108 protein-coding genes, 1 tRNA gene and 1 pseudogene are annotated in these 111,293 nt (G+C 71.7%); 50 read left to right on the top strand and 60 right to left on the bottom strand.

Going from position 1 to position 111,293, the window contains the following annotated elements; genetic code table 11:
* Positions 1-38: 38 nt before the first annotated feature.
* Positions 39-944, bottom strand: coding sequence for a transcriptional regulator CynR (cynR, locus tag ACZ52R_RS21780; RefSeq protein ID WP_465753917.1), 906 nt, complete (start codon positions 942-944; stop codon positions 39-41).
* Positions 945-1,069: 125 nt separating this feature from the next.
* Here cynR and ACZ52R_RS21775 point away from each other — a divergent pair, with 125 nt between their 5' ends.
* The 6 genes from ACZ52R_RS21775 to ACZ52R_RS21750 all read left to right on the top strand — a co-directional run bounded on the left by ACZ52R_RS21775 (position 1,070) and on the right by ACZ52R_RS21750 (position 5,855).
* Positions 1,070-1,657, top strand: coding sequence for a carbonic anhydrase (locus ACZ52R_RS21775; RefSeq protein WP_465753916.1), 588 nt, complete (start codon positions 1,070-1,072; stop codon positions 1,655-1,657).
* Between the two features lie 56 nt (positions 1,658-1,713).
* Positions 1,714-2,184 carry a cyanase gene (gene cynS, locus ACZ52R_RS21770; RefSeq protein ID WP_465753915.1) on the top strand — a complete coding sequence of 157 codons (471 nt, stop codon included), beginning with the start codon at positions 1,714-1,716 and terminating at the stop codon, positions 2,182-2,184.
* Positions 2,185-2,311: 127 nt separating this feature from the next.
* A complete protein-coding gene (locus tag ACZ52R_RS21765) occupies positions 2,312-2,833 on the top strand; it encodes a nucleoside deaminase (RefSeq protein ID WP_465753914.1) in 522 nt (173 codons plus the stop codon).
* Positions 2,826-3,233, top strand: a complete 408-nt coding sequence (locus ACZ52R_RS21760) for an NUDIX hydrolase (protein WP_465753913.1) — start codon at positions 2,826-2,828, stop codon at positions 3,231-3,233. Before ACZ52R_RS21765 ends, ACZ52R_RS21760 begins: the two co-directional genes overlap by 8 nt.
* A 609-nt stretch (positions 3,234-3,842) precedes the next feature.
* Positions 3,843-4,559, top strand: coding sequence for a class I SAM-dependent methyltransferase (locus ACZ52R_RS21755; protein ID WP_465753912.1), 717 nt, complete (start codon positions 3,843-3,845; stop codon positions 4,557-4,559).
* A gap of 36 nt (positions 4,560-4,595) precedes the next feature.
* On the top strand, positions 4,596-5,855 hold the full coding sequence (locus ACZ52R_RS21750; RefSeq protein ID WP_465753911.1) for an alpha/beta hydrolase: 1,260 nt from the start codon (positions 4,596-4,598) through the stop codon (positions 5,853-5,855).
* Positions 5,856-5,969: 114 nt separating this feature from the next.
* On the opposite strand, the gene ACZ52R_RS21745 is transcribed toward ACZ52R_RS21750, so the two are convergent.
* Positions 5,970-6,446: a MarR family transcriptional regulator gene (locus tag ACZ52R_RS21745; protein ID WP_465753910.1), complete on the bottom strand. Its 477-nt coding sequence runs from the start codon at positions 6,444-6,446 to the stop codon at positions 5,970-5,972.
* Positions 6,447-6,555: 109 nt separating this feature from the next.
* Here ACZ52R_RS21745 and ACZ52R_RS21740 point away from each other — a divergent pair, with 109 nt between their 5' ends.
* Positions 6,556-6,939, top strand: coding sequence for a hypothetical protein (locus ACZ52R_RS21740; protein ID WP_465618418.1), 384 nt, complete (start codon positions 6,556-6,558; stop codon positions 6,937-6,939).
* A gap of 580 nt (positions 6,940-7,519) precedes the next feature.
* On the top strand, positions 7,520-8,344 hold the full coding sequence (locus ACZ52R_RS21735) for a hypothetical protein (RefSeq protein ID WP_465665559.1): 825 nt from the start codon (positions 7,520-7,522) through the stop codon (positions 8,342-8,344).
* Positions 8,345-8,575: 231 nt separating this feature from the next.
* Here ACZ52R_RS21735 and ACZ52R_RS21730 read toward each other — a convergent pair whose 3' ends face one another.
* From ACZ52R_RS21730 to ACZ52R_RS21720, 3 genes are all read right to left on the bottom strand, one after another.
* Complete coding sequence (locus tag ACZ52R_RS21730) at positions 8,576-9,133, bottom strand: hypothetical protein (RefSeq protein WP_465618414.1); 558 nt, start codon at positions 9,131-9,133, stop codon at positions 8,576-8,578.
* Positions 9,134-9,276: 143 nt separating this feature from the next.
* Positions 9,277-9,834: a GNAT family N-acetyltransferase gene (locus ACZ52R_RS21725; RefSeq protein ID WP_360499138.1), complete on the bottom strand. Its 558-nt coding sequence runs from the start codon at positions 9,832-9,834 to the stop codon at positions 9,277-9,279.
* An 85-nt stretch (positions 9,835-9,919) separates the two neighbouring features.
* Complete coding sequence (locus tag ACZ52R_RS21720) at positions 9,920-10,828, bottom strand: LysR family transcriptional regulator (protein ID WP_465618410.1); 909 nt, start codon at positions 10,826-10,828, stop codon at positions 9,920-9,922.
* 70 nt (positions 10,829-10,898) lie between these two features.
* Here ACZ52R_RS21720 and ACZ52R_RS21715 point away from each other — a divergent pair, with 70 nt between their 5' ends.
* Positions 10,899-11,657 (top strand): CTP synthase C-terminal region-related (seleno)protein, encoded by a 759-nt coding sequence (locus ACZ52R_RS21715; protein WP_465618408.1) that lies wholly within the window; start codon positions 10,899-10,901, stop codon positions 11,655-11,657.
* Positions 11,658-11,689: 32 nt separating this feature from the next.
* Here the strand turns inward: ACZ52R_RS21715 and ACZ52R_RS21710 are convergent, their stop codons facing one another.
* From ACZ52R_RS21710 to ACZ52R_RS21700, 3 genes are all read right to left on the bottom strand, one after another.
* Positions 11,690-12,304, bottom strand: coding sequence for a GNAT family N-acetyltransferase (locus ACZ52R_RS21710; protein WP_465618406.1), 615 nt, complete (start codon positions 12,302-12,304; stop codon positions 11,690-11,692).
* 170 nt (positions 12,305-12,474) lie between these two features.
* Positions 12,475-13,074, bottom strand: a complete 600-nt coding sequence (gene coaE / locus ACZ52R_RS21705) for a dephospho-CoA kinase (protein WP_465753909.1) — start codon at positions 13,072-13,074, stop codon at positions 12,475-12,477.
* A 134-nt stretch (positions 13,075-13,208) separates the two neighbouring features.
* The gene (locus tag ACZ52R_RS21700) at positions 13,209-13,850 is read right to left on the bottom strand and encodes an MBL fold metallo-hydrolase (RefSeq protein ID WP_360499130.1); all 642 of its coding nucleotides are present in this window, start codon (positions 13,848-13,850) and stop codon (positions 13,209-13,211) included.
* Between the two features lie 62 nt (positions 13,851-13,912).
* On the opposite strand from ACZ52R_RS21700, the gene ACZ52R_RS21695 reads away from it, so the two are divergent.
* Positions 13,913-14,344, top strand: coding sequence for a MarR family winged helix-turn-helix transcriptional regulator (locus tag ACZ52R_RS21695; protein ID WP_360499128.1), 432 nt, complete (start codon positions 13,913-13,915; stop codon positions 14,342-14,344).
* On the opposite strand, the gene ACZ52R_RS21690 is transcribed toward ACZ52R_RS21695, so the two are convergent.
* Together ACZ52R_RS21690 and rpsA are read right to left on the bottom strand one after the other, a co-directional pair.
* The gene (locus ACZ52R_RS21690) at positions 14,327-16,627 is read right to left on the bottom strand and encodes an MMPL family transporter (protein ID WP_465618401.1); all 2,301 of its coding nucleotides are present in this window, start codon (positions 16,625-16,627) and stop codon (positions 14,327-14,329) included. The genes ACZ52R_RS21695 and ACZ52R_RS21690 overlap by 18 nt on opposite strands.
* Before the next feature lie 210 nt (positions 16,628-16,837).
* Entirely contained in the window at positions 16,838-18,328 is a 1,491-nt protein-coding gene (rpsA, locus tag ACZ52R_RS21685) for a 30S ribosomal protein S1 (RefSeq protein ID WP_360499124.1), read from the bottom strand.
* A gap of 414 nt (positions 18,329-18,742) precedes the next feature.
* Here rpsA and ACZ52R_RS21680 point away from each other — a divergent pair, with 414 nt between their 5' ends.
* On the top strand, positions 18,743-19,654 hold the full coding sequence (locus ACZ52R_RS21680) for a class I SAM-dependent methyltransferase (RefSeq protein WP_465665553.1): 912 nt from the start codon (positions 18,743-18,745) through the stop codon (positions 19,652-19,654).
* A gap of 8 nt (positions 19,655-19,662) precedes the next feature.
* Positions 19,663-22,176 carry an ATP-dependent helicase HrpB gene (gene hrpB / locus ACZ52R_RS21675; RefSeq protein ID WP_465753908.1) on the top strand — a complete coding sequence of 838 codons (2,514 nt, stop codon included), beginning with the start codon at positions 19,663-19,665 and terminating at the stop codon, positions 22,174-22,176.
* A gap of 26 nt (positions 22,177-22,202) precedes the next feature.
* Here hrpB and ACZ52R_RS21670 read toward each other — a convergent pair whose 3' ends face one another.
* The 3 genes from ACZ52R_RS21670 to ACZ52R_RS21660 form a co-directional block, all read right to left on the bottom strand.
* Positions 22,203-22,670: an NUDIX hydrolase gene (locus tag ACZ52R_RS21670; protein WP_465665549.1), complete on the bottom strand. Its 468-nt coding sequence runs from the start codon at positions 22,668-22,670 to the stop codon at positions 22,203-22,205.
* Between the two features lie 94 nt (positions 22,671-22,764).
* The gene (gene cyaB, locus ACZ52R_RS21665; protein WP_465665547.1) at positions 22,765-23,328 is read right to left on the bottom strand and encodes a class IV adenylate cyclase; all 564 of its coding nucleotides are present in this window, start codon (positions 23,326-23,328) and stop codon (positions 22,765-22,767) included.
* A gap of 13 nt (positions 23,329-23,341) precedes the next feature.
* Complete coding sequence (locus ACZ52R_RS21660) at positions 23,342-24,181, bottom strand: helix-turn-helix domain-containing protein (protein ID WP_465753907.1); 840 nt, start codon at positions 24,179-24,181, stop codon at positions 23,342-23,344.
* 306 nt (positions 24,182-24,487) lie between these two features.
* Here ACZ52R_RS21660 and ACZ52R_RS21655 point away from each other — a divergent pair, with 306 nt between their 5' ends.
* From ACZ52R_RS21655 to tgmC, 5 genes are all read left to right on the top strand, one after another.
* Entirely contained in the window at positions 24,488-24,916 is a 429-nt protein-coding gene (locus ACZ52R_RS21655; protein ID WP_465665543.1) for an ATP-binding protein, read from the top strand.
* A gap of 14 nt (positions 24,917-24,930) precedes the next feature.
* A complete protein-coding gene (locus ACZ52R_RS21650; protein ID WP_465753906.1) occupies positions 24,931-25,485 on the top strand; it encodes a hypothetical protein in 555 nt (184 codons plus the stop codon).
* Positions 25,486-25,614: 129 nt separating this feature from the next.
* The gene (gene tgmA, locus ACZ52R_RS21645) at positions 25,615-25,887 is read left to right on the top strand and encodes a putative ATP-grasp-modified RiPP (RefSeq protein ID WP_465665540.1); all 273 of its coding nucleotides are present in this window, start codon (positions 25,615-25,617) and stop codon (positions 25,885-25,887) included.
* Entirely contained in the window at positions 25,887-26,852 is a 966-nt protein-coding gene (tgmB, locus tag ACZ52R_RS21640) for an ATP-grasp ribosomal peptide maturase (protein ID WP_465753905.1), read from the top strand. Before tgmA ends, tgmB begins: the two co-directional genes overlap by 1 nt.
* A complete protein-coding gene (gene tgmC, locus ACZ52R_RS21635) occupies positions 26,849-27,994 on the top strand; it encodes an ATP-grasp peptide maturase system methyltransferase (protein ID WP_465618381.1) in 1,146 nt (381 codons plus the stop codon). Before tgmB ends, tgmC begins: the two co-directional genes overlap by 4 nt.
* 144 nt (positions 27,995-28,138) lie before the next feature.
* On the opposite strand, the gene ACZ52R_RS21630 is transcribed toward tgmC, so the two are convergent.
* From ACZ52R_RS21630 to polA, 3 genes are all read right to left on the bottom strand, one after another.
* Entirely contained in the window at positions 28,139-28,900 is a 762-nt protein-coding gene (locus tag ACZ52R_RS21630) for a GNAT family N-acetyltransferase (protein ID WP_465618379.1), read from the bottom strand.
* 260 nt (positions 28,901-29,160) lie between these two features.
* Positions 29,161-29,838 (bottom strand): hypothetical protein, encoded by a 678-nt coding sequence (locus ACZ52R_RS21625; RefSeq protein WP_465753904.1) that lies wholly within the window; start codon positions 29,836-29,838, stop codon positions 29,161-29,163.
* Between the two features lie 88 nt (positions 29,839-29,926).
* Positions 29,927-32,611 (bottom strand): DNA polymerase I, encoded by a 2,685-nt coding sequence (gene polA, locus ACZ52R_RS21620; protein ID WP_465618779.1) that lies wholly within the window; start codon positions 32,609-32,611, stop codon positions 29,927-29,929.
* Positions 32,612-32,900: 289 nt separating this feature from the next.
* Between polA and ACZ52R_RS21615 the strand changes: the two genes are divergently transcribed.
* From ACZ52R_RS21615 to ACZ52R_RS21590, 6 genes are all read left to right on the top strand, one after another.
* Positions 32,901-33,377: a PaaI family thioesterase gene (locus tag ACZ52R_RS21615; protein WP_465753903.1), complete on the top strand. Its 477-nt coding sequence runs from the start codon at positions 32,901-32,903 to the stop codon at positions 33,375-33,377.
* A 592-nt stretch (positions 33,378-33,969) separates the two neighbouring features.
* Positions 33,970-35,202 carry a branched-chain amino acid ABC transporter substrate-binding protein gene (locus ACZ52R_RS21610; protein ID WP_360499100.1) on the top strand — a complete coding sequence of 411 codons (1,233 nt, stop codon included), beginning with the start codon at positions 33,970-33,972 and terminating at the stop codon, positions 35,200-35,202.
* Positions 35,203-35,400: 198 nt separating this feature from the next.
* Entirely contained in the window at positions 35,401-36,330 is a 930-nt protein-coding gene (locus ACZ52R_RS21605; RefSeq protein WP_360499098.1) for a branched-chain amino acid ABC transporter permease, read from the top strand.
* 5 nt (positions 36,331-36,335) lie between these two features.
* On the top strand, positions 36,336-38,261 hold the full coding sequence (locus tag ACZ52R_RS21600) for a branched-chain amino acid ABC transporter permease (protein ID WP_465663796.1): 1,926 nt from the start codon (positions 36,336-36,338) through the stop codon (positions 38,259-38,261).
* 8 nt (positions 38,262-38,269) lie between these two features.
* Positions 38,270-39,091 (top strand): ABC transporter ATP-binding protein, encoded by an 822-nt coding sequence (locus ACZ52R_RS21595; protein WP_465618777.1) that lies wholly within the window; start codon positions 38,270-38,272, stop codon positions 39,089-39,091.
* Positions 39,088-39,804 carry an ABC transporter ATP-binding protein gene (locus ACZ52R_RS21590; RefSeq protein ID WP_360499094.1) on the top strand — a complete coding sequence of 239 codons (717 nt, stop codon included), beginning with the start codon at positions 39,088-39,090 and terminating at the stop codon, positions 39,802-39,804. The genes ACZ52R_RS21595 and ACZ52R_RS21590 overlap by 4 nt, the downstream gene beginning before the upstream one ends.
* A 57-nt stretch (positions 39,805-39,861) precedes the next feature.
* Here the strand turns inward: ACZ52R_RS21590 and ACZ52R_RS21585 are convergent, their stop codons facing one another.
* Positions 39,862-40,548, bottom strand: a complete 687-nt coding sequence (locus ACZ52R_RS21585) for an ANTAR domain-containing response regulator (protein WP_465618370.1) — start codon at positions 40,546-40,548, stop codon at positions 39,862-39,864.
* A gap of 66 nt (positions 40,549-40,614) precedes the next feature.
* On the opposite strand from ACZ52R_RS21585, the gene ACZ52R_RS21580 reads away from it, so the two are divergent.
* Positions 40,615-40,689: transfer RNA gene (locus ACZ52R_RS21580), tRNA-Leu, on the top strand.
* A gap of 267 nt (positions 40,690-40,956) precedes the next feature.
* Positions 40,957-41,592: a hypothetical protein gene (locus ACZ52R_RS21575; protein WP_465753902.1), complete on the top strand. Its 636-nt coding sequence runs from the start codon at positions 40,957-40,959 to the stop codon at positions 41,590-41,592.
* Positions 41,593-41,633: 41 nt separating this feature from the next.
* On the opposite strand, the gene pyk is transcribed toward ACZ52R_RS21575, so the two are convergent.
* Entirely contained in the window at positions 41,634-43,064 is a 1,431-nt protein-coding gene (pyk, locus tag ACZ52R_RS21570; protein ID WP_465618366.1) for a pyruvate kinase, read from the bottom strand.
* Positions 43,065-43,391: 327 nt separating this feature from the next.
* Between pyk and ACZ52R_RS21565 the strand changes: the two genes are divergently transcribed.
* From ACZ52R_RS21565 to ACZ52R_RS21535, 7 genes are all read left to right on the top strand, one after another.
* The gene (locus tag ACZ52R_RS21565; protein ID WP_465753901.1) at positions 43,392-44,486 is read left to right on the top strand and encodes a substrate-binding domain-containing protein; all 1,095 of its coding nucleotides are present in this window, start codon (positions 43,392-43,394) and stop codon (positions 44,484-44,486) included.
* Positions 44,483-46,135: an extracellular solute-binding protein gene (locus tag ACZ52R_RS21560; protein ID WP_465753900.1), complete on the top strand. Its 1,653-nt coding sequence runs from the start codon at positions 44,483-44,485 to the stop codon at positions 46,133-46,135. Before ACZ52R_RS21565 ends, ACZ52R_RS21560 begins: the two co-directional genes overlap by 4 nt.
* The gene (locus ACZ52R_RS21555; RefSeq protein ID WP_465753899.1) at positions 46,122-46,739 is read left to right on the top strand and encodes a hypothetical protein; all 618 of its coding nucleotides are present in this window, start codon (positions 46,122-46,124) and stop codon (positions 46,737-46,739) included. Before ACZ52R_RS21560 ends, ACZ52R_RS21555 begins: the two co-directional genes overlap by 14 nt.
* Positions 46,740-47,079: 340 nt before the next feature.
* A complete protein-coding gene (locus ACZ52R_RS21550) occupies positions 47,080-48,912 on the top strand; it encodes a bifunctional metallophosphatase/5'-nucleotidase (RefSeq protein WP_465753898.1) in 1,833 nt (610 codons plus the stop codon).
* An 82-nt stretch (positions 48,913-48,994) separates the two neighbouring features.
* Positions 48,995-49,564, top strand: a complete 570-nt coding sequence (locus ACZ52R_RS21545) for a Uma2 family endonuclease (protein ID WP_465753897.1) — start codon at positions 48,995-48,997, stop codon at positions 49,562-49,564.
* Positions 49,565-49,701: 137 nt separating this feature from the next.
* Entirely contained in the window at positions 49,702-50,628 is a 927-nt protein-coding gene (locus ACZ52R_RS21540; protein WP_465618355.1) for an NADP-dependent oxidoreductase, read from the top strand.
* 84 nt (positions 50,629-50,712) lie between these two features.
* Entirely contained in the window at positions 50,713-51,657 is a 945-nt protein-coding gene (locus tag ACZ52R_RS21535; RefSeq protein WP_465663791.1) for an AraC family transcriptional regulator, read from the top strand.
* 96 nt (positions 51,658-51,753) lie between these two features.
* Here the strand turns inward: ACZ52R_RS21535 and ACZ52R_RS21530 are convergent, their stop codons facing one another.
* The 19 genes from ACZ52R_RS21530 to hisI all read right to left on the bottom strand — a co-directional run bounded on the left by ACZ52R_RS21530 (position 51,754) and on the right by hisI (position 72,682).
* On the bottom strand, positions 51,754-53,211 hold the full coding sequence (locus ACZ52R_RS21530) for an aldehyde dehydrogenase family protein (RefSeq protein WP_465753896.1): 1,458 nt from the start codon (positions 53,209-53,211) through the stop codon (positions 51,754-51,756).
* Between the two features lie 60 nt (positions 53,212-53,271).
* The gene (locus ACZ52R_RS21525; protein ID WP_465618350.1) at positions 53,272-54,138 is read right to left on the bottom strand and encodes a helix-turn-helix domain-containing protein; all 867 of its coding nucleotides are present in this window, start codon (positions 54,136-54,138) and stop codon (positions 53,272-53,274) included.
* A 349-nt stretch (positions 54,139-54,487) separates the two neighbouring features.
* Positions 54,488-55,948: a glutamate synthase subunit beta gene (locus tag ACZ52R_RS21520; protein WP_465753895.1), complete on the bottom strand. Its 1,461-nt coding sequence runs from the start codon at positions 55,946-55,948 to the stop codon at positions 54,488-54,490.
* Positions 55,941-60,542 carry a glutamate synthase large subunit gene (gene gltB, locus ACZ52R_RS21515; RefSeq protein ID WP_465663799.1) on the bottom strand — a complete coding sequence of 1,534 codons (4,602 nt, stop codon included), beginning with the start codon at positions 60,540-60,542 and terminating at the stop codon, positions 55,941-55,943. Before gltB ends, ACZ52R_RS21520 begins: the two co-directional genes overlap by 8 nt.
* Positions 60,543-60,962: 420 nt before the next feature.
* Positions 60,963-61,700: a VIT1/CCC1 transporter family protein gene (locus tag ACZ52R_RS21510; RefSeq protein ID WP_465618346.1), complete on the bottom strand. Its 738-nt coding sequence runs from the start codon at positions 61,698-61,700 to the stop codon at positions 60,963-60,965.
* A 149-nt stretch (positions 61,701-61,849) separates the two neighbouring features.
* On the bottom strand, positions 61,850-62,923 hold the full coding sequence (gene lgt / locus ACZ52R_RS21505) for a prolipoprotein diacylglyceryl transferase (RefSeq protein WP_465753894.1): 1,074 nt from the start codon (positions 62,921-62,923) through the stop codon (positions 61,850-61,852).
* Positions 62,924-63,043: 120 nt separating this feature from the next.
* A complete protein-coding gene (locus tag ACZ52R_RS21500; RefSeq protein WP_465753893.1) occupies positions 63,044-63,907 on the bottom strand; it encodes a DsbA family protein in 864 nt (287 codons plus the stop codon).
* A gap of 96 nt (positions 63,908-64,003) precedes the next feature.
* Complete coding sequence (locus ACZ52R_RS21495) at positions 64,004-64,552, bottom strand: MauE/DoxX family redox-associated membrane protein (RefSeq protein WP_465753892.1); 549 nt, start codon at positions 64,550-64,552, stop codon at positions 64,004-64,006.
* 108 nt (positions 64,553-64,660) lie between these two features.
* The gene (locus tag ACZ52R_RS21490; protein ID WP_360509887.1) at positions 64,661-64,906 is read right to left on the bottom strand and encodes a hypothetical protein; all 246 of its coding nucleotides are present in this window, start codon (positions 64,904-64,906) and stop codon (positions 64,661-64,663) included.
* Positions 64,907-65,194: 288 nt separating this feature from the next.
* On the bottom strand, positions 65,195-66,004 hold the full coding sequence (trpA, locus tag ACZ52R_RS21485) for a tryptophan synthase subunit alpha (RefSeq protein ID WP_465753891.1): 810 nt from the start codon (positions 66,002-66,004) through the stop codon (positions 65,195-65,197).
* Positions 66,005-66,006: 2 nt separating this feature from the next.
* Complete coding sequence (gene trpB / locus ACZ52R_RS21480) at positions 66,007-67,275, bottom strand: tryptophan synthase subunit beta (RefSeq protein WP_360510003.1); 1,269 nt, start codon at positions 67,273-67,275, stop codon at positions 66,007-66,009.
* A gap of 49 nt (positions 67,276-67,324) precedes the next feature.
* Positions 67,325-67,474 (bottom strand): tryptophan biosynthesis modulator TrpM, encoded by a 150-nt coding sequence (trpM, locus tag ACZ52R_RS21475; RefSeq protein WP_373560517.1) that lies wholly within the window; start codon positions 67,472-67,474, stop codon positions 67,325-67,327.
* A 9-nt stretch (positions 67,475-67,483) separates the two neighbouring features.
* On the bottom strand, positions 67,484-68,290 hold the full coding sequence (trpC, locus tag ACZ52R_RS21470; protein ID WP_360510004.1) for an indole-3-glycerol phosphate synthase TrpC: 807 nt from the start codon (positions 68,288-68,290) through the stop codon (positions 67,484-67,486).
* Positions 68,291-68,502: 212 nt separating this feature from the next.
* Positions 68,503-68,943, bottom strand: a complete 441-nt coding sequence (locus ACZ52R_RS21465; RefSeq protein ID WP_360510005.1) for a DUF2752 domain-containing protein — start codon at positions 68,941-68,943, stop codon at positions 68,503-68,505.
* A 156-nt stretch (positions 68,944-69,099) separates the two neighbouring features.
* Positions 69,100-69,381 (bottom strand): HGxxPAAW family protein, encoded by a 282-nt coding sequence (locus ACZ52R_RS21460; RefSeq protein WP_465618334.1) that lies wholly within the window; start codon positions 69,379-69,381, stop codon positions 69,100-69,102.
* A gap of 192 nt (positions 69,382-69,573) precedes the next feature.
* Positions 69,574-70,164: a TIGR02234 family membrane protein gene (locus ACZ52R_RS21455; RefSeq protein WP_360510007.1), complete on the bottom strand. Its 591-nt coding sequence runs from the start codon at positions 70,162-70,164 to the stop codon at positions 69,574-69,576.
* 26 nt (positions 70,165-70,190) lie between these two features.
* A complete protein-coding gene (locus ACZ52R_RS21450; protein WP_465618332.1) occupies positions 70,191-70,685 on the bottom strand; it encodes a Uma2 family endonuclease in 495 nt (164 codons plus the stop codon).
* A gap of 66 nt (positions 70,686-70,751) precedes the next feature.
* Entirely contained in the window at positions 70,752-72,275 is a 1,524-nt protein-coding gene (locus ACZ52R_RS21445; RefSeq protein ID WP_465618330.1) for an anthranilate synthase component I, read from the bottom strand.
* Between the two features lie 35 nt (positions 72,276-72,310).
* On the bottom strand, positions 72,311-72,682 hold the full coding sequence (hisI, locus tag ACZ52R_RS21440; protein WP_465618328.1) for a phosphoribosyl-AMP cyclohydrolase: 372 nt from the start codon (positions 72,680-72,682) through the stop codon (positions 72,311-72,313).
* Positions 72,683-72,816: 134 nt separating this feature from the next.
* On the opposite strand from hisI, the gene ACZ52R_RS21435 reads away from it, so the two are divergent.
* From ACZ52R_RS21435 to ACZ52R_RS21420, 4 genes and pseudogenes are all read left to right on the top strand, one after another.
* The gene (locus ACZ52R_RS21435; RefSeq protein WP_465753890.1) at positions 72,817-73,389 is read left to right on the top strand and encodes a hypothetical protein; all 573 of its coding nucleotides are present in this window, start codon (positions 72,817-72,819) and stop codon (positions 73,387-73,389) included.
* A 164-nt stretch (positions 73,390-73,553) separates the two neighbouring features.
* Positions 73,554-74,198 (top strand): TIGR03085 family metal-binding protein, encoded by a 645-nt coding sequence (locus ACZ52R_RS21430; RefSeq protein ID WP_465618324.1) that lies wholly within the window; start codon positions 73,554-73,556, stop codon positions 74,196-74,198.
* 245 nt (positions 74,199-74,443) lie between these two features.
* Positions 74,444-74,674, top strand: a pseudogene (locus ACZ52R_RS21425) (LuxR C-terminal-related transcriptional regulator); the annotation flags it as partial.
* 205 nt (positions 74,675-74,879) lie between these two features.
* Positions 74,880-75,659 carry a VOC family protein gene (locus tag ACZ52R_RS21420; protein ID WP_465618322.1) on the top strand — a complete coding sequence of 260 codons (780 nt, stop codon included), beginning with the start codon at positions 74,880-74,882 and terminating at the stop codon, positions 75,657-75,659.
* 143 nt (positions 75,660-75,802) lie between these two features.
* Here ACZ52R_RS21420 and hisF read toward each other — a convergent pair whose 3' ends face one another.
* The 8 genes from hisF to hisD all read right to left on the bottom strand — a co-directional run bounded on the left by hisF (position 75,803) and on the right by hisD (position 81,779).
* Positions 75,803-76,573 (bottom strand): imidazole glycerol phosphate synthase subunit HisF, encoded by a 771-nt coding sequence (gene hisF, locus ACZ52R_RS21415; RefSeq protein ID WP_360505455.1) that lies wholly within the window; start codon positions 76,571-76,573, stop codon positions 75,803-75,805.
* Positions 76,570-77,046: a RidA family protein gene (locus ACZ52R_RS21410; RefSeq protein WP_465753889.1), complete on the bottom strand. Its 477-nt coding sequence runs from the start codon at positions 77,044-77,046 to the stop codon at positions 76,570-76,572. Before ACZ52R_RS21410 ends, hisF begins: the two co-directional genes overlap by 4 nt.
* Positions 77,043-77,768 carry a bifunctional 1-(5-phosphoribosyl)-5-((5-phosphoribosylamino)methylideneamino)imidazole-4-carboxamide isomerase/phosphoribosylanthranilate isomerase PriA gene (priA, locus tag ACZ52R_RS21405; RefSeq protein ID WP_360505475.1) on the bottom strand — a complete coding sequence of 242 codons (726 nt, stop codon included), beginning with the start codon at positions 77,766-77,768 and terminating at the stop codon, positions 77,043-77,045. Before priA ends, ACZ52R_RS21410 begins: the two co-directional genes overlap by 4 nt.
* Before the next feature lie 95 nt (positions 77,769-77,863).
* Positions 77,864-78,499, bottom strand: coding sequence for an imidazole glycerol phosphate synthase subunit HisH (hisH, locus tag ACZ52R_RS21400; protein WP_465618318.1), 636 nt, complete (start codon positions 78,497-78,499; stop codon positions 77,864-77,866).
* Between the two features lie 76 nt (positions 78,500-78,575).
* Entirely contained in the window at positions 78,576-78,728 is a 153-nt protein-coding gene (locus tag ACZ52R_RS21395) for a hypothetical protein (RefSeq protein WP_360505449.1), read from the bottom strand.
* The gene (gene hisB, locus ACZ52R_RS21390; RefSeq protein ID WP_360505447.1) at positions 78,725-79,318 is read right to left on the bottom strand and encodes an imidazoleglycerol-phosphate dehydratase HisB; all 594 of its coding nucleotides are present in this window, start codon (positions 79,316-79,318) and stop codon (positions 78,725-78,727) included. Before hisB ends, ACZ52R_RS21395 begins: the two co-directional genes overlap by 4 nt.
* Positions 79,319-79,323: 5 nt before the next feature.
* The gene (locus tag ACZ52R_RS21385) at positions 79,324-80,475 is read right to left on the bottom strand and encodes a histidinol-phosphate transaminase (RefSeq protein ID WP_465618315.1); all 1,152 of its coding nucleotides are present in this window, start codon (positions 80,473-80,475) and stop codon (positions 79,324-79,326) included.
* A complete protein-coding gene (gene hisD / locus ACZ52R_RS21380; protein WP_360505444.1) occupies positions 80,472-81,779 on the bottom strand; it encodes a histidinol dehydrogenase in 1,308 nt (435 codons plus the stop codon). The genes ACZ52R_RS21385 and hisD overlap by 4 nt, the downstream gene beginning before the upstream one ends.
* A 90-nt stretch (positions 81,780-81,869) precedes the next feature.
* Here hisD and ACZ52R_RS21375 point away from each other — a divergent pair, with 90 nt between their 5' ends.
* The 3 genes from ACZ52R_RS21375 to ybaK are packed head-to-tail and all read left to right on the top strand — an operon-like array spanning position 81,870 to position 84,762.
* Positions 81,870-83,450, top strand: a complete 1,581-nt coding sequence (locus ACZ52R_RS21375) for an oxidoreductase (RefSeq protein ID WP_465753888.1) — start codon at positions 81,870-81,872, stop codon at positions 83,448-83,450.
* A 50-nt stretch (positions 83,451-83,500) separates the two neighbouring features.
* Positions 83,501-84,229: an LON peptidase substrate-binding domain-containing protein gene (locus ACZ52R_RS21370; protein WP_360505440.1), complete on the top strand. Its 729-nt coding sequence runs from the start codon at positions 83,501-83,503 to the stop codon at positions 84,227-84,229.
* A gap of 38 nt (positions 84,230-84,267) precedes the next feature.
* The gene (ybaK, locus tag ACZ52R_RS21365) at positions 84,268-84,762 is read left to right on the top strand and encodes a Cys-tRNA(Pro) deacylase (RefSeq protein WP_465618312.1); all 495 of its coding nucleotides are present in this window, start codon (positions 84,268-84,270) and stop codon (positions 84,760-84,762) included.
* A gap of 147 nt (positions 84,763-84,909) precedes the next feature.
* Here ybaK and ACZ52R_RS21360 read toward each other — a convergent pair whose 3' ends face one another.
* The 6 genes from ACZ52R_RS21360 to ACZ52R_RS21335 all read right to left on the bottom strand — a co-directional run bounded on the left by ACZ52R_RS21360 (position 84,910) and on the right by ACZ52R_RS21335 (position 91,354).
* Positions 84,910-85,638: a hypothetical protein gene (locus ACZ52R_RS21360; protein WP_465618310.1), complete on the bottom strand. Its 729-nt coding sequence runs from the start codon at positions 85,636-85,638 to the stop codon at positions 84,910-84,912.
* Between the two features lie 54 nt (positions 85,639-85,692).
* Entirely contained in the window at positions 85,693-86,502 is an 810-nt protein-coding gene (locus ACZ52R_RS21355) for an ABC transporter permease (protein WP_396287777.1), read from the bottom strand.
* Positions 86,499-87,497, bottom strand: a complete 999-nt coding sequence (locus tag ACZ52R_RS21350) for an ABC transporter ATP-binding protein (protein ID WP_465618308.1) — start codon at positions 87,495-87,497, stop codon at positions 86,499-86,501. Before ACZ52R_RS21350 ends, ACZ52R_RS21355 begins: the two co-directional genes overlap by 4 nt.
* Before the next feature lie 139 nt (positions 87,498-87,636).
* A complete protein-coding gene (locus ACZ52R_RS21345) occupies positions 87,637-88,983 on the bottom strand; it encodes an NYN domain-containing protein (protein ID WP_465753887.1) in 1,347 nt (448 codons plus the stop codon).
* 296 nt (positions 88,984-89,279) lie between these two features.
* Positions 89,280-90,326: an aspartate-semialdehyde dehydrogenase gene (locus ACZ52R_RS21340; RefSeq protein ID WP_465618304.1), complete on the bottom strand. Its 1,047-nt coding sequence runs from the start codon at positions 90,324-90,326 to the stop codon at positions 89,280-89,282.
* A 137-nt stretch (positions 90,327-90,463) separates the two neighbouring features.
* On the bottom strand, positions 90,464-91,354 hold the full coding sequence (locus ACZ52R_RS21335; protein WP_465753886.1) for a dihydrodipicolinate synthase family protein: 891 nt from the start codon (positions 91,352-91,354) through the stop codon (positions 90,464-90,466).
* Positions 91,355-91,426: 72 nt separating this feature from the next.
* Here ACZ52R_RS21335 and ACZ52R_RS21330 point away from each other — a divergent pair, with 72 nt between their 5' ends.
* Positions 91,427-92,314 carry a LysR family transcriptional regulator gene (locus ACZ52R_RS21330; RefSeq protein WP_465663780.1) on the top strand — a complete coding sequence of 296 codons (888 nt, stop codon included), beginning with the start codon at positions 91,427-91,429 and terminating at the stop codon, positions 92,312-92,314.
* A gap of 132 nt (positions 92,315-92,446) precedes the next feature.
* Here the strand turns inward: ACZ52R_RS21330 and dnaE are convergent, their stop codons facing one another.
* The 5 genes from dnaE to ACZ52R_RS21305 form a co-directional block, all read right to left on the bottom strand.
* Positions 92,447-95,980 carry a DNA polymerase III subunit alpha gene (gene dnaE / locus ACZ52R_RS21325; protein WP_465753885.1) on the bottom strand — a complete coding sequence of 1,178 codons (3,534 nt, stop codon included), beginning with the start codon at positions 95,978-95,980 and terminating at the stop codon, positions 92,447-92,449.
* A 129-nt stretch (positions 95,981-96,109) separates the two neighbouring features.
* Positions 96,110-97,384 carry a hypothetical protein gene (locus ACZ52R_RS21320; RefSeq protein ID WP_465753884.1) on the bottom strand — a complete coding sequence of 425 codons (1,275 nt, stop codon included), beginning with the start codon at positions 97,382-97,384 and terminating at the stop codon, positions 96,110-96,112.
* Positions 97,381-98,460 (bottom strand): hypothetical protein, encoded by a 1,080-nt coding sequence (locus ACZ52R_RS21315; RefSeq protein ID WP_465753883.1) that lies wholly within the window; start codon positions 98,458-98,460, stop codon positions 97,381-97,383. Before ACZ52R_RS21315 ends, ACZ52R_RS21320 begins: the two co-directional genes overlap by 4 nt.
* Positions 98,461-98,632: 172 nt before the next feature.
* Positions 98,633-98,866: a hypothetical protein gene (locus tag ACZ52R_RS21310; RefSeq protein ID WP_360505420.1), complete on the bottom strand. Its 234-nt coding sequence runs from the start codon at positions 98,864-98,866 to the stop codon at positions 98,633-98,635.
* Between the two features lie 11 nt (positions 98,867-98,877).
* Positions 98,878-99,240 carry an ATP-binding protein gene (locus tag ACZ52R_RS21305; RefSeq protein WP_465663778.1) on the bottom strand — a complete coding sequence of 121 codons (363 nt, stop codon included), beginning with the start codon at positions 99,238-99,240 and terminating at the stop codon, positions 98,878-98,880.
* Between the two features lie 242 nt (positions 99,241-99,482).
* On the opposite strand from ACZ52R_RS21305, the gene ACZ52R_RS21300 reads away from it, so the two are divergent.
* The 4 genes from ACZ52R_RS21300 (at position 99,483) to ACZ52R_RS21285 (ending at position 101,682) form a co-directional block, all read left to right on the top strand.
* Positions 99,483-100,331, top strand: coding sequence for a helix-turn-helix domain-containing protein (locus tag ACZ52R_RS21300; RefSeq protein ID WP_465618292.1), 849 nt, complete (start codon positions 99,483-99,485; stop codon positions 100,329-100,331).
* Between the two features lie 11 nt (positions 100,332-100,342).
* Positions 100,343-100,534 (top strand): DUF397 domain-containing protein, encoded by a 192-nt coding sequence (locus tag ACZ52R_RS21295; RefSeq protein ID WP_465618290.1) that lies wholly within the window; start codon positions 100,343-100,345, stop codon positions 100,532-100,534.
* A gap of 44 nt (positions 100,535-100,578) precedes the next feature.
* Entirely contained in the window at positions 100,579-100,770 is a 192-nt protein-coding gene (locus ACZ52R_RS21290; RefSeq protein WP_465663775.1) for a DUF397 domain-containing protein, read from the top strand.
* Between the two features lie 219 nt (positions 100,771-100,989).
* On the top strand, positions 100,990-101,682 hold the full coding sequence (locus tag ACZ52R_RS21285; RefSeq protein WP_465753882.1) for a hypothetical protein: 693 nt from the start codon (positions 100,990-100,992) through the stop codon (positions 101,680-101,682).
* Positions 101,683-102,184: 502 nt separating this feature from the next.
* Here ACZ52R_RS21285 and ACZ52R_RS21280 read toward each other — a convergent pair.
* Positions 102,185-103,408 (bottom strand): IS4 family transposase, encoded by a 1,224-nt coding sequence (locus ACZ52R_RS21280; RefSeq protein ID WP_465753881.1) that lies wholly within the window; start codon positions 103,406-103,408, stop codon positions 102,185-102,187.
* Between the two features lie 45 nt (positions 103,409-103,453).
* Positions 103,454-104,119 (bottom strand): MOSC domain-containing protein, encoded by a 666-nt coding sequence (locus ACZ52R_RS21275; protein ID WP_465621423.1) that lies wholly within the window; start codon positions 104,117-104,119, stop codon positions 103,454-103,456.
* 500 nt (positions 104,120-104,619) lie between these two features.
* Here ACZ52R_RS21275 and ACZ52R_RS21270 point away from each other — a divergent pair, with 500 nt between their 5' ends.
* The 6 genes from ACZ52R_RS21270 (at position 104,620) to ACZ52R_RS21245 (ending at position 108,931) form a co-directional block, all read left to right on the top strand.
* Positions 104,620-104,823 carry an EF-hand domain-containing protein gene (locus tag ACZ52R_RS21270; RefSeq protein WP_360505410.1) on the top strand — a complete coding sequence of 68 codons (204 nt, stop codon included), beginning with the start codon at positions 104,620-104,622 and terminating at the stop codon, positions 104,821-104,823.
* A 372-nt stretch (positions 104,824-105,195) separates the two neighbouring features.
* Complete coding sequence (locus ACZ52R_RS21265; protein WP_465753880.1) at positions 105,196-105,885, top strand: hypothetical protein; 690 nt, start codon at positions 105,196-105,198, stop codon at positions 105,883-105,885.
* A gap of 31 nt (positions 105,886-105,916) precedes the next feature.
* Positions 105,917-106,450 carry a SigE family RNA polymerase sigma factor gene (locus tag ACZ52R_RS21260; protein WP_465621427.1) on the top strand — a complete coding sequence of 178 codons (534 nt, stop codon included), beginning with the start codon at positions 105,917-105,919 and terminating at the stop codon, positions 106,448-106,450.
* Positions 106,447-107,148: a hypothetical protein gene (locus tag ACZ52R_RS21255; protein WP_465753879.1), complete on the top strand. Its 702-nt coding sequence runs from the start codon at positions 106,447-106,449 to the stop codon at positions 107,146-107,148. Before ACZ52R_RS21260 ends, ACZ52R_RS21255 begins: the two co-directional genes overlap by 4 nt.
* 162 nt (positions 107,149-107,310) lie before the next feature.
* Positions 107,311-108,090 (top strand): VOC family protein, encoded by a 780-nt coding sequence (locus ACZ52R_RS21250; RefSeq protein WP_465621431.1) that lies wholly within the window; start codon positions 107,311-107,313, stop codon positions 108,088-108,090.
* A gap of 346 nt (positions 108,091-108,436) precedes the next feature.
* Entirely contained in the window at positions 108,437-108,931 is a 495-nt protein-coding gene (locus ACZ52R_RS21245) for a hypothetical protein (RefSeq protein WP_465621433.1), read from the top strand.
* Positions 108,932-109,018: 87 nt separating this feature from the next.
* On the opposite strand, the gene ACZ52R_RS21240 is transcribed toward ACZ52R_RS21245, so the two are convergent.
* Together ACZ52R_RS21240 and ACZ52R_RS21235 are read right to left on the bottom strand one after the other, a co-directional pair.
* The gene (locus tag ACZ52R_RS21240; RefSeq protein WP_465753878.1) at positions 109,019-110,161 is read right to left on the bottom strand and encodes an MFS transporter; all 1,143 of its coding nucleotides are present in this window, start codon (positions 110,159-110,161) and stop codon (positions 109,019-109,021) included.
* 175 nt (positions 110,162-110,336) lie between these two features.
* Entirely contained in the window at positions 110,337-111,062 is a 726-nt protein-coding gene (locus ACZ52R_RS21235; protein WP_465663769.1) for an HAD family hydrolase, read from the bottom strand.
* Positions 111,063-111,293 lie beyond the last annotated feature (231 nt).

Genomic DNA, 111,293 nt, shown 5'->3' with positions numbered 1-111,293 from the left:
GGTCGGCAAGGTGGTGTGATGGGGCTGCTGCCTGCCCATCAGGCGGGGGTGTAGCCGCGGTTGTGGATGTGGTCGTGGGTGAGGTGGGTGAAGGCGCGGGCGGCGGCGCTCTGGTAGGCGTTTTCGCGCTGGAGGAGGGCGACGGTGCGGGCGGGGAGGGCGGGTTCGAGGGGGATGGGGGTGAGGTGGGGGTGGTCGTGGGTGATGGCGTCGGGCAGGACGGTGGCCAGGGTGGTGCGCTGGACGATTTCGGTCAGGGCCTGGATGGAGTTGGCTTCCACCGCGATGCGCGGCTGCACCTTGTGGGTGGTGAAGTAGGCGTCGATGTGGACTCGGGTGGCGAAGTCGCCGCTCAATAGGGCGAGTCGGCGTTCGGTGAGGGTCCGTACGGGCAGTGGTTCCCGTTCGCCCGTGTCGGGCCGGTCGGCGCCGGTGACGAGGCTGAGGGTCTCGGTGAACAGGGCGGTGGCGGTGATGCCGGGCAGGTGGGGGCCGTGGAAGGCGATGCCGAGGTCGAGGTCGTCGGCCAGCAGGCCGGCTTCGATGCGGTCCTGGGTCATTTCCCTGACGTCCAGGGTGATGCCGGGGTGGCGGGTGTGGAGTTCGGCGGCGAGGGGGCCGATGAGGTAGGCGGTGAAGGTGGGGGTGAGGGCCAGGCGGAGGTGGCCGCGGGAGAGGTCGGCGACGTCCAGGACGGCGCGTTCGGCCGCCGCCAGGTCACGCAGGGCCCGGCGGGCGTAGTGCACGTAGGTCTCACCGGCGTCGGTGAGACGTACGGTGCGGCCGGTGCGGTCCAGCAGCTGGGCGCCGACGGTGCGCTCGAGCTGCTTGATCTGCTGGGAGAGGGTGGGCTGGGAGATGCGCAGGTCCTCGGCGGCGCGGGTGAAGTTCGCGTGCTCGGCGACCGCGAGCAGGTACCGCAGGTGACGGAGTTCCAAAGCCATACCCACAACTATAGATGGCATCGATTACTGGCATCGATATTGAGTCTTGGACGCTATAGGCACTGGTCGTGCATGGTGGATCTCGTCAGCCCCACGGGGGCCGGCAGCCACCGAAGGGAGTGACCATGCACAACCTCACCGAGCGCGTCGCGCGTTTCAGGCGGGATGTCTTCCCGGCCAAGGCGGAGCTCTTCGCGCGCCTGGCGACCACTCACCGGCCGACGACGCTGTTCATCAGCTGTTCCGACGCCCGTGTGGTGCCCGAGCTGATCACCGGCTCCGAGCCGGGCGAGCTGTTCGTCATCCGCACCGCCGGAAACCTGGTGCCCGCCTACTCGCCCGGCATCGACGGCATCGCGGCCAGCATCGAGTACGCGGTCGCCGCCCTGGGCGTCAGCGACATCGTCATCTGCGGCCACTCCGCCTGCGGCGCGATGACCGCCCTGGCCGACAGCCACGACATGGGCGCCCTGCCGACGACCGCCGACTGGCTGCGCCACGCGGATGCCGCACGGGCCCGCACCACCACGGCCGGGGTCGACGCACTCGTACGCAGCAACGTCCGCGCCCAGCTGGCGAACCTGGTCACCCACCCGTCGGTGGCCCGCGCCCTGGCACAGGGCACGGTCACGCTGCACGGCTGGTGCTACGACATCGGCAGCGGCACCGTCGAGGAACTCGACGTCGTGAACCCCTTCGCCACCGCAGCCTGACCCCCTTCCCGCCGATTTCCCCCCAGCTTCACCCTTCTCGAAAGGAAACCCTTCTCATGGTGCACGCCCAGTTCGACAACACCGCCCGTCAGGCCCTGGCCGCCAAGGCCGTCGACGCCAAGGTGCGCAAGGACCTCACCTGGCAGCAGATCGCCGACGCCGCGGGCCTGTCGGTCGCCTTCGTCACCGCCGCCGTCCTCGGCCAGCACCCGCTGCCGGAGCAGTCCGCCAAGGCGGTCACCGAACTGCTGGGTCTGGACGCCGACGAAGCGACGGTGCTGCAGACCATCCCGATGCGCGGCTCCATCCCCGGTGGCATCCCCACCGACCCGACGATCTACCGCTTCTACGAGATGCTCCAGGTCTACGGCACCACGCTCAAGGCCCTGGTCCACGAGCAGCTCGGGGACGGCATCATCTCCGCGATCAACTTCAAGCTCGACTTCAAGACGGTCGAAGACCCCGAGGGCGGCAAGCGCGCCGTCATCACCCTGGACGGCAAGTACCTGCCGACCAAGCCCTTCTGATCCGGCCGGTCCGGAAACCAGCCCCGGGGGCGGGCCCACGGCGACGGCGCCGCCGGCCCGCCCCGGCCCCCTTCATCTCCGCCTCGCCAGCGGGCGGCCGCGTCCGCCCTCCCCGGGAGGAATCCTCATGGACTTCGAACAGCGCACCATCGACATCGCCCGCAAGAACGTCGAAGAGGGCGGCCGCCCGTTCGCGACCGTCATCGTCAAGGACGGCGAGATCCTCGCCGAGTCCCCGAACCTGGTCGCGCAGACCAGCGACCCGACCGCGCACGCCGAGATCCTCGCCATCCGCGACGCCTGCACAAAGCTGGGCACCGAACACCTCACCGGCACCACCATCTACGTGCTGGCCCACCCCTGCCCGATGTGCCTGGGCTCGCTGTACTACTGCTCACCGGACGAGGTCGTCTTCCTCACCACCCGCGATGCTTACGAACCGCACTACGTCGACGACCGCAAGTACTTCGAACTCGACACCTTCTACGGCGAGTTCGCCAAGGACTGCACCGAGCGCCGCCTGCCCATGCGCTACGAGGAGCGCGACGCCGCGGTGGACGTGTACAGGCTGTGGCAGGAACGCAACGGCGGCGTGCGGCACGTGGCCGGCGCCCCCACCGCCTCCTCTGCAAGCAGCCACGATGCCTGATGTGATCGAGAAGGTGGCATGGATCCGGCTGGACGAGGGCCGGCTGCTGGCCACCCGCACCCGCGGCCGCGAGGTGTTCTACCTGCCCGGCGGCAAGCCGGAACCCGGCGAAACCCATGAACAGGCCCTCGTCCGAGAGATCGCCGAGGAACTCGGCGTCACCCTGGACGCGGCCACCCTCACACCCCTGCTGCTCGTGGAAGCCCCCGCCGACGGCAAACCGGCGGGCACGGTGGTGCGCACCTTCTGCTACGCCGCCGACGGCGCGGGTGAGCCCGCGCCCTGCAGCGAGATCGCCGAGATCACCTACCTCACCCACGGCGACCACCCGCGCGCCAGCCCCGCCGCCCGGGAGGTCCTGGACCGACTGGCCGCCACCGGCGAACTCCTGCGTTGGTAGCCAGCCTCCGGAGCACGCCTGAAAGATCTACTGGTGAGGTCGCGTATTCAACTGTCGCCAGTTCCCTTGCTGTCCAGCCGGATGGTGACCGTAGGTGGTCACCGACGCTTCCTGGCTCCTGGTTCATCCGGTTCGGACAAGTCTCGGCGATCCGATCACGGCCATGTGTTCGTCCTGCAATGCTTTTCCCTGGAGCCGTTGCCCCAGGGAAAAGCAACGCCGCCGGCATCAGTCCGGAGGCGGGCCCCTCTGCCCGTCGGGCCGCCATCGCCACCGGCCCGTTCCCACTCCGCTCCAGCGCGCCCTGGCCGGCCCTTCAAGCCCCGTTGCGGGCGGTCCTGCGCGCTCCTACGCAAGACCGCCCCACGGCCGCCGAACTCGCCGTCGTCCCGGAGCGGCCTTGATCAAAGCGTTACGCCACCGCCACTTCGAGGCCTCCCGCCGCCGCGCAGAAACGGCTCTTCCCGGCCTGCGGTGGGCGCGCCGCCGCACGCCGGTCCGGCGCCGAACCACCCGTTCCCACGGCTGCAGCCAGCGCCCCAACTGGCCATTCACCAAGGCATTTTGCGTCGCTCGCAGCCGCCCACCGAACCGCCTACGCTCGGCTGCATGAACCGCACGATCCGCACCACCGAGGACGTTCTCGCCCTCCTTGACGGGCTCTTCCCGCCGGCCGAGCCCTTCTGGGACCGCTTCTACGCGGACCGGTCCGCCGGGCGTCCGTTCTTCGCGCCCGAGCCGGACGAGAACCTGGTCTCCTACCTGGATCGCGGCCTGGTCGCGGCCCCTGCCCGCGCGCTCGATCTCGGCTGCGGGCCCGGCCGGAACGCGATCCACCTGGCAGCGGCCGGCTTCGATGTCGATGCCGTCGACCTGTCCTCCGCCGCCGTCGCCTGGGCCGGGGAGCGCGCCCGCGAGGCCGGGGTCGGTGCCAATCCGCGCTTCCACCGGGCGAGCATCTTCGACGCCGAACTCCCGTACGCCCACTACGATCTGGTCTACGACTCCGGCTGCCTGCACCACCTCCCGCCGCACCGCCGGGTCAGCTACCTCGCCCTCCTGGACCGTGTCCTCGCGCCTGGCGGGTACTTCGCCGTCACGGCGTTCGCCGCCGGGGCGATGGGCTCGGAGCGGCCGGACGAGGAGCTGTACCGGCTCGGCGCCCTGGAGGGCGGCCTGGCCTACTCACCGGACGAACTGCGCTCCCTCTTCCAGGACTTCGCCCCGGTGGAGGTCCGCCCGATGGCCGCCCAGCCGGCCGACTCCCCACTCTTCGGCGTCCCCTTCCTCCTCACAGCTCTCTTCCAGCGAGCTGTCAGTCTTTAACCGGTCTCTCATCCTCCGCGCCTAGCCTCCGACCGCATGAACGTCTCCCTGCTCGACGGCTGGTTCCCGTGGACGGTCCAGGCCGTGGCCCTCGCGCTGTTCCTGGGCACGCTGGTCCGGCGGGACCGGGCGTGGCGGGTGAGGTGGGGGCCGATCGCGCTCGGGACGGCGCTGGTGGTCACCGCGGTCGCCGCCGTGGCCGTGCTCACCCTGGCCGGGATCACCGATCCGATCCCGTACGGGGTGTGGCTGTGGTGCGGGGTGGCGGTCGCCGCGGTGTGCGTGCTCGGGTTCGGCTGGCGCGGCGCGCGGTGGTGGCGGCGGGCTCTGGCGGCGCCGACGGCCGTGCTGGCGCTGTTCTGCGCCGCGAACAGCGTGAACATCGCCACCGGCTACTACCCGACGCTGGGCGACGCGGTCGGCGAGCTGAGCGGGCAGCCGCTGCCGGACCAGATCACGCTGGCCGAACTCGCCTCGATCCACGGGAAGACGAAGACCGGCCGCATCGTCCAGGTCGACATACCGGACACCGCCAGTGGCTTCGCCCACCGCCAGGAGCTGGTCTACCTGCCGCCCGCCTGGTTCCGCAGCCAGGCCCGGCCCAAGCTGCCGGTGCTGGAGATGATCGGCGGCGAGTTCGCGGCGCCGGACAACTGGATCCGTTCCGGCAACGCGGTGAGGACGGCCGACGCGTTCGCCGCCCGGCACAACGGCTTCGCGCCGATCCTGGTCTTCGTGGACGCCACCGGCGGTTTCCGGGTGGACACCGAGTGCGTGGACGGCCCGCACGGCCACGCCGAAGCCCATCTGCTCAAGGACGTCCCGCCGTTCGTCCAGAAGACCTTCAACGCGGCCACCGACCCGCACAAGTGGGGGGTGGCCGGCTGGTCGATGGGCGGCACCTGTGCCGTCGACCTCACTGTCGAACACCCCGACGTCTTCACGCACTTCGGTGACTTCTCCGGCGACAGGGGCCCGTACATCGGCGACAAGGACCACACCGTGCAGGAGCTGTACGGGGGTGACGCCGCGGCCTGGGCGGCCCACGACCCGCTGACCGTGCTCGCCCATCACCCCAAGTACCAGGGGGTCTCCGGCTACTTCGGCCAGGGCGACGAGGAGCACGGCCAGATCGAGTCCGCCAAGGCCTTGGAGGCGGCGGCCAGGAAGGACGGCATCCGCACGGTCAGCTCCGTCGGCTCGGGCAAGCACAGCTGGCAGACCGGCGCCGCGACCTTCGCCCAGGCCCTTCCCTGGCTCGCCCAGCAGCTCGGCGTCCCGGGCACCCACGCGTAGCGGCGGCCGAAGCCAGGACCGAAGCCACAAAACCGAGGCCGAACCCAAAGCCAAGACCGAAGCCGAAGCCAGAGCCCAAGCCGAATCCGGAGCCGAGACCGGCCCCCGGGGCGGTCAGTCCCGTTCCCGCCCCACGGCCGCCTCGTACGCCAGGAGCGTGTCGACGACCAGGCACCGCTGCGCGGGGTCGAGCGGAGCGAGGGCGGTGCGCCAGGCGGCGGCGCCGGGGGCGAGCCAGCTCTCGATGGCGGGCAGGTGGGCGGGGGCGATGGCGACGATGCGGCGTCGGCGGTCGGCCTCGTCCTCCCGCCGTTCGAGGATGCCTTGGCGGCTGAGGTCGCCGACCATCAGGCTGACCGTGGTGGGGGCGATCTCCAGGCGCGCGGCGAGGTCGTTGACGCCCATCGGCCCGTCGAGCAGCAGGCAGGCCAGCAGGGACAGGTGCCGGGGGGCGAGCGCGAAGGTGCGCAGCGGTTCGGGGACAGGGATCCGCTTGGCCCGTCCGACCAGCCGGGGCATCAGCAGCAGCATGGACCGTACGGCGTCGTCGAGGCCGTCCCCAGGCCGTGACTCCCCCTTGGGCGTTGACATCGCGCACCTCTCCTCGGTTATCTTTGACATCAAAGATGTTTTACGTGCAAAGCGAACCTGCCCGTCCATGGTACGAACCGAGCCGACCCGACCCGAACGGAGCTCCACCATGCCGCACTTGAGCCTGCACATCCGCGAGGAGTCCCTCGACGCCACCGTCGAACCGCGCCTCATCGCCGCCCTCACCGAGGCCGTCGCCACGGTCTTCGGCGAGCAAGCCCGCCCGATGGTCGCGGTCGAGCTGATCGGCGTCCCGCAGCGTCGCCGGGGCATCGGCGGGGTGCCGACCGGCGAGGACGCGCCGGTGGTCGCGCTCAGCATGCGGGAGGCGGCCTACCACCTGCCGCACGTCCCGGACGCGCCCGCCCGCCTGGTCGCGGCCGTCACCGAGGCGATCACCGGCACCCTCGGCGAGGCCGCCGGGCGGCAGACCGTCGTCACCGTGGAGGGCGTGGCGGCGGGCCGCTCCGGCATCGGCGGCCAGGTGGCCTGATCGCCGACGATTCCCCGGTCGCCGCCGCCCGGGCCCCACAGGGGAAAGCCTTGGTGTCGGCGGCCGCCGGAGCCCCACCCGCCCGTCCGGCCGGGTCCGGACCGCCCGTCCGGCCCGGCGCCCCGAGGGCACCGTACGGGCCCGCAGCACCAGGCCCCAGCAGCGGAAACCCGCCGCCGCGAGCGGCGCACCGCCGGGGTCGCGCGCCCCAGGAGTCCCCCGCACACCGCCATAGCTCCCGCCGCCCCCGCACACACGTTCCCCATCATCGTCCTGCAACCGCCCCGGCCGCCGGAGCATCCGCCGGAATCCCGCTTTGCTCCCGGCGGCGCGTTGGCATAGGTTTTCGACCGCCGTCGACGCAGCACCGGCGCTGACCGCCCCTCAGACCAGAGGAGGGCGGCAGCGACCAGGAGCCGGACGGCCGTACGTCAACGGGGGAGGAACAGCCATGCCGAGTGCCCGCGATCACGGGTCACCCGGGCGGCGCGAACGGACGGGCGGTGCCGCGCACCCGCGGCCCACGGCCGACGCGCGCCCGACCCCGCCCCACGCCACCGGACACTTGAGGAATCGTCAGTTGCGCAGCATCCGACTGGTCACCGCCACCGCCGCAGCCCTCGTCTGCCTGGGCGCCCTCAGCGCCTGCGGACCGGACAACAGCGGCCAGGACGCCGGCAAGACCGCCGCCCCCGCCCCGTCCACCGCCGCCCCCGCGGGCTCCGCCGCCCCTGCGGGCACCGCCACCGGCGCCCCCACCGCAGGCGCCACCAAGCCGGCCGGCAACGGCGGCACCGACGGCGCCAAGGGCATCCCGGCCAAGGCCTGGATGGACACCAAGAGCATCCCGATGGACGAGACCTACCACTACGCGCCGCTGGCGGCCAACGCCAAGCCGCAGACCGGCCCGGTCCAGTTCAAGGGCATGGAGCTGTGCCACGCGGCGGTCGCCAAGGACGACGAGTGGATGTTCACCGGCACCGCCTCCGCGAAGGCCTCGGTCGGCTTCGGCGGCGACCGCTGGACGGCCCAGCAGACCCTGCTCTTCGAGGGCGACCCGACCCACAGCAGCGGCACCAAGCAGGCGACCAACCTGACGGACGGGCACCTGACGGACGCCCTCAAGGGCTGTGCCAAGACCGTGCCCGGCGCCACCGTCAAGGTCAACAGCGCCGACGACGCGCCGTACTTCGCCGCCGTCCTGACCGTCCCGCAGGCCGACGGCACCACCGTCACCCTGCACGAGTACGTGGTCACCGACGGCGGGGCGGTCAGCGAGCTGTCCGTCTGGGCGACCACCAAGGCCGACGCCCAGCCCAAGGACGCCTGGAAGGCCCCGGAGGACAAGTACGTCGGCACCGGGATGACCGCGCCGATGTGCGAGGCCCTTCCCGGCTGCAACTGATCCTCGGCGCTCCACGCGAGCGCCCGCACCCCCATAGACGGCCGTCCGGCCCGTCCGGCACAGGGGACCGGACGGGCCGGACGGCTCCTTCGCGCCCGCACGCGGTGAACCGGCTTCACCGCGTGCAGGCGTCAGCGCTTCAGGGCTTCAGGGCTTCAGGGCTTCAGGACGTCACCGTGTCAGGACGTCAGGGCGCCTGGAAGCCACCGAGCGCTTCAAGGAAGCAGGGCGTCACAGCCCCAGGACGCTGAGCGCCGTGGTCCAGTCACTGGCGATCGCGCTGCGGGCGTCCTCCAGGCCGACCCGCCCGCCGCACACCGCGTTCTTGAGCTTGGTCTCGACGGAGTCCTTGCTCGTGGCCGGCTGGCTGCCGTAGCGCGGCTCGGGCCACAGGTTGGCCGGGTCGCGCGGCGCGCCGCCGAGCTCCAGCGGGACGAGGTGGTCCTCCTCGTAGTCGGCCGTGCTGGTGTCCGCGTAGCCGTACTGGGCGATCTGCTGCACCTTCAGGGCGTTGGTGTAGCTGGTCGACGGGCGGACGGTGGCGGTCCAGCCGGAGACGCAGATGGTCTGCCCGATGGTGTCCTGGGTGACGGCCGGGTTGTACGCGCCGGGGGTGCAGTACGGGTCGGGCAGCGGCAGGTACGCCTGCGAACAACTCGCGGAGAGCGTACGGGACTTCGGGGCGGCGGCGGTCGCCGGGGCGGCGGCGTGCGCGGTGCCGGTGGCGAGGCCGGCGGCGGCCAGGGCGGCCGCCGCGGCGACGACGGTCATGCGCTGACGGAGCATCATGGGGAAGTCTCCTGGGTCGGCCCGGCCTGTTGCCGGGCGACTGTGCTCATGACAGCACCGCGCACGCGACGACCGTCAGACCCAGGACGTGAACGCCTGGTGACCCCGCCTTCACAACCGCGACCGGCCGCAGCGCCGCGCGATCAGCCCCGGGACACCGCCAGTTCGACCTCCCGGCCCGGCACGTCACCCGGCAGGGGCAGCACCACGCCGGAGCGCTCGAACCCGGCCCTGACGTACATCGCCTCGGCGCGGGCGTTGTCCTCGTGGACGAACAGCCGCACGCGCTGGATCCGGGGTTCGGCGAGCGACCACGACCAGTCCCGGGCGGCCCGGACGAGGTCGTGCGCCAGCCCGGTGCCGCGCGCCTCGGGCCGGACGTAGAACCCGGCGATCTGCGCCTGCTCGACCTCGACGACGTCGCCTTCCAGGGCCCCCGACCCGCCGGGCCGCTCGACCAGCACGCTGACCGTGCCGAGCCAGCGCCCGTCCGCGTCCTCGCCGACGAACTGCGCCACGGCGGAGCCCGCCGCCGCTCCCGTGGTGCGGTCCTGCCAGAACCGGTCGGGCTTGGCGGACGCCTGCTCGTAGGTGTCGAGGAAGGCGATGGCCGCGACCGGGTCACGGAGCGCGTCCAGCCGGATCTCCTTGACCCGCGCCCAGTCCTCTTGCCGTACCCGCCTGATGGTGATGGTGCTCATCGCGTGATCATTTCATCGACGCCGGTAGCCCCCGCAACCCGAATTCTCCCAACCCGAATTCTCACAACTCGAAGACGGCCCCCGATCAGACCGCGTCGGCCCGCGTCTCCTCCAGCAACCGCGCCAGCAGCGCCGCCGGCCCCTCCGGCAGGCTCCCGTGCACCAGCTCGGTGCGGTGCACCAGCCGGGGTACGGCGATCGGCGCGCTCACGACCCCGGGCACCCCGGCCGGCACCGGCTCGGGCAGCAGCGTGAGCCCGTGCCCGGCCGCGACCAGCGCGAGCAGCCCGTGCACATCGGTGCCCTGGTAGCGGGTGGCGGGCCGGAAGCCGTCGACGCCCGCGGCCGCGCGCAGCCGGGCGACCGGCGGGGCGAGGTCGGGGGCGTCCAGCCAGCGGGCGGCGGAGAGGTCGGCGAGTGCGAGACCGCCGCGGCCCGCCAGCGGGTGGCCGGCGGGCAGGGCGACGACAACCGGCCGCTCGTCCACCGCGACGGTGCGCAGCGGGCCGACGTCGGGCAGCGGCAGCGGGTCGCTGGGCGCGGCCAGGCCGTCGACCAGGGCGAGGTCGACCTCGCCGGTGGCGACCTGCGCGGGCAGCACGTCCTGGGCGAGCACCCGGACCACCGGCTGCACCCCCGGGTACGCCCGGCGCACCTCGCCGAGCGCGCGCCCCAGGGTCGCCCCGACCGCCAGCGGTGTGGCGCCGAGCACCAGCCGGGCGCTCGCGGCACCCGCCAGGCGCGCGACGTCGGCGCGCGCCGCCTCCAGCCGGACCAGCAGCGGCGCGGCGTGCTCCAGCAGCCGCCGCCCCGCCTCGGTCGGGCCGACCGGGCGGCGGACCAGCAGGGCGGTGCCGAGGTCCGCCTCCAGCGCGGCGATCTGCTGCGAGACCGCGGACTGGGTGTAGCCGAGTTCCCGCGCCGCGTCGGAGAAGGAGGCGAGGCGGGTGACAGTGACGAAGGTGCGCAGCTGCTGGGGATCCACGGCGGTCATCAACCGATCTGATCGAGAGGTAAGAAATCATCGTTGGCACTGATCTCGGATGCGGGGTCAGGATAGCCGCATGACCTACCTGACCCCTCGGATCGCCCTGGTCGGCGACCGCTCCCCCGCCGTCCGCTCGCACGCCCGCATCCCGGGCCTGCTCGACGCCCTCGCCGAACACGACCGGCTCGCCCTGGACGCCTACTGGATCCCGACCGAGGACGCCGGGGCACCCGGCGCCCTCGACGGCTTCGACGCCGTCTGGCTGCTGCCCGGCAGCCCGTACCGCAGCGAGGCGGGAGCCCTGGCCGCCGTCCGGACCGCCCGCGAGCGCGGCATCCCCTTCCTCGGCACCTGCGCCGGGTTCCAGCACGCGGTGCTGGAGTACGCCCACAACGTCTGCGGCCTGACCGACGCCGTCCACGGCGAGGCGCACCCCGACGGGGAGCAGCAGGTGATCGCCCCGCTGAGCTGCTCGCTGGTCGGCCACGAGGGCCCCGTCACGCTCACCCCGGGCACCCTCGCCGAGCGGGTCCTCGGCACCACCCGCACCCTGGAGCGCTACCACTGCGCGTACGGCCTCAACGCCGCCTACCTGGACCGACTGCGCGCGCACGGCCTGCGGTTCAGCGGCGCGGACGAGTCGGGCGAGGTGCGGATCCTGGAGCTGCCGGACCACCCGTTCTTCCTCGCCTCGCTGTTCCAGCCCGAGCTGTCCGGCGACGGCACCCGGGCGCACGCCATGATCCGCGCACTCGCCGCCGCTGCCGTGGCCCACGCCGACGCCGGCTCCGGCTCCGGCGCCCACGCGGACACCGCCTGGGCCGTCACGGCCTGAGCCGGCCTCACACCGACGACGGGCGGCCGGCCTCACATCGGCAGCGACCGCAGCCGCACCGGTCCCTCCGGCCACCCGGCCCCCGCCGACAGCGGCGCCCACATGGTGCGCAGCGGCATCACCGCCAGCCGCCCCTCCGGCTGCTCCACCGTCACCTCCTCCGCCACCTCCCGGAAGCCGAGTCCCCGGTAGAACGCGGTCAGCGGCGGGCGGCAGAACAGCAGCGCGCGCCGGTGGCCGAGCGTGCGCGCGTGGTCCAGGGCGGCCCCGACCACGGCGTGCGCGAGGCCGCCGCCGCGCCGGTCGGGCGCGACGCACACCCCGCCGACGCCCATCGCCGTCAGGTCGGTGCCGCCCGCGGTGAGCGACAGCGGCAGCAGCCCGGTGTGGGCGACCAGCCGGCCGCCGGCGGCCCGGACCCCGAAGTGGATCTCCTTGGGCAGGAAGGTCAGCCCGGTGTACGCGACCCCGTACGGGTCGTCCCCGGGGCCGAGGACCTCCTCCTGCTCGGCGCGGGTGTACCGCTCCAGCCGTTCGACGGCCGGCGCCCCGGCGAGGTGCGCCCCGGTGGGGTTCGACTCGGTGAGGTGCGCCCCGGCGGGAATCGACTCGGCGAGGTGCGGATCGAGCGAAAAACGATCATTCATTCCGCCATGCTCTCCCCACCGGCGGCCCTGCGACAGTCCCTTCCCGGCCACTCGGTCCGAGCGGCTGCCGAACGCCCCCGGCCGGCGCGGGAGATGCACGAGGTGCGCCCCGTGCCGCCCAGGCCGAGGAGCCGGCCGCAGCACGGCAGACACTCAGCCTGATCCGCAGGTCAGACCGCCGCGCGCTCCGCCAGCTCCGTCCAGACCTCGAACACCCGGGCCGACAGTTCCGCCAGCCCGGCGCCGTTGTCGATCACCAGGTCCGCGATCGCCAGCCGGTCGGCCCGCGAGGCCTGGGCGTCCATCCGGGCCCTGGCCTCGTGCTCGGCCATCCCGCGCAGTCGCACCAGCCGGTCCAGCCGCACCTCGTCGGCCGCGTCGACCACCACGATCAGGTCGAACAGCGGCGCCAGCCCGTTCTCGGCCAGCAGCGGCACGTCGTGCACCACGACCGCGTCCGGCGCGGCCGCCGCCTCCAGTTCGGCGGAGCGGGTCCGCACCAGCGGGTGGACGATCGCGTTCAGTGCCTTCAGCCGCTCCGGGTCGGCGAACACGATCGCCCCGAGGGCCGGGCGGTCCAGCGCGCCGTCCTCCCGCAGCACCTGCGGGCCGAACTCGGCGACGACGGCCGCCAGACCGTCCGTCCCGGGGGCGACCACCTCGCGGGCGATCACGTCGGAGTCCACGATCACCGCGCCGTGCGCGGCGAACAGCCGGGACACCTCGCTCTTGCCCGCGCCGATGCCACCCGTCAGTCCGATCTTCAGCATGGCGTCAGGCTACCGGCGCCACACCGGGCCCGTCAGCCCGGCTCCGGGCTCAACCCGACCGCAGGCTCAGTCCGACTCCGGGCTCAACCCGACCGCAGGCCCAACCCGACTCCAGACGCAACCCGGCTCCGGGCTCAGCCCAGCTCCAGGCTCTCCCCGTCTCCGAGGACGGCCAGCTCCGCGCCCGTGCCCGGCCCGTCCGGTCCGACCAGCCGGCTGTGCACGGCGAACCCGGCCGGGCTGAGCACCGCCTCGTGGACCGGCACCGCCCGGCGCGGCCCCGCCTCCCGGACGTAGTCGACGACCTCGGAGGCCTTGCTCCACGGCGCCGCCAGCGGCAGCAGCAGGGTGTCCACGGTGTGCGGCGGCACGGTGAACGCGTCGCCGGGGTGGAAGAGCCGGCCGTCGAAGAGGAAGCCGATGTTCTGCACCCGCGGGATGTCCGGGTGGATCACCGCGTGCCACTCGCCGTGCACCGAGACGCCGAGCCCGCCGAGCTCGAAGGCGTCGCCCTCGCCGACCGCGGTGACCCGCTGCGCGACGCCGTCCAGCTGGGCGGCGACGGCGCTGTTGGTCCACACCCGCAGCGCCGGGTCGGCCTCCAGCGCGGCGCGCAGCCGGGACTCCTCGAAGTGGTCCATGTGCTCGTGGGTGATCAGGACGGCGTCCGCCCCGGCCAGTGCGGCGGGGTCGGTGAACACCCCGGGGTCGACGACGACGGTGGTGTCGCCGTGTTCGATGCGTACGCAGGCGTGTCCGAACTTAGTGATTCGCATGCCTGAAACTCTACAGCAAAGCTGTACAGTAATGCTGTAGATATTTTGGGTAGACTTCTCCCATGCCCAGCGAAGCCCCGCACCCGGACACCCTGGAACTCGCCGCCGACCTGCGCGCCGCCCTCGGCAGCGTGGTCCGCTCCCTGCGCGACAGCGACGAGCTGCCGCAGAACCAGGCAGCGGTGCTCGGCCTGCTGGTGCGCGACGAGCGCTCCTGCACCGTCGCCGAACTCGCCGACCTCCAGCGCGTCCGCCACCAGTCGATGGCCCGCACCGTCGCCCTGATGATCGAGGCCGGACTGGTCACCCAGCAGCCCCACCCCACCGACGGCCGCAAGCAGCTCATCGCCGCCACCGGGGCCGGCCGCACCGCCCTCCTCGACCAGCGAGCCCGCCGCGAACACCGCATCGCGACCGCCATCGAGGCCCGCCTCACCCCCGCCGAGCAGGACCGGCTCCGCGCCGCGGTCGGCCTGCTAGCCCGGCTGGGCTGAGCCCACCAGGTCCTCGGCCGCCGGCTTCCCGTCCACCGAGTCCCCGGCCGCCGACTTCCCGGCCGCCGACTCCCCGGCTACCGGCTCCCCGGCCACCGACTCGCCCACCGGCCGCGGGGCCGGGATCACCGCCGGCTCGATCTCCGGCAGCTCGACGTGCTCGCTGAGCCCGAAGCGCCGGTGCAGTCGCCGCAGCGGGGCGGGCGCCCACCAGTTGAACTCGCCGAACAGGCTCATCGCGGCGGGCACCAGCAGGCAGCGCACCAGGGTGGCATCGACCGCGACGGCGACGGCCAGCGCGATGCCCATCTGCTTGACCATCAGCATGTCGCCGAGTGCGAACCCGGCGAAGACGATCACCATCAGCAGCGCCGCCGAGGTGATGATCCGACCGCTGCGCTGGACGCCCAGCTCCACCGACCGGGTACAGCTGTGGCCCTTGTCCCGTAGTTCCTTGATCCGCGCGAGCAGGAACACCTCGTAGTCCATCGACAGCCCGAAGGCGAAGGCGAAGACCAGCACCGGGATGAAGGTCTCCAGCCCGCCGGTCGGGCTGAAGCCGAGCAGCCCGCTGAAGTAGCCGTCCTGGAACACCAGGGTGAGCGCGCCGAGCGAGGCGCCCAGCGAGAGCAGGTTCATCAGCAGCGCCTTGACCGGCATCACCACCGAGCCGGTCATCAGGAACAGCAGCACCAGCGTCCCCACCGCGACCAGCCCGAGCGCCCATGGCCCGCGCGACATCAGCTCGTCCTTGAAGTCGACCACCGAGGCCGCGCCGCCGGTGACGTAGGTCTTCAGCCCGCCCCGGTCCGCCCGCAGCTCCTCGACCACGTGTTCGGCCTGCCCGCCCTGCGGGTCCCCGTGCACCAGCACGTCGATCGTGGAGACCGCGTCGCTGACCGGGCTGACCGCCCGTACCCCGCTCACCCCGGGCAGCTTGGCCACCACTTCGTCCGCGTACGCCTGTGCCACCGCCGCGCCGCCCTCGACCACCACGGTGATCGGCGCGGCCGAGGCCTGCGGGAAGCGCTGGTCGACGGTCTCGGCGACCTGCCGCCCGGCCGAGGAGGCGGGCAGCACGGCGGCGCCCGAGTTGCGCATGTCGGCGTGGAGGAAGGGCGCCCCGGCCGCCATCAGCAGCGCGACGCAGGCGAGCGCGACCGGTACGGCCCGCTTGCGGACCCGGCGGACGGTCCGGCTGAAGAATCCTTCGTCCGGTACGGGCGTGGTGGGCGTCTTGATCCGCGCGCCGGCGAAGCCGAGCAGGGCGGGGATCAGGGTCAGCGCGGCGGCGACGGCGATCACCACCACGCTCACCCCGGCGGCGGCCACCGCCCCGAGCACCGGGCTGGTGAAGACGAACAGGCCCGACAGCGCGACGGCCACGGTCAGCCCGGAGAAGGCCACGGTGCGTCCGGCGGTCGCCGCGGTGCGTTCGACGGCGGCGGCGATGCCCGCGCCGTGGCCGCGCTCTTCGCGGAAACGATTCACCATGAGCAGCGCGTAGTCGATCGAGAGTCCGAGCCCCAGTACGGTCGCGATCGGCAGCACGCTGGTGTCGATGTCCATGATCTGGCTGAACCCGAACATGGCCAGCAGTGCGCCGCCCACCGAGGCGACCGCCCCGATCACCGGCAGCGAGGCCGCCGCGAGCCCGCCGAAGACCAGCACCATGACGACCAGCGTGAGCGGCAGCGTCACCATCTCGCCGAAGCGGGTGTCCTTTTCGGTCTGCTGCTTGACCTCCTGCTGCAGCACCAGGTCCCCGCCGACGGTCACGTGCGCGCCGCCGGCGCCGTTCAGCGCGGCGAGCCGCTGGGTGACGGCGTCGCTCTGAGCGGGGGTGGAGGTGTCGGCCATCCGGACGGTGACCAGGCTCGCCGTCCCGTCGGCGGAGCGCAGCGCGGCGGGCGCCGACCCGGTGCCGTACGCGTCGAGCGTGGCGGAGACCCCGGGCAGTGCGGCGATCTCGGCGGTGGCCTTCTCGACGGCGGCCTTGACCGCCGGATCGTCCACCGGCTTGCCGTCCACCACCGCGGTGACGGTGCCCTTGACCGGGTCGGCCGCGGCGACCACCGCGCTGCCCCGGTCGGCCTCGGCACTGGAGGAGGAGGCCCCGGCCACCGAGCCCTCGAAGACCCGGCCGCCGATCAGGACGCCGACGACCAGGACGGCGGCCCAGAAGCCGAGCACCCAGCGGCGGTGACGGAAGCAGAACCGGCCGAGGGCGGCGAGCCGGCCGCCGACGACGGCGGCGGGGACGGCGGAGGAGGGTTTGCGCATGAAGGAGCCTTTCGGGCAGCTCCACTCAATGTAGGCGCAACCCGAACTTCGGCCTATAGACGGGCAATGAGCCTCATCTCACACTTCTCTTCACATAAAAGACACATAAGTCGGAGGCGTATAAGTCACCGCGGAAAACCACATGGGCCCCACCCGGAGATTCCGGGTGGGGCCCATGTGCTAGCTATCGGCTAGCAGGAAGCGAGAGCCTCAGCTCTGGCCACCGGCCAGCTTCTCGCGCAGGGCGGCCAGGGCCTCGTCGGAGGCCAGGGCGCCCGAGCCCTCGTCGCTGCTGGACGAGTAGGAACCACCGGCGGCAGCGGCGACGGCGTCGCCACCCTCCTCGGCGGCCTGGGCGTCGGCCTCGCGGCTCTTGATGACCTGGGCCTGGTGCTGCTCGAAGCGGGACTGCGCCTCGGCGTACTGGCGCTCCCACTCCTCACGCTGCTTCTCGAAGCCGGGCAGCCAGTCGTTCGCCTCGGGGTCGAAGCCCTCCGGGTAGATGTAGTTGCCCTGGTCGTCGTACGAAGCGGCCATGCCGTACAGGGTCGGGTCGAAGTCGACCTCGGCCGGGTTGGCACCCAGCGCCTCGTTGGCCTGCTTCAGCGACAGGCTGATGCGGCGACGCTCGAGGTCGATGTCGATGACCTTGACGAAGATCTCGTCGCCGACCTGGACGACCTGCTCCGGGATCTCCACGTGGCGCTCGGCCAGCTCGGAGATGTGGACCAGACCCTCGATGCCCTCGTCCACGCGGACGAACGCACCGAACGGAACCAGCTTGGTGACCTTACCCGGGACGACCTGACCGATCTGGTGCGTACGGGCGAACTGCTGCCACGGGTCCTCCTGGGTCGCCTTCAGCGACAGGGAGACGCGCTCGCGGTCCATGTCAACGTCGAGAACCTCGACGGTGACCTCCTGGCCGACCTCGACAACCTCGGACGGGTGGTCGATGTGCTTCCAGGACAGCTCGGAGACGTGCACCAGGCCGTCGACGCCACCCAGGTCCACGAAGGCACCGAAGTTGACGATCGAGGAGACGACGCCGGAGCGCACCTGGCCCTTCTGCAGGGTGGTGAGGAAGGTCTGGCGGACCTCGCTCTGGGTCTGCTCCAGCCAGGCACGGCGGGACAGGACCACGTTGTTGCGGTTCTTGTCCAGCTCGATGATCTTGGCCTCGAGCTCCTTGCCCACGTAGGGCTGGAGGTCGCGGACGCGGCGCATCTCGACCAGCGAGGCCGGCAGGAAGCCACGGAGGCCGATGTCGAGGATGAGACCACCCTTGACGACCTCGATGACGGTACCGGTGACGATGCCGTCCTCTTCCTTGATCTTCTCGATCGTGCCCCAGGCACGCTCGTACTGAGCGCGCTTCTTGGACAGGATGAGACGACCCTCCTTGTCCTCCTTCTGGAGAACCAGGGCCTCGATGTTGTCACCGACGGCGACGACCTCGTGCGGGTCAACGTCGTGCTTGATCGAGAGCTCGCGGGACGGGATGACGCCCTCGGTCTTGTAACCGATGTCGAGGAGGACCTCGTCACGGTCGACCTTCACGATGACGCCCTCGACGATGTCGCCATCGTTGAAGTACTTGATGGTCTCGTCGATGGCGGCGAGGAACGCCTCGGCGTCGCCGATGTCGTTGACCGCGACCTGCGGGGTGGTGCTGAGGGAGGAGTCGGTGGGGCTCGTCATTAGGAAAAGGGCTCCGGTACGGACATGAAAGTCGTAGGTAATGCCACGCGGAGGGCCCGTATCGCTCCCACCGAAAGCCGGACAGCCCAGAACACGGCACACCAAACTCCCGTACAACGAGAATCGGCGTCCGTCTTGCGACCGTGGGGTCTTCGACAGATGCGAGCGCGACCTGCTCCGTCCGAGGCGCGCAGGCCCGCAGCGCAACTTGTAGCATACGGGGACGGCCAGGCACGGTCAATGCCGAAGGACGGCAAGACGGTGGAGCCTGGTACGGATCAGGCCATATCCTCCGATTGCGCACCTCTCGGTGGCGCCCGCAGGAGCCTTTTCCCCGGATGCCACCGCCAGGACCCGGTCCCTTTCGGGGGCCGGTTCGCGACAGCGACGCTTCCGCGCTCCATACCCTACGCGATGGGCATTGTCACCGTGGCCACCACCCCCCAGTCCGATCTTCACGATCTTGACTCGTCCGCCGAAACCGCCCCCGGAACCGAGGCCGGAACCGGGGCCGGGACCGGGGCCGAGGGCGACGACGACGCGGTGCGGCGCGAGGCCGGCACCGGGGAGAGCAGCCGGGCCAGCCGGCACTGGTGGGACCGCAACGCCGACGAGTACCAGGACGAGCACGGCGAGTTCCTCGGCGACGACCGCTTCACCTGGTGCCCCGAGGGCCTGGACGAGGCCGACGCCCACCTGCTCGGCGAGGTCGCCGGCCAGGACGTGCTGGAGATCGGCGCCGGCGCCGCCCAGTGCTCGCGCTGGCTGGCCGGCCACGGCGCCCGCCCCGTCGCCCTCGACATCTCCTACCGCCAGCTCCAGCACTCCCGCCGGATCGACCTCGGCCGCGGCGCCGTGCCCGTCCCCGTCGTCCAGGCCGACGCCGCCGTGCTGCCCTTCGCCGACGGCTCGTTCGACCTCGCCTGCTCCGCCTACGGCGCCGTCCCGTTCAGCGCCGACACCACCGCCCTGATGCGGGAGGTGCACCGGGTGCTGCGGCCCGGCGGGCGCTGGGTGTTCTCGGTGACCCACCCGATCCGCTGGGCCTTCCCGGACGAGCCCGGCGTCGAGGGCCTCACCGCGATGTCCTCCTACTTCGACCGCACCCCGTACGTCGAACAGGACGAGCAGGGCAACGCCACCTACGTCGAGCACCACCGCACCCTCGGCGACCGGGTCCGCGAACTCGTCGCCGCCGGCTTCCGGCTGGTGGACCTGGTCGAGCCCGAGTGGCCGGCCGGCCTGGAGCAGGAGTGGGGCGGCTGGTCCCCGCTGCGCGGGCGGCTCATCCCCGGCACGGCGATCTTCGTCACCGAGCGGGGCTGAGCCCTGCCATGAACCCGGCCTGGCACGACCTGCCCGTCCGCACCGCCCTGCCCGCGCTCCACGACGCCCTCGCCGGGCACGGCACCGCCGTCCTCGCCGCGCCGCCCGGCACCGGCAAGACCACCCTGGTGCCGCTCGCCCTGGCCGGGCTGCTCGCCGACGGCCGGCCGGTGCGCCGGGTGCTGGTCGCCGAACCGCGCCGGCTCGCCGTCCGGGCCGCCGCCCGGCGGATGGCCTGGCTGCTCGGCGAGTCCGTCGGCGGCCGGGTCGGCTACACCGTGCGCGGCGAGCGCCGGGCCGGGCCGGACACCGTGGTCGAGGTGGTCACCACCGGCGTGCTGCTGCAGCGGCTCCAGCGCGACCAGGAACTGCCCGGCGTGGACGTCGTCGTCCTCGACGAGTGCCACGAGCGGCACCTGGACGCCGACACCGCGCTCGCCTTCCTGCTGGACGTCCGGGCGGCGCTGCGGCCCGAACTCGGCCTGGTCTGCGCCTCCGCCACTTCCGACACCGCCGCCTGGGCCGAACTGCTCGGCGGCGCCCCGGTGGTGGAGGCGCACGGGGTCTCCCACCCGGTGGACGTGGTCTGGGCGCCCCCGCCGCGCGCCATCCGGCCCGCGCACGGCACCCGGGTGGACCCGGCGCTCCTCGACCACGTCGCGGCCACGGTCCGGCGGGCCCTCGCCGAACGTGACGGGGACGTGCTCTGCTTCCTGCCCGGCGTCGGCGAAATCGCCCGGGTCGCCGGGCAGTTGGCCGGTCTCCCGGCGGATGTCCTGCAGCTGCACGGACGCGCCCCGCAAGCCGTCCAGGACGCCGCGCTCACCCCGTCCCCCACACGCCGGGTGGTGCTGGCCACCGCCGTCGCCGAATCCTCCCTCACCGTGCCGGGCGTCCGCGTCGTCGTCGACGCCGGTCTCGCCCGCGAACCCCGCACCGACCACGCCCGCGGCCTCGCCGCACTGGTCACCGTCCGCGTCTCGCTCGCCGCCGCCCGCCAACGCGCCGGACGAGCAGGGCGTGAGGCCCCCGGCACCGTCTACCGCTGCTGGCACGAGGCCGAGGACGCCCGCGCCGCCCGCTACCCCACAGCGGAAATCGCGCTCGCCGACCTCACGTCGTTCGCCCTCCAGGCCGCCTGCTGGGGCGACCCGGACGCCACCGGCCTCGCCCTCCCCGACCGGCCCCCGGCAGGGGCGATGGCCGCCGCCCGGCAGACCCTGCTCGCCCTCGGGGCCGTTTCCGCCGACGGCCGGGCGACGAAGCGCGGCGTGCGCCTCGCCCGCACCGGGCTGCACCCCCGGCTGGGCCGCGCCCTCGTCGACGGCGCTCCCGCCGTAGGCGCCCGCCGGGCAGCCGAGGTCGTCGCCCTGCTCTCCGAGGAACCCCCGCGCGCGCTGGGGGACGACCTCGGCGCGGTGTGGCGCACCGTCCGATCGGGCAACGACCCCTACGCCGGGCGCTGGCGCGACGAAGTCCGCCGCTTGCAGCGTGCCACCTCCGACGAACCCGCCACCCCGTTGCCCGACGCCACCGCCGCCGGACTCGTCGTCGCCCTCGCCTTCCCCGAACGGATCGCCCGCGCCCGGGTCGACAAGCCCGCCCCCGGCGAGCGCAGCCCGTACCTGATGGCCTCGGGCACGGCCGCCGAACTCGCCCCCGGCACCGCGCTCGGCGCCCTGCCCTGGCTCGCCGTCGCCGTCGCCGACCGCCCGGCCGGCGCGCACTCCGCCCGGGTCCTGCACGCTGCGGCACTGGACGAGGACACCGCAGTTCTCGCCGGAGCGGCCCTCATCAGCGCCCGCGAGGAAGTCCACTGGGACACCCGGCGAGGTGAAGTCGTCTCCCGCCAGGTGGAATCCCTCGGCGCCATCGAACTCGCCGAGAAGCCGCTGGCCCGACCCGACCGGGCCCTCGTCCGCGCCGCCATCCTCGAAGGCCTGAGCCGCGAGGGCGTCAGCGAGCTGCTGACCTGGCCCTCCCCCGGCCTACGCGAACGCCTCGCCTTCCTGCATTCCGCCATCGGAGACCCCTGGCCGGACGTCTCCGACGAGGCGCTGCTGGAACGCGCCGACGAATGGCTGGAGCCCGAACTCTCCCGCGCCCGCCGCCGCACCGACCTCGCCCGCATTGATACGACGTCGGCCCTCCAGCGCCTGCTCCCCTGGGCGAGCGGACAGGCCGGCCGCCTGGAGGAGTTGGCCCCCGAGCGCATCACCGTGCCCAGCGGGTCGAAGATACGCGTCGACTACAGCACCGAACGCCCGGTACTGGCAGTCAAGTTGCAGGAACTCTTCGGCTGGAAGGCCGCGCCGGCACTGGCCGGCGGCCGCGTGCCGCTGACCGTGCAGCTGCTCTCCCCCGCCGGCCGCCCCGCCGCCATCACCGGCGACCTGGAGGGCTTCTGGCAGAACGGCTACCGCGCCGTCCGCGCAGATTTGAGAGGCCGCTACCCCCGCCACCCCTGGCCCGAGGACCCGACCACAGCAGAACCCACCCGCCGCCTCAACGCCCGGAAGTGACCGAGGAGTTGGACAGCGTACGGCGGCTAGCGAACCACGGGGATCTCACCGGAGCGCCAGTCGGCCAGCCGCTTGCGGATGTTCGACACCATCGGCAGCCCGTCCGTTTCGGCCGGGGTGAACCACGCCACCTCGTGGGACTCGTCGGACACCCGCAGCTGTCCGCCGAGCGGGCGCCCGAGGAGGCAGATGGAGAACTCCTGGCGGACCTCGCCGTCGTCGTAGGCGAAGACGTGCCGGGGGTCGGTATAGGTGCCGACGATCCCGGTGATCTCGATATCGATGCCGGTCTCCTCGCGCGTCTCGCGGATACCGCACCCGGCGAGCGACTCACCGATGTCCATCCTGCCGCCAGGCAGGGCCCACATCCCGTTGTCGGTACGGCGCTGGAGGAGAACGCGGCCCGCCTCGTCGACCACGACCACGGACGCCGCCGGGACGAGGGAGTTCGCCTCGAGGGCGTCCGGATCGTCCTCGTAGTCACGCCTCGGCATGGTCCACCACCTTCGCTGCCTGGATCGTCCACGCCTGGGGCTCGCGACCCGAGCAGGTGGGCGTGACACACCACCCCAACCGCTCTCCCTCGAATCAGGTACGAGCTGCGGCCACCGCGTCCGTGTACAGCTCCGTTGTCAGGTCATCCTCGCTGATCCCGAGGCCAGCCAGGACGGCCCGCACGGTGTCGAGCGCCGCTGCGAGGCCGTCCGGGGCATCCGTGGCAGTCTCGACCTCGATGAACGTCGCGTCGAGTTCCGGGACGCGGACGAGCGTGGCGAGGAAGCACCGCCCATCGCGTTCGAAGTCGTAGTTGCGGCAGCGCTTCTCGAACCGGATTCGCGGGGTGAATCCGAGGCCGCGGATGATCTCGTGAGCCGCCTCGGCGTCCTCCACCCGCGTCTCGGCCTCCCACTTCGACCCGGACGCCTCGTCCACCCGGGCGCCCTTGTACGTGAGCACGGTGCGGGTGTCGTCGGGCCCGTGTACGGTGCGGATCCGCAGCTCGCGGTCGGCGCCCATCAGACTGCCGTCCGGGGCGTCGTAGTAGGTGTCGCGGTAGACCTCGGCGCGCCCGGCACCGTACGACTCCTCCAGTCGCGCGAGGACGTGTTCGGGGTCGCGTACGACGGCCTTGAGCTCCGCCTCGATCGCCATGCCAGTTCCTCCTTCAGATCACGCGTTGAGCGCCGTCCAGCACCACCTCGAACTGCCTCTGCCAGCCCCGGTAAAGCGGGCCGGACGGAGTGGGCAGCACTTTATACGTTGCCGACTCGTGCCCCTCCCAGCCCGCATCGAATGCCCCCACGTAAAGAGTGCTGTCCAGTCTGATGATCCGCCAGACGGGCACCGTGGTGTAGCGGTAGGCCTCGACGTGGCCCACATCGGCGAGTTCTCGGAGCCGGGCCTCGGCGAGGAGAATGCCGCTGGCGAGGGACTCGGCCGACTCGCCGATCTCAGCCGCGCGGTGCCTGGCCGCAGGCGAATCCGGGTCGAGGAGAAGCACCCGCAGTCGCGGCGCCGAATCACCGTTGAGATCGAGATGCTGACGCAGCAAGGAGTCGCGGAGGGCGAGGAGGCCCAGGCCACGTACGGCCAGCACGTCCAGCTCAACTGCGGACCGTGCCGCGCGTTGGATTTCGGCGGTCGCGGCAGCCTGGTCGTTGTAGACCCTGACCACTTCGGGGAACGCAGAGAGATCAAACGCCGATCCAGCTGTGCGTTGCCCCGAGGTTCGTGACGCCAGCCCGAGTAGTCGGCGTGCGGGGTCGGGCATCTGGAAGCCGTCGGCGATTCGCTCGAACACGTCGAGTCGAGCAACCTCCCGCCGACCGTTGATGATCTCGTTCACGCGGCTCTGGGTCATCCCTACCTGGACCGCGAGCCGAGCCTGGCTGGCGCCGCTGTGATGCTGGACGTAGCGGAACAAGGCGGCCACGTCCCTGCGCCGGAGCGCGTCGCGGACTTCGGCGTTCTGCCATGCGAAATCCGGCAGCTTGATCGGTTCCAAGGCAGTTCCCACAGGTCACTCCCAGGCGTTCAACAATGCATCTCACAGTGAGATTACCGGCTGGGTATCGAGATTGACGTCGCGCCAGGCGAAGCTGAATACGTGGCGCCTGTCAGCTGCACCCACGCTCGGCTCCGGACCAGTACTGCGTCGATTTCGATGGCGCAGAGGGCGAGCAGGGACCTACCAGTCAACGTCCGCAAAGGTGGCGGATACGTATCCGCGGAATGCCGGCCCGGTACAGCGACGTCTCACCGGAAATCGCGCTCCCTTCGTACATCCTCCTCTGCTCCCGACGAGGCCTTCATGCTCGAAACCCGCCGTCCCTGCACGTTCGTCGCGCGCCTCCACTCGCGGCCCGAATCCACTTCGCCGGCCCGCTACTTGCTCCGCGCCTACCTCGCCGCCTTGCCCTCCGGCGACCGCTACTCCGACGTCGCCGAACTCCTCCTCGGCGAGCTGTTCGCCAACGCCGTCCAGCACTGCGACGCCCCCGACGACCGCCTCATCGAGGTCCGGTTCGCCCTCGTCGGCGACCGCCTCCGTATCGAGGTCCACGACGCCGGCACCGGATGCCCCTCCGTCCGGACCGCCGCCCCCGAGGACGAGCACGGGCGCGGCCTGTTCCTCGTCAACGAGCTGGCCGAGCGCTGGGGTTGCTGCCCCCGAGCCGGCGGCGTCGGCAAGTTCGTCTGGGCGCTCGTCGCTCCCTCCCCCGCCCTCCTCGCCGCCTGAAAGCAGCACCGCCCATGCACCCGCCCCTCGTCACCTTCGCCCGACACGCCCTCGCCCAGGGCACCAGCCCCGCCGAGGTCTACGCCCGCCTCGCCCGCCGCAGCAACGAACCCCTGCCCTCCGCCCGGGCCGTCTGCCTCGCCCTCGACATCCCCCTCGCCGAGACCACCCGCCGCCTCAACGACTGCTACCACTCCCTCCTCGCCAACCCCCGCCCCAACTCCGAGGCCGACACCGGCGAACTCCTCGAAGCCCTCGGCGTCTTCGACATCCCCGTCACCCTCGACGCCACCAGCCGCGCCGTCATCGACCTCTTCCTGGTCGCCATCGACGCCATGGGCGGCATCCGCCCCGGCCACCGGCACGGCCTGGACCGCTGGTTCACCACCGGCAACCTCACCACCGCCTACCTCTCCCTCGCCGCCGCCCACCCCATGCCCCGCACCGGCGACCCCACCACCTACTGGACCACCCTCATCACCGCCGGCGAACTGCTCCTCACCACCACCCCCGACACCCGCATCAAACTCGCCCTCACCCACTGTCACAGCCAAACCACCACCCCCTGAACACAGGAAGTCGACCCCACCGACTTCCCACTCCCCCACCACCCCCGCCCACCCACGGCGGGCCGATGAACGACTCTGCGCAGCAGCAGAGTTGCCGGAAATGACCGAATACCGATACAAGGAGGACACATGACGCAGACCCCCGTGCCGTGGGGCATCCGCAGGATGGGGCCGTACGCGGCCACCGCCACGCTCCCGGCGTTCACGCCCGTGATCGACCCCGAGACGCAGATCGCCGTCATCGTGGACGAGCACGGCCGAACGGTCGAGCTGGGAAGCCACGGCACCAGCACCAGCGGTGTCACGCCCACCCACACGAGCCCCGCTGACGGGACGAAGCCGGGCGGGGCCACGGACAGCGATGTGACCGAGTCCTACGACCAGGACCAGAGTTCCGGCTGATGGACAGCCGAACCGGGTCGGTGCTGGTACTGACCAACTCCTCTGACGTGACGGCGGATGCGGTACTGCGGGTGCTCGCCGAGCGCCGCGTTCCGGTGGTCCGTCTCGATCCCGGCACCGACCTGCACGCGGGTGCTTCGCTGACCGCCACGTACCGCACGGGCGACCAGCGGGGCACCCTCCGCACGTCGAGCCGTGAACTGGACCTCACGGACGTTCGCTCGGTCTGGGTGCGCAGACCCTCGCCCTACGAAGGCCCACCCGACCTCGACGGCCAGGACCGCCGGTTCGCCGCCTCGCAGGCGTTCTGGGGCGCGGGCGGCATCCTCGCCTCCCTCCCCGGGGCGCACTACGTGAACCACCCCTGGGACAGCCGGGCGGCCGAGTACAAGCCCGCCCAGCTCGCCACCGCCCAGCGCTGCGGATTCCGGGTGCCCGACACGCTGATCACCGACGACGAGCACGAGGCACGGGAGTTCACCGCCCGCCACGCCGACGGCACGGTGTACAAACCCGTATGGCACGCCCGGTACTCGGTCGGCGGGCAGGCCCGGGCCGTCTGGGTCCGCGAGGTTCGCAGCGATGAGATCACCGAGGCTGTGACGGTGTGCCCTCACCTGTTCCAGGCCAAGGTTCCCAAGGTGTTCGACACCCGGGTGACCGCCGTCGGGGACCGGCTCTTCGGCACCCGCATCGACAGCCCGGATCTCGACTGGCGGCACCGTCAGGACCGGATGCGGTGCAGCCCGATCGAGGTCCCCGTGCCGGTCGCCGAGGCCGTGGCCCGCCACCTCGCAACCTTCGAACTGACCTTCGGTGCCTTCGACTTCGCCGTGACCGCCGACGGCGCCTGGTACTTCCTGGAGTGCAACCCGAACGGGCAATGGGCGTGGCAGCCGTCCGAGATCACCGACCGGATCGCGCACGCGATCGCCGACCGACTGGAAAGGGGCCACGACCAGTGACCACCTCCGACACCCTGCGCGCCGCCCTGGTCGAGCAGCTCACCGCGAACGGCACGCTCACCGACCCCGAGTGGGCCGAAGCCGCCGCCGCCGTACCGCGCGAACTGTTCGCCGGCAGCTACTTCGTCCCGATCGAGGGCAGCACCCCGACCGGCTACCGGGCCCTGCACCACGGCGCCCCCGGATGGCTGGAGGGGATCTACACCGACCGGACCCTCATCACCCAACTCGACGGCCGCACCCACCCGGAGGACGCCGGGGACCAGCCGGTGACCGGGGCGGCGCCCTCGTCCTCCTCCACACTGCCCTCGCTCGTACTGGACATGTGGCAGCAACTCGGCGCGGACGCCGGACACCGGGTGCTCGAAGTCGGCACCGGAACCGGCTACTCGACCGCCCTCGGCGCCCACCGCCTCGGCGACCGGAACCTCACCAGCATCGAGTACGACCCCCGGGTGGCCGCACGCGCCGCCGCCGCACTTCAGGCCGCCGGCTACGCCCCGCGCCTCATCGTCGGCGACGGTCTCGGCGGGGACCCCGACGGCGGCGCCTTCGACCGGCTGATCGCGACGTGCTCGGTCCGGTACCTGCCGATGGCCTGGCTCCGCCAGGTGAAGTCGGGCGGCCGGATCCTGGTCACCCTGTCCGGGTGGAGCTACGCAAGCGCCCTGGCGCTGCTCGAGGTGACCGGCCCCGGTGAGGCCACGGGCCGGTTCCTGCCCGGCTACACCAGCTTCATGATCGCCCGGCCCCACGACCGGCCACCCCGCCCGACCCTGGCCATGCTCCCCGGGGAGGAGCGCGCGAGCCGGATCGACCCCGCGAAGCTCGATACCTGGACCGGAAGCTGGGTTGCGCAGCTCGCGGCGCCCTCGGCCGAACGGATGGGAGCCGGCGGGCAACAGATCCTCGCGGACGTGGCCACCGGATCGCAGGCCCGGACCATGCCCGACTCCGAAGGCGGCTGGACCGTGGTCCAGCGCGGACCGCTCCGGCTGTGGGACCACGTGGAAGCCGCCATCGAGGCGTGGCAGAGCGCGGGCGAGCCGCACCAGGACGGCTTCGGCATCACGGTCTCGGCGGCAAGGCAACGAATCTGGCTCGGCAGCGAGAACGGTCCGGGCTGGGACCTACCGGTCTGACCTGCGGGGAGAGCTTTCCGCCCGCCGCCCGGGCCGCCAGGCGCGCGTGGGAAGTCGGCCCCGCCGACTTCGCCCACGCGGCGCGGGCGCCGGCCGGCGCATCACGATGGTGCGGGCCGGCGGGCGTCACTGCGACGCTGTCGCTCAGGAGGAGGCCCACCAGGTCGAGGGCGTCGCGACCGTGTAGCCCAGCGACTCGTACAGCGGCCTGCCGAGCTTCGAGGCGGTGAGCGTGGCCGGCAGGTCCGCCAGGTGGGCCAGGGCGCCGAGCATGACGGCCCGGCCCACGCCGCGCGACCGGAACGCCGACGACGTAGCGACCCAGTAGTGGCTGCCGATGCCGTCGGCCACGACGCTGACGCAGGCTCCCGCGGCCACGCCGTCGATGGAGGCGACGAACACGTCCACGCCCGGCTGTTCGATCAGCGCCATCGGGAAGAGTTCGCCGGCGCGGTGGGGCTGGAACCCGTCCAGGTCGAAGCCCTCGATCACGACCTGCTCGGCCGTCCGGAGGTCCTCCGCCTGCTGCACCCGGATCACGTCCAGCGCCGGTTCGCCGACGGGCCCGGGCAGGCGCAGCATGATCGGCATCTGCCAGTTGCGCAGGCCCAGGTGGTTCAGGTCGGCCGCGCTGAACGGGTCCTCGACGTAGGCCGTCCCCTTGGCCCCGCGGACCAGCTCGCTCACCTCGGCCAGTTCGCCGGGGTCGAGGTCGGGCTCCTGGATGAGGATCCGCAGGCCCGCCCGCTCGTCGCCGTCGACCGCGACGAATCCGCGGCGCCGGATCACCTCGTGCCCCCGGCTACGGCCGGTCGCGGCCCAGAAGGCGGCGGAGTTGCGGGCCTGGCTCGTCGGCGCCTCGGCCAAGGATATGGACTGGTCGGTCGAAGGGGATCCCGTTGTCATTGTGCCTACGGTAGTACGAAATTGACCCACCGTACGGGCCGATTCCCTGCGAGCCGGCCGGGCCACGTCCCCATCGGACCACCCGGCGGGCACGAACATCCTGATACCCGCCCACACCGGACCGCCCGCCCATACCGGACCGCCCGCCCCCACGCCCGGCGGTCGGATCGGCAGCGGCGGGCCCGTGCGCGGCGGCCTCCCGGTCGGCGCCGGCAGAGAACTCCCACCCCCGGGGCGGTCGCCGCCCCGGAGGCGCACCTTCAGCCTCCGCCCGAGAAGCCGCCCGAGTTCGCCGAACCCGATCCTCCGGAGATCCACGGTGAGGAGGACGTCGGCGAGGGCTTCAACCGGACGCTGCGCTTGGTGACCAGTTCCACCTGCACCCCGGCGGGGCCGAGCAGCGCGGCCAGGGCCTCGTGCAGTTGCTCCGGGTCGGTGCCGGCCGGCGGTCGCCACGTCAGTTTCTCGTCGACGCATTCCAGGCGGACGGTGAGGACCTCGCCGGCGGGCGCGCGATCACCCGGGTAGGGCTCCACGATGGACCGCACCAGCCGGATCGCGCGCAGTTCGGCCGGTGGCCGCCAGCCGCCGGGGCGCCCGCCCCGGACCAGCCGGAACCGGTCCGCGGCGTCGGTCGGGGCGAACTCGACCCGGTGGACGGCGACCACTTCCATCCGGGCCATCACCGGAATGGCCAGCAGGTACTCGGTACCGGCGATCACCCCGACCACGGCGGCGACGGTGCTCCCGGCCGCGCCGAAGAGCCACAGACCGAACGCCACCAGCAGGGTCGGCGCGAAGAGCACCAGGGGCGCCCTCAGCGCCTCCCCGACGGAGGTGAGGCAGTACACCAGCGCGCTGCGCCGCGTCCCACCGCCCTCGCGCAGGACGAGATCGGTCGATGCGGGGCCGGTACGCAGGACGCTGTCCGGGGGCATTCCGTCAGCGTACGGGCGCGCACCGGCGCCGGGAAGCCCTCGGGCGCAGCCCGCAACCGGCCCGCGCCCGAGGGATTCTGATCGTGCGTCAGTGCGCGGCGGCCTCCCAGTTCGCGCCGACGCCGACCGAGACGTCCAGCGGGGCGCGCAGCGGGTAGGCGCCCGCCATCTGCTCGCGGACGACGGCCTCCACCCGCTCACGCTCGCCCGGGACCAGCTCCAGGACGATTTCGTCGTGCACCTGGAGCAGCATCCGCGAGGTGAGCCCGGCCGCGCGCAGCGCCTCGTCCACCCGGAGCATGGCGATCTTGACGATGTCGGCGGCCGAGCCCTGGATGGGGGCGTTGAGGGCCATCCGCTCGGCCATCTCGCGGCGCTGGCGGTTGTCGCTGTTGAGGTCCGGCAGGTAGCGGCGACGGCCGAGCAGGGTCTCGGTGTAGCCGGTGGCGCGGGCCTCGTCGACGACCCGGCGCAGGTAGTCGCGCACGCCGCCGAAGCGCTCGAAGTAGGTGTCCATCAGGCCCTGCGCCTCGGCGGGCTTGATGCCGAGCTGCTGGGAGAGCCCGTACGCGGACAGCCCGTACGCCAGGCCGTAGGACATCGCCTTGATCTTGCGGCGCATCTCGGCGTCGACCGCGTCGCCCGGGACCTCGAAGACCTGGGAGGCGACGGTGGTGTGCAGGTCCTCGCCGGTGGCGAAGGCCTCGATCAGCGCCTCGTCCTCGGACAGGTGCGCCATGATCCGCAGTTCGATCTGCGAGTAGTCGGCGGTGAGCAGCGACTCGTAGCCCTCGCCGACGACGAAGGCGCGGCGGATGGCGCGGCCCTCCTCGGTGCGGACCGGGATGTTCTGCAGGTTCGGGTCCTGCGAGGAGAGCCGGCCGGTGGCGGCGACCATCTGGTTGAAGGTGGTGTGGATCCGGCCCTTGGGCGAGACGGTCTTGAGCAGGCCCTCGACGGTGGTGCGCAGCTTGGCCTGGTCGCGGTGGCGCAGCAGGATGACCGGCAGCTCGTTGTCGGTCTGGGTGGCCAGCCAGGTGAGCGCGTCGGCGTCGGTGGTGTAGCCGGTCTTGATCTTCTTGGTCTTGGGGAGCGCGAGCTCGCCGAAGAGGATCTCCTGGAGCTGCTTGGGCGAGCCGAGGTTGAACTCGCGCCCGGCGGCGGCGTGCGCCTCCTCGACGCAGCGCTGGATCTCGGCGGCGAACCGCGTCTCCAGGGTGGTGAGCCACGCGCCGTCGGCGGCGATGCCGTAGCGCTCCATGCGGGCGAGCAGGGCGGCGATGGGCAGCTCCATGTCGCGCATCAGCCCGGTGGCGCCGACCTCGGCGAGGCGGGTGTCGAAGAGCGCGGCGAGGTCGAGCACGGCGCGGGCCTGGAGCATCAGCGACTGGGCGGCGGCGGTCTCGTCCTCCTCCGGTGCGTCGAAGGCGAGTTGGCCGCTCTCGGTGGCGGGGGCCGGGGTGAGCGAGCGGGCCAGGTACTCCTCGGCGAGCACCTCCAGGGTGAAGGTGCGGCGGCCGGGCTTCTCCAGGTAGGCGGCGAGCGCGGTGTCGGCGACGACGCCCTCGATGGCCCAGCCGCGCTCGGCGAAGGCGCGCATGACCTGCTTGGCGATGTGCAGGGCCTTGGGGGCGGCGGGGTCGGCGAGCCACCCGGCGAGGGCCTGCTCGTCCTCCTCGGCGAGCAGCGCCGGGTCGAACCAGGCGGCGGACTCCCCGGCGGCGAGGGCGACTTCGGTGACCTCGCCGGTGCCGAGCGCCCACTGGTAGACGGCGGCGAGCGCGACCGTGGTCTTGCCGTCACAGGCGTGCTCGCGCAGCCAGGCGGCCAGGGTGCCCGGGTCGGTGAGCAGTTCGCCGTCGACCTCGACGCCGGGGGCGAGTTCGACGGCCTCCTCCTCGCCGGTGGCCGGGTCGATGCCGTGGACGCGGTCGCGGAAGTTGGCGTTGCGGAACTCCAGCGACTCCATCAGGGTGGCGACGGCGGCCTTGTCGAACGGCGCGCGGGCCAGGTCGGCGACGCCGAGCGGGAGTTCGACGTCGCGGACCAGCTCGGTGAGGACGCGGTTGCGCTTGACCGAGTCGAGGTGGTCGCGCAGCTTCTCGCCGATCTTGCCCTTCACCTCGTCGGCGCGGGCGACCAGTTCGTCGAAGGAGCCGAACTGGTTGACCCACTTGGCGGCGGTCTTCTCGCCGACGCCGGGGATGCCGGGCAGGTTGTCGGACGGGTCTCCGCGCAGCGCGGCGAGGTCCGGGTACTGGCGCGGGGTGACGCCGTACTTCTCGGTGACCTTCTCCGGGGTGAAGCGGGTGAGCTCGGAGACGCCCTTGGTCGGGTAGAGGACGGTGACGTGGTCGGTGACCAGCTGGAGCGAGTCGCGGTCGCCGGTGACGATGTCGACGTCGTAGCCGGCCGCCTCGGCGGCGGTGGCGAGGGTGGCGATGATGTCGTCGGCCTCGAAGCCCTCGGCGGTCAGCCGGGGGACGTTCATGGCGTCGAGCAGTTCGCCGATCAGGCCGACCTGGCTGCGGAACTCGTCCGGGGTCTTGGCGCGGTTGGCCTTGTAGTCGGGGAACTCGACGGAGCGGAACGTCTGCCGGGAGAGGTCGAAGGCGACGGCGAGGTGGGTGGGCTGCTCGTCACGGACGGTGTTGGCGAGCATCGACGCGAAGCCGTAGACCGCGTTGGTGGGCTGCCCGGTGGAGGTGTTGAAGTTCTCCACGGGCAGGGCGTAGAAGGCCCGGTAGGCCATCGAGTGCCCGTCGAGGAGCATCAGCCGGGGCCGCGGGCCGGCCCCGCCGCCACCCGTAGCGCCCTTGTCCGTACTCTGCGTAGCCACGTCAACGTCCGTTCCTGCCGATTCCACTACCGGCCACCGATCCTATGGCCCGGCACCGACAAAAGGGGCACGGCACCGGTGGGGTCGGGCCCCGCCCGGCGGGCCGGGCGAACGCCCCCGGGGCGCCACGCCAGCCTCCGCCCGCGCGCTCTACCACCGAGTAGGACGGTCGTACGATCACAGGCAGCAGCACCCGTGATCCCCCAGCGGCAGGAGTTCCCCGATGACCGATGCGGCCCCCGACACCGCCCTCTCCACCACCCCCGTCCTGAACGTCCCGCAGGACGTGCTGGACCACTTCGCCAAGCTCGGCGTCAGCCCGGAGACCTTCTCCGGCGGCCACCTCGGCGAGAAGCTCGGCATCCGCATCGTCGAGGCCTCCGGCGACCGCGTGGTCGGCACGATGCCGGTGGAGGGCAACCAGCAGCCGTACGGGCTGCTGCACGGCGGCGCGTCGGCGGCGCTGGCCGAGACGCTGGGCTCGATCGGGGCGATGCTGCACGCCGGCCCCGGCCGGTACGCGGTCGGCGTGGACCTCAACGCCACCCACCACCGCTCGGCGACCTCCGGCCTGGTCACCGGGGTGGCGACGGCCGTGTTCAAGGGCCGTACCGCCGCCACCTACGAGATCGCGATCACCGACGACACCGGCAAGCGGGTCACCAGCTGCCGGCTGACCTGCATGCTGCGCGACCTCTGACGACCCGACTAACGGGCCGACAGCTGCCGCGAGTTCAGCGGATAGGACATCAAATCCCTTTCCCGCCCCCTTGTTTGACCTTCCGCCCCACTGGGCAGGCGTTGGTCTGGACAAGGGGGCATTCGCATGCCCGGGCGCGGCCGACGAACTCCCGCACTTGTAACACTGCGTAACAGGCAGGAAATCCGAGCACATGCCGGCCCCGAGGGCCTCCAGTCGCCCCGGAGCCGCTTCACCGCGCCTTCCTGGTCCGAAATCCGGACGCGCACGGTCGAAACCCGGGAATCGGACGCAGCTGTCCGATTATCGACGACGCCAGCTGCAACCTGCATTTCTGGCCCTTACATCGCCCTACCAGCGGGTAAACGCCTGACAACACAAGGATCGATCGAGCCGAAACGACCACATGTTGAGACAACTCCTCCGTGTGCTCATAACAAGAGAATCACAGCCTGCTCGCACCACTGCCCGAGCCGCCCAACGACATCTAGAGTCACGGCCAGTCACCGCGCCACTCGATGGGCCCAGCCCGCCGCGCACTCCGGCTCCCGCCACTCAGGCGCGGGCGCCTCCTGAACCGAAGGGGACCCTCGTGCGTCATCGTTCAGCAGTTGTCGTGAGCATTGCCGTGATTGCCGCTCTCAGCCTCAGCGCCTGCGGCTCTCGCGGTGACAAGAAGTCCGGCGACGGGGGCGGCAGCGGCGGCGGCACCACCGTCACCATCGGCATCGACGCCCCGCTCACCGGCGACCTCTCCGCCATCGGCCTCGGCATCCGCAACTCCGTCGAACTCGCGGCCAAGAAGGCCAACGAGACCAACGAGGTCCCCGGCGTCAAGTTCCAGATCAAGGCCCTGGACGACACCGCCAAGCCCGGCCCCGGCCAGCAGAACGCCACCCAGCTCGTCGGCGACAACACCGTCCTCGGCGTCGTCGGCCCGCTCAACTCCAGCGTCGCCCAGTCGATGCAGCAGATCTTCGCCGACGCCAACCTCGTCGAGATCTCCCCCGCCAACACCGGCGTCGCCCTCAGCCAGGGCGAGAAGTGGGCCAGCGGCGAGAAGACCCGCCCCTTCAAGACCTACTTCCGCACGGCCACCACCGACGCCGTCCAGGGCCCCTTCGCCGCCCAGTTCCTCGCCAAGGACGCCAAGAAGTCCAAGGTCTTCCTCATCGACGACCAGAAGACCTACGGCGCCGGCCTCGCCGCCACCTTCAAGGCCGAGTTCACCAAGCAGGGCGGCACCATCGTCGGCGAGGAGCACGTCAACCCCGACGACCGCGACTTCGCGGCCATCGTCACCAAGGTCAAGAGCTCCGGCGCCGAAGCCGTCTACTACGGCGGCGAGTACCCCGCCGCCGGCCCGCTCTCCCTCCAGCTCAAGGAAGCCGGCGTCAACATCCCGCTGATGGGCGGCGACGGCATGCAGAGCGCCGACTTCATCAAGCTCAACCCCAAGAGCGCCGGCGACTTCGCTACCGCCGTCGGCGGCGCCGTCGAGCAGCTCCCGACCGCCGCCAAGTTCATCGCCGACTACAAGGCCGCCGGCTACAAGGACGCCTACGAGACCTACGGCGGCTACTCCTACGACAGCAGCTGGGCCATCATCCAGGCCGTCAAGTCCGTCGTCTCCGCCAACAACGGCAAGCTCCCCTCCAACGCCCGCGCCGCCATCGTCGACGCCGTCCAGAAGGTCTCCTTCGACGGCGTGACCGGCAAGGTCTCCTTCGACGAGTTCGGTGACACCACCAACAAGCAGCTCACCGTCTACACCGTCAAGGACGGCAAGTGGGACGTGGAGAAGACCGGCACCTTCAACGGCTGAGCCACCGCCTTCACGGCTGAGGCACCGCCTTCACGGCTGAGCCACCCGCCTTCGACGGCTGAGGCACCCGCCTCCAAGGGCTGAGCCACCCGCACCACCCTCTCCACCACAGCGCGCGGGGGCGCCACGAGTGCCCCCGCGCGCCCCCACATCCACCACCCACGCGGACACCCCCGAACGCACTACGGAGGCCCAGCGGTGCACGACCTACCGCAGCAGCTGGCCAACGGCCTGATCCTCGGCGCCCTCTACGGACTCGTCGCGATCGGCTACACGATGGTCTACGGCATCGTCCAGCTCATCAACTTCGCCCACGGCGAGATCGTCATGGTCGGCGGCTTCGGCGCCCTGACCGCCTACCTCGCCCTCCCCGGCGGCACCACCCTCTGGCTGGCCCTACCGCTGATGCTGATCGCCGGCGTCCTGGTCTCCACGCTCACCGCCGTCGCCGCCGAGCGGTTCGCCTACCGCCCCCTGCGCAACGCGCCCCGCCTCGCCCCGCTGATCACCGCGATCGGGCTGTCCATCTTCCTGCAGCAACTCGTCTTCTCCTTCTACCCCGACGCCAAGAAGGCCCGCGTCTTCCCCAAGCTCCCCGGCGACCCCTTCAGCCTCGGCTCCGTCACCATCCAGCGCAGCGACCTCTTCCTGATCATCGCCGCCCCGCTGTGCATGCTCGCCCTCGGCTGGTTCGTCACCCGCACCCGCTCCGGCCGCGCCATGCAGGCCACCAGCCAGGACCCCGACACCGCCAAGCTGATGGGCATCGACACCGACCGCATCATCGTCATGGCCTTCGCCATCGGCGCCGCGTTCGCCGCCGTCGCCGCCATCGCCTACGGCCTGCGCAGCGGACAGATCGACTTCCGGATGGGCTTCATCCTCGGCCTCAAGGCCTTCACCGCCGCCGTCCTCGGCGGCATCGGCAACATCTACGGCGCCATGCTGGGCGGCCTCGCCCTCGGCCTCGCCGAAGCCCTCGCCACCGGCTACATCCAGCACCTGCCCGGCATGCACCTCTTCGGAGGCGGCGCCTGGAAGGACGTCTGGGCCTTCGTACTCCTCATCCTCGTGCTCCTCGTCCGGCCCCAAGGGCTGCTCGGCGAGCGCGTCGCGGACAGGGCGTGACCACCATGACCACCACCGAAACCACCCCGGTCATCCCCCTGCCGGCCCGCGCCGCCGCCGCCCTCACCGGCCTCGGCGCCCTCGCCACCGCCGCCTCCGCCGCCATGTCCTGGACCTGGACCTCCGACTTCCCCGGCGACCTCACCTACTACGGCTCCCCCGCCGGCCTCCAATGGCTCGCCCTCACCGCCGGCATCCTCACCCTCGTCCTGCTGCTCGCCACCCAAGGCGTCCCCGGCCTGCGCTGGGCCGCCCCCACCCGCAACAACAACGCCGTCCTGTACGCCGCCACCGGCGCCCTCGCCGTCAGCGCCTACTCCGTCACCTCGATCGCCGTCGAACTCGACGGCCTCGTCAACCTCGAACCCGGCGGCTGGGTCCTCGCCGCCGGCGGCCTGATCAGCGTCCTCGGCGCCCTCGGCCTCCCCCTCGACCGCCGCACCAGCGTCCCCCTGCGGATCGTCGACAAGCGCCTCTTCCTGCTCGTCCCCGCCGCCCCCCTCGTCTGGTTCGGCGCCCACGCCATCCCCGGCGACAAGCCCGTCGCCCCCGTCCTCACCGCCCTCGCCGGCGGCGTGGCCATCGCCACCGGCGCCGTGCTCCTCCTCCAGCTCGGCCACCTCGCCAACAGCCGGCTGCGCCTCGGCAAGATCGAGCGCCCGCTGCCCGCGCCGCGCCTACTGCCCTCCTGGGTCGAGGTCCTGATCATCGTCGGCGCCTTCGGGCTCGGCCTCTTCGCGATCACCTTCGGCATCGACACCGAATACGGCGAACTCTTCACCGGCTTCCTGCTGTTCACCGCACTCGCCGTCGCCGCCCTCACCAAGTCCGGCCTGATCGCCCGACTGCGCGCCCTGACCGTCAAGCACCGCCCCGTCACCACCGGCGCCGCCTTCGCCGCCGCCGCCAGCTTCCCCTTCACCCAGAGCAGCGACCAGTACACGTCGGTCGCCACCAACATCCTGATCTTCGCCACCGTCGCCCTCGGCCTCAACATCGTCGTCGGCCTGGCCGGCCTGCTCGACCTCGGGTACGTCGCCTTCCTCGGCGTCGGCGCCTACGCCGCCGCCCTGGTCTCCGGCTCCCCCGCCTCGCCCATCCACGTCCAGTTCCCGTTCTGGGCCGCGATGCTCACCGGCGCCGCCGTCTCCATGGTCTTCGGCGTCCTCATCGGCGCCCCCACCCTGCGGCTGCGCGGCGACTACCTCGCCATCGTCACCCTCGGCTTCGGCGAGATCTTCCGCATCACCATGCTCAACCTCAACGGCACCACCGGCCCCAAGATCACCAACGGCTCCAACGGCATCCCGCGGATCCCCGACCTGGAGATCCTCGGCTTCGACCTCGGCAAGTCCCACACCGTCGCCGGCATCGAACTCGGCCGCTTCTCCAACTACTACCTGCTGATGCTCCTCGTCACCGCCCTCGTCGTGCTGATCTTCGCCCGCGTCGGCAACTCCCGCATCGGCCGCGCCTGGGTCGCCATCCGCGAGGACGAGACCGCCGCCGAAGCCATGGGCATCAACGGCTTCCGCCTCAAGCTCCTCGCCTTCGCCCTCGGCGCCTGCCTCGCCGGCCTCGCCGGCACCGTCCAAGCCCACGTCAGCTACACCGTCACCCCCGACCAGTACACCTTCGCCGAAGCCCTCCCGCCCAACTCGGCCTTCCTGCTCGCCGCGGTCATCCTCGGCGGCATGGGCACCATCAGCGGCCCCCTCGCCGGCGCCACCCTCCTCTTCCTCATCCCGAAGAAGCTCGAGTTCCTCGCCGACTACCAGCTCCTCGCGTTCGGCGCCGCCCTCATCATCCTGATGCGCGTCCGCCCCGAGGGCCTCATCCCCAACCGCCGCCAGCAGCTGGAGTTCCACGAGGCCGCCATCCCGGCCCAGCCCACCGGCGAGCCGACCGCACTCACCAAGGCAGGGGCGTGACCCACCCGATGAGCACCACCGCCGCACCCCTGCTCGAAGTCACCGGCGTCACCATGCGCTTCGGCGGCCTCACCGCCGTCAACGACGTCTCCCTCACCGTCGGCGAGGGCGAGATCATCGGCCTCATCGGCCCCAACGGCGCCGGCAAGACCACCTTCTTCAACTGCCTCACCGGCCTGTACGTCCCCACCGAAGGCGCCGTCCGCTACCGCGACGTCGTGCTGCCGCCCAAGCCCCACCTCGTCACCCAGGCCGGCATCGCCCGCACCTTCCAGAACATCCGGCTCTTCGCCAACATGACCGTCCTCGAGAACGTCCTCGTCGGCCGCCACACCCGCACCAAGGAAGGCATCTTCTCCGCCATCCTCCGCGGCCCCGGCTACCACCGCGCCGAAGCCGAAAGCCGCGCCAAGGCCATGGAACTCCTCGAGTTCACCGGCCTCGCCGCCAAGGCCGACCACCTCGCCCGCAACCTCCCCTACGGCGAGCAGCGCAAGCTCGAAATCGCCCGCGCCCTCGCCTCCGAACCCGGCCTGCTCCTCCTCGACGAACCCACCGCCGGCATGAACCCCCAGGAGACCCGCGCCGCCGAGGAACTCGTCTTCGCCATCCGCGACAAGGGCATCTCCATCCTCGTCATCGAGCACGACATGCGCTTCATCTTCAACCTCTGCGACCGCACCGCCGTGCTCGTCCAGGGCCAGAAGATCGTCGAAGGCGACCGCGAAACCGTCCAGAACGACGAACGCGTCATCACCGCCTACCTCGGCGCCCCGCTCGAAGACAGCACCCCGGCAGGCCCGGAGACCGTTACGGAGACCGACCAGTGACCGCACTCCTCGAGGTCGAGGACCTCCGCGTCGCCTACGGCAAGATCGAAGCCGTCAAGGGCATCAGCTTCACCGTCGAACAGGGCGAGGTCACCACCCTCATCGGCACCAACGGCGCCGGCAAGACCACCACCCTGCGCACCCTGTCCGGCCTCCTCAAGCCCACCGCCGGACGCATCACCTTCGACGGCCAGGACCTCTCCACCGTCCCCGCCCACAAGATCGTCGCCCTCGGCCTCGCGCACTCCCCCGAAGGCCGGCACATCTTCCCCCGCATGACCATCGAGGAGAACCTCCTCCTCGGCGCCTTCCTGCGCACCGACACCGCCGGCATCGCCGCCGACGTCGAACGCGCGTACTCGCTGTTCCCCATCCTCGGCGAACGCCGCAAGCAGGCCGCGGGAACGCTCTCCGGCGGCGAACAGCAGATGCTCGCGATGGGCCGGGCCCTGATGTCCCAGCCCAAGCTGCTCATGCTGGACGAGCCGTCGATGGGCCTCTCCCCGCTGATGATGCAGAAGATCATGGCGACCATCATCGAACTCAAGTCGTCCGGTACGACCATCCTCCTGGTCGAGCAGAACGCCCAGGCGGCACTGTCGCTGTCCGACCAGGGCTACGTCATGGAGACCGGCCGCATCGTCCTCTCCGGCACCGGCGCCGACCTCCTCCACGACGAGTCCGTCCGCAAGGCCTACCTCGGCGAGGACTGACCCCTTCCACGCGAGAGGGCCCGGCGGAAACATCCGCCGGGCCCTCCGTCGCTCGCCCTACTCGGACTTGCCCTCATCCGCCTTCTTGCGGTCCTGGGCGTCACCCTCCTCGATGACCGCCTCGGCCACCGCCGCCATCGTCATCCGCCGGTCCATCGACGTCTTCTGGATCCACCGGAAGGCAGCAGGCTCGTTCAGCCCGAACTTCGTCTGCAGCACACCCTTCGCCCGGTCCACCAGCTTCCGGGTCTCCAGCCGCTGGGTGAGATCCCCGATCTCCTTCTCCAGCGCCCGCATCTCGGTGTACCGCGACACCGCCATCTCGATCGCCGGCACCAGGTCCGACTTCGAGAACGGCTTGACGATGTACGCCATCGCCCCCGCGTCCCGCGCCCGGTCCACCAGCTCCCGCTGCGAGAACGCCGTCAGCATCAGCACCGGCGCCAGGTGCTTGTCGTGGATCTGCTCCGCCGCCGACAACCCGTCCAGCACCGGCATCTTCACATCGAAGATCGCCAGATCCGGCTTCAGCTCCTCCACGAGCTTCACCGCCGTCGCCCCGTCCCCCGCTTCGCCGACGACGGTGTACCCCTCCTCCTCGAGCATCTCCTTGAGGTCGAGACGGATCAGCGCCTCGTCCTCGGCGATCACAATCCGGGTGATCTGGGGCGTATCGGTCTCAAGCGGCTGTGCCTGCTCGTCGGCGGTGCTCACGGGGCTCCTAGTTCCGGCGGGGTACTGCATGCACGAGGGTACCTAGACACGGTATGTTTGAGACACGACGGCAAGGCAAGTGCCTTCAAATCGTAGGCCCCGATAGCCCAATTGGCATGAGGCAATGGTCTCAAACACCATACAGTGTGGGTTCGAATCCCACTCGGGGCACTTTTCCTTCGAATCGAAGGGACCGGTATCCGGTCCAACGGTTTTCGTACTCAGGGGATCTTCACTCGATCGAGCGGAGATCCCCTTGTTTGCATGCATACGACCATCTCGCAATGCAATCTCGCTCGTATGTACGACATGGCTACACGCCAGCGGGCATTGGAGCTCCACGCATCCGGGCTGACCTTCAGCCAGGTCAGCCGCGCGACCGGGGTATCCCGGTTCGCGATCCGCGAGTGGGCGTCCGGTGCCGTACCCAGTCCACGCATGACCGCCGAATGTCCGGCCCACAGCGGCCGGCTCGATCCTTCGCGTCCGCCCGCCGACTACACCTACCTGCTCGGTCTCTACCTCGGCGACGGCTGCATCAGCGAGGGCCGTCGCAAGGTGTACGCCCTGCGCATCGCCTGCTGCGATTCCTGGCCCGGACTCATCGACGAGTGTGAGCGGGCCGTTTCCGCCGTCATGCCACACAACAAGGTGATGCGCGTCCGCGCGCCCGGCTGCACGAGTGTCGTCAGTACCAGCAAGCACTGGCCCTGCCTCTTCCCCCAGCACGGCCCCGGCAAGAAGCACGAGCGCACCATAGTCCTGGCGCCCTGGCAGCAGGAGATCGTCGATGCCTACCCATGGGAGTTCCTGCGGGGCCTGATCCACTCCGACGGCTGCCGCATCACCAACTGGGCGACCCGCACGGTCGGGGGCGTCACGAAGCGCTACGAGTACCCGCGCTACTTCTTCACCAACACCTCGACCGACATCATCGGCCTCTTCACCGCAACCCTCGACGCCGTCGGCGTCCAGTGGCGGGCCGCCCCGCGTCCTGCCGGCGCCACCAACATCTCCGTCGCCCGCAAGGACTCCATCGCCCTCATGGACGCCCGCATCGGCCCCAAGTACTGACAGCGGCGCGACCCCGAACGAGGCCGCGCCGCCAGGGAACCTCAGGCGTCCAACGTGCCCACGTGGTGGACGCGGACGAGGTTGGTGGAGCCGGCGAGGCCGGGGGGCGACCCTGCCGTGATGACGACGATGTCGCCCTTCTGGCAGCGGCCCAGCGACAGCAGGGCCGCGTCGACCTGTTCGACCATCTGGTCGGTCGTCGGGGCGAACGGGCCGAGGAAGGTCTCCACGCCCCAGGTGAGGGCGAGTTGGCTGCGGACTGCCGGTTCGTAGGTGAAGGCGAGTACGGGGATGGGTGAGCGGTAGCGGGTCAGTCGGCGGGCGGTGTCGCCGGATTGGGTGAAGGCGATCAGGTACTTGGCGTGCAGGAAGTCGCCGATCTCGGCGGCGGCGCGGGCGACGGCGCCGCCTTGGGTGCGCGGCTTGCTGCCGGTGGTCAGCGGGGGCAGGCCGGCGGCGAGGATGTCGTTCTCGGCGGCTTCGATGATCCGGCCCATGGTCTTGACGGTCTCGACCGGGTACTTGCCCACCGAGGTTTCCCCGGAGAGCATCACCGCGTCCGTGCCGTCGAGGACGGCGTTGGCGACGTCGGAGGCCTCGGCGCGGGTGGGCCGGGAGGCGTTGATCATCGAGTCGAGCATCTGGGTGGCGACGATGACGGGCTTGGCGTTGCGCCGGGCGAGCTTGATGGCGCGCTTCTGGACGAGCGGGACCTGTTCGAGGGGCATCTCCACGCCCAGGTCTCCGCGGGCCACCATGATGCCGTCGAAGGCGTCGACGACGGATTCGAGGTTCTCGACGGCCTGCGGTTTCTCGATCTTGGCGATGACGGGGACGTACCGTCCTTCCTCCGCCATGATCCGGTGGACGTCCTCGACGTCTCGCCCGCTGCGGACGAAGGAGAGCGCGATGAGGTCGGCGCCGGTGCGCAGGGCCCAGCGCAGGTCGGCGACGTCCTTGTCGCTGAGTGCGGGGACGGAGACGGCGACGCCGGGGAGGTTGAGGCCTTTGTGGTCGGAGACGAGGCCGCCTTCGATGACGAGGCAGCGCACCCGGGGCCCGTCGACGGCGACGACCTCCAGGGTGACGCGGCCGTCGTCGACCAGGATGCGTTCGCCGCGGCTGACGTCGCCGGCGAGTCCGGCGTAGGTGGTGCCGCAGATGTCCTTGTCTCCGACGACGCCCTTGTCGGTGGAGATGGTGAACTCGTCGCCGCGTTCGAGAAGTACCGGACCGTGGGCGAAGGTGTCGAGCCGGATCTTCGGGCCTTGAAGGTCAGCGAGGACGCCGACGCTTCGGCCGGTTTCGTCGACGGCTTTGCGGACGCGGCGGTAGCGTTCCTCGTGCTCGGCGTGCGTGCCGTGGCTGAGGTTGAGTCGGGCGATGTCCATCCCGGCGTCGACCAGGGTTTTGATCTGGTCGTACGAGTCGGTGGCGGGCCCGAGAGTGCAGACGATTTTTGCTCGGCGCATAGTGCTGAGACTAGGCATTACCGGCGCGTAACAACGAGGCGGGTCCGGACTGCGGGATGACCTTTGCGGTAAGGCGAGTTGAACAATCTGACACGTCCTCGGACCGGTGTGCGAGGCCTGCCGCCCCGGCGCCTCCGGTCGCGCCCGCGAACGGGTCGGTCGATGCGATTCCGTGAAGGGGTGTTCACCTCTGGTTCACCGTCACTTCCGTTACTGCTCCCCGCCCGGCGGGACGCTCGTCACCCCGGGGTGACGGCCCGGAGGTTCGGGTGACCACCCGGACGACGTAGACGACGCGGCAGAAGTCGCGTCCGAGGGGGGTTCGGCATGAAACGCGGCGCTCTGGGGGTGGTGGCGACCCTGGCCCTGCTGGGCTGGGTGGCCTATGCGCTGATCCCCGACGGCGGCAAGGGGGGACCCGCGGTGGTCGCGGTCACCGGCCTGATCGGGTCGGAAAAACGTGACTTCTTCGAAGATCCGGCCGTCAAGGCCGAGTTGAAGAAGCAGGGCCTGGAGGTCCGGGCGGATTCGACCGGCTCCTGGACGATGAGCGAGCAGGCGAAGAGCACCACGGGACTGGACTTCGCCTTCCCGGCGAGCGCCGCGCCGGCCCGGGAGATCCAGCGCAACTGGGAGCTGAAGGACTCGCCGCTGGTGCCCTTCTACTCTCCGCTGGTGATCGTGACGCACGAGTCGGCGGCGCGGGTCCTGAAGGACAGCCAGCTGGCGGACGTGGACGCCAAGGGCGTCTGGACGTTCCGGATGGACAAGTACGTGGCGGCGCTGAAGAGCGGCCAGAAGTGGAAGGACCTCCAGGGCGCGGGCGAGCACCCGGAGTTGACCGGCCCGCTGTTCGTGTCCACCACGGATCCGGAGACCTCGTCCTCGGGCGCGATGTACCTGGCGCTGCTCTCCTACATCGCGAACGGCAACCAGGTGGTGCAGGACGACGCGGGGGTGAACGCCGTCCGGGACGTCCTGGCCGCCTCGAACGGCGTCCAGGGCATGCAGAAGATCAGCAGCGACGAACCGTTCCGGGACTTCTTCGCGGGCGTGGGCACGCTGGTCTTCGCCTACGAGTCGCAGGCCGCCGCCCTGCCGCTGCGGGGCAAGGACACCGGGGACATGGTGGTGATGTACCCGGACACGACGATCCAGTCGGACCACACGCTGGTGGCCCGGACGGACGGCGGCCGCAAGTTGGCCGACGCGCTGGAGAACGACGCGGTGCTGCGCAACCTGGAAGCCCGGTACGGCCTGCGCCCGCAGGCCGACCAGGAGGCCTTCTGGAACCTGATGAAGGACAAGAAGCCGTCCTTCGCGCACGATCTGAGGAACTCCGGGTTCAAGCAGGCCACGCTGCCCTCACTGGACAACCTCCTCAAGCTGACCGCCGCGGCGAAGGGTGGGACCCCGAAGTGAACCTCCGTACGAAGCGCCGCAGCCGGCTCACCGCCGCACTGGTGGCCGTCCTGGCGGCGGTGACCGCCTGCACCTCCTCCGGCGACAAGCCCGGCCCGGGGCCCTCGGACCCGCCCGCCGAGACCGCCCGGCCGGGGGTGCTGCGCATCCTGGCCGGCAGTGAACTGCAGGACCTGGCACCGGTGTTGGAGGAGGCCCGGAAGGCCACCGGGGTGACCGTGCAGTTCTCCTGGACGGGCACCCTGGACGGCGCGGACGCGGTGTCCTCGGGCCGGGCCGACGGCAAGTACGACGCGGTGTGGTTCCCCTCCAACCAGTACCTGCGCCTGGACCCGACCGGGAAGTCCAAGGTGCTGTCCGAGACTCCCGTGATGGTCTCCCCGGTGGCGATCGGGGTGCGCTCCTCAGTGCTCGGCGATCTGGGTTGGGGCGACGGCTCGAAGGTCACCTGGGCGCAGGTCGGTGACGCGGCCGCGGCCGGCAAGCTGACGTACGGGATGGCCGACCCCTCACGTTCCAACTCCGGCTTCTCCACCCTGGTGGCGGTCGCCTCGGCGTTCTCCAAGGCGGACGGGGCGCTGGCCGAGGCGGACGTGCAGAAGGCGACGCCGCAGCTGAAGCAGTTCTTCACCGGCCAGAAGCTGACCTCCGGGTCCTCGGGCTGGCTGGCCCAGGCGTACACCCGGGCCGAGTCGGGCCTGGTGGGCGCGCTGGTGAACTACGAGTCGGTACTGCTGTCGCTGAACAAGACGCTGCCGCCGCAGCAGCAGCTGACGGTGGTGCGCCCGGTGGACGGCGTGGTGTCGGCGGACTACCCGCTGTCGCTGCTGTCCTCGGCCGCGCCGGACCAGCGTGACGCCTTCCAGCGGCTGACCTCGTACCTGCTCAAGGACGAGGTACAGAAACGCATCTCCGAGACGACGCTGCGCCGCCCCGCGACGGCGGGCGTGGCCCCGGCCGCCGGGCTGCCGACGGACCGCCGCCGGGAGCTGCCCTTCCCGGGCACCCGGGCGGTGGCGGACGGCCTGCTGGCCTCGTACCAGAACGATCTGCGCCGCCCGTCCCGGACGGTGTACGTGCTGGACACCTCGGGCTCGATGGAGGGCTCGCGGATCACGGCGCTGAAGAACGCGATGGGCCGGCTGACCGGGGCGGACGACACCCGCGGGGTGCGGCGCTTCCGGAACCGCGAGGAGGTCACCCTGGTGTCCTTCGCCTCCTCGGTGAAGTGGTCCAAGACGCACGTGGTGCCGCCCACGGGCAGCCAGCCCGGTCCGCAGGAGGAGCTGGCGGCGATCAACTCGGACGTGCAGTCGCTGGCGGCCTCGGGCGGCACGGCGGTGTACGGCTCGCTGGAGGAGGCGTACCGGGTGATCGAGCGCCAGCAGGCGGCGGCGAACGACGACCGGTTCACCTCGATCGTGCTGATGACCGACGGGGAGAGCAACGTCGGCGCGTCGGACGCCGACTTCAAGCGCTTCCACGACGGGCTGCCGGCCTGGGAGAAGTCGATCCCGGTGTTCCCGATCAAGTTCGGCGAGGCCGCGGTGACCCAGCTGCAGGGGATCGCGGACATCAGCGGCGGCAAGCTGTTCGACGGCTCGGGCTCGCTGGACGGGGCGTTCGAGGAGATCCGTGGCTACCAGTGACGGGCCCGTCCGGCTGGCGCTGCGGTACCTGAACTCGGCCAAGAACCTGGCCGGCCTCGCGGGCGCCGCGGTCGGGGTGGGGCTGCACCAGTTCGAGCTCGGCGGGAGCCTGTGGCCCGGGGTGGCGGCCGCCCTGTACGGGGTGGGCGCGCTGGTGGCGCCCGGTCGCAAGCCCGACCCGCCCGACCCGCCCGACCCGCCCGGCCGGCCGACGACGGACCCCAACCCGGGCCCGGAGTCAGGGTCGGAGTCGGAGTCGGAGTCAGGGTCAGGAACGGGGTCGGTGTCCCGGCCGGTCCCGGTGTCGGTGTCGGTCTCGGTGCCTCAGCCGGTGCCCCTGCCCGACCCCGAGCTGGAGGCGCTGGCCGCCTACCTGGGCGCCGTGCCGCTGCCGCCCACCGCCGGGGTGGACGGTCTGCTGACGGCGCTGCGCGAGGCCGGTCCCGGCCCGGTGGCGGAGCGGATCGTCCGGCACCGGCTGCCGCTCGCGGTGGCCGGCTACCTGCGGGCGCGGACCTGGCAGCCGTGGGCGGGCCCGGACGCCCCGGACCCGGCGGCCGAACTGGGCCGCGAGGTGGTCCTGCTGACCGCCGAACTGTCCTGACCCGGGGCCGGCCGCGAGCCGGCCCCGAGCCAGGGCCCCGAGCCAGGGCTCCAAACCAGAGCCCCGAGCCGGAGCCGCAGGTCAGGAGCGCAGGTCAGGACCCGCCTGCTCCCTTTACCACCCCGCCCCCGCCCATCTTCGTCACGAACGAGTCGCCAAGATCTCACCTCTTGGACAGGTCCGGGGGCTATTCAGCGACCCGGCCCGCACGGCACACTTCTACGCGCGTCCCTCTACGCGCGTCGATGCATTGACGCGATGTCGACGCGTCGACGCGCACCCACTCACGTACACCAGTTGACGGCCCATCTGCCGTCGTTCCCACCCGGGAGAGTCGTCCATGCCCCTGAACCGCCGTGACTTCGTCACCCGGTCCGCCGCCACCGCCGCCGGCGCCGCCCTGGCGAGCGGTGCCGCCGTGGCCGCCGCCCCCTCCGCCGCGGCCGCCGAGCCGGACACGGCGGCCGCCAAGGGCCCGCGCAAGCCCCGCAAGCAGGCCTTCACCGTCATGGGCACCACCGACCTGCACGGCCGGGTGCTCAACTGGGACTACTTCACCGACGCCGAGTACCTCGACAAGGCGCACAACGCGGTCGGCCTCGCCAAGATCTCCACCCTGGCCAACCAGGTGCGCGAGGAGAAGGGCTGGGACCGCTGCCTGCTGATCGACTCCGGTGACATCATCCAGGGCACCCAGCTGACCTACTACTACGCCCGGGTCGAGCCGATCGCCACCGACGGCGACACCGTCCCGGACCACCCGATGGCCGTCGCCATGAACCTCATGGAGTACGACGCCGCCGCGCTCGGCAACCACGAGTTCAACTACGGCATCCCGACCGTGAAGGCCTTCGAGGACCAGCTGGAGTTCCCGCTGCTGGGCGCCAACGCGCTGCACGCGAAGAACGAGAAGCCGGCCTTCCCGCCGTACGTGATCAAGGAGCTGCACCTCGGCGAGGGCAAGCCGCTGAAGGTCGGCATCCTCGGCCTCACCAACCCGGGCATCGCGATCTGGGACAAGGCCAACGTCAGCGGCCAGATGATCTTCCCGGGCATCGTGGAGACCGCCGCCAAGTACGTGCCGCGGATGAAGGCGGCGGGCGCGGACGTCATCGTGGTCTCGGCGCACTCCGGCATCGACGAGCCGACCACCTACGGCGACCAGCTGCCCTGGCCCGAGGACGCCTCGGGCGAGATGGCGGAGACCGTCGCGGACATCGACGCGGTGCTGGTGGGCCACACCCACAAGGAGGTCCCGCAGCGCCTGATCGTCAACAAGAAGACCGGCAAGACGGTCGTGCTCTCCGAGCCGCTCTGCTGGGGCCAGCGCCTGAGCTGCTTCGACTTCGAGGTCGAGTTCGCCAACGGTGCCTGGAAGGTCACCTCGGTCTCCTCGCGGGTGCTGAACTCCAACACCGTGCCGGAGAACCCGGAGATCACCAACGCGCTCACCGAGCAGCACAAGAAGGTCGTCGCGTACGTCAACCAGAACATCGGCACCAGCAAGATCGAGCTGTCGATCGCCGACGCCCGCTTCAAGGCGACCCCGATCATCGACCTGATCGGCAAGGTCCAGGCCGACGCCGTCAAGGCCGCGTTGGCGGGCGGGCAGTACGCCAACCTGCCGGTGCTCGCCCAGGCCGCCCCGTTCAACCGCACCGCCCTGATCCCGTCCGGCCAGGTCAAGCTGCGCGACGCCGCGGGCCTCTACATCTACGAGAACACCATGGAGGCCCGCATCCTGACGGGCGCCCAGCTCAAGGACTACCTGGAGTTCTCGGCGAAGTACTACAACCAGCTCGCCCCGGGCGCCCCGGTCGACAAGGACGCCCTGACCGGCGCCGAGACCACCCCGGACTACAACTACGACTCGGTCTACGGCCTGAGCTACGACATCGACATCGCCCAGCCGAAGGGCCAGCGGATCGTCAACCTGTCCTTCCAGGGCAAGCCGATCGACCCCGCCGCCCAGTTCGTCCTGGCCGTCAACAACTACCGCGCCAACGGCGGCGGCAACTTCCCGCACGTCGCCGGCGCCAAGCTGGTCTGGTCGAACTCCGACGAGATCCGCAACACCATGATCGCCTGGGTGAAGGCCAAGGGCGTCATCGACCCCGCCGACTTCTTCACCAACTCCTGGCGCCTGGTCCGCGCCGGCCAGCCGGTCTTCTGACCGGCCCTCCCCCCACGAGGCGCCGCCGGGCCCGTCCGCCCGGCGGCGCCTCGCCACATCCGGGCGGTGGAAGAATGGCGTCATGAGCGAGTTCCAGATCCCCGAGCGCCACGCGCGGCTCCTGGCGTACGCGCAGAGCCTGACCCCGCCCGCCGGGTGGAAGATCGAGATCTCCGGAGACGAGATCATCATGATGGCCGGCCCCTCAGTCATCCACCAGCACAACGTTCTGTTCGTTCGCGAGCAGATCGACGCACACCGTCCGTCCGACTTGATGCCGAGCGAGAACACAGACCTCGCCTCCCCGAACGTCGGCACGCTGCGAAACCCCGACCTGACCTACATCCCGCGCTCCTTCGTCAAGCAAGGCGGTAACGAGGTGCCCGCCGAGCAGGCGGCCATCGCGGTGGAGATCGCCTCCCCGTCGAACCCCGAGAACGACCTGGTCGGCAAGGTCCGCGACTACCCGCTGATGGACATCCCGCTGTACCTGCTGATCGACCCGCGCACCAGCGCCATCACGCTCTACTCCGAGCCCTCCGCCACCGGCTACCACCAGCAGTGGAACGGGAAGTTCGGCGACCGGGTGCCGATCCCGGCCCCCTTCGGCTTCGAGCTCGCCACCGACGGCCTCGTCCGCTACCCGGCCTGACTTGCTCTCCGATCAAGACGATCGGACATCTGACAGAGACTGGAGGATATTCATCGGCTCGCCCGCCCTCCCTATCGTTGAGGCATCGAGAACGGCCCCACGGGGGGCCGGTGTTGACCGGGTGGGGAGTGAGTGCAATGCGTGCGGTGGTGCAGCGTGAGGTCGGCGGGCCGGAGGTCCTGGAGGTCGCCGAGGTGGCGCGTCCGGAGCTGCTGAGCGGCGAGGTGCTGGTGCGGGTGAAGGCCGCCGGGGTGAACCCGGTGGACGTGGCGGTGCGGGCGGGCCTGTTCCCGCTGCTGGGCGAGCCGGCGTTCACGGTGGGCTGGGACGTCTCCGGGGTGGTCGAGGAGGCCGCGCCCGGCGCCCGGTACCGGGTGGGCGAGGAGGTGTACGGGATGCCGTTCTTCCCGCGTGCCGCGAACGCCTACGCCGAGTACGTGGCCGCGCCGTCCCGCCAGCTGGCCCGCAAGCCCGCCTCGGTCGACCACGTGCAGGCCGCCGCCCTGCCGCTGGCCGCGCTGACCGCCTGGCAGGGCCTGGTGGACGCGGCGAACGTCGGCGAGGGGCAGCGGGTGCTGATCCACCGGGCGGCGGGCGGCGTCGGCCACTTCGCGGTGCAGATCGCCAAGGCCCGCGGCGCGTACGTGATCGCGCTGGCGAGCGAGCCCAAGCACGCCTTCCTCAAGGAGATCGGCGCCGACGAGGTGATCGACTACCGCACCACCGACTACACCCAGGCGGTCAAGGACGTCGACGTCGTCTTCGACTCCTCCTCCGAGAACACCCGCGCGCTGGAGGTGCTGAAGCCGGGCGGCTTCCTGGTGAGCATCATGGAGCACCGCGACCGGGAGCTCGCCGCCGCGGTCGAGGCCGCCGGACGCCGCTTCGCGGGCATCTCCGTCGAGCCCGACTACGCCGCGCTGGAGGCGATCGCCGCCCTGGTGGACGAGGGGCGGATCCGTCCGCACGTCGCGCAGGCCTTCCCGCTGGCCGAGGCCGGCCGGGCGCACGAGCTGGTGGGCTCCGGTACCGTCCAGGGCAAGGTCGTCCTCACCGTCGACTGAAGGCCCGAACGGACGGCGCCGGTTGCGGGCCACGATCGAGGGCGGACCACCAAAGGCACCGAAAGCACCGAAGGGGGACGGGCGTTGGACATCCTGACCGAGGCACTGGGCTCGATGCGGACGGCGTACCCGTCCTCCGTCCGCACCGAGGGCCGCGCCCCGTGGGCCCTGCGCCTGCCCCCGGTGCTCGGCGCCGGCTTCCACGTGGTGCTGTACGGCACCTGCTGGCTGCTCCCGCTGGGCACCGGGGAGGGGGCGGAGCGGCACGCGCCGGTGCCGCTCAGCCCCGGCGACATCGTCTTCCTGCGGGACGGCGGCGGCCACGTCCTGGCCGACCATCCGGACACGCCGCCGGTGGACACCCACGCCTGCCGGGTGAACGACGCCTCGCCGATCGGCACCCTCAGTCTGGGCGGCGACGGCGCCCGCACCAGCCTGCTGTGCGGCAGCTACCACCTGGACCAGGGCCGCCCGCACCCGATGGTCCGTCAACTGCCGACCCTGATCCACCTGCCGACCCGGCACGGCCGCCACCCCGAACTGGCCGCCGCCGTGCAGCTGTTGGGCACCGAGCTGGAGAACCCGCGGATCGGTTCGACCGGGATCGTCCCGGCGCTGATCGACTCGCTGCTGCTGTACATCCTGCGGGCCTGGTTCGAGGACCAGCCCGCCGCGACGGCCGACGGCTGGGCGGCGGCGCTGCGGGACGCCGCCGTCGCCCCGGCCCTGGCGGCGATCCACGAGGCGCCGGCCACCCCGTGGACGGTGGAGTCCCTGGCGGACCGGGCGGGCCTGTCCCGGGCGGCCTTCGCCCGCCGTTTCACCACCATGGTGGGCGAGCCGCCGATGGCGTACCTGACGCGTTGGCGGATGACCACGGCGGCCCGGCTGCTGCGCGAGTCGGAGGCGCCGCTGACCTCGGTCGCGACGCAGACCGGCTACGGCTCGGAGTACGCCTTCGCGAAGGCGTTCAAGCGGGAGTTCGGCCAGGCCCCCGGCGGTTACCGCCGAGAGGCCCGCGCCGCATAAAAACCACGCGAGAAGCCACGCGCGGGGCCTCACAAGAGCCCACGCGCGAGGCCCCACAAGAACCCACGCACGAGGCCTCGCGCGAAGCCACAAGGGCTAGAACGGGAACGCCGCCCGCCCGTGCTGCACCGAGATCCACTTCAGCGTCGTGAAGGCGTCCACCGTGGACTCCCCGTTGAGCCGCCCGACACCGGAGTTCTTCTCCCCGCCGAAGGGCACTCCCGGCTCGTCCGCGATGGTCGCGCCGTTGACGTGGATCATGCCGGTCTCGATCCGCTGGGCGAGCCGCACGCCGCGCTCGAGGTCGGCGGTGTGCACCGCGCCGCTGAGTCCGAACGGCGTGTTGTTGGCCATGCGTACGGCCTCGTCCTCGCCGTCGAAGGGCACCACCAGGGCGACCGGGCCGAACAGCTCGCGCTGCAGGATCGGCGCGTCCTCGGCGAGGCCGGTGAGCACGGTCGGTGCCATCAGGCTGCCGGTGGTGGTGCCGCGCAGCAGCGCGGTGCCGCCGGCGGCGACCGCCTGGTCGATCTGGGCGGAGAGGGCGTCGGCCTGGACGGGGTTGATCAGCGGGCCGATGTGGGTGGCCGGGTCCTTCGGGTCGCCGACGGTGAGCGAGGCGACCTTGGCGACGAACTTCTCGGTGAACTCGGCCTCGACGGCGCGGTCCACCAGGATGCGGTTGGCGGACATGCAGACCTGGCCCTGGTGGACGAAGCGGCTGAACACCGCGGCGTCGACGGCGTAGTCGAGGTCGGCGTCGTCGAGCACGATCAGCGCGCTGTTGCCGCCGAGTTCCAGGACCGAGCGCTTGAAGTGGGCGGCGGCGACGGTGCCGACGTGCCGGCCGACCTTGTCGGAGCCGGTGAAGGAGATCACCTTGGGCACCGGGTGTTCGATGAAGCTGTCGCCGATCTCGGCGATGTCGGTGATCACGACGTTCAGCAGGCCGGGCGGCAGGCCCGCGTCCTCGAAGATCTTCGCGATCAGGCCGCCGCCGACGACGGGGGTCTCCTGGTGCGGCTTGAGCACCACGCCGTTGCCGAGGGCGAGCGCCGGGGCGACCGCCTTGAGCGCCAGGAACAGCGGGAAGTTGAACGGGCTGATCACGCCGACGACGCCGACGGGCAGCCGGTAGAGCCGGTTCTCCTTGCCCTGGGCGGGCGAGGGCAGCAGTCGGCCCTCGGCGGCCACCGACAGGTGCAGGCACTCCCGCAGCAGGTCCTTGACCAGGGAGAGCTCGAAGCCGGCCTTGAGTGCGGTGCCGCCGAGCTCGGTCATGATCGCCGCGACGATCTCGGGTTCGCGTTCCTCGATCAGGCGCAGCGCGCGTTCGAAGACCAGTCGGCGCTGGTAGGGGTTGTCGGCGGCCCACCCCTTCTGGACGCGTTCGGCGGCGCGGTAGGCGCGGTCGACTTCGGCGGTGGTGGCGACGGTGATGGTGGCGAGCTTGTCGCCGGTGTAGGGGTCGACGTCGACGATGTCCCAGGAGCCGCTGCCGCTGCACCATTCGCCGTCGATGTACTGCAGCGCCAACTCGGAGAAGTACGACATCTGATCCCTCTCATGCACCGATCATGCACCGCCCTGATGGGGCATCATCGTACTGATGTGTTACAGCTCCTGGCGTACCGCGTGCAACAAGTCCCGGGTCCGCGCCGGGTCGAGGCTGTCGGCGACCAGGTCGTCCATGGCGTGCCGGTACTCGGTGACCTCGGCGGGTTTGTCGAGGTAGAGCGCGGTGGTGAACTGCTCGAGGTAGACGACGTCGGAGAGTTCCGGTTCGGCGAAGCCGAGCACGGTGAAGGCGCCGCTCTCGGCCGCCAGTCCGGCGTTGCCGAAGGGCAGTACCTGCAGCCGTACGTTGGGCAGTTCGCCGAGTTCCAGCAGCCGGTCGAGCTGGGCCCGCATCAGTTCGGGTCCGCCCCAGGGGCGGCGCAGTGCGGCTTCGTCCAGTACGGCGACGAGCTGCGGTGCGCGTTCGTCGGTGAGTACGGCCTGGCGCTTGAGGCGTACGTCGACCCGGCGTTCGATCTCCTCGGCCCCGTGGTCGTGGCAGCCGGCGGTGACGACGGCGCGGGCGTAGTCGGCGGTCTGCAGCAGCCCGTGGACGAACTGGACCTCGTAGCTGCGGATCTCGGCGGCGGATTCCTCGAGCCCGAGGTAGTTCTGGAACCAGCCGGGCAGTACGTCGCCGTATTCGTGCCACCAGGAGTTGGCGTTGGCGTCGCGGACCAGTCCGAGGACGGTGGCGCGTTCCTGTTCGGCGTCGACGCCGTAGAGGGTCAGCAGGTCGGCGACGTCGCGTTCCTTGAAGCCGACGCGGCCGAGTTCCATCCGGCTGATCTTGGATTCGGAGGCGCGGATCGAGTACCCGGCTTCCTCCCGGCTGACGCCTCTGGCCTCACGGAGCTTGCGCAGCTGGGTGCCGAGCATGAGGCGTCGTACCGTCGCGCCCCCGCCTGCCTGAGTCGTGCCCATCGAAGTCACCCTCCGCACTCGCGCAGCCCCCCGGCCGTCGGCGGCAGTCTGCCACCTGGCACCGACGAACAACAGCCCGTCCCGGGAGGCTTTCCGGTCCCTGGGAGAAGCCTGTGGTTCCGCTGTGAGCCAACCCTCGGTGTGCGGACGAAAAAACGGCGGCACCCACCGGTTCCCCTGCCCGGCACCCCCCGGAAAACCTCCCGGAAAACGCGACGGCGCCCGCCCTCCAACTGGTCGGGGAAGAGGGCAGGCGCCAGGAGACCGCGTTGGCCCGGCGACTCTGGCGGGGGCAGCGGGTTGAGCTCCCGGCGATGCGGCGCCGGGGGTTCGGGGGCCGGTCGGATCGTCAGACCACCAGGGGGCGGTCCGTGGGCCGGATCGGGGCGGGAAGCGGGGTCTTGCCGCCCAGGTACGTGTCCACCGCGGCAGCGGCCGAACGGCCTTCCGCGATGGCCCAGACGATCAGCGACTGGCCTCGGCCGGCGTCTCCGCAGACGTACACGCCATCGACATTGGTGGCGAACCGGCCGTCGCGGGCAATGTTACCTCGCGCGTCGAGGTCGGCTCCCAGCTGCTCGACCAGCCCGTTCTTGACGTCGGTGCCGGTGAAGCCCATGGCGAGGGTGACGAGCTGCGCGGGGATGGCCCGTTCGGTGCCCGGCCCGGGCTCGAACCGGCCGTCCTTGAACTCGACCTCGACGAGGTGCAGTTCCTCGACGTTGCCGTCCTCGTCGCCGGTGAAGTGGGTGGTGTTGACGGAGTAGATCCGCTCGCCGCCCTCCTCGTGGGCGGAGGTGACCTTGTACGTCATGGGCATGGTCGGCCACGGCTGGTGTCCGGGCCGGTCCTCGCCGGGGCGCGGCATGATCTCGAGCTGGGTGACGGAGGCGGCGCCCTGCCGGTGGGCGGTGCCGACGCAGTCCGCGCCGGTGTCGCCGCCGCCGATGACCACGACGTGCTTGCCCTTGGCGCTGACCGGCGACTCGACGAAGTCGCCTTCCTGCACCTTGTTGGCCAGCGGCAGGTACTCCATGGCCTGGTAGACGCCCTTGAGCTCGCGCCCGGGCACCGGCAGGTCGCGGGCGGTGGTGGCGCCGGCCGCGACGACGACGGCGTCGAAGCGCTCGCGCAGCTGCTGCCCGGTGATGTCCTCGCCGACGTGCACGCCGGTGCGGAACCGGGTGCCTTCCGCGCGCATCTGCTCGATGCGGCGGTTGATGTGGCGCTTCTCCATCTTGAACTCGGGGATGCCGTAGCGCAGCAGTCCGCCGATGCGGTCGGCGCGCTCGTACACGACGACGGTGTGCCCGGCGCGGGTGAGCTGCTGGGCGGCGGCGAGGCCGGCCGGGCCGGAACCGACGACGGCGACGGTCTTGCCGGACAGGCGCTCCGGCACCTGCGGGGTGACGCCGCCGCGGTCCCAGGCCTTGTCGATGATGGTGACCTCGACGTTCTTGATGGTCACCGCGTCCTGGTTGATGCCGAGGACGCACGCGGACTCGCACGGCGCGGGGCAGAGGCGGCCCGTGAACTCCGGGAAGTTGTTGGTGGCGTGCAGCCGCTCGATCGCGCCGACGAAGTCGTCCCGGTAGGCGAGGTCGTTCCACTCGGGGATGAGGTTTCCGAGCGGGCAGCCGTTGTGGCAGAACGGGATGCCGCAGTCCATGCAGCGACCGGCCTGCTTGGTGATGATCGGCAGGAGGCTGCGCTCGACGTAGACCTCGTTCCAGTCCCGCAGACGGACGTCCACGGGGCGGCGCTCGGCCAGCTGCTTGGGCGTGGTCAGGAAGCCCTTGGGGTCAGCCATGTGCCGCCTCCATCATCTTGCGAGTGGTCTCGGCCTCGGAGAGGCCATCGCGCTCGGCGGCGTCCTTGGCGGCGAGCACTGCCTTGTAGTCGGTCGGCATGATCTTGGAGAAGCGGGAGACTCCGCTGCCCCAGTCGGCCAGGAGTTCGGCGGCGACGGTGGAGCCGGTCTCCTCGTAGTGCTGCTGCACGGTCTCGCGCAGCCAGTCGCGGTCGGCGGCGGTGGGGGCTTCGATGCCCACCATGCCGTCGTTGACGTTGGCGGGGCGCAGGTCCAGGACGTACGCGATGCCGCCGGACATGCCCGCCGCGAGGTTGCGTCCGGTCTCGCCGATGATGACGACCCGGCCGCCGGTCATGTACTCCAGGCCGTGGTCGCCGACGCCTTCGACGACCAGGGTGGCGCCGGAGTTGCGGACGGCGAAGCGCTCGCCGGCCTTGCCGCGCAGGTGGATCCGGCCGCCGGTGGCGCCGTAGCCGATGGTGTTGCCGGCGATGACGTGGTTCTGCGCGTCGGCGCCGATCGCGGCGGCGTCGCGGGCCGGGCGGACGATCACGACGCCGCCCGAGAGGCCCTTGCCGACGTAGTCGTTGGCGTCGCCTTCCAGGCGCAGCGTGACGCCGCGGGGCAGGAAGGCGCCGAAGGACTGTCCGGCGGAGCCGGTGAAGGTGACGTCGATGGTCCCTTCCGGCAGGCCTTCGCCGCGGTACCGCTTGGTCACCTCGTGGCCGAGCATGGTGCCGACGGTGCGGTTGACGTTGCGGATGGGCAGCTGGATGCGGACGGCGTCGCCGCGCTCCAGGGCGTCCTCGGCGAGCGTGATGAGCTGGTTGTCCAGGGCCTTGTCGAGCGCGTGGTCCTGGGTGGTGGTGCAGTGGCGGGCCGCGCCCTCGGGCAGGGCCGGCACGTGGAAGAGCGGGGCCAGGTCGAGCCCGGCGGCCTTCCAGTGGTCGATCGCGGCCTGGGCGTTGATGTGCTCGGCGTGGCCGACGGCTTCCTCGATGGAGCGGAAGCCCAGCGAGGCCAGGATCTCCCGGACCTCCTCGGCGATGAACTCGAAGAAGTTGACGACGAATTCGGGCTTGCCGGAGAACCGGTCGCGCAGCACCGGGTTCTGGGTGGCGACGCCGACCGGGCAGGTGTCCAGGTGGCAGACGCGCATCATGATGCAGCCGGAGACGACGAGCGGGGCGGTCGCGAAGCCGAATTCCTCGGCGCCGAGGAGCGCGGCGATGACGACGTCGCGGCCGGTCTTCAGCTGGCCGTCGGTCTGGACGACGATGCGGTCGCGCAGCCCGTTGAGGAGCAGGGTCTGCTGGGTCTCGGCGAGGCCGAGCTCCCAGGGGCCGCCGGCGTGCTTCAGCGAGGTGAGCGGCGAGGCGCCGGTGCCGCCGTCGTGGCCGGAGACCAGGACCACGTCGGCGTGTGCCTTGGACACGCCGGCCGCGACCGTTCCGACGCCGACCTCGGAGACCAGCTTCACGTGGATGCGGGCCGCCGGGTTGGCGTTCTTGAGGTCGTGGATCAGCTGCGCCAGGTCCTCGATCGAGTAGATGTCGTGGTGCGGCGGCGGCGAGATGAGGCCGACGCCCGGGGTGGAGTGCCGGGTCTTGGCGACCCACGGGTACACCTTGTGGCCGGGCAGCTGGCCGCCCTCGCCGGGCTTGGCGCCCTGGGCCATCTTGATCTGGATGTCGTCCGCGTTGACCAGGTACTCGGAGGTGACGCCGAAGCGGCCGGAGGCGACCTGCTTGATCGCGGAGCGGCGCTCCGGGTCGTACAGGCGCTCCGGGTCCTCGCCGCCCTCGCCGGTGTTGGACTTGCCGCCGAGGCGGTTCATCGCGATGGCCAGCGTCTCGTGCGCCTCCATCGAGATGGAGCCGTAGGACATGGCGCCGGTGGAGAAGCGCTTGACGATCTCGGAGACCGGCTCGACCTCCTCGACCGGGATCGGCTCGCGGTCGAGGCCGTCCAGCTGGAAGAGGCCGCGCAGCGTCATCAGGCGGGAGGACTGCTCGTTCACCCGGTCCGTGTACTGCTTGAAGATGTCGTACCGGCGGTTGCGGGTGGAGTGCTGCAGCCGGAAGACGGTGTCCGGGTCGAACAGGTGCGGCTCGCCCTCGCGGCGCCACTGGTACTCGCCGCCGATCTCCAGGGCGCGGTGCGCGGCCGGGATGCCGGAGGCCGGGTACGCCTTGGCGTGCCGGGCGGCGGTCTCGCGGGCGATCTCGTCCAGGCCGATGCCGCCGAGCTTGGTGGTGGTGCCGGCGAAGTAGCCGTCGACCAGGTCCTGGGAGAGGCCGATGGCCTCGAAGACCTGGGCGCCGCGGTAGGAGCCGACGGTGGAGATGCCCATCTTGGACATGACCTTGAGCACGCCCTTGCCGAGCGCCTTGATCAGGTTCTTGATGGCCTTCTCGGGCTCGACGCCCTCGATGCCCCGCTGATTCAGGAACGTGCCTTGCGCGACGAGGTCCTCGACGGACTCCATGGCCAGGTACGGGTTGACCGCGCCCGCGCCGTAGCCGATCAGCAGCGCGACGTGGTGCACCTCGCGGACGTCGCCGGCCTCGACCAGCAGCGACACCTGGGTGCGCTGCTTGGTGCGGATGAGGTGGTGGTGGATCGCGGAGGTGAGCAGCAGCGAGGGGATCGGGGCGTGCTCGGCGTCGGAGTGCCGGTCGGAGAGCACGATGATCCGGGCGCCGTCGGCGATCGCGGCGTCGGCTTCGGCGGCTATCTCGGCGAGGCGGGAGGCCAGGCCCTCGCCGCCGGTGGCGACCTTGTAGAGGCCGGAGAGCGTGACGGCCTTGAGGCCGGGCTGGTCGCCGTCGGCGTTGATGTGGACGAGCTTGGCCAGCTCGTCGTTGTCGATCACCGGGAAGGTGATGCCGACCGAGCGGCAGGCGGAGGCCTCGGCGGCCAGCAGGTTGCCTTCCGGGCCGAGGTTGGAGAGCAGCGAGGTGACGAGTTCCTCGCGGATGGCGTCCAGCGGCGGGTTGGTGACCTGCGCGAAGAGCTGCACGAAGTAGTCGAACAGCAGGCGCGGCTTCTCGCTCAGCGCGGCGATCGGCGAGTCGGTGCCCATCGAGCCGAGCGCTTCGCCGCCGGTGCGGGCCATCGGCGCGAGGATGACGCGCAGTTCCTCCTCGGTGTAGCCGAAGGTCTGCTGGCGGCGGGTGACGGAGGCGTGGGTGTGGGCGATGTGCTCGCGCTCGGGCAGCTTGGCGAGCTGGATCTGTCCGGCGCCGATCCACTCCTCGTAGGGGTGTTCGGCGGCGAGGGCGGACTTGATCTCCTCGTCCTCGACGATGCGGCCTTCGAGGGTGTCGATCAGGAACATCCGGCCGGGCTGCAGCCGGCCCTTCTTGGTGACCTTCTCCTGGTCGATGTCGAGGACGCCGACCTCGGAGGAGAGGACGACGAGGCCGTCTTCGGTGATCCAGTACCGGGCGGGGCGCAGGCCGTTGCGGTCGAGCACGGCGCCGATCTGGGTGCCGTCGGTGAAGGTGACGCAGGCCGGGCCGTCCCAGGGCTCCATCAGGTTGGAGTGGTACTGGTAGAAGGCGCGGCGGGCCGGGTCCATAGTGGCGTGGTTCTCCCACGCCTCCGGGATCATCATCAGCACCGAGTGCGGCAGCGAGCGGCCGCCGAGGTGGAGCAGCTCCAGGACCTCGTCGAAGGAGGCGGAGTCGGAGTGGTCCGGGGTGCAGACGGGGAAGATCCGCGACAGGTCGCCGGGGATCAGGTCGGTGGCGAGCTGGGACTCGCGGGCGCTCATCCAGTTGCGGTTGCCCTTGACCGTGTTGATCTCGCCGTTGTGGGCGACGAAGCGGTACGGGTGGGCGAGCGGCCAGCTCGGGAAGGTGTTGGTGGAGAACCGCGAGTGCACCAGGCCGAGCGCGGACGCGTAGGTGCGGTCCGACAGGTCGGGGAAGAAGGGTTCCAGCTGGCCGGTGGTCAGCATGCCCTTGTAGACGATGGTGCGCGCGGACAGCGACGGGAAGTAGACCCCGGCCTCGCGCTCGGCCCGCTTGCGGACCACGAAGGCGATCCGGTCCAGCTCGATGCCGGCCCTCTCGCCGTGCGACAGCAGGATCTGGCGGAAGCGCGGCATGACGCTGCGGGCGGTGGCGCCGAGCAGGTCCGGGGTGACCGGGACGTCGCGCCAGCCGAGGACGGTGAGGCCCTCCTCGGCGGCGATGCCCTCGATCCGGGCGACGGCGGCGGCGTCCTCGTCGTCGTTGTCGGGCAGGAAGGCGATGCCGACGGCGTAGGAGCCGGCTGCCGGGAGCTCGAAGTCGACCTTGCCGCGCAGGAAGGCGTCGGGGACCTGGGTCAGGATGCCCGCGCCGTCACCGGAGTCCGGCTCGGCGCCGGTGGCGCCGCGGTGCTCCAGGTTGCGCAGGACGTTCAGCGCCTGCTCGACGATGGTGTGGTCGGCGATGCCGGTCAGCGTGGCGACGAAACCGACGCCACAGGCATCGTGCTCGTTTCGCGGGTCGTACAGGCCCTGAGCAGCAGGTCGCGCATCCGGCACGAGCGCGTACGGCTGGCGGGCGGCGCCGGCCTGGGGCTCGTTGGCGGAGTGCATGGATGCAGGCAGCATCGGCTCTCCCGTCGTCGTCTTTCGGCAAGTTGGTGCAAGTAGGGACGACGTTGGCCCTGATGCGGTGGTGCGGTGTCGTGCAAGTTACATGATGCCCAGGATCCCGAGAAGCGGAATATCCCGTCCACATGGCGGGACGAGCCGCAGGTCAGGGGGTGTGGGAAGAAGGACGCGCCACAGTGCGCGTCCCGACGATTGTGCCCAACCCTCCGCGGCCCGAAACAGGGGCGAAACCGGATCGCCACAGAGGCCGATCATGGCCGCCTGCGAATCCATCCCGGGAGCCCGTCCACGGATGCGAATCCGCGGCGCCGAGGCCCGGATGATGAGACTAGGCCAGGCGCTACGCGACGCCCATGTGTGAAACGTCACGCGCTGCCCAGCATAATCATGCACAGTTCTGGGTCATCCCACATGCCCGCCGATCAACAGGCCGAGCAGGTAGGTCACCCCGGCCGCCGCCCCGCCCAGCACCAGCTGCCGCAGTCCGCTGAACCACCAGCTGCGCGCCGTCACCCGGGCCACCACCGCGCCGCACAGGAACAGTCCGGCCCCCGCCAGCACCAGGGCCGGCAGCAGCGAGGTCGCGCCCAGCAGGTACGGCAGCAGCGGCAGCAGCGCGCCGAGCGCGAAGCACAGGAACGAGGACCCGGCCGCGACCAGCGGCGAGGGCAGGTCGGTGGGGTCGACGCCCAGCTCCTCGCGGGCGTGCACCTCCAGGGCCAGCTCCGGGTCGGCGGACAGCTGCCGGGCCACCTCGTGGGCGAGCTCCGGGTCCACCCCGCGCGAGACGTACAGCTGGGCCAGCTCGGCCAGCTCGCCGTGCGGGTTGCGGCTCAGTTCCAGCCGCTCGGCCTCGATCTCGGCCTGCACCAGCTCCCGCTGCGAGGCCACCGAGGTGTACTCCCCCGCCGCCATCGAGCAGGCACCGGCCGCCAGGCCCGCCAGCCCGGTCAGGATCACCGTGCCGTTGGACACCGCGCCGCCGACCACACCGGTCATCAGCGCGAAGTTGGACACCAGCCCGTCCACCGCGCCGAACACCGCCGGGCGCAGCCAGCCGCCGTTGACGTCCCGGTGGTGACCGGCCGCGGGTATCCGGGGCTGGTGTCCGGCATCGGGCTCCAGGGTGGTCACAGTCATCGTCTCTTCCCCTCCGTCGTCGTTCGTCCGCCTTGAACGTAGCCCGCCTGACCTGGGCATTTCCAGCAAAGTAAGGCTGTCCGAACAGCACTGAGGCCACCCTTCGCAAGCCTCGCGAAGGGTGGCCTCAGCCGGGGGGAAGTCCCAGGTCAGATCGGGTTCTTGGCGTCCTCGCCGGCCTTCTCGGCGATCACGGCAGTCGGCTCGGCGGCCGTTTCGGCGGCCGGCTTTTCGTCCACGGACCGGGACGGCTTCTTCCCGTCCGCGTCCTTCCCGGCCTTGGCGTCGGCCTTCTGCTCGCCCATGGCGCCGGCCTTCCGCTCGGCCTTGGCATCCGACGTGGCGTCCGCCGTGCCGCCCGCCGTGCCGTCGTGGCCCTCCATCTCCAGCTGCGCGCCCGGGTCGATGCTCGCCGGGTCCTCCCGGCCGGGCCGCTTCTTGCCGACGATCACCAGGTACGCCACGGCGCCCAGGAACACCGCGATGGACACCCAGTCGTTCAGGCGCAGGCCGAAGTAGACGTGCGCCTCGTCGATCCGCAGCCACTCGGTCCAGAACCGGCCCACGGTGTACGCGGCCACGTACAGCGCGAAGGCCCGGCCGTGGCCCAGCGTGAACCGGCGGTCCGCCCAGATCACCAGCAGCGCGACGCCGACGCACCAGAGCGACTCGTACAGGAAGGTCGGGTGGTAGACGCCGTCCACGACCGTGCCGTCCGGCAGCACCTTGTGGATCTTCAGGCCCCAGGGCAGCGTGGTCTCGCGGCCGTACAGCTCCTGGTTGAAGTAGTTGCCCCAGCGGCCCATCGCCTGCGCGAGGGCGATGCCCGGTGCGATGGCGTCGGCGTACGCGGGCAGCGGCACGCCCCGGCGGCGGGCGCCGATCCAGGCGCCGACCGCGCCCAGCGCGATCGCGCCCCAGATCCCGAGGCCGCCCTCCCAGATCTTGAGGGCGTCCCAGGGGTTCTTCCCCTCGCCGAAGTACAGCCGGCCGCCATCGGTGATCACGTGGTAGAGGCGGCCGCCGACGAGGCCGAACGGCACGGCCCACACGGCGATGTCGCCGACCGTGTGCTTACCACCGCCCCGGGCGACCCAGCGCTTGCTGCCGAGCCAGACGGCGACGACGACACCGAGGATGATGCAGAAGGCGTAGGCGCGCAGCGGGATGGGTCCGAGGTGGAGGACGCCCCGCGACGGGCTGGGAATGTAGGCGATATCCATGGCAGTTCCGACGCTACAGGGTCGACGGCCCCCGTCCGACACCCCCCGGGTCACAGAAACCGAACAACAGCGGCCGCCGCCCCCTCCGGACGGGGAGGGCGCGGCGGCCGGGTGCGGGGGTCAGCCGGCGTTCGGCGACGGGTTGTTGGCCTCCGAGGCGCCGCTGGTCGGCGCCGGGGTCTGCCCGTGCGAGCCCGCCGTGCCCAGTTGCTTGCCCTGGTTGGCGGCGTCCACCCACTTCACCAGGTTCTCCGGGGTGATCTCGTCGTTGCCGTTCTTGGGGTAGATCGGCTGGCCGTTGAGCAGCACGGTCGGGGTGGACTTGTAGCTGGACTTGTCGAAGTCCTGCTGTACCGAGGACACCCACCCGCCGTACTTGTTGTCGTTGACGCAGGCCTGGAACTCAGGCGTGTCCAGCCCGTTGACCTGCTTGGCCAGGTTCAGCAGGACGGCCTTGTTGCCGAAGGCGTCGCTGGTCTCGTCCGGCTGGTTGCGGTACAGCACGTCGTGGTAGTCCCGGAAGTGCCCGGCGTCCTGGGCACAGGCGAGCGCGTTGGCGCCGGCCTTGGAGCCCTTGCCCGGCACGGCCCGGTCGATGAACGACACGATGTGGTAGTTGGTGTAGACCTTGCCGGCGTCCTCGAGCTGGTCGACGGTCGCCGAGAACTCCCGCTCGAAGGCGCCGCAGGCGGGGCAGCGCGGGTCCTCGTAGACGGTGAGGACGGCGGGCGCGTTGCCCGCGCCGACCGGGATGACGAGGTTCTTGTCGCCGATGGTCCCGGCCGGGGCGGCGGTCGGGGTCTCCGGCTTGGAGCGCTCGTTCTGCACCACGACGCCGACGATCACGGCGGCGGCGATCACCGCGAGCACGGCGCCGCCCACGATCAGCTTCTTCTTGCGCCGGGAGGAGGCCTCGTCGGCCGCCCGCTGCTCCAGCATCCGCTCGCGGGCGGTGCGCTTGCCTTCTCGGTTCTTCTCGCTCATTGCCTTGACATCCACGGTCGGGGAGCCTTCGTCGGGTGCAGGGGTGGGGGTGCGGGGTGGGGGTGCAGCGGTGGGGGGTCCGGCGGGGCCGGAGGGTCAGCTCGCCAGCCAGCCGTCCACCGAGAACCGGGTACGGGGCCGCCACAGCAGCCACCCGGCCAGCAGGAGGAACCCGGTGTCGCGCAGGATCTCCTGTAGGTACGCCGTCTGGGATTCGTCGACGTGCCCGCCGCCGCCGAAGCAGCCGCAGTCGATCGAGATGCCGCGCGCCCAGGCGGAGGAGATCCCGGCGATGAAGACGAGCAGCAGCAGCGCGGAGACCCCGGCGACCAGCCGGACGCCGAGCCCGATCACCAGCAGCAGCGCGAGCGCCAGCTCCAGGAAGGGCAGGCCGTAGCCGATCGGCTTGACCAGGCTCTCGGGCAGGATCTCGTAGGCGCGCACGGCCTGGGCGGCCTCCGCCGGGTCGGCGATCTTGGCCAGTCCGGCCCAGCCCCAGACCACCGCGAGGCCGAGCCGTGCGGCCGTGCCCAGCCAGTCGCTCCAGGCCGGCACCGGCCGACGCGCCGACGGCGTGGGTGCCGGGTCACCGGGCTGTGCTGCCGGGCCGGCCATCAGGGAACCCCCCTCGGGAAACTCGTTCACTTCCTGATGAACCGTAAGGGATGAAGGGGGGTTCCTCCGTATTCAGGAATTAAGCCGTATAGGTGACGTTAGATGACGGTCTGTCCGAATCCGGCGAACACCCGTACGTCAGCGGCACCCCGGCATCCGCCCCGGGTCGAACAGGTCCGGACGCCCCTCGTGCTGCGTGCGGCCGGCCCGCTCGGCGGCGTCCCAGCGGGCCGCCTCGGCACACGCGACCGCCTCCCGCTCCGCCCGCTCGGCACCCCGCTTGGCCAGCGCCTGCCCCACCTCGGTGTGCGCCCCGACGGCGGCGCCGAGAGCCAGTGCGGCCGCCGCCGCCCGCAGCAGAACGGCCCGATGAAAACCCCGCACCGGCTCACCCCTTCGCTCGCTCCGCTGCCTCCGTGCACTCGTCCCTCCACTCAACGCCCGTCAACCCCCGCTGATGCGTGTCGCCGCCGCTGTTCACTCGTTCGGGGCCACCCCGAAGTCGACGCGCCCGGCGCCGACCCGTCCCGACCCGCGCCGCGCCGCGCCGTCCCGCCCTCAGCCGACGGCCCCCGCCTCGACCCGTCCCGCCCGACGCCGACAGCCCCGACGCCGACGGCCCGCCACTCCCCGGGGAGTGGCGGGCCGTCGATCGACCGTTCCGACCGAGTGTCAGCGCCTCCGCACGCCCGCCGCCAGTTCCCCGGCCAGCGCGCGCACGGCGTCCAGTGCCGCCGCCTCGTCGTCGCCCGCTTCGAGGATCCGCTTCACGAACGCCGAACCGACGATCACGCCGTCCGCGAACCGCGCGACCTCCGCCGCTTGCCCGGCGTCGGAGACCCCGAGCCCGACGCAGACCGGCAGGTCCGTGGTGGCCCGGGTGCGCGCGACCAGGTCCTCGGCCAGCGACCCGACCGCCGACCGGGTGCCGGTCACGCCCATCACCGCGGCCGCGTACACGAACCCGCTGCCCGCCGCGGTGACCTCGGCCAGCCGCGCGTCCTTGCTGCTGGGGGCGACCACGAACACGGTGTCCAGCCCGTGCTCGTCCGCCGCCTTGCGCCACTCCTGCGACTCCTCCACCGGCAGGTCCGGCAGGATGCAGCCGGCCCCGCCCGCGGCCGCCAGGTCGGCGGCGAAGCGCGCCACGCCGTAGCGGTCGACCGGGTTCCAGTACGTCATGACCAGCACCGCCGCCTCGGGGCGCGCGGACGCGACCTCCCGGACGGTGCGCAGCACGTCCTTGATCCGCACGCCGCCGCGCAGCGCGATGTCGTCGGCGGTCTGGATGACGGCGCCGTCCAGCACCGGGTCGGAGTGCGGCAGGCCGACCTCGACCACGTCGCAGCCGCCCTCGAGCAGCGCGTTGACCGCCCGGATGCCGCCGTCGACGGTGGGGAAGCCGGCCGGCAGGTAGCCGATCAGTGCGGCGCGCCCCTCGGCCCTGGCGGCCGCCAGGGCGTCACTCAGCTTCGAAGCCATGATCACTTACCCCCCTGGGCGGAACCGGCGCCGCCGGCGGTACCGGCGCCCGGCTCGTCGTACAGGCCGAAGTACTCGGCGGCGGTGTGCATGTCCTTGTCGCCGCGCCCGGAGAGGGAGACCAGGATGGTGGCCTCCGGCCCGAGTTCGCGGCCGAGCTCCAGGGCCCCGGCGAGCGCGTGGGCGCTCTCGATGGCCGGGATGATGCCCTCGGTGCGGGACAGCAGCCGCAGTGCCTGCATCGCGGCGTCGTCGGTGACCGGGCGGTACTCGGCCCGTCCGGTGTCCTTCAGCCAGGCGTGCTCCGGGCCGACGCCCGGGTAGTCCAGGCCGGCCGAGATCGAGTGCGACTCGATGGTCTGGCCGTCCTCGTCCTGCAGGACGTAAGTGCGGGAGCCGTGCAGCACGCCCGGGTCGCCCTTGGTGAGGGTAGCGGCGTGCCGGGGGGTCTCGGCGCCCTCGCCGGCCGCCTCGCAGCCGATCAGGCGCACGCCGGCGTCCGGGATGAACTCGTGGAAGATGCCCATCGCGTTGGAGCCGCCGCCGACGCAGGCGACCACGGCGTCGGGCAGCCGCCCGGTCCGGTCGAGCACCTGCTGCCGCGCCTCGACCCCGATGACCCGGTGGAAGTCGCGGACCATCATCGGGAACGGGTGCGGCCCGGCGACGGTGCCGAACAGGTAGTGGGTGGAGTCCACGTTGGCGACCCAGTCGCGGAACGCCTCGTTGATGGCGTCCTTCAGCGTGCGGCTGCCGGACGTGACGGCCACCACCTCGGCGCCGAGCATCCGCATCCGGGCGACGTTCAGCGCCTGGCGCTGGGTGTCGACCTCGCCCATGTAGATGGTGCAGTCGAAGCCGAACAGCGCGCAGGCGGTGGCGGTGGCCACGCCGTGCTGGCCGGCGCCGGTCTCGGCGATGATCCGGGTCTTGCCCATCCGCTTGGTGAGCAGGGCCTGGCCCAGCACGTTGTTGATCTTGTGCGAGCCGGTGTGGTTGAGGTCCTCGCGCTTGAGCAGGACGCGCGCGCCGCCCGCCTCGGCGGAGAAGCGGTGCACGTCGGTCAGCGGGCTCGGGCGCCCGGTGTAGTCCTTGAGCAGCGCGTCGAGCTCGGCGGTGAAGGCCGGGTCGGTCTTGGCCTTCTCGTACTCCTCGGCGACCTGCTCGACCGCGGCGACCAGCGCCTCGGGGATGAAGCGGCCGCCGTACGCGCCGAAGTATCCGCGCGCGTCCGGCACCTGGGCACCGGGCAGGTAGTCCTTCTCGGACATGTGGTTTCCCTTGGGAAGTTGGACGACAGTGACGTCTGATCGGCTGGGGTCAGCCGCGCGTCACGCGCCATCGTCGTCCCGGTACCTGGCCGGGCTCACAGCCGATCACGTACCGCACCCGACGCCCCAGCACCCGGCGTGCGGGCGCGCGGCAGCCGCGCGGGCGGCAGCCGGGGGCGAGTCGGGTGGCGATCTTCATCGGGCTGTGTCAGTCCTTGTGCCGGACGGCGGGGTGGGCCCCGGCGGCAACCAGGTCGGCGACCGCGGCACGCGGGTCCTTGCCGGTCACCAGGGACTCGCCGACCAGCACCGCGTCGGCGCCCAGGTTGGCGTAGTTGATCACGTCCAGCGGGCCGCGCACCCCGGACTCGGCGATCTTGACGATGTGGTCCGGAATGGCGTGGACCACGTTCCCGAAGGTGTTGCGGTCCACCTCGAGGGTCTTCAGGTTGCGGGCGTTGACGCCGATGATCCGCGCCCCGGCGTCCACCGCGCGCCCGATCTCCTCCTCGTCGTGCACCTCGACCAGCGGGGTGAGACCGATCGACTCGGCGCGCTCGATCAGCGACACCAGGGCCGACTGGTCGAGGGCCGCGACGATCAGCAGCGCGAGGTCGGCGCCGTGCGCGCGGGCCTCCCACAGCTGGTACGCGGTGACGATGAAGTCCTTGCGCAGCAGCGGGGTGTCCACCGCGGCGCGGACGGCGTCCAGGTCGGCCAGCGAACCGCCGAAGCGGCGCTGCTCCGTCAGCACGCTGATCGCGGCGGCACCGCCGGCCGCGTAGTCGCGCGCCAGGGCGGCCGGATCGGCGATCGAGGCCAGAGCGCCCTTGGAGGGGCTGGAGCGCTTCACCTCGCAGATCACCCGGACCCCGTCGCCCTTGAGGGCGGCGACGCCGTCCTTGGCCTCCGGGGCCTTGGCGGCGCGTTCCTTCAGCTCGTCCAGGGAGACCCGGGCCTGCCGCTCGGCGAGGTCCTCGCGGACCCCTTCGATGATCGAGTCGAGCACACTCACGCAGGAGCCCCCATCTTTATCTGCCAGTCGGTTCTGCCGGTCGGCCGGCAGAACCGCGCGGGCGGCAACCCGCCGGCTCTTCGATGGTATCGGCACCCGGGGGCGCGGGGCGCATCAGCCCGGCACACGTCTCGCGGACCGGACGCCCGCTCCGGCCGCCCTCAACTGCGACTTCACCGCTTCTCCACCCCCGACCGGGCCGTTCGCGCCGCTCAGACCAGTGGCGGCGCCAAACCCGCTCCGACCGGCGAGTTTCGCACCACGGTAAACACCAGCACGAGCAGCGCGATCAGCGCCCAGCGCCGGCCCCCGACGGTGACCCTCGGCAGCGGCCCACCGGTCAGCGCGGCCCAGGCCCAACGCAGCCAGAGCACCCCCAGCACGCCCAACAGCAGGACGGCGGCGGCGTTGTCGTGCAGCGCGCCGGTGAAGTCCCCGTGGGTCAGCGCGTGGACGCAGCGCAGCCCCCCGCAGCCGGGGCACCACCAGCCGGTGGCGGTCAGGAACGGGCAGTCCGGGTAGTGCCCGGGGCTGTTCGGGTCCACCACGGCGACGTACACGGTCGGGACGGCCACCGCCGCCAGCGCGGTCAGCGGCGGACCCAGCCGGCGCAGCACGGGCGACGGGGCGGAGGCGGTGGGGGCGGCGTTCACGCCCCGATTCTGCCCGCGCCCGGGCCCGGAGACGACGAAACGGCGGGCGCGGCGCGCCCGCCGTTCGGTTGTGCGAAAGGCGTGTCCTACGAAGGCCTTCCCGTACGTCGTACGGAAACCGTCCCGGAGGCAGCCGTTCCGTACCGGGGCCGGTCGTCAGGCGGCGGCGACGGCGACGGCGGGGTGGGGCTGGCGGGCCGCGCGGGCCTCGCTCTGCTCCTCGACCGACTTGTAGACGTTGGTGCTCGGCTGCTTGCCCATGCCCGCCATCGACATGGCCTTGCCGACCACGCCACCGGCCAGGGCGACCGCCAGGCCGGCCCAGACGAGCAGCACCGACGGCAGGATCATCGCGACACCCGCGATGCCGAAACCGACGAAGGTGATGACGACGCCGGTCCAGGCGGCGGGGTTGTGGCCGTGCGCTGCTGCTGCCATCTGCGTGGTGCTCCTTGGCTCTCGGGGCCCGACCGGGCCTGCGGGGCCGTCGGCGGGTGGACGGGTTCCATTGTGCCGGGCCACACACCGGGCCCCCAAAGCGGGTGCCGCGTCTATCGCGTCACATGCGCGCTTCGGGCGGGTACGGGGCCCGACGGGGCGGCCGAGCGCCCCTCGGAGGGCCGTGGGGCCTCAGAGGGCCGTGGGGTCCTCGCCGCGGTCCAGCGCCTTCCACAGGTCGCCGGGCGTCTCGGCCCTGGCCGGGGCCTTGCGGGTCGGCGCCTCGTAGCGGCTGCCCATGGCGGGCCAGCGGCGGCCGTAGCGCAGGGTGAGCAGTCCGGCGAGGGCCAGCAGCACGCCGCCGACCAACGCGACCCAGGGCCAGCCGGTGTGCGCGACCTCGGTGGCCGCCGAGCCGGTCAGGCCGAGCTTGCGGGCGGCCTCGGCGTCCAGCGCGGCGGTGTCGCCCGCCCCGGCGACCGACGCGGCGGCCGCGCCGATCCCGGCGAGCAGGGTCAGCGCGCCGACCGCCAGCCGTCCGGCGCCGCGCACCGCGAACACCGCGACGGCCGCGGCGAGGCCCACCAGGGCCAGCCCGCCGGGCAGTTCGGAGATGTTGCCGCCGGTGACGGAGACGTCCAGGGTGCCGGCCCGGCCCTGGGCCCAGGTCCGCCCGGCCGCGGTCAGCACCAGCACGGCGCTCAGCACGGTGAGCAGCAGCATCACGCCGAGCGTGCGGCGGCCTGCGGCGGCGGTGGGGGCGGGGGTCTGGTCAGCGCTCACCCGTCCACTATCCCCCGACCGACACCTCAGTCCGTACCCGGGGTGGGGAACGGGCCCGGGAAGACGTCCGTCCGCAGCACCACCGTCCGCCCGCCCAGCGGCAGGAACAGGTCGTTGCCGAACGGCACCCGCTCGGCCTCCCGGTACACCCCTTCGGGCGACGGCGCGGTGTGCACGGTGCAGACCGCCGCCGCCGGGTCGACCACCACGTACAGCGGCACGCCGCTGCGCGCGTACGCCCGCCCGGCCTCCGACAGACCGGGCCGGGCCACCTCCAGCACCGCCTCGACCCCGGCCGCGCCGAACCGGCCCCGCTCGCCCCGCACCGCGTCGCGGGCGAGCACGGCGACGTCCGGGGCGAGCACCGCCACCTCGTCGGGAGCCAGGCCGCCGGGCGCCGCCGGGAAGTCGACCGCCACACCGGACAGCACCCGGCCGTGGCCCGCCGGCTGCTCGCCGAGCTGCCCGGCCGTGCCCAGCACGACCTCCCAGCGCAGCTCGTCGTACGGCACCTCGGGCACCCCGGCCGCCTCCCTCACGCCTCAGGACAGTTCCGGTCAGGACAGCTCCGGTCAGGACAGCTCCGGTCAGGACAGTTCCGGCCTCCGCAGCGTATTGGCGGTGGCGACGGCCCGCAGCACGGCGGCCGCCTTGTTGCGGCACTCGGTGTCCTCGCCGTACGGGTCCGAGTCGGCGACCACGCCCGCCCCGGCCTGCACGTACGCCGTGCCGTCGCGCAGCACCGCGGTCCGGATCGCGATCGCGGTGTCGGAGTCCCCGGCGAAGTCCAGGTAGCCGACGCAACCGCCGTACAGGCCGCGGCGGGTGGGCTCCAGCTCCTCGATGATCCGCATCGCCCGCGGCTTGGGCGCGCCGGAGAGGGTGCCCGCCGGGAAGCAGGCGGTCAGCACGTCGAAGGCGGTCCGCCCGGGCGCGACCTTGCCGGTGACGGTGGAGACGATGTGCATCACGTGGCTGTACCGCTCGATCTGCATGAAGTCGACCACCTCGACGCTGCCCGGCTCGCAGACCCGCCCGAGGTCGTTGCGGCCGAGGTCCACCAGCATCAGGTGCTCGGCCCGCTCCTTGGGGTCGGCGAGCAGCTCGGCGGCCAGCCCCGCGTCCTCGTGCGGGGTGGCGCCGCGGTGCCGGGTGCCCGCGATCGGGTGCAGCATCGCCTCGCCCCGGGTGACCTTGACCAGCGCCTCCGGGCTGGAGCCGACCACGTCGAAGCCGCCCTCGGCGGTGCCGTCCGGGCCCGGGAAGCGGAACAGGTACATGTACGGGCTGGGGTTGGTGGTGCGCAGCACCCGGTAAACGTCCAGCGCGGAGGCCGGGCAGGGCGCCTCGAAGCGCTGCGACGGCACCACCTGGAAGGCCTCGCCGGCCCGGATCCGCTCCTTGATCTCGTCCACCGCCGCCCGGTACGGCTCGCCGCCGAACGGCGAGTGCACCTCGCCGGGGCCGGCCGGGGTGAAGGTGGCCAGGCCTGGGTCGACCGGCTTGAACAGGTCGGCCTCCATCACGTCCAGCCGGCCCACCGCGTCCGCGTAGGCCTCGTCCACGCCGGTGGCCAGGTCGTTGTGGTTGACGGCGTTGGCGATCAACAGCACCGTGCCGTCGGCGTGGTCGAGCACCGCCAGGTCGGTGGCCAGCAGCATGGTCAGCTCGGGGAGCTTGAGGTCGTCCGGGTTGAGGTCGGGCAGCTTCTCCAGCCGGCGGACGATGTCGTAGCCGAGGTAGCCGACCAGGCCGCCGGTGAGCGGGGGCAGGCCGTCGTCGGCGTGCCGCGGGGTGTGCAGCGCCTCCAGCGCGGCGCGCAGCACCTGCAGCGGGTCGCCGGTGGTGGGGATGCCGACCGGCGGGGTGCCGAGCCAGCGGGCGTTGCCGTCCTGGTCGACGGTCAGCGTGGCGGCGCCGCGCACGCCGACGAAGGAGTAGCGCGACCAGCTGCGGCCCTGCTCCGCGGACTCCAGCAGGAAGGTGCCGGGCCGCTCCCCGGCGAGGCTGCGGTAGAGGCCGATCGGAGTGAGGCCGTCCGCGAGGAGCCTGCGGGTGACCGGGATGACCCGGGTGTCGACGGCGAGCTTGCGGAAGGCTTCGAGGTCCATGCGCGGCGGCACCTTCTGGAGTTGTGGTCGGGTGATCAGGAAAAGGGGAGCACGTCGGCGTCGAAACAGGTGCGGTCGCCGGTGTGGCAGGCCGCGCCGGCCTGGTCGACCTTGACCAGCAGGGTGTCGCCGTCACAGTCCAGGGCCACCGACTTGACCGCCTGGACGTGACCGGAGGTGTCGCCCTTCACCCAGTACTCGCGGCGGCTGCGGCTCCAGTAGGTGCAGCGGCCGGTGGTGAGCGTACGGTGCAGGGCCTCGTCGTCCATCCAGCCGAGCATCAGCACCTCGCCGGTGTCGTACTGCTGCGCGATGGCCGGAAGAAGGCCGTCCTCGGTGCGCTTGAGGCGGGCGGCGATCTCGGGGGCCAGGGCGGTGGTGCCGGGAGTGGCGGGTGTGGTGGACATGCGGCCCATTGTGTCAGCCCGGCCGTCCGACCCGGCTGGTCCGTCCGACCTCTGGTCCCGGTCATCCGCCCGTACGGGGGCGAGTTCGGCCAACCGCCTGCCAGGCGCCGCACGCGTGGGCCATCCTCATGGCCATGACCCCCGAGCAGCCGCCCGCAGCCGCCGCCTCCCGCCCGTCGCGCGGCCTGGTCCTCACCGTCATCGCCGTGCTGGTCGCCCTCCTCGCGGTGCTGGCCACCGCGGTGCTCTGGCCGGACGACAGGAAGCCGACCGCCGCACCGCCCCCACCCACCCCCACGGCCACCCCCACGCCGACCCCGACACCCAGCCCGACGCCGACCAAGCCACAGCCGCCGTACGCCTACTTCCCCGTCGGCACCTGCTTCGACCACCCGCAGCTGAGCCCGGTGATCACCCGCGCCGAAGAACGCCCCTGCACCGGCGACCACGACGGCGAAGTCATCGCCAACCTCAAACTGCCCGACAATCTCACCGGCGAAGTCCCGATCGCCCTCGCCATGCGCGACGGCTGCAAGGAAGCCGAAGCCACCGCCAAAGCCAGACAGGCCGACGGAAAGACCTACTACGGCCGCCAGTTCGGCCCCGCCCTGGTCAACTACCAACAGGGCTGGCGCGACTACACCTGCACCCTGACCGGCGGCAACAAACAGGGCGCCCCCAAACTCACCGGCCGGCTGCACCCGTAGGAATTCGGATAGGAATTCGGACCCACAAGAGGTGCAGAGACAGGCCAAAACCTGAGATGCCCCCTCGGCGCGCCGAGGGGGCATCTCCGTTGGAAGCCGGGGAGCAGCCGAGGCGGGGGGTGGCTCCGGGTGGGCCGGGTGTGTGCAACCCCTAGGCTTTCAGCATGTCGAACCATGCGCTTGCCGAGCGCCACCGTCTCGCTCAACTCCTCACCGCTGCCGGGCCGGAGGCCCCCACGCTCTGCGGGGGGTGGACCACCCGGGACCTCGCTGCCCATCTGGTGATCCGGGAGCGCCGTGCCGATGCGGCGGCCGGTATCCGGGTGGGTGCGCTGGCCGGGTGGACGCAGCGGGTGCAGGACGACTACGCCGCGCGACCGTACGAGGAGTTGGTGCGGCTGTTCCGGGGCGGGCCGCCGGTGTTCTCGCTGTTCGCCCTGCCCGGCGCGGATGAGGCGGCGAACACCATCGAGTACTTCGTGCACGCCGAGGACGTCCTGCGTGCCGGCGAGGACTGGACGGCGCAGCCCGTCCCGCCGGGGCGCGCCGAGGCGCTCTGGCGCCGGCTTCCCCTGCTGGCCCGGCTGGAGGCCGGCCGCCGCTCTCCCGTCCGTCTCACTCTCGCCCGCCCGGACGGCCGGTCGCTGACCGTCGGCCCGGCCGGCGCTCCCACCGTCCACCTCACCGGCGAACCGGGCGAGCTGGTCCTGTTCGTCTACGGCCGTGGTGCCCGTACCACCCTGACCGTCGACGGCGCCCCGGACGCGGTCGAGGCCCTCCGGCACGTCCTGCCGCTGCCTGCGCCGTAGGACGCCCGCCCTTTGCGCATCGGGCCGGGGAGGGTGCCGGTGGAAGCGGCCGGCGCGGTGACGGTGCTGCCCCACAGCAACCTGTGGGGCAGCACCGTCACCGCAGATCACTCCCGCTACCGGGTCGGCGTCGTCCGTTCTCCGGTTACCAGCCGCCGGAGCCGATCTCGGTGCGGGAGCTCAGGCCGCTGCCGGTGCCCTTGTAGAGGTAGAGCTTTCCGGTCTGGCCCGGGTCGGAGGCCACCGCCGTGCCGCTCGGCGCCGACCGGCCCACCCATCACGACACCGGCCTCACCCCGGCCGAACGCGACCTGCTCCGGCTGCTCGGCACGGGCCTGACCGACGAGGCCGCCGGCAAGCGGCTCGGCATCTCGGTGCGCACCGTGCGTCGCCAGATGTCCGCCCTCATGGAGCGGCTCGACGCCGCCAGCCGCTTCGAGGCCGGTCTCAAGGCGGCGCAGCGCGGCTGGCTGTGAGCGGCCGGCACGGGGCTGCTGCGGGGCCACGCACGGCGTAGCCGTCCACGACGAATCCCCAGGTCAGCCGTGTCCGAGCTGCGGATGTCCATGCCCGGGTGCAGACTCGCAGGTGGCCGGGGCGGGGGCGTGCTCGCGCCCGACGGAACCTTCCCGGCCACTCCCGGCCACTCCCGGTCACTCTGCGTCGAAGGGGCACCACTCCATGCTCACCACCGACTTCCCCACCGGCTCCCCCTGCTGGATCGACCTCGGCAGCCCGGACATCCCCGCCACCGCCGAGTTCTACCGGAAGGTCTTCGGCTGGACGTTCCAGGAGGTCCCCGAGGCCGGTGGTTACGGCTTCTTCCAGCTGAACGGCAAGACCGTCGGCGCCCTCGGCAACCTCGACGAGGGGGCGCGGTCCGCCTGGACGACGTACTTCCGCACCGAGGACGTGGACGCCACGGTGAAGGCCGCCGAGCAGGCCGGTGCCACCGTCCGCGTGCCGCCGATGGACGTCATGCAGGAGGGCCGGTTCGCGGCGCTCACCGATCCGCAGGGCGCCGAGTTCTCCGTCTGGCAGGCCGGCAACACCAAGGGTCTGGGCATCGTCTCCGAGGACGACGCGCTGGTCTGGTCGGAGCTGCACACCTCCGGCCCGGAGGTCGCTTTCGCCTTCTACGAGAAGCTGTTCGGCTGGCGGATGGAGAACTTCGAGCCGTCGCCGGGCATGGCCTACCGGGTGATCTCGACCTCCGAGGGCGACCAGCAGGCGACCAGCTTCGGCGGCATCGCCCCGACGATGTCCCCGGAGCAGCCCTCCGCCTGGACGCCGTACTTCGCGGCCGCCGACGTGGACGCGGTGATCGCGAAGGCGACGGCGGCCGGCGCCTCGGTGCTGATGGCGGCCTCGGACGTGGAGAACGTCGGCCGGCTGGCCTGGCTGGCGGATCCGAACGGCGCCCCGTTCGCGCTGATCCACGGCGAGCCGCGGGAGTCCTGAGTCGCGGCCGTACCTGAGTCGCGGACCCTAGTCGCGGCCGTACCTGAGTCGCGACGGGACCCGAGTCGCGGCAGGAGTCCTGGGACACGTGAGGGCCCGCCGGTGCGCACCAGCACCGGCGGGCCCTCATCCGCACGAAACGGTCACCGCACCGGGTGCCCGGCCTCCCGCAGCGCGCCCTTGACCTCGCCGATCCGCAGGTCCCCGAAGTGGAACACGCTGGCGGCCAGCACCGCGTCCGCGCCCGCGTCCACGGCCGGCGCGAAGTCGGCGAGCTTGCCGGCCCCGCCGGAGGCGATCACCGGCACGGAGACGGCCTTGCGCACGGCCCGGATCAGTTCCAGGTCGTAGCCGTCCTTGGTGCCGTCCGCGTCCATCGAGTTGAGCAGGATCTCCCCGGCGCCCAGTTCGGCGGCGCGGCCCGCCCATTCGACGGCGTCCAGGCCGGTGCCCTGGCGTCCGCCGTGCGTGGTGACCTCGAAGCCGGACGGCGTCTCGGTGCCTTCCGGGCAGCGCCGGGCGTCCACCGAGAGCACCAGCACCTGCCGCCCGAACCGCTGGGCGATCTCCCGGACCAGTTCCGGCCGGGCGATGGCGGCGGTGTTGACGCCCACCTTGTCGGCGCCGGCCCGCAGCAGCTTGTCGACGTCCTCGACGGCGCGGATGCCACCGCCGACGGTGAGCGGGATGAAGACCTGCTCGGCGGTGCGGCGGACCACGTCGTAGGTGGTCTCCCGGTCGCCGGAGGAGGCGGTGATGTCAAGGAAGGTGAGCTCGTCGGCGCCCTCGGCGTCGTAGAGCTTGGCCATCTCGACCGGGTCGCCGGCGTCGCGCAGGTTCTGGAAGTTGACGCCCTTGACCACCCGCCCGGCGTCCACGTCCAGACAGGGGATGACTCGTACGGCGAGGGTCACGGCTGATTGCCTTCCAGGGTCTTTGCCAGCCCGGAGCGGTACGCGTCGAGCTCGATCTCGACCATCATCCGGGAGTCGATCAGTCCCTCGACCACCACCATGGTGGCCACCGGGCGTGCGGCGTCGAAGAGTTCGTGGTGGGCGCGGCCCACTTCGTCGGCGTCGCGGACGTGGGTGATGTACATCCGGGTGCGGACCACGTCGTCCGCGGTCAGACCGTACGCGGCCAGGGCCGTGAGCCCGACGCCGAACGCGGCGAGGGTCTGCCGGTACGGGTCGCCCTCGTGCTCGATCCGGCCGTCCACCCAGGCGGTGGTGCCGGCCACGTGCACGTGGTCGCCCGCGGCGACGGCCCGGGAGTAGCCGAACTCGTCCTCCCAGGGGGAGAATCCGCGGACTCGGCCCCGCACGACCTCGCCCCGCACGACCTCGCCCCGCACGACCTCGCCACGTACGATCCGACCATCGGTCATCCTGAAACCGCCTCCAGGGCCTCTTCGAGGGTGAACTTCTGCTCGTAGAGTGCCTTGCCCACGATGGCGCCCTCGACACCCTCGCCGACGAGCGTGGCGATGGCGCGCAGGTCGTCCAGCGAGGAGACGCCGCCGGAGGCGACCACCGGGCGGTCGGTGGCGGCGCAGACGTCGCGCAGCAGCTGCAGGTTGGGGCCGGTCAGGGTGCCGTCGCGGTTGACGTCGGTGACGACGTAGCGGGCGCAGCCCTCCTGGTCGAGGCGCTCGAGCACCTCGAAGAGCTGGCCGCCGTCGCGGGTCCAGCCGCGGCCGCGCAGGGTGGTGCCGACCACGTCCAGGCCGACGGCGATCTTGTCGCCGTGCTCGGCGATGGCCTTGGCGACCCATGCGGGGGCTTCCAGGGCGGCGGTGCCGAGGTTGACCCGGGTGCAGCCGGTGGCGAGGGCGCGGGCGAGCGACTCGTCGTCCCGGATACCGCCGGACAGTTCGACCTTGATGTCCAGCTGCCCGGTGACCTCGCGCAGCAGCTCGTAGTTGGAGCCGGTGCCGAAAGCGGCGTCGAGGTCGACCAGGTGCAGCCACTCGGCGCCGGCGTTCTGCCAGGCGAGGGCGGCGGCCAGCGGCTCGCCGAAGGAGGTCTCGGTGCCGGAGGCGCCCTTGACCAGGCGGACGGCCTGGCCGTCGCGGACGTCGACGGCGGGAAGCAGTTCGAGGCGGCTCAGGCCCCCGCTCTCGCTCCGCTCAGCGGTGGCATCGCCGGGCACAGCCTCGACGGCTCGCTCACTTCGTTCGCTCATCAGATACAACTTTCAGCTCGTCAGAGGGTGTTGACCCAGTTGGTCAGCAGGGCGGCGCCGGCGTCACCGGACTTCTCGGGGTGGAACTGGGTGGCCCACAGCGGGCCGTTCTCGATGGCCGCGACGAACGGCTGCCCGTGCGTGGCCCAGGTGACCAGCGGCGGGTTGATCCGCGCGCTGTGGGTCTCCAGCTCCCAGCGCCGCACCCCGTAGGAGTGCACGAAGTAGAAGCGGGTCTGCGGGTCGAGGCCGGCGAACATCCGGCTGCCCTCGGGGACGTCCACGGTGTTCCAGCCCATGTGCGGGACGACCGGGGCCTCCAGCGGTTCGACGGTGCCCGGCCACTCGTCGCAGCCGGCCGTCTCGACGCCGTGCTCGACGCCCTTCTCGAAGAGGATCTGCATGCCCACGCAGATGCCCATGACCGGGCGGCCCCCGGCGAGGCGGCGGTCGATGATCCAGTCCCCGCGGACCGACTTCAGCCCGCGCATGCAGGCCTCGAAGGCGCCGACACCGGGGACGAGCAGGCCGTCCGCGGCCATCGCGGTGTCGTAGTCGGAGCTGACCGTGACGTTCGCCCCGGTCCGCTCCAGGGCGCGCTGCGCGGAGCGGAGGTTGCCGGAGCCGTAGTCGAGGACGACGACGTTCTTGCCCATGTTCAGGTGTCCAGTCTTTCTAGGGCAGGTCTGGCAGGTCGGGCCAGGTCTGACACGTCTGGCAGGTCGGGCGGGGCTACAGGCGCATGACGCCGGCGGCCAGGCACATCCCCGCGCCCAGCCCCAGCACGAGGATGACGCCCTTCGGCAGCTTCTGCTTCCAGAAGGAGATCACTCCGCCGGCCAGGAAGAGGCCGACGAAGATCAGAGCCAACGCGGAATTGCTCACAGCGCACCCTTGGTCGACGGGAGGATGCCGGCCGCGCGCGAGTCGCGCTCGGCGGCGTAGCGCAGCGCCCGGGCCAGCGCCTTGAACTGGCACTCCACGATGTGGTGGGCGTTGCGCCCGTACGGCACGTGGACGTGCAGCGCGATCTGCGCCTGGGCCACGAAGGACTCCAGGATGTGCCGGGTCATCGTGGTGTCGTAGCTGCCGATCATCGGCGCCATGCCCTCGGGCTCGGTGTGCACCAGGTAGGGCCGGCCGGAGAGGTCCACGGTGACCTGGGCGAGCGACTCGTCCAACGGCACCGTGCAGTTGCCGAAGCGGTAGATGCCGACCTTGTCGCCGAGCGCCTGCTTGAAGGCGGCGCCGAGCGCGAGGGCGGTGTCCTCGATGGTGTGGTGGGTGTCGATGTGCAGGTCGCCGTCGGTCTTGACGGTGAGGTCGAACAGGCCGTGCCGGCCGAGCTGGTCGAGCATGTGGTCGTAGAAGCCGACGCCCGTGGAGATGTCGGTCTTGCCGGTGCCGTCGAGGTCTATCTCGACCAGGACGGAGGTCTCCTTGGTGGTGCGCTCGACGCGTCCGATGCGGGACATGGGGGTTACAGCTCCTGACTGGCAGCGCGCGCGGAGCGTGCTCGATCAAGGGTGGGGGTGGGAGACGGGAGGGCGGTGCGGACGGCGTCCAGGAAGGCGTCGTTCTCGGCGGGGGTGCCGGCGGTGACGCGCAGCCACCCGGGCACGCCGTTGTCGCGGACCAGGACGCCCTGGTCGAGGATGGCCTGCCAGACGGCGTGGGTGTCGGCGAAGCGGCCGAACTGGACGAAGTTGGCGTCCGAGTCGGTCACCTCCAGGCCCATCGCCCGCAGCGCGTCGACCAGCCGGTCGCGCTGCTCCTTGAGCCGGCCGACGTACCCGAGCAGGGTGTCGGTGTGCTCCAGGCAGGCCAGCGCGGTGGCCTGGGTGACGGCGGACAGGTGGTACGGCAGGCGGACCAGCTGGACGGCGTCGACGACCGCCCGGTCGGCGGCCAGGTAGCCCAGGCGCAGCCCGGCCGCGCCGAAGGCCTTGGACATGGTGCGGGTGACCACCAGGTTGGGGCGGCCCTCGATCAGCGAGAGCAGCGAGGCGCGGTGCGAGAACTCGACGTACGCCTCGTCCACGACGACCAGGCTGGGCCGGGCGGCCTGCGCGGCCTCGTACAGCCGCAGCACGGTGTCGGCTTCGACGGCGGTGCCGGTCGGGTTGTTCGGCGAGCAGATGAAGACCACGTTGGGCCGGTGCTCGGCGATCGCGGCGAGCGCGGCGTGGAGGTCGATGGTGAAGTCGTCGTTGCGCGGGCCGGAGATCCAGGCGGTGCCGGTGCCCCGGGAGATCAGCGCGTGCATCGAGTACGAGGGCTCGAAGCCGAGTGCGCTGCGGCCGGGGCCGCCGAAGGCCTGCAGCAGCTGCTGGAGGACCTCGTTGGAGCCGTTGGCGGCCCACACCTGCTCGCGCACGACCGGGAAGCCGGTGGTCCGCCCGAGGTACCCGGCGAGGCCCTCGCGCAGCTCGACCGCGTCCCGGTCGGGGTAGCGGTTGAGGTTGCGGGCGGCCTCGGCGACGCGCTCGGCGATCCGGGCCACCAGCTCCTCGGGCAGCCGGTACGGGTTCTCGTTGGTGTTCAGCTGGACGGGTACGTCCAACTGCGGTGCGCCGTACGGGGACTGGCCGCGCAGCTCGTCCCGGATCGGAAGATCGTCAATAGCGGTCACGAGCCCGGCACCGTCCAGTCGAATCGAGCCTTGATGGCGTCCCCGTGCCCGGGGAGGTCCTCGGCGTTCGCCAGGGTGACCACGTGCGCGGCGACGTCCGCCAGCGCGTCGCGGTCGTACTCGACCACCTGGACGCCGCGCAGGAAGGTCTGCACCGACAGCCCGGAGGAGTGGCAGGCGCAGCCGCCGGTGGGCAGCACGTGGTTGGAGCCGGCCGCGTAGTCGCCCAGCGAGACCGGGGTCCAGCGGCCGATGAAGATCGCGCCCGCGTTGACGACCCGGGCGGCCACCGCGTGCGGGTCGCGGGTCTGGATCTCCAGGTGCTCGGCCGCGTACGCGTTGACGACGGCGAGGCCCTGGGTGAGGTCGTCGACCAGGATGATGCCGGACTGCTTGCCGCCCAGCGCCTCGGCGACGCGCTCGCTGTGCTTGGTCTTGGCGACCTGCACGGTCAGTTCGGCCTCGACGGCGTCGGCCAGCGCCGGGGAGTCGGTGACCAGCACCGAGCCGGAGGTGGGGCCGTGCTCGGCCTGGCTGATCAGGTCGGCGGCGACGTCGGAGGGCAGCGCGCTGTCGTCGGCGAGGACGGCGATCTCGGTCGGTCCGGCCTCGGAGTCGATGCCGATCCGGCCGGCGAAGTAGCGCTTGGCGGCGGCCACGTAGATGTTGCCCGGGCCGGTGACCATGTTCACCGGCTCGCACTCCTCGGTGCCGAGGGCGAACATCGCGACGGCCTGGGCGCCGCCGACGGAGTAGACCTCGTCGACGCCGAGCAGCGCGCAGGCCGCCAGGATCGTCGGGTGGACGCGGCCGCCGAAGGCCTTCTGCGGCGGGGAGGTGACCGCGATGCCCCGGACGCCCGCTTCCTGGGCCGGCACCACGTTCATCACCACGGAGGACGGGTAGACCGCGAGCCCGCCGGGCACGTACAGGCCGACCCGCTCGACCGGCACCCAGCGCTGGGTGACCGTGCCGCCCGGCACCACCTGGGTGGTGTGCCCGGTGCGGCGCTGGTCGGCGTGCACGGCGCGGGCCCGGCGGATCGACTCCTCCAGCGCGGCGCGTACCTGCGGGTCCAGCGTCTCCAGGGCCTCGGTCAGCTGCTCGGCCGGGACCCGGGTGGACTCCAGGCGGACGCCGTCGAAGCGCTCGGTGATCTCGATCAGCGCCGCGACCCCGCGATGGTGGACGTCCTCGGCGATCGGTCGCACCTTCTCCAGGGCGGCCGCGACGTCGAAGTCGGCACGGGGCAGCAGGTCACGCGGGTCGTCGAGCGAGCCGCGGAGGTCGATTCGAGAGATCACGCCACCCAGTGTAAGGAGTGGCCGGAACCGCTGGTCCCGCATTTCAGTCCGTGATACGAAAGGCGAGACGACCGGGGGACGGGGGAAACCATGGTGGAGCGCGCTCCAGAGGGCTGGACCGATACCGAGCGGCAGCTCTGGGAGGCCTACCACCAGGGGGAGATCCTCGACCTCCGCAGTGGCGGAGCCGACACCGACGACCCCTTCGGCGACGCCGTCTGGGACGCTCGGCGCACCGTCCGCGCCGAGGTGCTCGCCCACCTGCTGCTGGTCGGTCCGGAGCCCGCGCCCGGGCGCGTCGCCTCGCTGCGCCTCAGCGGCGCGCTGGTCACGGGCGCGCTCAACCTGGCCGGCGCCGCCATCGGCCACTACGTCGAGCTGCACGACTGCCGCTTCGAGCACAAGATCCTCATCTCCGAGGCGGCGGTGTCCACGCTGCGCTTCGTGAACTGCCTGATCCCCCGCATGGAGGCCTCCCGGCTCTCCACCACCGGCGACCTCCACCTCGCCCGCTGCCGCCTCCCCGACGGCATCCGGCTCACCGACGCCAGGATCGGCACCGACCTGCTGCTCAACCAGGCCGTCGTCGGCGGCGACCGCTACGGCCGCGCTGTCTCCGCCGACGGGATCAGCGTCAACCAGGACTTCGAGGCCGAACGCCTGCACACCCAGGGCGAGTTGAGCATACGAACCGCCCGGATAGGCGGCCGGCTCTCGCTGCGCGGCGCCCAGCTGCACGCCGACCGGCAGCACAACAACACCTGCCTCAACGCCGTCCGGGTCACCGTCGGCCACACCCTCTACCTGACCGGCTCCGCCGACCGCGGCTGGGCGGGCTCCCGCGGCTACTACGGGTCCGGCTACGGCGCGAACCCGCCGCCCGACGGCCCCGTCACCCCCTTCCGCGCCTTCGGCCGGGTCCGGCTGTCCGACAGCCGCTTCGACGGCGCCTGCCTGATCTCCGGCGAATTCCACCTGGAGGGTGACGACGAACTCTCCCTGCGCCGCATCCACACCCCCGAGCTCCGCTTCACCTGCAAGTTCCGCCCCACCGGCACGGTCTCGCTCTCCCGCGCCCGGGTCGGCAACCTGGTCGACATCCCCGAGGCCTGGCCGCTCGGCAAGCACCTGGGCCTGACCGGCTTCGTCTACGAGAACCTGCGCCCGCTGAGGGCCTTCGGCATCCAGGAGCGGATCGAGTGGCTGGAGGGCTCCTCGGTCGAGTTCCAGCCGGAGTCCTACGAGCAGCTGGCCGCCGCCCTGCGCCGCGACGGGGCCGACGACGACGCCCGCGAGGTGCTGTACGCCAAGCAGCGCCGGCGCCGCCGGACCCTGCCGCTGCCCGCCCGGGTCTGGGGCGCCGTCCAGGACGCCACCGTCGGCTACGGCTACCGCCCCGGCAGGGCGGGCCTGTGGCTGCTGCTCGCCTGGGTCCTCGGCAGCCTCTGGTTCGCCACCCACCCGCTGGAGCCGCTCAAGGCCGACGAACGGCCGCACTGGAACCCGGTGCTCTACACCCTCAACCAGCTGCTGCCGATCGTCGATCTCAACCAGGGCGGCTGGAACCCGGGCGGCCTCGCCCAGTGGATCTCCGCCGCACTCGTGGTCATCGGCTGGCTGCTCGCCTCCACCGTCGTCGCGGGCGCCACCCGGATGCTTCAGCGCGGGTGAGCCCTCAACCGCGCGACAAGGCCCCCGTCCGGGGAACTACGCTGTCCGCCGTGACAGAACGGCTTCCGCTCTTCCCGCTGAACACCGTGCTCTACCCGGGCCTGGTGCTGCCCCTGAACGTCTTCGAGGAGCGCTACCGCCGTCTCGTCGCCGACCTGCTCGAACAGCCCGAGGACGCCCCCCGGCGCTTCGGCGTGCTCGCGATCAAGGACGGCCGCGAGGTCGCCCCGGTCCGGCCCGAGGAAGGCCCGGCCGGACCGCTCGACGGCCTCGGCACGTTCACCGGGGACCCGCTCGAGGCGGTCTTCCCGGTCGGCTGCGTCGCCGACGTCGCCTCCGCCGAGCACCAGCCCGACGGCCGCTACGAGCTCCTGGTCACCGGCACCACCCGGTTCCGGCTCCGCTCGGTGGACGTCTCCGGTCCGTACCTGACCGGCGAGATCGAGCCGATCGAGGAACGCCCCGGCGAGGGCTCCGGCGCGCTGGCCGCCGAGGTCGAGCGGGCCTTCCGGGTCTACCAGAAGCGCCTCGCCGGCGCCCGCGAGGCCAGCACCGTCGGCCGCCAGGACCTCCCCGACGACCCGCAGGTGCTCTCCTACCTGGTCGCCGCCGCCTCGGTGTTCGAGACCCCGGTCAAGCAGCAGCTGCTCGCCTGCCCGGACACCGCCCAGCGCCTGCGCACCGAACTCGACCTGCTGCGCCGCGAGACCGCCGTCCTCACCTGGCTGCCCTCGCTGCCCGCCGTCGACCTCACCCGCCAGTCCTTCAGCCCCAACTGACCCAGGAACCAGAAACCCAGGAGCCCAGGACCCCTCGCATGGCCAAGAAGACCAAGAAGGGCGGCCAGGGCACCCCGGCCACCGTCGCCCTGGAATCCGCCGCCGTCCCGTTCACCGTGCACGCCTACGACCACGACCCCGCCGCCGCCTCCTACGGCGGCGAGGCGGCGGAGGTCCTCGGCGTGGCCGCCGAGCGCGTCTTCAAGACCCTGGTGGCCGACGTGGACGGCACCCTCACCGTCGGCGTGGTCCCCGTCGCCGGCCAGCTCGACCTCAAGGCCCTGGCCTCGGCCGTCGGCGGCAAGCGCGCCACCATGGCCGACCCCGCGGCCGCCGAACGCAGCAGCGGCTACGTCCTCGGCGGCATCTCCCCGCTGGGCCAGCGCCGCCCCCTGCGCACCGTCGTCGACGCCAGCGCCCTCACCCACCCCACCGTCTACGTCTCGGCGGGCCGCCGGGGCCTGGAGGTGGAACTCGCCCCCGCCGACCTCATCGCCCTCACCCGGGCCCTCACCGCCCCCATCGCCCGCTGAGCCCGCTGAGCCCGCTGAGCCCGCGCCCACCGAGCCCCCACCGGAAACGCCGCAGGGCGGAAGGCCGCGGCCCGTCCCCGGACCACCGCCCCTCCGCCCTGCCACCACACCGCGAACCTCGGACCTCGGACCTCGGACCGCCGAACCTCAGCCCCGGTCCTCCGGCCCCACCGGAAGCGTGGGCGGAGCCGCCGGGGGAGCGACCGGCGCCCCCCAGTACGGCGGCGGGTCCTCCTCCCGCTTGCCGAACGCCGCCGACAGCGCGAGCAGCACCACCATCGCCGTCATCGGCCACACCAGCAGCGCGCCCATCGCCCCCAGGTCGATGTTCGCGTCGAAGTGCCCGCCGTTCCCGACCCGCCGGGCCTCGCCGATCAGGTCCTTGGTCGGCCCGAGCCACCGGCCGATCCGCCAGGCCCCCAGTGCCCCGAGCAGTCCGCCGACGGTCAGCCCCAGCGCGACCGCGATGCCGCCGCCGCGTCGCCGGGTGACCAGGAAGGCGCCGAGCGCGGTCAGGATGCCGGCGCCCAAGGCGATGATCACGAACACCGCGTCGGCCCCGGCCCGCTGCTCGCCCTCGGGGTCCACGTAGAGGATCCGGTCGCCGTCCACGACCAGCGGCACCTTCGGTGCCAGCCACGCCCACAGGGCGGCCATCACTAGCCCGGCCACCAGGCAGGCGACGACGACCCCTGCCCAGACCCGTACCTCCGGCAGCAGCCGCTGCACCAGCGAAGGCCCGTGAGCGTCGGACGCGACGGGCGCAAGCCCCTGCGGGGGCGCGTACGGGTCGGGCACGGCGTCGGGCACGGCGTCTTCCGGCGCCGCCTGCACATCGGTGTGGGCGGGATCCGGAGGTGTGTTCGGTACGGTCACAGGCCCCATCGTTTCACGCCGCCCCTCGGAACGACCCCACCACCCGTTCGGCCCTTACCGCGCGACGGCCCGCCGGTACGCCCACGTGGCCACGCCCAGCGACACCACGCCCACCCCGGCGCACACCCCCAGGTCCGCGAGCACCATCGCCCAGTCCGGGTCGGGTGTGAAGGTCCGCGCGAAGGCCTCCACCCCGTACGTGGACGGCAGCAGGTCCCGCAGCCACAGCACCGGCTGCGGCAGGTGGTCGACCGGCAGCACGCCGAGCAGCAGGGCGGCGGACATGCCGAGCTGCCCGAGCATGGTCGCGATCTCCTGCCGGGGCGCGAGCAGCCCGCAGGCCGCACCCAGCCCGGACAGCGCGGCCCCGGCGAGCGGGACGACCGCCAGCAGCACCCACAGCTGTCCTAGCGGCAGTCCGAACATGACCGCCCCGACGGCCGCGGTGGCGACCGTCCCGGGCAGGGTGAAGGAGGCGTACGCGGCGGCCGCCCCGAGCACCACCGAGGCCGCCGGCACCGGCAGCGTCGCGTAGTGGTCGAGGCCGCCGGTGGCCCGCAGCTTCCCGAAGTACTGGGCGAGCAGGTTCAGCGCGACGAACGCCACCACCAGCACGCTCGACCCGGCGACCACCGACCGTGCCGCCGAGGACTGCCCGGCGTCCACGACGCCGCGCATCATCACCAGGATGCCGACGGACTGGAAGGTGGCGACGAACAGCAGCGGGATCCGCGCGACCCGCGCCCGGGCGAGCTGCGCCCGGTACACGGCGGCGAGGGCCGGCAGCAGCCGGGCCGCGGGGGCGAGCGGGGCGGGTCCGGCCGAGGTCCGGTCGGTTCGCGGTGGCGCCGAGAGCAGGGTCACTTGGCCAGTCCTCCGTGGCGGCCGCCCAGCTTGAGGTAGGCGTCCTCGAGGCTCGGGGTGGCGAGGGTGAAGTCGTCGAGCGCGGCGAAGGCCGGGCCGGTGGTGACGGCGGCGACCAGTTCGCGGGCCTGGTCGGGGGTGGTGCGGACGGTCCAGCGGCGCCCGGTGCACTCGGCGCGTTCGCGCAGCGCGGCGACGGCGGGCACACCGATGGGTGCCTCGTCGCGCCAGACCAGGTCGAGCCGGACGTCGCCGTCCACGAGCGCCTTGAGCCCGCCGGGCGTGTCGCAGGCGATCACCCGGCCCTCGTCCACCACGGCGACCCGGTCGAGCACGGTCTCCGCCTCGATCACGTTGTGGGTGACCAGCAGCACGGTCGTGCCGTGTTCGGCGCGCCGCCGGTCGACGGCGCTCCACACGGCCCGCCGGGCGACGGGGTCCATGCCGGTGGTCGGTTCGTCGAGGACGAGCAGCGGCCGGTCCCCGACCAGGGTGGCCGCGAAGCAGGCGAGCCGCCGCTGCCCGCCGGACAGCTTGGCGAGCGGGCGGGCGGCGATGGCCGTCAGCCCGAGTTCGTCCAGGACGTCGGCGGCCGTGCTCCGGGCCTGCGCCCGGCCGAGCCCGCGCAGCCGCCCGGTCGTCTCGGCGGCGAGGGCGACCGTCAGCTCGTCCAGCGCGGTGGATTCCTGCCCGAGGTACCCGAGCAGCCGGGCGGCCCGCTCGGGATATCGCACGATGTCGTGGCCGAGGAGTTCGACCGTGCCGGAGTCGGGGCGCAGCAGTCCGGTGAGCTGGCGGACCAGCGTCGACTTCCCGGCGCCGTTGGGCCCGAGCAGCCCGAAGATCTCGCCTTGCCGGACGATGAGGCTGATGCCGTCGTTGGCCCGGATCTCGGTGGCGGCCGCGCCGCGTCCGCTGCGGTAGGTCCTGACCAGGTCGCGCACGGCGATGCACGGCGGGGTTTCGTCGGGGGCTCTCCCGGCCGTCTCACTCACGACCGAAGACTCTACGCGCTCATACGGGCGAACCGGACAAGGGGGCCTGTTCGCCGGGAGGGGCGGGTGTCACACCGCGCATCCCGGTGCGCCTCAGCCGACTCAGCCGCCGACGGCCGTCGACCCGGTCGTCATCGACTCAGTCGTCGACGACCATCGACCCGCCCGGCACCCGTGCGGCCAGTTCCTTCCAGAACCCGGCCCGGATGGCGTAGCGGTCGTGCTCGTCGATCTGGTCGTCCTTGTGCGCGAGCAGCCCGAAGCGGGCGGCGTAGCGGAGCAGTTCGCCGTCGACGCGGTGGGGGATGCGCGGGTAGTCGGGCCACAGCACGGTGAGCCGTTCGGAGTCGCCGATCCGGTCGCTCCAGCGGCGGGCGAAGACCTGCCCGACTTCGTGGGCGTCGCCGCCGATGGTGGTGATGTCCTCCTCGCGGTCGGCCCAGCGCTGTTCGGAGGTGGTGAGCTGGGCGAGGGTGGGCAGGCTGTCGCCGGCGGTGACGGCGGGTTCCGGGGCGGGCCGGTCGACCCAGCCGCGGTCGGAGGACCACCGCAGCACCGGTCCGGCCTGCGCGACGGCGCCGTGCCCGTTCGTACCGTGGCCGTTCAGGCCGTGCCCGTTCGCGCCGTGCCCGTTGACGCCGGCCCCGACCGGCCCGGACCCGACCGCCCCGTGCCCGTTCGCCACCGGGGTGATCGGTGTGACGGAGGAGGCGCGTCCGGCCAGGTCCTTCGGCGTGGGGACGACCTTGAGCGCGGTGGCCGCTGACTGCGGCCGCCCGTTGGCGGCGGCGGAGGCAGCGCCCTCCTCGGCGACGGCCGCCGGACGGACCGCCGCCGGCGCCACGCCCGGCACGACGCTGGGCAGCGCGGCCGGCGGGGCGGCGAGGATCTTGGTGATCTCCTGCCGTGCCCCGGGCGCCGGGAAGAGGTTGGAGTTGTCCCGCAGCGAGAACGACCCCTCGATCCACTCCCGGTCCAGCACCCGCCGCTCGTCCGCTTCGCCGACCAGGTCCTCGGACTGGTTGAAGTCGCCGTCGGCGGCCTGCAGGGCCCACAGGTGGACGGCGACGCCGTGCTCCTTGGCGGTCATCATGCCGGGCAGCAGGTCACCGTCCCCGGTGATCAGTACGACGTCGGCGCAGGCCCGGTTGCGGGCGAGTTCGGAGAGTTCGGCGTGCATGGCCGCGTCCACGCCCTTCTGCACCCAGCGCCCCTCGGCCCGGGTGAGCGCTCCGAGCCGTACGGTGACCCGGGGCAGGACGCGCAGCCGCCGGTGCTCGGGCATCGGGCGCCGGTCGGGCGCGGCGTCGAACCAGTAGATGCGCAGTAGCGGCAGCCCGGTCTCGGCCTCGGCGCGCTCGCGCAGCGCGGTGATGAGGGCCGTGTGGTTCACGGTGACTTTGGACCGGGACGGATCCCCCGCGAGCAGGCTGGCGGCGGCGCCCAGCAGATATCCGGCGTCCACCAGGACGACACAGCGGTCCATCGCGCACCTCTTTTCGCTCGCCCTCGGAATCAGTCGGGTGGGGCGTTCGGGGGGCGGGCGGTCCGCCCTCCGTCCGGGCGTACTGAGGTGAGGGGCCCCCGTCGTCGCCCGATCGTTGGGTCACCTTTTACCCGGGGTTCGCCTGCCGAACCTTGCCGGATGTCCCGGTACCGCAACAGCCGCCCCAACGGCACGCAAAGAAACGCGAAGGCGGGCCCCGTTCAACGACGGAGCCCGCCCGAGGTCACGCGGCGGCGTACGGGCCCATGGGCCCTGGGCATGGCGAGCCCCGGCGCTCAGCCCTTGAGCTCGGCGGCGACCAGCTCGGCCAGCTGGACGGCGTTGAGCGCGGCGCCCTTGCGCAGGTTGTCGTTGGAGATGAACAGCGACAGGCCGTTGTCCACGGTCTCGTCCGCCCGGATGCGCCCGACGTAGCTCGGGTCCTTGCCCGCGGCCTGCAGCGGGGTGGGGATGTCGGACAGCTCGACGCCGGGGGCGGCGGCGAGCAGCTCGGCGGCGCGCTCGGGGCTGATCGGGCGCTCGAAGCGGGCGTTGATCTGCAGGGAGTGGCCGGAGAAGACCGGGACGCGCACGCAGGTGCCGGCGACCTTCAGCTCCGGGATGCCGAGGATCTTGCGGCTCTCGTGGCGGAGCTTCTGCTCCTCGTCGGTCTCGTTGGAGCCGTCGTCGACGATGGAGCCGGCCAGCGGCAGCACGTTGAAGGCGATCGGGCGCTTGTAGACCTTGGGCTCGGGGAACTCGACCGCGGCGCCGTCGTGGGCGAGCCCGGCGGCACCGTCGATGACCTTGGCGGCCTGGTCCTGCAGCTCGGCGACGCCGGCGACGCCACTGCCGGAGACGGCCTGGTAGGTGGAGACGATCAGCGCGGCCAGGCCGGCCTCCGCGTGCAGCGGGCGCAGCACGGGCATGGCGGCCATGGTGGTGCAGTTCGGGTTGGCGATGATGCCCTTGGGGCGGTCCGCGATGGCCTCGGGGTTGACCTCGGAGACGACCAGCGGGACCTCGGGGTCGCGGCGCCAGGCGGAGGAGTTGTCGATGACGACGGCACCGGCCGCGGCGACCTTCGGGGCGAGGGCCTTGGAGGTGGCGCCGCCGGCGGAGAAGATCACGATGTCGAGGCCCGTGTAGTCGGCCGTGGCCGCGTCCTCGACGGTGACCTCGGTGCCCTGCCACGGCAGCGTGCGCCCGGCCGAGCGGGCCGAGGCGAACAGCCGCAGCTGCTCCACCGGGCCCAGTCCACCTTCACGACCAGCCCGGTCCGCCAGGATCTCGCGGACCACGCTGCCGACCTGGCCGGTGGCACCGACAATGCCGATCTTCATTCCGACTACTCCTCTGAATGGTGCTGTTCACAGCCGCACTCTGCCCATCATGCCTTGTCACGCGGGCCGGGCGACCTGCCATTTCACTGGTTGAGAGGCTCCCCGGACGGGATCCCGGACAGGATGCCGGACGGACCCTAGTGGTCCAGACCATTCACCAGCGCCAACGCGGCCTCCACCTCGGCCCGGTCGGCCGGCAGCAGCGGCAGCCGTACGTCCGGGGTCGGGATCCGCCCCTGGGCGTGCAGCACGCCCTTGGTGACCGTCGGGTTCGGCGCCGTGAACGCGGCCAGCGCCAGCCCGGTCAGCCGGTGCCCGAGCGCCCGCGCCCGCTCGACGTCCCCCGCCTGCCAGGCCTGCGCCAGCTCCACGAACCGGCCGGTCGCCAGGTGCGCGGCGGCGAGGATGCCCCCGGCCGCGCCGAGCGCCAGCATCGGCGGCAGGAAGGCGTCCTCCCCGGTGAGGAACGCGAACCCCTCGGGGGTGTCGGCGAGCAGCTCCGCCGCCGTCTGGTCCAGCCCGCCGGTCGCGTACTTGACGCCCACCACGCCCTCGATCGCGGCGAGTTCGCGCAGCGCGGCGGTGGAGAGCTGCTGCCCGGTGCGGTACGGGATCTGGTAGACGAGCAGCGGCAGCGGGCTGCCGGCGGCCAGCGCCCGGAAGTGCGCGACCGTCCCCGCCTCGCCGGGCCGCACGAACGCCGGGACGGTGACCAGCGCGGCCGCGGCGCTCGGCACCCGCGCACCGAGCGCGGCCAGCGACTCGCCGACGGCCCGGGTGTCCCCACCGTGCGCGCCGACGATCAGCTGCGCCCCGCGCGCGGCGCAGGCGGCCGCGGCGACGTCCACCACCGCGTCCCGCTCCTCGGCGCTCAGCGCGGCCGGCTCGCCGGTGGTGCCGAGCGCGCACAGGCCGGCTGCCCCGGCGTCGAGCAGCTCGTGCGCGAGCTTCTCCAGCGCGTCCAGCGCGACGGTGCCGTCGGCGGCGAAGGGGGTGATCAGGGGGACGTAGATGCCCTTGAGTTCCATGCCCACGATCCTGCGGCCCACCGATCACCCAGGTCCAGTTCACATTTCCGACGCTTCTCGTAAGCTGAGCCGATGCTCGACGTCCGACGCCTGCGCCTGCTGCGCGAACTCGCCCACCTCGGCACCATCGCGGCCGTCGCCGAGGCGCTCTCCTTCAGCCCGTCGGCGGTCTCCCAGCAGCTGTCCGTCCTGGAGAAGGAGGCGGGCGTCCCGCTGCTGGAGCGCACCGGCCGGCGGGTCACCCTCACCCCGGCCGGACGCAACCTGGTCCGGCACGCCGAATCGGTGCTCGCCCTCCTGGAGCAGGCGGGCGCCGAACTCGCTCACGCCAAGCGGGGATTGGCCGGTCCGCTGCGGATCGGCACCTACCCGTCGGCGGCCCGCGCGATCATCCCGGCGGTGCTCGGCGAACTGGCCGCCTGGCACCCCGGACTGGAGCCGATGGTCACCGAGGTCGACCCGGCGGCCGTCGGCGCGGCCCTGCGTGCGGGCGAACTGGACGTGGCCCTGGTCCACGAGTACGACCTCGTCCCCACCGACCCCGAACCCGGTCTCGCCGCGACCCGCCCGGTCTTCACCGAACCCATGTACCTGGCCGCCCGCACCCCGGGCACCATCGCCGAACAGCGCGGCGCGCCGTGGATCGTGTCCTCACCCGGCACCCTCTGCCACACCATGGCCGTCCGCGCCTGCGAGTCGGCCGGCTTCGCACCCCGGATCCGCCACCAGATCGACGACTTCACCACCGTGCTCGCGCTGGTCGCCGCCGGTCAGGGCGTGGCCCTCGTCCCCCACCTCGGCACCGCCCAGCCCCCGCCCGGCGTCACCCTCACCCGCCTCCCCATGTACCGCCGCACCCGCGCCGCCTTCCGCGCCGGCGCCGGCTCCCACCCGGCCGTCTCCGCCTTCGTCTCCGCCCTCCACACCGCGGTACCCCCGGGCCTCGGCAGCGGTTCCTGAAAACCCCTGCCCCTCTCCCCCGACTCCCCCGACAGAAGTTCCCCGCGCCCGAAAGGGTCGCGGGGAACCGGGCGAGGCGGACGGCCACTACCCGCGCTCAGGCGTCAACCGCCCGTAGCGCACGCAGACTTCTCACACCGCCAGACAGCTGGGCCCGAGCAGCTGCTTCAGGTCACCGAACAGCGCCGGGTCCGACTTCACCCGGTGCCGGTCGAGCCGCAGCACCGTGGTCTTGGTGCGGCTCTCCAGGCGCACCCGGACCTCGGTCGTGCCCTTGTGGTGGGTCAGCACCTCGCTGAGCCGGGCGACCAGCGGCGGCGTGATCTTCCCGCTGGGGATGTTGATGGTGATCGGCGCGTCGGCGTGCGCGTTCGACAGGTCGGGGACGGACAGCTCCATGCCCATCAGCCGCGGCACGTCCTCCCGCTTGTCGAGCTTGCCGCGCACGAACACCACGGCGTCCTCGACCAGTTGGGAGGAGACCAGCTGGTAGCTCGCCGGGAAGAACATGCAGTCGATGGAGCCTGCCAGGTCTTCGACGGTAGCGATGGCCCAGGCGTTGCCCTGCTTGGTCATCTTGCGCTGCAGGCCCGAGATGATGCCGCCGATGGTGACGATCGTCCCGTCCGGCCGTTCGGCGAGGTCGGCGACCGCGCAGTCCGCCTTGTCGGAGAGGACGTGCTCGATGCCGTGCAGCGGGTGCGAGGAGACGTACAGGCCGAGCATCTCGCGTTCCTGGGCGAGCAGGAAGGACTTCTCCCACTCCTCCTCGGAGAAGACGACGTCGAGTCCGAAGCTCGGCTCGTCGTCGGTGGCGTCGCCGCCGAAGAGGTCGAACTGTCCCTCGGCCTCCTTGCGCTTCACCCCGACGACGTTGTCGATCATCGGCTCGAACTGGGCGCTGAGGCCCTTGCGGGTGTGCCCGAGCGAGTCGAAGGCGCCGGCCTTGATGAGCGATTCGACGGTCCGCTTGTTGCAGACCACCGACTCCACCTTGTCCAGGAAGTCGGGGAAGGAGGAGAACTTCCCCTTGGTCTTCCTGGTCCGGATCATCGACTCGACGACCGGCCCGCCGACGTTGCGGATGGCGGTGAGGCCGAACCGGACGAGGGTGTCACCGTGCGGGGTGAAGTCCGAGTCCGACTCGTTGACGTCCGGCGGGAGCACCTGGATGCCCATCTTGCGGCACTCGTTGAGGTAGACCGCGGACTTGTCCTTGTCGTCCTTGACGGACGTGAGCAGGCCGGACATGTACTCGGCCGGGTAGTTGGCCTTGAGGTAGGCCGTCCAGTACGAGACCAGCCCGTACCCGGCGGTGTGCGCTTTGTTGAACGCGTAGCCGGAGAAGGGGACGAGGACGTCCCACACGGCCTGGATGGCCGCGTCGGAGTAGCCGCGCTCGCGGCAGCCCTTCTGGAAGGGGACGAACTCCGCTTCCAGGATCTCCTTCTTCTTCTTGCCCATGGCCCGGCGCAGCAGGTCCGCCTGGCCGAGCGAGTAGCCGGCGAGGATCTGCGCGGCCTTCTGCACCTGCTCCTGGTAGACGATCAGGCCGTACGTCGGCCGGAGCACCTCCTCCAGGGGCTTCTCCAGCTCCGGGTGGATCGGGGTGATCTCCTGCTGGCCGTTCTTGCGCAGCGCGTAGTTGGTGTGGGAGTTGACGCCCATCGGGCCCGGGCGGTACAGCGCCAGGACCGCGGAGATGTCCTCGAAGTTGTCGGGCTTCATCAGGCGCAGCAGCGAGCGCATGGGGCCGCCGTCGAGCTGGAAGACGCCGAGGGTGTCGCCGCGGGCGAGGAGTTCGTAGGTCGGCTTGTCGTCGAGCGGCAGCTTGAGCAGCTCGATCTTCTCGCCCTTGTTGCGCTCGATCGCCTTGACGGCGTCGTCCATGATCGTCAGGTTGCGCAGGCCGAGGAAGTCCATCTTGAGGAGGCCGAGGCCTTCACAGGTGGGGTAGTCGAACTGCGTGATGGTGACGCCGTCGGTGTGCCGGGTCCAGACCGGGATGTGGTCGGTGAGCGGCTCGGCGGACATGATGACGCCGGCGGCGTGCACGCCGGGCTGGCGGATCAGGCCCTCGATGCCGCGCGCGGTGTCGATGACCTTCTTGACGTCCGGGTCGCTCTCGTAGAGCCCGCGGATCTCGCCGGCCTCGCCGTAGCGCGGGTGGCTGCTGTCCGTGATGCCGGAGAGCGGGATGCCCTTGCCCATGACGTCCGGCGGCATCGCCTTGGTGATGCGGTCGCCCATCGCGTAGGGGTAGCCGAGGACTCGCGAGGAGTCCTTGATGGCGGCCTTGGCCTTGATGGTGCCGTACGTGACGATCATGGCGACCTTGTCGGATCCCCACTTCTCGGTCACGTAGCGGATCACGTCGCCGCGCCGGCGCTCGTCGAAGTCGATGTCGACATCGGGCATGGAGATGCGCTCGGGGTTGAGGAAGCGCTCGAAGATCAGGCCGTGCGGGATGGGGTCGAGGTCGGTGATGCCCATCGCGTACGCGACCAACGAGCCGGCCGCCGAGCCACGGCCGGGGCCCACCGCGATGCCCTGGCTCTTGGCCCACATGATGAAGTCGGCGACGACGAGGAAGTACGCCGGGAACCCCATCTGGATGATGGTGTCCATCTCGTACTCGGCGAGCTTCTTGTGCTCCTCGTCGTACCCGCCCGGGAAGCGCCAATCCATGCCCTCCCAGACCTTGGACTTGAAGAAGTCCGCCTCGGACTCGAAGCCCTCCGGGATGGGGAAGCGGGGCATGAGGTTCTTGAACTTGAACATGCCCTCGGTGTCGACGCGGGAGGCGACGAGGAGCTGGCTGTTGCGGCAGCCCTCCTGCCAGGCGTCCGAGGAGTCCAGCGCGTACATCTCGGCGGCGGACTTGATGTAGTAGCCGGTGCCGTCGAAGCGGAAGCGGTCCGGGTCGGAGAGGTTCTTGCCGGTCTGGACGCAGAGCAGCAGGTCGTGCGCGCCGGCGTCGGCCTCGGTGGTGTAGTGCGAGTCGTTGGTGACGACCGGGGGGATGTCCAGCTTCCTGCTGATCTCCAGCAGCCCGTCGCGGACCCGCTTCTCGATGTCGAGGCCGTGGTCCATCAGCTCCAGGAAGTAGTTCTCCTTGCCGAAGATGTCCTGGTAGTCGGCGGCGGACTTCACGGCCTCGTCGAACTGGCCGAGCCGCAGGCGGGTCTGCACCTCGCCGGACGGGCAGCCGGTGGTGGCCATCAGGCCGCCGGACAGCTCGGAGATCAGCTCCTTGTCCATCCGGGGCCACTTCACCAGCCAGCCCTCGGCGTAGGAGCGCGAGGTCAGCTTGAAGAGGTTGTGCAGGCCCTCCTTGTTCCGGGCCCAGATCGTCTTGTGGGTGTACGCGCCGGACGCGGAGACGTCGTCCCGCTTCTGGTGCGGCTGGCCCCACAGGATGCGCTTGGTGTTGGAACGGGACTCGGGGGCGACGTACGCCTCGATGCCGATGACGGGGGTGATGCCCGCGTCGGTGGCCTGCCGGTGGAACTCGGCGGCGCCGTACATGTTGCCGTGGTCGGTCATCGCGACATGGGTCTGGCCCAGGCGCTCGACCTCCTTGAACATCTGCTTCAGCCGGGCGGCACCGTCCAGCATCGAGTACTCGGTGTGGACGTGCAGATGCGCGAACGGCTGGTCGCTCAAGGCGGGGCCTCCGGGGCTCGTGCTGGTCTGGTGGGCCGGCGAACGTGCAGGTCACAGGGGATGCCCTGGAAATGGATGTGGCCCGGAGCGCCTCGCGGGGCCCGGACCATCACTCACACGTTCACGCGTCTACTCTAGCCTCCCTTCGAACGCTTCCTCGCTCTGCGGGAGGGGCCCCGAGGTCAGCCCGGCGAGTCGCGCTCCGGCGGCATTTCTGACCTCCGGCTCCTCCATCGGATCGTCCCGGAGGTACGCGAGGCGGGCCGTCACAGCGGGCCGTTCCGGAGCGTGCTCGACCGCCCACAGCCGGGCATCGGACTGGCAGTCCCAGAGCGACTCGACGGACGCGCCGTCCAGTCCGGCGGGGTCGATCGCGGCCAGCGCCCTGAGGTAGCCGGGCCGCTCGTACGAGTGCGGGGTCCAGAGCCAGAACCGGCGCAGCAGCGATGTCGCGTCCGCCGCCCCGGGGCCGGACCGGGCCAGCCCCCGGGCGGTGTGCATCGGGCCGCACCAGACCTGCTCCACCCAGTCCCGCTCCAGAGCGGCGAGCAAGGTCGGAACGTCCTGTTCCTCGATGTGCCGGGCCAGCGCCTCATGCCCGAGCCCCGCCAGCCAGGGCGTCCCGGAGGTGACCCAGCCCCGCGCCGCCGGCCGGGCCAGCGGGCCGAGCTTCCCGACCGCCCGGCGCAGAAACGGCATGGCGTACCGGCCGTTCGCCATCCCGAGCAGCGGCACCAGCGGGACCAGGCCGGGCTCCGGCTCACGGTGGATGAGCCGGCCCAACGTGAACGCCTTCCGCAGGAACGACTCACCCGGGTCGGCGAGCAGCTCCAGCAGCTCCGGGGAGGCCATCTCCGCCAGCTCCGCCGTCTGCTCCCGCGCTTCGGCCGGGCGCTCCCGCTTCGGGGCAGCCAGGTCCCAGCGGTGCCACGGCAACGCCCACGGCTGCGGGTCGTCCTGGCCCGCCTCCAGGCGTGCCCGCGCCACGTCCTCGAGGTCGTCCCACCACGCCACCGGCCAACGGCCGGCCACCGACTCCAGGACGTCCACCCAGTGCTCGCCGTCCCGGACGTACGCCCGCAGCGCCTCCCGGGCCTCGTCCGAGCCGCCGAGTGCCAGCCGCTCCAGCACCTGGGTGGCCCGCGCGCAGGCGTACTCGTCCCCGGCCAGCAGTTCGACAATCGGCCCGAGCGGCAGCTCCAGGTCCCGGACCAGTCGGGCGAGGTAGAGCGCCCGGTCGTCGATCTGCCGGTGCCAGCGCCACTCCCAACGGATGCAGCCGTACACGAGGTCGGCGGCGGCTACCGGATCCTCGGCGGCGATCAGCGCACCCTGCCCCCGGCCACGCTGCAGGAGGCCCGGGAGGGTGGTCGGCGGCGCGTGCTCGTACATCCGCTCTGTCATGGTCTGGCCCATCTCGCGAGTCGTGCTCCGGCGGCCTCACGGACCTCCGGTTCTTCCATCAGGTCATCCCGAAGACAGGCGAGCCTCAGCCTCACGGACGGCCGGTCGGGAGCGCGCTCGATCCCGAGCAGGCGGGCGCTCGGCTCGCAGTCCCACAGCGACTCGGCAAACGCCTCGGCCATGCCCGCAGCCTCCATCGCCGCCAACGCCTCCAGGTAGGCGGGGCGTTCGTACGAGTGCGGGGTGGAGAGCCAGAAGCGGCGCAGCAGGGAGGTCGCGTCGGCGGCCTTCGGACCGAACCGGGCCAGGCCGCCCGCGAGTACGTCCGGGCCGCACCAGGACTGGTCCGCCCAGCACTGCTCCAGCTCAGCGATCAACGTCGGCACATCACTCTCATCACCGTGGTCAGCCAACACTCCCAGACCCGTCCAGGCCAGCCATTTTCGGTCCGAGGCCGCCCACTCCCGAGCCGCCGGCACGGCCTGCCCGGCCAGCCGCTCGACCGCCCGACCCAGGAGCGGCAGCTGCCGAGTGCCGTCGGCGGCACCGAGTTCGGGCACCAGCGGGATCAGCGCGGGCTCGGGCGGCCGGAACGACAGCGCGCACAGAGCGGTCGCCTTGGCACCCTCGGAGGCGTCCGGGTCGCGCAGCAGGGCAAGCAGGCTCGCGCTGTCCCGCTCCGGGTACGGATCCACCCGCTTCACGGGGCGCCGCATGGTCGGCTCCTTGTGCTCCGACACGAAGTCCGGCAGCGCCTTCCGGGCTTCCTCCGAGCCGGCGAGCGCAAGCAGCTCCAGAACGCTGCTGGCCCGGTACCGGGTGTCCTCATCCCCGGCCAGAAGTGCGACGATCAGCCCGAGCGGCAGCTCCAAGTCCCGGATCAGTCGGGCGAGGTAGAGCGCCCGGTCGTCGATCTGCGGGTGCCAGCGCCACTCCCAACGGATGCAGCCGTACACAAGGTCGGCGGCCGAAGCCGGGCCCTCGGCGGCGATCAGCGCACCCTGCCCCCGGCCGCGCTGCAGGAGGCCCGGGAGGGTGGTCGGCGGCGCGTAGAGGTCGTCTCTCTGCTCTGACATGGGGCTTATCGTGCCGCAGCCCCCGACGCACGGGCGGCGGGGGCTGGCGAGGGCCGGCAGGGGCTGGCCGGTCAGGCGTCCTCGTCGGGCGGGGTCGCGCGGAGGGCGGTGACGACGCCCAGGGCGACGGTCGCGAAGGCGAGGGCGAGGAGGACGGCGAACGCCGTCCCGATCAGGAATCGCACGGGGTCTCACGTTCGGCGTCGAGGAGCAGCATGAGGAGGTTGAGCAAGGTCGACGCGGGCGCGGTGTTGAAGCAGACGAGGACGCGGCCCTCGATGGTCTTGTCCGTGCAGGCCGACGGCCAGATCAGGCCGAACTTCCTACCGCGCTCCTGGACTTCGGCCAGCAGGGTGCGGATGTGGTCGTCCGTGTAGTGCCGGATCCGGGGATCGGTCGGCTTCATGGGGTGGCGCCTCACGCGGCACCGTCCAGCTCGAACCAGACCGACTTGCCACGCTCCTGGGAGTCCACGCCCCACCGGTGCGTGAGGCCGGCGACCAGCTGGAGGCCCCGGCCCGATTCGGCGAACAGGCCCGGCGCCTGCGGGGAGGGCGGGATCGGGCTCTCGTCCGTGACGGAGACGCGGAGGGTCTGGTTCGCGGAGATGATCTGGACGATCGGCGCGGGCGTGGCCCCGTGCCGCCACGCGTTGACGAGCAGCTCAACGAGCGCGAGCTGCGCGTCGAAGATGATGGACGACTCCCACCCGACGCGCTGCATGGTGTCGCGCAGGGACTGACGGGCGATGGCGATCGAGGGCGTGTTGAGGTGACGCATGGGACTTCTCCCGAGGCGTGAGTGAGGGAAGAACCGGCGGAACACATGTCGCCGTGAGCAAGGCCAGGCAGATGGGCCTGGGTGCTCTGCGGTGCTTGCTAGCAGGCGTTACTGACGATCCGTCGGATCGATGTGAAACCGACCATAGCGCAGCAACTACTTAATTTTAGGTTGTTCTGCCGAGGTTCCCTCTCCCGAGGGACAGATGGCCCCATCGAGTGCAGGCGAGGCAAACTGACTCCATGCCTGGTCGCCAGAACCCAACCCTTCGTCAGCGCCGCCTGGGCGCCGAGCTACGGAAGATGCGCGAGCAAGCCGGCCTCGGTGGGAGCCAGCTCGCTCGCGCGCTCGGAGTGAGCGCTGCCCAGGTGACGCAGATGGAGAACGGAAAGACCAGCGTCAACGTGGACCGACTCCGGTCCTTCGCGGCAGCCTGCAAGTGCATGAATCCACCTCTGATCGAGGCTCTGGAAGCCATGGTTCGGGACCGATCCAAGGGCTGGTGGGAGGAGTACCGAGGCACTGTCCCGGACGGCGTCCTCGAGAACGCAGAGTTTGAGAAGACCTCCCGCGAACTCATGCTGTGGCTTCTCACCCACATGCCTGGCCCCTGCCAGACCCTCAACTACGCCTCAGCCGTCTTTGGACGCGTCTTCCCTCCGCTGCCTCGACACGAGCTGGAAGCCCGCACCGCTTTCAGGATGCAGCGCAAGGCCGATCTGCGTCGCAACCCGAAGCCCTTGACCTTCTTCATTTACGAGTCAGTGCTGTGGACGCGGTTCGGCGGCACGCAGATCCTCAGGGAGCAGCTTTCTTCCCTGCTCGAAGACTCCGAGTTGCCTTGGATGACCATTCGAGTGGTGCCGTTCGACATCGAGACCTTCCCCGGGCCCGCCGAGAACCTCACATACGCGTTCGGTGCGGTCCGTGAACTGGACACCGTTGAACGGGAGTCCTCCCACGGCCCCGAATACCTCGATGCCGTCAGCGAGCTGACCAGCTACCGGGCGATCTTCGAACGCACCGAAGCGTCGGCGCTGAGCGAGGATGACTCTCGCGACTTGATTCGCAAGATCGCGCGAAACCTGTGAAAGGGCCCGACATGACCGACACCGAGTGGCAGAAGTCCTCCTTCAGCGGCAACGTCGAGAACTGTGTAGAGGTCCGCGCGGTGGGCGGGACGGTCGAACTCCGCGAGTCCGACGAAGGCCACACCATCCTCAGCACCACCGCCACCACCTTCGCCGCCCTCCTCCACGGCATCAAGGCCGGCGAATTCGACCACCACGCCTGACAACCCCACCCGGAGCCCAACCAATCACAGCGGGAGGCCCGCGAATGACCGACACCGAGTGGCAGAAGTCCTCCTTCAGCGGCAACGCCGAGAACTGTGTGGAGGTCCGCACGGTGGGCGGTGCGGTCGAACTCCGCGAGTCCGACGAGGGCCACACCATCCTCAGCACCACCGCCACCACCTTCGCCACCCTCCTCCACGGCATCAAGGCCGGCGAATTCGACCACCACGCCTGACACCTCATGCCCCGCCCGCGCAGGAAGTCGGCCCGCCCGACTTCCTGCGCAACCACCGCCCCTCCGCCACGACCCACCTCACCCCACCCCACCGACCGTGCGGATGCGGTCAGATGAAGATGCCGCCGACCTTCTTGACGCATGAACCAGCGGTACCCGAGGTAGCGTCGCGTACGATCCCCGGTGATCGTTTACGGGGACACGAGAGGTACCACGTACATGCGCAGGCGGGGGATTCCGGCAGCAGCCCTGGTTCTGGGTGTGCTCGCCGCAGGGTGCGGGTCAAGCCAGGGGGACGGCGGCAAGCCGGCCGCCGCGCCGAAGGCGGAGAAGCTCGGGCCGGACACCGGCACGCGCTACTCGGAGGTCACCGTCCCCCGACTCGACGGACTGACCTGCTCCGATGGCGATGGCGGCTTCAGGTTCGGCAGCGACCTGGACATGGGTGTCTTCGGGGTCAACCGCCTCCCCGCCCTCAAGGAGGACGGGCGCGAGGTCGAAGGCGAGGACTCGTGCTTCGGGAACCCCCGGATCACGATCAGCAAGGGGTCGCACAGCGCGACGGTTCCTCACCTCACCGGAAGGACCAGCCTCTTCACCAAGGTCGCCGACCCGCAGAGCGCGCTCGACGCGTCCTTCGAGCACTCCATGAAGCTGGCTCAGGGCTACGGCCGTTCGCCCGTCGGCGAGCCGAAGGCGTACTCCACCATGACCATGGTGATGAAGTGCCAGCAGAACGTCACCGACGGCTTCCCGATGACGACGTGCTTCTGGGCGAACTACGGCGCGGTCGGCGAGGTCGACTTCTACCCGCCGAACAACCAGCACGTCCCCCTGGACCAGGCCGCGGAACGGACCCGCGCCTTCGCCGCTTCCGCCCTCTCCACCCAGTCCGCCACCGCCTCGCCGTGACGCCTGCTCCTGCACTCACGCGGCCCACAGCATGACGCCGGCCCCTCGCGCCCAACTTCCGCGCGAGGGGCCGCCGGTCGCTCCAGGCCGTCGCCGTTCTCTACGGCGGAGACACTTTGCCCGTTCGCATCACCGCACTGACCGATCCTGCCGGCGGCCCGTCCGCCCACCGCCTGGCCTGGCCTGGCCTGGCTGGCATCCGACACCGACGGAGTCCCCGTCGGGTCGGCATTCCTGCCGGCCCGCCCCGCCCCGCCCCGCCCCGCCCCGGCAATCGAGCGCCCGCCCTGACTCCGCTTCATGCCTCCCCGAACACGGAGCGGCCCTAGGCCCAATGCCGGTGACTTAAGTTGTGTCTCGCTGGGTGATCGTGGCGGTGGCGGGTTGGGGCGGTGGCCAGTTGCGGTGTTGGGCGCGTTTGAGGGGCCAGTTGGACATCTTGCGTTTGATGACACGGGGGCTGGTGCGCTGACGTCGTGGTGGCAGGAGGCGTTCGGCGATCTCAGCCAGGGTGCGGGTCAGTGCGCGGGCCAGCCTGTCGGGGGGAAAGCGCCGCCTGGGCGGGAACCTGGCGGCGCACGACCCGCAGGCTGCGGGTGAAGGACAGGCGGTCGGGGTCCAGGCCCTCGTGGAGGGCGGCCTGGTGCATCAGCTGCCGGACGGCGTGGTGGACGAGCAGGAGTCCGTAGATCTCCTGCTCGACGCCCCACGGGTACTTCGAGCGCAGGACGAGTCTGGGGCCGCGCTGGTGGGTCTTGATCTCGTCCAGCGTGGTCTCGATCTCCCACCGCTGCGTGTAGAGCGCGGCCAGTTCGGCGGCGGGTGCCTGTTCGGGGTCGAGGATGGTGGTGACGAGCCGGTAGAGGGTCGTGTCGCCGGTGCGGGCCAGGGTGTACTCCACGACGCGGACGGTCACCGGGTTGCGGCGGCTCTTGCGGTCCGGTTCGGCGTGGACGGTGCTGAGGTAGGAGCCGTCGTCCAGGACCCGCACCACGGGCAGGGCGGCATTCGTGCGGACCCGCCACAGCAGGTCCGCACCACTGGCCCGGGCGGCCTGCCACAGCTCGAACCCGTAGAAGCCACGGTCGGCCAGCAGCAGCATGCCCTCCCGCAGGTGGGCGAACAGCCGGCGCGACAGCGTCTGCTCGCCGGCCGACAGCGCACCGACCTCCGCTGCGAACACGGCATGTGTACCGCACTCGGCCAGTGCCACCACCCTGGCCTGCGGGAACGCTCCGATGCCGCGTCCCGTGCCCGGGCGGCCGAAGTGCGCGTCGTTGGCCTCGGTGTCCGCCAGGTCCAGCGTGGTGCCGTCCACCGCGACCAGGTGCCAGCGCCGGTACCAGGCGCCCGTCGTCTCGGGCAGGGCCAGCGGGCGGCACACCCGCGTGAACAGCGCCTTCAGCGGCTCGACGCCCAGCCGCCGGCGGGCCCGGCCGATGGCGGCGGTCGTGGGCACCCGCCACGACCGCCGCCCGTCCCCGAGTCCCTCACCCAGCAGCCGGGCGACCTCCTCATAGCCCTGCCCGAAGAACAGGCACATCGCCAGGACGAAGTACACGACCACCCGCGCCGGCAGCAGACGGCTGCGTTTCTCACCTCGCCCGGTCTCGGCGATCACCTCATCGACCAGCCTCGGCGGGAACGCCTGGGTCAGCACCCCGATCGCGATCCGGTCCGATACCCGCTCACTCGCAGGTGACTTGACCTGCCCCACCCTCGCCACACCACAACCAACGAGAACAGCAAGACAAAGTCACCGGCATTGGCCCTAGGCCCGGGTCCGCCGGCGCACCAGGTCCTTGATCTCCTCCGGCAGCGCCTCCGCCGCCAACAGGCCCGGCAGCAGCCGCGGTTCGGTTGTCACCGCGCGGAACGACCGGGCCACCGTGACGTCGTGGTCCGGGCGGTGCACCACCTCCACCGCATCCCCAGTACGCAGTTCGCCCGGCGCGATCACCCGCAGGTAGGCGCCGGGCAGGGCCGCCTCGGTGAAGCGCCGGATCCAGCCTTCGCGCGCCAGCCAGCCCTGGAAGGTGCCGCAGGGGATGCGCGCGCAGGACACTTCCAGGACGACGTCCGGGCCGATCCGCCAGCGCTCGCCGATCAGCGCGCCGTTCACGTCCAGGCCGACCGTGGTCAGGTTCTCTCCGAACGAGCCGTTGCCCAGGTCCCGGCCCAGTTCCTCCTGCCAGCCGTCGAGGTCCTCTCGGGCGTAGGCGTACACCGCCTGGTCGTCGCCGCCGTGGTTCCGAAGGTCGTACACCCGGTCTCCGGCCAGGCCGACCGCGCCGGTTCCCTTCGGCCCGGGCGCGGCAACCGCGACCGGGCCGTCCACCGGGTGCTTGTCGATGCCGGTCAGCCCGATGCCCTTCTTCCACGGGTTCGGCCGGGGCCTGCCGACGTTGACGGAGAGCAGTCGCGCACGTGCGTCCATGCTTCGACCGTACGGCGAACAGCCCGGGTCCGTGGGCAGGACCGGATCATCACCTCGGCCGGGGTCTCCTCCGGCATCGGCATGGCCGTCCGGCTCGCCGCCCTGCGCGCCGGCGACGTGACCGCCCAGGCGATCCAGCTCTACACCGAGTACGGCCCCCAACCACCCTCGTCTCGTGTCCGCCGCAGGGCACGCGGCCGTCACGCCCGTCGAAGGCCCCCGACGACCTCGGCCGCCGCCATTCGTCAACCACCTCGCCGACACGCAACTCCTTCGAGTGAAAGCGAGTTGAGGCCGGCGCCTGCAGCCACCGGATCACGCCCCGGGTGCCGACCTGGGCGCACGCCGCTCCACCGATAACCCGTCGGCACCGGCCGCCGGCGATAACGCAACCTGGAAATCGAAAGTCATTAAATCTCAGAAAATCGATCGCAGTCGAATTGCACATTTCTCCTCTATGCTCCCATGTGGCGGAAAAACACCCCTACGAAAGGAATCCCATGAGCGGCGACGCCCACAAGAAGGCCCAGTTCGACGAGATCGACACCGACGGCGACGGCTTCATCAGCGCCATGGAGCTCAAGACCCACCTCCAGAAGAACCCCAAGGTGAGCGAGGCCAACGCCGAGGCGCTCTTCAAGATCGCCGACGAGAACGACGACGAGCAGATCAGCTTCGAGGAATTTGCCGCGGTCATCCGGTAATCGTCTTTTCTCGGCCGGTCGCCCCGCTATCCCGGAATTCCGTGGACAGTCGGGGCGACCGGCTCAGCCATTTCCGCCCACGACCAGTCCGTCCACAACTGGTCCACCTCATCGCGCACTTCCCGCAGCACCGCGAGCAGCTTGCCCCGCACTGAGCCACGCACGTGCGGCGCCACTCGCGCCCGCCCTCCTGACGGCACACCCCGCCGCAGACGCGCCCCCAGCGGGAGGCGCTGTACCGTACCGCTCCGGTGATCCGGTGATCCGGTGATCCGGTGATCGACGCGTGCAACCCGTTCGGCAGAGCGGGAGTACTCACGGATGGAGAGGCGCCGCTCCGGCCATTCATCCCCTGCGCGATCGAGGAGAACCATGACCCAGGCACGGACCAAGAAGCTCGCCGCAGCCGCCGCGGCCGCCACCGTCGTCGCGCTGGCGGGCCTCGCCCTGAGCACGTCCGCCAGCGCCGACTCCACCCCCGAGAACCCCCCGGCCGACGTCAATCCGCTCGCCTCGGCGATCGCCGCCGCGAAGGCCTCGGCCGCCGCCGCGCCCGCCACGCCGAAGAGCTCCCCCACCGCCGCACCCGTCGCCTCGGGGCCGGCCGCCGCGCCGCAGTCGACGACCGTGGGCAGCGGTGTGCTGGACGGCGCCACCTGGTCGGTGACGCTGACCTACTACCCCATCGTCCCCGCCGACTACGCGCCCGGCGAGAAGACCACCGGCAGCCTGGTCTGCCTGCGGACCGCCTACAACGACCGGGTCACCAGCCCGTACGGCGACTGCGCCGGCGTCAAGAGCCCCACCGACACCAGCCCCAGCGGCATGTACGGCGAGCACAACCTGCCCAACGGCGCCAGGCTCTTCCTCGCCCAGCCCGCCGCGAACGTCGCCGGCGCCACCATGACCTTCGGCAACGCCGCACCCACCACCGTCGCCACCGCCACCGTCCCCGGCACCGCCTTCACCGCCTACGCCATCCCCGTCCCCGCCGCCTCGCACATGAGCGCCCTCGACGAGTACGACACCCAACACCGCACCGTCGGCCACCGGAACTTCTGACCCCTCACCGACCCGAAGGACACCCATTTCCGTGCGCAGCGGCCCACAGCGTGCAGGCGAGGACGCCGGCTTCAGCGAGTTCGTGGTGGCCCGGTGGGGGGCGCTGGTGCAGACCGCCTATCTGCTCACCGGCGACTTCCACGAGGCCGAGGACTTGGTGCAGACCACCCTCGCGAAGGCGTATCCGCACTGGCGGCGGATCGACCCGGACACCGCCGCGAGCTACCTGCGGCGCGCGCTGGTGAACAACAACCGCAGCCGGTACCGGCGACGAAGGGTCAGCCACCTGCTGACGCCCTTCCTGCCGGACACCCCGGCGCCGGCGGCCGCCCACGGCGGCGAGGACCGAGACCTGCTGGTCGCGGCCCTCGCCGGGCTGCCCGAACGCCAGCGGGCCGTGGTGGTACTGCGCTACTGGGAGGACCTGAGCCTGGAGCAGGTCGCCGACGAACTCGGGTGCAGCATCGGCACGGTGAAGAGCCAGGCGTCCCGGGCGCTGACCAGGCTGCGCGCCGACCCCACCCTGCTCGACCACGCCGCCGACCTGTTGGGAGCGACCCCATGACCGATCGACTCCATGACGCCCTCGCCCGTTCGGCCGGGCGAGTCACCCCGTCGCCCGCGCCGGTCGCCGAGATCCTGCGGTCGGGCCGGGCCCGGCGCACCCGTCGCCGCCGGGCGCTGGCCGGCGTCGTGGCCGGCGCCCTGGCCTGCGCCGTGGCCGGCGTGCTCGCGCTCTCCTCGGACCCGCGGGACCCGGCGGGACCACCGCGGTCCGAGTTCGCCGCCGCGCCGCCGCCCCCGGTCGCGGGCGAGCTGTCGACGACCGTGGGCAGCGGTGTGCTGGACGGCGCCACCTGGTCGGTGACGCTGACCTACTACCCCACCGCCCCCGCCGGCTACGCACCCGGTGGGAGGAGCACCGGTGGCCTGGTCTGCCTCCGGACCGCCTACAACGGCCTGGTCAGCAGCCCGTACGGCGACTGCGCCGGCGTCAGGAGCCCCATCGACACCGGCCCCAGCGGCATCTACGGCCAGCAGAACCTGCCCAACGGCGCGAGCCTCTTCACCGCCCAGCCCGCCGCGAACGTCGCCGACGCCACCATGACCTTCGGCAACGCCGCACCCACGACCGCCACCACCGCCACCATCCCCGGCACCACCTTCACCGCCTACGCCATCCCCGTCCCCGCCGCCTCGCACATGAACACCCTCGACGAGTACGACACCCAACACCGCACCGTCGGCCACCAGAACCTGTGAGGGCCCGTTGGCCTCCGGACTGCGCAGGAAGTCGGCCGGTCCGACTTCCTGCGCAGCGTGCCGGCCGTCCACCGCCCCCACGGCCACGGCGGCGTGTCGAGTGGCGATTCACCTCCCGCGACGAAATCGTGACCGGCAGTAAACCCACCAGAAAGGGTCAAAATGCCTGAAGTCACCACCCCGTACCCGACCGGCACTCCGTGCTGGGTCGATCTGATGGCGAAGGACCAGCAGGCCGCGCTGGACTTCTACCGGGACCTCCTCGGCTGGCAGGGCCGGCCCGGCCCGGCCGAGTTCGGCGGCTACGCGGTCTGCGAGCTCGACGGCAAGGCCGTGGCCGGCATCGGCCCGGCGATGACCCCCGAGGGGATGCCGGAGCCGCCGACCGTCTGGAACAGCTATCTGGCGACCACCGACGCCCAGGCCACCCAGGACGCGATCGTCGCCGCCGGCGGCACCCTGCTCGTCCCGGTCGTGGACGTCGGCAACCTGGGCCGGATGCTGATCGCCGCCGACCGGCAGGGCGCGGTGTTCGGTGCCTGGCAGCCGGGCGAGTTCTCCGGCGCCCGGGTGGTCAACGAGGCCGGCGCGCTGACCTGGAACGAGCTGCACACCAGCGACATCCAGGCCGCGACAGCCTTCTACGGCGAGGCGTTCGGCATCGAGATCGAGCCGCTGGACGGCGCGGACTCGTACTGGGAACTGCGGGTCGGCGGCCGCGCGGTCGGCGGCGCCACCCTCCTCGCCAACGACCCGCCCGGCACCCCGGCGCACTGGCTGACCTACTTCGCGGTCGACGACGTCGATTCCACCGTGGACGCCCTGGTCAAGCGCGGAGGTACCGTCCTCGCCCCGCCGTTCGACATGGTGGCCGGCCGGATGACCGTCGCCACCGACCCCCAGGGTGCGGCCTTCGCCATGATCAAGCCCACCCCGATGTAGCCCTTCGAGCCGCCACCGAGCCCACCGAGCCCACCGCCGCCCGCCCGGAACCGTCCGGTCGGGCGGTTCTCGTTCTCCGGCCACCCCGGCTCACACCTCAACACACATATACTCACACTCACTCACACCTAAGGGCAGAACGGCGACATCTGGGGCCAGAACCTCGCCACCCCGGTGATTCCAACCACCGGCGCTGGCGCTGGAATTCGGCCATCCAGTACCGCACGCAGAACATCGGCGGCTCCGGTTCGGCCGTCCGCGCGACCTGAGCCCGGCCATCGCGGCCTCCCCGGACCTGCTGCACTTCATCGTCGTCGGCGCCAACGAGCGCATCTACCAGGGCGCCATGGGCGTCAACAGGAACTTCAGCCCCTGGTCCGAACTGCCGGGCGGCGCCCGGACGGAGTCCGCGGCCGCCGCCTCGACCTCGCCCGACAACCGCCTGACCGTCCTCCACCGCGGCACCGACAACCGCATCCACCGCCAGGGCCTGAACGTCCGCTACTGGCAGTGGGACAACAACTGGCAGCAGATCAGGAACACCAACACCAACGCCGCCCCGTCGATCGCGTACAACGGCCGTGACGGTCTGATGGTCGAGGCCTGGCGCGACGCCAACACCGGCCAGATCCTGACCTCCGAGAGCCTGACCTACGCCGCCGAGGCGACGGCCCCCCAGGGTGTGCCGCGCGGTAACAACGTCGCCAGCCCGTCGGCCCCGCGCGTGGACTCCGAGCCCGACGGTGTCGGCATGACCATCCGGGGTGGCAACTTCTACGACATCCAGGGCCACTACTTCCGGGCCAACATCATCTACAACATCCACAACTACTACGGCTGATCCCGGGCCAGACTCCGCCCCGGATTATGCGCAGGAAGTCGGCCCATCCGACTTCCTGCGCACCAATCGCGACCGCAGCACTCCCGCCTACTGCCGAGCAGACCGCAGCCACCCCGCGAGCCCGAGGCAGAGCAGGCACGCCCCGGCCAGGACCAGCGGAATCACCGCCGCCCCGCCCGACCCGCTGAGCGCCCCCACCACCGCCGGCACGACGGCGTTGCCGAGCATGCAGCAGAGCGTCAGCACGGAGGTCGCCTGCTGCGGCACCTCCGCCACGCCGGAGACCCAGGCGATCAGGGTCGGCAGCACCGGCGCGAGCGCCAGGCCGGCCAGCGGGTAGGCCACCACCGCGAGGTGCGGCACGGCTGCCAGCGCCAGCGCGCCGACCCCGGCCGCCAGGTAGCCGGGCAGGGTGGTGCGGCCCGACAGCCGCCTGGTCAGCTGCGGGAGGACCAGGCGCCCGATGGCCATCCCGGCCCAGAACCCCGAGGCCGCCGTCGTCGCGGCCTGCGTGCTCCAGCCGTCGCGCACCAGCTGGGTCGACTGCCAGGTGCCGATGCTGGTCTCCATGCCCGCGTAGACCAGGCCCACCAGCAGGAACGGGAGCAACTCCAGCCCGATCCGCGCGCGTTGTCCGCCCTGCGACGCCTGCCCGCCCTGCGACGGCTGCCCGCCCGACGCGGCTTCGGGGGTGGCGAGCACCGCCCCCGCCCGTCCGACCAGGAAGCACGGCAGCGCGCACACCGCCGCCGCCAGGGCGAGCAGCCGGATGTCCGTGTGCCCGACGGCCCCCGCGGCCAGCGGGCCCAGCATGGCGCCGATTCCGAAGACCGCGTTCAGCCGGTTGACCATCACCACGCTGTTCCCGGCGAACCCGCGCGCGAACGCGGTGTTGAGGGTGAGCGCCAGCCCGCCGTACCCGATGCCGGTGACGGCCGCGCAGCCGAGGTAGGCGGTCCAGCCGGGGCTGGCCGCCATCCCGGCCGCGCCCGCCGCGAAGACCGCGAGCAGGACGGGCGGCGCCGCCCGGACGTTCAGCCGCCGCCCCAGCAGCCCGATGCAGACGGTCGCCGCGAGCGCGCCGAGGTTGTACGCGGAGACGACCCGCCCGACCTCGTGCTCGGCGCCGAAGCGCTCCCGCAGGAACGGCAGCGAAGCGCCGAGCGAGGCGGTGAGCACGCCCAGGACGAGGAAGACGCAGAACGCCGAGACCGCCGCCGACCTGGCCATCACCGGCGCCGCCGGTTCAGCCCGGTCAGCCGCTTCAGCCCGTTCGACGTGCTCAACGTCCTCAACGTGCTCAACGTGCTCAACGTGCTCAACATCCTCAGCCTGATCGGCCGAGGCCCCCGGCGCCCGCGGTATCGAGTCCACGAGCGCCGGGTTCGACGCGGCCCGGCGCGCCTCAGCCACCGTTGGGCCCGACGGCGAGCACCACGGTGACCCGCCCGTCCGGGTCGGTCAGCGTGATCGCCCCGCCCCCGTCGCCGTCCGCCACCACCAACGCGGTGAAGTCCGGTACGGCGACCACCGCGCCGGCCTCGACGAGGGCCGACCCGCCGATCCCGACGCACACCGCCCCCGCCGCGACCGCCGAGCGCACCCCGCTGACCGAGTCCTCGAAGACCAGCGCGCGCTGCGGCCGGATCCCGAGCCCCCGGCAGGCCGCCAGGTACGGGTCCGGGTGCGGCTTGCCCCGCTCGACGTCGTCCCGGGTGACCCGCACCCGGAAGACGTCGAGCAGGTCGAGCCCGCCCAGCGCGTTGTCGATCTTCCGGGTCCAGCTGCTGGTGGCCAGGCCGATCGGCACACCGGCGTCCCGGAGGCGGGTGGCGAGCCCGTCGGCGCCGGGGACGGACCGGTACGGGGCCTCTTCCTCGACGGTGTCGACCTCGGCCCAGATCGCCTTCCGGTCGGCGTCCGAGTGGTCGGGGAAGATCAGCCGCACCGTCTGGTCGCCGGTCCGCCCGTGGACGTACTCCTCGATCTCCGGGTCGGCCAGGACCCGGCCGTGGCGCCGAGCCACCGACCGCCACGCCTCCTCGATCACGGGCCTGGAGTCGATCAGGACCCCGTCCATGTCGAAGACGACGGCCTCGACCTCGTACCGCGTTCCGGCGTGCGGCTGCATCGGTCTCCTCACTCGGCGTTCATGCCATACGGTCTGACGATAGTTCAATGCTCGTCGGCCAGGCGGTCAACTGGACTAGACCTCACGGCTGACCTCACGACTGACCCCCCGGCCGATCGAGCCACCGGCCTAGCCGCAATGCCGGTGACTTTGTGGTCTGTGTGTCGTTGGTTGTGGTGTGGCGAGGGTGGGGCAGGTCAAGTCGTGTGCGGGTGAGCGGTTGTCGGATCG

Source organism: Kitasatospora sp. NPDC034023 (genome assembly GCF_055575795.1).
Note: the sequence above shows the minus strand (reverse complement) of the source record. Positions and strands in the feature narration are given on the sequence as shown.

What these genes read in the sequence shown, in the direction of transcription:
- ACZ52R_RS21695 (WP_360499128.1), top strand. Translation starts at nt 13,913, where the DNA reads ATGCCCAGCGAAGCCCCGCACCCGGACACCCTGGAACTCGCCGCCGAC.
- ACZ52R_RS21750 (WP_465753911.1), top strand. Translation starts at nt 4,596, where the DNA reads ATGAACGTCTCCCTGCTCGACGGCTGGTTCCCGTGGACGGTCCAGGCC.
- cyaB (WP_465665547.1), bottom strand. Translation starts at nt 23,328, where the DNA reads ATGGCGATCGAGGCGGAGCTCAAGGCCGTCGTACGCGACCCCGAACAC.
- coaE (WP_465753909.1), bottom strand. Translation starts at nt 13,074, where the DNA reads ATGCTGAAGATCGGACTGACGGGTGGCATCGGCGCGGGCAAGAGCGAG.
- trpM (WP_373560517.1), bottom strand. Translation starts at nt 67,474, where the DNA reads ATGAAGATCGCCACCCGACTCGCCCCCGGCTGCCGCCCGCGCGGCTGC.
- cynS (WP_465753915.1), top strand. Translation starts at nt 1,714, where the DNA reads ATGGTGCACGCCCAGTTCGACAACACCGCCCGTCAGGCCCTGGCCGCC.
- ACZ52R_RS21690 (WP_465618401.1), bottom strand. Translation starts at nt 16,627, where the DNA reads ATGCGCAAACCCTCCTCCGCCGTCCCCGCCGCCGTCGTCGGCGGCCGG.
- ACZ52R_RS21550 (WP_465753898.1), top strand. Translation starts at nt 47,080, where the DNA reads ATGCCCCTGAACCGCCGTGACTTCGTCACCCGGTCCGCCGCCACCGCC.
- ACZ52R_RS21240 (WP_465753878.1), bottom strand. Translation starts at nt 110,161, where the DNA reads ATGGCCAGGTCGGCGGCGGTCTCGGCGTTCTGCGTCTTCCTCGTCCTG.
- ACZ52R_RS21295 (WP_465618290.1), top strand. Translation starts at nt 100,343, where the DNA reads ATGACCGACACCGAGTGGCAGAAGTCCTCCTTCAGCGGCAACGTCGAG.
- ACZ52R_RS21650 (WP_465753906.1), top strand. Translation starts at nt 24,931, where the DNA reads ATGCACCCGCCCCTCGTCACCTTCGCCCGACACGCCCTCGCCCAGGGC.
- ACZ52R_RS21410 (WP_465753889.1), bottom strand. Translation starts at nt 77,046, where the DNA reads ATGACCGATGGTCGGATCGTACGTGGCGAGGTCGTGCGGGGCGAGGTC.
- ACZ52R_RS21250 (WP_465621431.1), top strand. Translation starts at nt 107,311, where the DNA reads ATGCCTGAAGTCACCACCCCGTACCCGACCGGCACTCCGTGCTGGGTC.
- ACZ52R_RS21585 (WP_465618370.1), bottom strand. Translation starts at nt 40,548, where the DNA reads ATGCAGTACCCCGCCGGAACTAGGAGCCCCGTGAGCACCGCCGACGAG.
- ACZ52R_RS21525 (WP_465618350.1), bottom strand. Translation starts at nt 54,138, where the DNA reads ATGGGCACGACTCAGGCAGGCGGGGGCGCGACGGTACGACGCCTCATG.
- ACZ52R_RS21595 (WP_465618777.1), top strand. Translation starts at nt 38,270, where the DNA reads ATGAGCACCACCGCCGCACCCCTGCTCGAAGTCACCGGCGTCACCATG.
- ACZ52R_RS21445 (WP_465618330.1), bottom strand. Translation starts at nt 72,275, where the DNA reads ATGGACCTCGAAGCCTTCCGCAAGCTCGCCGTCGACACCCGGGTCATC.
- ACZ52R_RS21435 (WP_465753890.1), top strand. Translation starts at nt 72,817, where the DNA reads ATGACCCCCGAGCAGCCGCCCGCAGCCGCCGCCTCCCGCCCGTCGCGC.
- hisH (WP_465618318.1), bottom strand. Translation starts at nt 78,499, where the DNA reads ATGGGCAAGAACGTCGTCGTCCTCGACTACGGCTCCGGCAACCTCCGC.
- ACZ52R_RS21700 (WP_360499130.1), bottom strand. Translation starts at nt 13,850, where the DNA reads ATGCGAATCACTAAGTTCGGACACGCCTGCGTACGCATCGAACACGGC.
- ACZ52R_RS21565 (WP_465753901.1), top strand. Translation starts at nt 43,392, where the DNA reads ATGAAACGCGGCGCTCTGGGGGTGGTGGCGACCCTGGCCCTGCTGGGC.
- ybaK (WP_465618312.1), top strand. Translation starts at nt 84,268, where the DNA reads ATGGCCAAGAAGACCAAGAAGGGCGGCCAGGGCACCCCGGCCACCGTC.
- ACZ52R_RS21655 (WP_465665543.1), top strand. Translation starts at nt 24,488, where the DNA reads ATGCTCGAAACCCGCCGTCCCTGCACGTTCGTCGCGCGCCTCCACTCG.
- ACZ52R_RS21500 (WP_465753893.1), bottom strand. Translation starts at nt 63,907, where the DNA reads ATGAGCGAGAAGAACCGAGAAGGCAAGCGCACCGCCCGCGAGCGGATG.
- ACZ52R_RS21375 (WP_465753888.1), top strand. Translation starts at nt 81,870, where the DNA reads ATGGTGGAGCGCGCTCCAGAGGGCTGGACCGATACCGAGCGGCAGCTC.
- ACZ52R_RS21285 (WP_465753882.1), top strand. Translation starts at nt 100,990, where the DNA reads ATGCGCAGGCGGGGGATTCCGGCAGCAGCCCTGGTTCTGGGTGTGCTC.
- ACZ52R_RS21710 (WP_465618406.1), bottom strand. Translation starts at nt 12,304, where the DNA reads ATGAATGATCGTTTTTCGCTCGATCCGCACCTCGCCGAGTCGATTCCC.
- ACZ52R_RS21345 (WP_465753887.1), bottom strand. Translation starts at nt 88,983, where the DNA reads ATGGACCGCTGTGTCGTCCTGGTGGACGCCGGATATCTGCTGGGCGCC.
- hrpB (WP_465753908.1), top strand. Translation starts at nt 19,663, where the DNA reads ATGAACCCGGCCTGGCACGACCTGCCCGTCCGCACCGCCCTGCCCGCG.
- ACZ52R_RS21265 (WP_465753880.1), top strand. Translation starts at nt 105,196, where the DNA reads ATGACCCAGGCACGGACCAAGAAGCTCGCCGCAGCCGCCGCGGCCGCC.
- ACZ52R_RS21275 (WP_465621423.1), bottom strand. Translation starts at nt 104,119, where the DNA reads ATGGACGCACGTGCGCGACTGCTCTCCGTCAACGTCGGCAGGCCCCGG.
- gltB (WP_465663799.1), bottom strand. Translation starts at nt 60,542, where the DNA reads ATGCACTCCGCCAACGAGCCCCAGGCCGGCGCCGCCCGCCAGCCGTAC.
- ACZ52R_RS21510 (WP_465618346.1), bottom strand. Translation starts at nt 61,700, where the DNA reads ATGACTGTGACCACCCTGGAGCCCGATGCCGGACACCAGCCCCGGATA.
- hisI (WP_465618328.1), bottom strand. Translation starts at nt 72,682, where the DNA reads ATGTCCACCACACCCGCCACTCCCGGCACCACCGCCCTGGCCCCCGAG.
- ACZ52R_RS21255 (WP_465753879.1), top strand. Translation starts at nt 106,447, where the DNA reads ATGACCGATCGACTCCATGACGCCCTCGCCCGTTCGGCCGGGCGAGTC.
- ACZ52R_RS21625 (WP_465753904.1), bottom strand. Translation starts at nt 29,838, where the DNA reads ATGCCCCCGGACAGCGTCCTGCGTACCGGCCCCGCATCGACCGATCTC.
- lgt (WP_465753894.1), bottom strand. Translation starts at nt 62,923, where the DNA reads ATGGATATCGCCTACATTCCCAGCCCGTCGCGGGGCGTCCTCCACCTC.
- ACZ52R_RS21775 (WP_465753916.1), top strand. Translation starts at nt 1,070, where the DNA reads ATGCACAACCTCACCGAGCGCGTCGCGCGTTTCAGGCGGGATGTCTTC.
- ACZ52R_RS21720 (WP_465618410.1), bottom strand. Translation starts at nt 10,828, where the DNA reads ATGACCGCCGTGGATCCCCAGCAGCTGCGCACCTTCGTCACTGTCACC.
- ACZ52R_RS21320 (WP_465753884.1), bottom strand. Translation starts at nt 97,384, where the DNA reads ATGACAGAGCGGATGTACGAGCACGCGCCGCCGACCACCCTCCCGGGC.
- rpsA (WP_360499124.1), bottom strand. Translation starts at nt 18,328, where the DNA reads ATGACGAGCCCCACCGACTCCTCCCTCAGCACCACCCCGCAGGTCGCG.
- ACZ52R_RS21765 (WP_465753914.1), top strand. Translation starts at nt 2,312, where the DNA reads ATGGACTTCGAACAGCGCACCATCGACATCGCCCGCAAGAACGTCGAA.
- ACZ52R_RS21335 (WP_465753886.1), bottom strand. Translation starts at nt 91,354, where the DNA reads ATGGAACTCAAGGGCATCTACGTCCCCCTGATCACCCCCTTCGCCGCC.
- ACZ52R_RS21540 (WP_465618355.1), top strand. Translation starts at nt 49,702, where the DNA reads ATGCGTGCGGTGGTGCAGCGTGAGGTCGGCGGGCCGGAGGTCCTGGAG.
- tgmA (WP_465665540.1), top strand. Translation starts at nt 25,615, where the DNA reads ATGACGCAGACCCCCGTGCCGTGGGGCATCCGCAGGATGGGGCCGTAC.
- ACZ52R_RS21755 (WP_465753912.1), top strand. Translation starts at nt 3,843, where the DNA reads ATGAACCGCACGATCCGCACCACCGAGGACGTTCTCGCCCTCCTTGAC.
- tgmB (WP_465753905.1), top strand. Translation starts at nt 25,887, where the DNA reads ATGGACAGCCGAACCGGGTCGGTGCTGGTACTGACCAACTCCTCTGAC.
- ACZ52R_RS21330 (WP_465663780.1), top strand. Translation starts at nt 91,427, where the DNA reads ATGCTCGACGTCCGACGCCTGCGCCTGCTGCGCGAACTCGCCCACCTC.
- ACZ52R_RS21740 (WP_465618418.1), top strand. Translation starts at nt 6,556, where the DNA reads ATGCCGCACTTGAGCCTGCACATCCGCGAGGAGTCCCTCGACGCCACC.
- ACZ52R_RS21310 (WP_360505420.1), bottom strand. Translation starts at nt 98,866, where the DNA reads ATGAAGCCGACCGATCCCCGGATCCGGCACTACACGGACGACCACATC.
- ACZ52R_RS21340 (WP_465618304.1), bottom strand. Translation starts at nt 90,326, where the DNA reads ATGAAGATCGGCATTGTCGGTGCCACCGGCCAGGTCGGCAGCGTGGTC.
- ACZ52R_RS21615 (WP_465753903.1), top strand. Translation starts at nt 32,901, where the DNA reads ATGACCGATGCGGCCCCCGACACCGCCCTCTCCACCACCCCCGTCCTG.
- ACZ52R_RS21270 (WP_360505410.1), top strand. Translation starts at nt 104,620, where the DNA reads ATGAGCGGCGACGCCCACAAGAAGGCCCAGTTCGACGAGATCGACACC.
- ACZ52R_RS21545 (WP_465753897.1), top strand. Translation starts at nt 48,995, where the DNA reads ATGAGCGAGTTCCAGATCCCCGAGCGCCACGCGCGGCTCCTGGCGTAC.
- ACZ52R_RS21245 (WP_465621433.1), top strand. Translation starts at nt 108,437, where the DNA reads ATGGGCGTCAACAGGAACTTCAGCCCCTGGTCCGAACTGCCGGGCGGC.
- ACZ52R_RS21235 (WP_465663769.1), bottom strand. Translation starts at nt 111,062, where the DNA reads ATGCAGCCGCACGCCGGAACGCGGTACGAGGTCGAGGCCGTCGTCTTC.
- ACZ52R_RS21600 (WP_465663796.1), top strand. Translation starts at nt 36,336, where the DNA reads ATGACCACCACCGAAACCACCCCGGTCATCCCCCTGCCGGCCCGCGCC.
- ACZ52R_RS21305 (WP_465663778.1), bottom strand. Translation starts at nt 99,240, where the DNA reads ATGCGTCACCTCAACACGCCCTCGATCGCCATCGCCCGTCAGTCCCTG.
- ACZ52R_RS21290 (WP_465663775.1), top strand. Translation starts at nt 100,579, where the DNA reads ATGACCGACACCGAGTGGCAGAAGTCCTCCTTCAGCGGCAACGCCGAG.
- ACZ52R_RS21520 (WP_465753895.1), bottom strand. Translation starts at nt 55,948, where the DNA reads ATGGCTGACCCCAAGGGCTTCCTGACCACGCCCAAGCAGCTGGCCGAG.
- ACZ52R_RS21315 (WP_465753883.1), bottom strand. Translation starts at nt 98,460, where the DNA reads ATGTCAGAGCAGAGAGACGACCTCTACGCGCCGCCGACCACCCTCCCG.
- ACZ52R_RS21760 (WP_465753913.1), top strand. Translation starts at nt 2,826, where the DNA reads ATGCCTGATGTGATCGAGAAGGTGGCATGGATCCGGCTGGACGAGGGC.
- polA (WP_465618779.1), bottom strand. Translation starts at nt 32,611, where the DNA reads ATGCTCCTCGACGGGCACTCGATGGCCTACCGGGCCTTCTACGCCCTG.
- ACZ52R_RS21715 (WP_465618408.1), top strand. Translation starts at nt 10,899, where the DNA reads ATGACCTACCTGACCCCTCGGATCGCCCTGGTCGGCGACCGCTCCCCC.
- ACZ52R_RS21575 (WP_465753902.1), top strand. Translation starts at nt 40,957, where the DNA reads ATGACCGCCGAATGTCCGGCCCACAGCGGCCGGCTCGATCCTTCGCGT.
- ACZ52R_RS21730 (WP_465618414.1), bottom strand. Translation starts at nt 9,133, where the DNA reads ATGATGCTCCGTCAGCGCATGACCGTCGTCGCCGCGGCGGCCGCCCTG.
- ACZ52R_RS21725 (WP_360499138.1), bottom strand. Translation starts at nt 9,834, where the DNA reads ATGAGCACCATCACCATCAGGCGGGTACGGCAAGAGGACTGGGCGCGG.
- ACZ52R_RS21680 (WP_465665553.1), top strand. Translation starts at nt 18,743, where the DNA reads ATGGGCATTGTCACCGTGGCCACCACCCCCCAGTCCGATCTTCACGAT.
- hisB (WP_360505447.1), bottom strand. Translation starts at nt 79,318, where the DNA reads ATGTCCCGCATCGGACGCGTCGAGCGCACCACCAAGGAGACCTCCGTC.
- trpB (WP_360510003.1), bottom strand. Translation starts at nt 67,275, where the DNA reads ATGTCCGAGAAGGACTACCTGCCCGGTGCCCAGGTGCCGGACGCGCGC.
- ACZ52R_RS21420 (WP_465618322.1), top strand. Translation starts at nt 74,880, where the DNA reads ATGCTCACCACCGACTTCCCCACCGGCTCCCCCTGCTGGATCGACCTC.
- ACZ52R_RS21460 (WP_465618334.1), bottom strand. Translation starts at nt 69,381, where the DNA reads ATGGCAGCAGCAGCGCACGGCCACAACCCCGCCGCCTGGACCGGCGTC.
- trpA (WP_465753891.1), bottom strand. Translation starts at nt 66,004, where the DNA reads ATGGCTTCGAAGCTGAGTGACGCCCTGGCGGCCGCCAGGGCCGAGGGG.
- ACZ52R_RS21670 (WP_465665549.1), bottom strand. Translation starts at nt 22,670, where the DNA reads ATGCCGAGGCGTGACTACGAGGACGATCCGGACGCCCTCGAGGCGAAC.
- ACZ52R_RS21430 (WP_465618324.1), top strand. Translation starts at nt 73,554, where the DNA reads ATGTCGAACCATGCGCTTGCCGAGCGCCACCGTCTCGCTCAACTCCTC.
- ACZ52R_RS21300 (WP_465618292.1), top strand. Translation starts at nt 99,483, where the DNA reads ATGCCTGGTCGCCAGAACCCAACCCTTCGTCAGCGCCGCCTGGGCGCC.
- ACZ52R_RS21630 (WP_465618379.1), bottom strand. Translation starts at nt 28,900, where the DNA reads ATGACAACGGGATCCCCTTCGACCGACCAGTCCATATCCTTGGCCGAG.
- ACZ52R_RS21745 (WP_465753910.1), bottom strand. Translation starts at nt 6,446, where the DNA reads ATGTCAACGCCCAAGGGGGAGTCACGGCCTGGGGACGGCCTCGACGAC.
- cynR (WP_465753917.1), bottom strand. Translation starts at nt 944, where the DNA reads ATGGCTTTGGAACTCCGTCACCTGCGGTACCTGCTCGCGGTCGCCGAG.
- ACZ52R_RS21530 (WP_465753896.1), bottom strand. Translation starts at nt 53,211, where the DNA reads ATGTCGTACTTCTCCGAGTTGGCGCTGCAGTACATCGACGGCGAATGG.
- pyk (WP_465618366.1), bottom strand. Translation starts at nt 43,064, where the DNA reads ATGCGCCGAGCAAAAATCGTCTGCACTCTCGGGCCCGCCACCGACTCG.